At 68.2% G+C, this 88,567-nt stretch carries 63 protein-coding genes and 1 tRNA gene; 28 read left to right on the forward strand and 36 right to left on the reverse strand.

Features of this window, described 5'->3' with window-relative positions; translation table 11 throughout:
- Positions 1–334: 334 nt before the first annotated feature.
- Entirely contained in the window at positions 335–796 is a 462-nt protein-coding gene (locus ACFXKN_RS27425; RefSeq protein WP_378919964.1) for a gamma-glutamylcyclotransferase, read from the reverse strand.
- A gap of 300 nt (positions 797–1,096) precedes the next feature.
- Here ACFXKN_RS27425 and ACFXKN_RS27430 point away from each other — a divergent pair, with 300 nt between their 5' ends.
- The 4 genes from ACFXKN_RS27430 (at position 1,097) to ACFXKN_RS27445 (ending at position 6,625) form a co-directional block, all read left to right on the forward strand.
- Positions 1,097–2,497 (forward strand): NAD(P)H-quinone dehydrogenase, encoded by a 1,401-nt coding sequence (locus ACFXKN_RS27430; protein WP_378963730.1) that lies wholly within the window; start codon positions 1,097–1,099, stop codon positions 2,495–2,497.
- A 289-nt stretch (positions 2,498–2,786) separates the two neighbouring features.
- Entirely contained in the window at positions 2,787–3,815 is a 1,029-nt protein-coding gene (locus ACFXKN_RS27435; RefSeq protein ID WP_379434109.1) for a hypothetical protein, read from the forward strand.
- A gap of 381 nt (positions 3,816–4,196) precedes the next feature.
- Complete coding sequence (locus tag ACFXKN_RS27440; RefSeq protein ID WP_379434110.1) at positions 4,197–5,354, forward strand: hypothetical protein; 1,158 nt, start codon at positions 4,197–4,199, stop codon at positions 5,352–5,354.
- A gap of 92 nt (positions 5,355–5,446) precedes the next feature.
- On the forward strand, positions 5,447–6,625 hold the full coding sequence (locus ACFXKN_RS27445; RefSeq protein ID WP_379434111.1) for a PLP-dependent aminotransferase family protein: 1,179 nt from the start codon (positions 5,447–5,449) through the stop codon (positions 6,623–6,625).
- A 57-nt stretch (positions 6,626–6,682) separates the two neighbouring features.
- Here the strand turns inward: ACFXKN_RS27445 and glpK are convergent, their stop codons facing one another.
- Positions 6,683–8,179: a glycerol kinase GlpK gene (gene glpK, locus ACFXKN_RS27450; RefSeq protein WP_379434112.1), complete on the reverse strand. Its 1,497-nt coding sequence runs from the start codon at positions 8,177–8,179 to the stop codon at positions 6,683–6,685.
- A 320-nt stretch (positions 8,180–8,499) separates the two neighbouring features.
- Between glpK and glpD the strand changes: the two genes are divergently transcribed.
- A complete protein-coding gene (glpD, locus tag ACFXKN_RS27455; protein WP_378963725.1) occupies positions 8,500–10,290 on the forward strand; it encodes a glycerol-3-phosphate dehydrogenase in 1,791 nt (596 codons plus the stop codon).
- A 3-nt stretch (positions 10,291–10,293) separates the two neighbouring features.
- On the opposite strand, the gene ACFXKN_RS27460 is transcribed toward glpD, so the two are convergent.
- The 3 genes from ACFXKN_RS27460 to ACFXKN_RS27470 form a co-directional block, all read right to left on the reverse strand.
- Entirely contained in the window at positions 10,294–10,674 is a 381-nt protein-coding gene (locus tag ACFXKN_RS27460; protein ID WP_378963724.1) for a VOC family protein, read from the reverse strand.
- Positions 10,675–10,774: 100 nt separating this feature from the next.
- On the reverse strand, positions 10,775–11,548 hold the full coding sequence (locus ACFXKN_RS27465; protein WP_378963723.1) for a DNA-formamidopyrimidine glycosylase family protein: 774 nt from the start codon (positions 11,546–11,548) through the stop codon (positions 10,775–10,777).
- A gap of 4 nt (positions 11,549–11,552) precedes the next feature.
- Complete coding sequence (locus ACFXKN_RS27470; protein WP_379434113.1) at positions 11,553–16,946, reverse strand: DEAD/DEAH box helicase; 5,394 nt, start codon at positions 16,944–16,946, stop codon at positions 11,553–11,555.
- Positions 16,947–17,082: 136 nt separating this feature from the next.
- On the opposite strand from ACFXKN_RS27470, the gene ACFXKN_RS27475 reads away from it, so the two are divergent.
- A complete protein-coding gene (locus ACFXKN_RS27475) occupies positions 17,083–17,631 on the forward strand; it encodes a histidine phosphatase family protein (RefSeq protein ID WP_378963721.1) in 549 nt (182 codons plus the stop codon).
- 43 nt (positions 17,632–17,674) lie between these two features.
- On the opposite strand, the gene ACFXKN_RS27480 is transcribed toward ACFXKN_RS27475, so the two are convergent.
- Positions 17,675–17,748, reverse strand: a tRNA-Met gene (locus ACFXKN_RS27480).
- A gap of 53 nt (positions 17,749–17,801) precedes the next feature.
- Positions 17,802–19,319, reverse strand: a complete 1,518-nt coding sequence (locus ACFXKN_RS27485; protein WP_378963720.1) for an aldehyde dehydrogenase family protein — start codon at positions 19,317–19,319, stop codon at positions 17,802–17,804.
- 118 nt (positions 19,320–19,437) lie between these two features.
- On the opposite strand from ACFXKN_RS27485, the gene ACFXKN_RS27490 reads away from it, so the two are divergent.
- Complete coding sequence (locus tag ACFXKN_RS27490) at positions 19,438–19,890, forward strand: Lrp/AsnC family transcriptional regulator (protein ID WP_056818059.1); 453 nt, start codon at positions 19,438–19,440, stop codon at positions 19,888–19,890.
- A 66-nt stretch (positions 19,891–19,956) separates the two neighbouring features.
- A complete protein-coding gene (gene lat, locus ACFXKN_RS27495) occupies positions 19,957–21,297 on the forward strand; it encodes an L-lysine 6-transaminase (RefSeq protein ID WP_378963719.1) in 1,341 nt (446 codons plus the stop codon).
- Between the two features lie 119 nt (positions 21,298–21,416).
- Here the strand turns inward: lat and ACFXKN_RS27500 are convergent, their stop codons facing one another.
- From ACFXKN_RS27500 to ACFXKN_RS27515, 4 genes are all read right to left on the reverse strand, one after another.
- A complete protein-coding gene (locus ACFXKN_RS27500; RefSeq protein WP_378963718.1) occupies positions 21,417–21,761 on the reverse strand; it encodes a hypothetical protein in 345 nt (114 codons plus the stop codon).
- A gap of 68 nt (positions 21,762–21,829) precedes the next feature.
- On the reverse strand, positions 21,830–22,801 hold the full coding sequence (locus tag ACFXKN_RS27505) for a patatin family protein (RefSeq protein WP_378963717.1): 972 nt from the start codon (positions 22,799–22,801) through the stop codon (positions 21,830–21,832).
- 129 nt (positions 22,802–22,930) lie between these two features.
- On the reverse strand, positions 22,931–24,730 hold the full coding sequence (locus tag ACFXKN_RS27510) for an acetyl/propionyl/methylcrotonyl-CoA carboxylase subunit alpha (protein WP_378963716.1): 1,800 nt from the start codon (positions 24,728–24,730) through the stop codon (positions 22,931–22,933).
- Between the two features lie 188 nt (positions 24,731–24,918).
- On the reverse strand, positions 24,919–25,881 hold the full coding sequence (locus ACFXKN_RS27515) for a sulfurtransferase (protein ID WP_379434114.1): 963 nt from the start codon (positions 25,879–25,881) through the stop codon (positions 24,919–24,921).
- Between the two features lie 148 nt (positions 25,882–26,029).
- Here ACFXKN_RS27515 and ACFXKN_RS27520 point away from each other — a divergent pair, with 148 nt between their 5' ends.
- Positions 26,030–26,791 carry a helix-turn-helix transcriptional regulator gene (locus ACFXKN_RS27520; RefSeq protein WP_378963714.1) on the forward strand — a complete coding sequence of 254 codons (762 nt, stop codon included), beginning with the start codon at positions 26,030–26,032 and terminating at the stop codon, positions 26,789–26,791.
- Here ACFXKN_RS27520 and ACFXKN_RS27525 read toward each other — a convergent pair.
- The 3 genes from ACFXKN_RS27525 to ACFXKN_RS27535 all read right to left on the reverse strand — a co-directional run bounded on the left by ACFXKN_RS27525 (position 26,717) and on the right by ACFXKN_RS27535 (position 29,453).
- A complete protein-coding gene (locus tag ACFXKN_RS27525; protein ID WP_378963713.1) occupies positions 26,717–27,352 on the reverse strand; it encodes a Maf family protein in 636 nt (211 codons plus the stop codon). The genes ACFXKN_RS27520 and ACFXKN_RS27525 overlap by 75 nt on opposite strands.
- 1 nt (position 27,353) lies before the next feature.
- Complete coding sequence (locus tag ACFXKN_RS27530) at positions 27,354–27,683, reverse strand: acyl-CoA carboxylase epsilon subunit (RefSeq protein WP_378963712.1); 330 nt, start codon at positions 27,681–27,683, stop codon at positions 27,354–27,356.
- Positions 27,684–27,812: 129 nt separating this feature from the next.
- Positions 27,813–29,453: an acyl-CoA carboxylase subunit beta gene (locus ACFXKN_RS27535; RefSeq protein ID WP_378963711.1), complete on the reverse strand. Its 1,641-nt coding sequence runs from the start codon at positions 29,451–29,453 to the stop codon at positions 27,813–27,815.
- Positions 29,454–29,577: 124 nt separating this feature from the next.
- Between ACFXKN_RS27535 and ACFXKN_RS27540 the strand changes: the two genes are divergently transcribed.
- A complete protein-coding gene (locus ACFXKN_RS27540; RefSeq protein ID WP_378963710.1) occupies positions 29,578–30,366 on the forward strand; it encodes a biotin--[acetyl-CoA-carboxylase] ligase in 789 nt (262 codons plus the stop codon).
- Between the two features lie 35 nt (positions 30,367–30,401).
- On the opposite strand, the gene ACFXKN_RS27545 is transcribed toward ACFXKN_RS27540, so the two are convergent.
- Positions 30,402–31,370 carry an acyl-ACP desaturase gene (locus tag ACFXKN_RS27545; RefSeq protein ID WP_378963709.1) on the reverse strand — a complete coding sequence of 323 codons (969 nt, stop codon included), beginning with the start codon at positions 31,368–31,370 and terminating at the stop codon, positions 30,402–30,404.
- A gap of 127 nt (positions 31,371–31,497) precedes the next feature.
- Here ACFXKN_RS27545 and ACFXKN_RS27550 point away from each other — a divergent pair, with 127 nt between their 5' ends.
- Genes ACFXKN_RS27550 through ACFXKN_RS27560 form a run of 3 tightly spaced genes read left to right on the forward strand, consistent with a single transcriptional unit; the run spans position 31,498 to position 34,086 of the window.
- A complete protein-coding gene (locus tag ACFXKN_RS27550; RefSeq protein WP_378963708.1) occupies positions 31,498–32,031 on the forward strand; it encodes a PH domain-containing protein in 534 nt (177 codons plus the stop codon).
- 41 nt (positions 32,032–32,072) lie between these two features.
- On the forward strand, positions 32,073–32,771 hold the full coding sequence (locus ACFXKN_RS27555) for a response regulator transcription factor (RefSeq protein ID WP_378963707.1): 699 nt from the start codon (positions 32,073–32,075) through the stop codon (positions 32,769–32,771).
- A gap of 7 nt (positions 32,772–32,778) precedes the next feature.
- The gene (locus ACFXKN_RS27560; protein WP_378963706.1) at positions 32,779–34,086 is read left to right on the forward strand and encodes a sensor histidine kinase; all 1,308 of its coding nucleotides are present in this window, start codon (positions 32,779–32,781) and stop codon (positions 34,084–34,086) included.
- A gap of 110 nt (positions 34,087–34,196) precedes the next feature.
- On the opposite strand, the gene ACFXKN_RS27565 is transcribed toward ACFXKN_RS27560, so the two are convergent.
- Positions 34,197–34,745, reverse strand: a complete 549-nt coding sequence (locus ACFXKN_RS27565; protein ID WP_378963705.1) for a GtrA family protein — start codon at positions 34,743–34,745, stop codon at positions 34,197–34,199.
- 39 nt (positions 34,746–34,784) lie between these two features.
- Here ACFXKN_RS27565 and ACFXKN_RS27570 point away from each other — a divergent pair, with 39 nt between their 5' ends.
- The 4 genes from ACFXKN_RS27570 (at position 34,785) to ACFXKN_RS27585 (ending at position 39,108) form a co-directional block, all read left to right on the forward strand.
- Positions 34,785–36,008, forward strand: a complete 1,224-nt coding sequence (locus tag ACFXKN_RS27570) for a 5-(carboxyamino)imidazole ribonucleotide synthase (protein ID WP_378963704.1) — start codon at positions 34,785–34,787, stop codon at positions 36,006–36,008.
- 117 nt (positions 36,009–36,125) lie between these two features.
- Positions 36,126–36,632 (forward strand): 5-(carboxyamino)imidazole ribonucleotide mutase, encoded by a 507-nt coding sequence (gene purE, locus ACFXKN_RS27575; RefSeq protein WP_379434115.1) that lies wholly within the window; start codon positions 36,126–36,128, stop codon positions 36,630–36,632.
- A 483-nt stretch (positions 36,633–37,115) separates the two neighbouring features.
- A complete protein-coding gene (locus ACFXKN_RS27580) occupies positions 37,116–37,778 on the forward strand; it encodes a TetR family transcriptional regulator (RefSeq protein WP_378963702.1) in 663 nt (220 codons plus the stop codon).
- A 169-nt stretch (positions 37,779–37,947) separates the two neighbouring features.
- Positions 37,948–39,108, forward strand: coding sequence for an acyl-CoA dehydrogenase (locus ACFXKN_RS27585; protein WP_379434116.1), 1,161 nt, complete (start codon positions 37,948–37,950; stop codon positions 39,106–39,108).
- Positions 39,109–39,289: 181 nt separating this feature from the next.
- Here ACFXKN_RS27585 and ACFXKN_RS27590 read toward each other — a convergent pair whose 3' ends face one another.
- Positions 39,290–39,421, reverse strand: a complete 132-nt coding sequence (locus ACFXKN_RS27590; RefSeq protein ID WP_379434117.1) for a hypothetical protein — start codon at positions 39,419–39,421, stop codon at positions 39,290–39,292.
- 902 nt (positions 39,422–40,323) lie between these two features.
- On the opposite strand from ACFXKN_RS27590, the gene ACFXKN_RS27595 reads away from it, so the two are divergent.
- The gene (locus tag ACFXKN_RS27595; RefSeq protein ID WP_378963700.1) at positions 40,324–41,013 is read left to right on the forward strand and encodes a DUF6875 domain-containing protein; all 690 of its coding nucleotides are present in this window, start codon (positions 40,324–40,326) and stop codon (positions 41,011–41,013) included.
- The gene (locus ACFXKN_RS27600) at positions 41,010–54,719 is read left to right on the forward strand and encodes an amino acid adenylation domain-containing protein (RefSeq protein ID WP_379434118.1); all 13,710 of its coding nucleotides are present in this window, start codon (positions 41,010–41,012) and stop codon (positions 54,717–54,719) included. The genes ACFXKN_RS27595 and ACFXKN_RS27600 overlap by 4 nt, the downstream gene beginning before the upstream one ends.
- Before the next feature lie 11 nt (positions 54,720–54,730).
- Here the strand turns inward: ACFXKN_RS27600 and ACFXKN_RS27605 are convergent, their stop codons facing one another.
- Positions 54,731–55,015 (reverse strand): GNAT family N-acetyltransferase, encoded by a 285-nt coding sequence (locus ACFXKN_RS27605; RefSeq protein ID WP_379434119.1) that lies wholly within the window; start codon positions 55,013–55,015, stop codon positions 54,731–54,733.
- A 37-nt stretch (positions 55,016–55,052) separates the two neighbouring features.
- Entirely contained in the window at positions 55,053–56,426 is a 1,374-nt protein-coding gene (locus tag ACFXKN_RS27610; RefSeq protein WP_379434120.1) for an FAD-binding oxidoreductase, read from the reverse strand.
- Positions 56,427–56,779: 353 nt separating this feature from the next.
- Between ACFXKN_RS27610 and ACFXKN_RS27615 the strand changes: the two genes are divergently transcribed.
- Positions 56,780–57,091, forward strand: coding sequence for a hypothetical protein (locus tag ACFXKN_RS27615; RefSeq protein WP_378963697.1), 312 nt, complete (start codon positions 56,780–56,782; stop codon positions 57,089–57,091).
- Between the two features lie 65 nt (positions 57,092–57,156).
- On the forward strand, positions 57,157–57,648 hold the full coding sequence (locus tag ACFXKN_RS27620) for a GtrA family protein (protein ID WP_378963696.1): 492 nt from the start codon (positions 57,157–57,159) through the stop codon (positions 57,646–57,648).
- A gap of 4 nt (positions 57,649–57,652) precedes the next feature.
- Here the strand turns inward: ACFXKN_RS27620 and ACFXKN_RS27625 are convergent, their stop codons facing one another.
- The 4 genes from ACFXKN_RS27625 to ACFXKN_RS27640 all read right to left on the reverse strand — a co-directional run bounded on the left by ACFXKN_RS27625 (position 57,653) and on the right by ACFXKN_RS27640 (position 59,864).
- Positions 57,653–58,294, reverse strand: a complete 642-nt coding sequence (locus ACFXKN_RS27625) for a Type 1 glutamine amidotransferase-like domain-containing protein (protein WP_378963695.1) — start codon at positions 58,292–58,294, stop codon at positions 57,653–57,655.
- A complete protein-coding gene (locus tag ACFXKN_RS27630; protein ID WP_378963694.1) occupies positions 58,294–59,133 on the reverse strand; it encodes a maleylpyruvate isomerase N-terminal domain-containing protein in 840 nt (279 codons plus the stop codon). The genes ACFXKN_RS27625 and ACFXKN_RS27630 overlap by 1 nt, the downstream gene beginning before the upstream one ends.
- Positions 59,130–59,582, reverse strand: coding sequence for an HIT family protein (locus tag ACFXKN_RS27635; RefSeq protein ID WP_378963693.1), 453 nt, complete (start codon positions 59,580–59,582; stop codon positions 59,130–59,132). The genes ACFXKN_RS27630 and ACFXKN_RS27635 overlap by 4 nt, the downstream gene beginning before the upstream one ends.
- Before the next feature lie 150 nt (positions 59,583–59,732).
- Complete coding sequence (locus ACFXKN_RS27640) at positions 59,733–59,864, reverse strand: hypothetical protein (RefSeq protein ID WP_378963692.1); 132 nt, start codon at positions 59,862–59,864, stop codon at positions 59,733–59,735.
- A 122-nt stretch (positions 59,865–59,986) separates the two neighbouring features.
- Here ACFXKN_RS27640 and ACFXKN_RS27645 point away from each other — a divergent pair, with 122 nt between their 5' ends.
- The 3 genes from ACFXKN_RS27645 to ACFXKN_RS27655 are packed head-to-tail and all read left to right on the forward strand — an operon-like array spanning position 59,987 to position 62,843.
- Entirely contained in the window at positions 59,987–61,105 is a 1,119-nt protein-coding gene (locus ACFXKN_RS27645; protein WP_379434121.1) for a Re/Si-specific NAD(P)(+) transhydrogenase subunit alpha, read from the forward strand.
- Positions 61,105–61,407 carry an NAD(P) transhydrogenase subunit alpha gene (locus ACFXKN_RS27650; protein WP_378963690.1) on the forward strand — a complete coding sequence of 101 codons (303 nt, stop codon included), beginning with the start codon at positions 61,105–61,107 and terminating at the stop codon, positions 61,405–61,407. The genes ACFXKN_RS27645 and ACFXKN_RS27650 overlap by 1 nt, the downstream gene beginning before the upstream one ends.
- 17 nt (positions 61,408–61,424) lie before the next feature.
- Positions 61,425–62,843: an NAD(P)(+) transhydrogenase (Re/Si-specific) subunit beta gene (locus ACFXKN_RS27655; protein WP_379434129.1), complete on the forward strand. Its 1,419-nt coding sequence runs from the start codon at positions 61,425–61,427 to the stop codon at positions 62,841–62,843.
- Positions 62,844–62,961: 118 nt separating this feature from the next.
- Here ACFXKN_RS27655 and ACFXKN_RS27660 read toward each other — a convergent pair whose 3' ends face one another.
- The 5 genes from ACFXKN_RS27660 to ACFXKN_RS27680 form a co-directional block, all read right to left on the reverse strand.
- On the reverse strand, positions 62,962–63,963 hold the full coding sequence (locus ACFXKN_RS27660; protein WP_379434122.1) for an ABC transporter substrate-binding protein: 1,002 nt from the start codon (positions 63,961–63,963) through the stop codon (positions 62,962–62,964).
- A gap of 34 nt (positions 63,964–63,997) precedes the next feature.
- On the reverse strand, positions 63,998–73,003 hold the full coding sequence (locus ACFXKN_RS27665; protein WP_379434123.1) for an amino acid adenylation domain-containing protein: 9,006 nt from the start codon (positions 73,001–73,003) through the stop codon (positions 63,998–64,000).
- Positions 73,004–73,311: 308 nt separating this feature from the next.
- Positions 73,312–73,980: an isochorismatase family protein gene (locus ACFXKN_RS27670; protein ID WP_379434124.1), complete on the reverse strand. Its 669-nt coding sequence runs from the start codon at positions 73,978–73,980 to the stop codon at positions 73,312–73,314.
- A 35-nt stretch (positions 73,981–74,015) separates the two neighbouring features.
- Entirely contained in the window at positions 74,016–75,089 is a 1,074-nt protein-coding gene (locus ACFXKN_RS27675; protein WP_379434125.1) for an isochorismate synthase MenF, read from the reverse strand.
- A 71-nt stretch (positions 75,090–75,160) separates the two neighbouring features.
- Entirely contained in the window at positions 75,161–76,036 is an 876-nt protein-coding gene (locus tag ACFXKN_RS27680) for an SDR family oxidoreductase (protein ID WP_379434126.1), read from the reverse strand.
- 144 nt (positions 76,037–76,180) lie between these two features.
- Between ACFXKN_RS27680 and ACFXKN_RS27685 the strand changes: the two genes are divergently transcribed.
- Complete coding sequence (locus ACFXKN_RS27685) at positions 76,181–77,779, forward strand: (2,3-dihydroxybenzoyl)adenylate synthase (protein WP_379434130.1); 1,599 nt, start codon at positions 76,181–76,183, stop codon at positions 77,777–77,779.
- 42 nt (positions 77,780–77,821) lie between these two features.
- Here the strand turns inward: ACFXKN_RS27685 and ACFXKN_RS27690 are convergent, their stop codons facing one another.
- Genes ACFXKN_RS27690 through ACFXKN_RS27720 form a run of 7 tightly spaced genes read right to left on the reverse strand, consistent with a single transcriptional unit; the run spans position 77,822 to position 84,012 of the window.
- A complete protein-coding gene (locus tag ACFXKN_RS27690; RefSeq protein ID WP_378963682.1) occupies positions 77,822–78,037 on the reverse strand; it encodes a phosphopantetheine-binding protein in 216 nt (71 codons plus the stop codon).
- A 3-nt stretch (positions 78,038–78,040) separates the two neighbouring features.
- A complete protein-coding gene (locus ACFXKN_RS27695) occupies positions 78,041–78,880 on the reverse strand; it encodes a siderophore-interacting protein (RefSeq protein WP_378963681.1) in 840 nt (279 codons plus the stop codon).
- Complete coding sequence (entS, locus tag ACFXKN_RS27700) at positions 78,877–80,103, reverse strand: enterobactin transporter EntS (RefSeq protein WP_378963680.1); 1,227 nt, start codon at positions 80,101–80,103, stop codon at positions 78,877–78,879. The genes ACFXKN_RS27695 and entS overlap by 4 nt, the downstream gene beginning before the upstream one ends.
- Positions 80,100–81,095: an ABC transporter substrate-binding protein gene (locus ACFXKN_RS27705; RefSeq protein WP_378963679.1), complete on the reverse strand. Its 996-nt coding sequence runs from the start codon at positions 81,093–81,095 to the stop codon at positions 80,100–80,102. The genes entS and ACFXKN_RS27705 overlap by 4 nt, the downstream gene beginning before the upstream one ends.
- 46 nt (positions 81,096–81,141) lie before the next feature.
- Positions 81,142–81,954 (reverse strand): ABC transporter ATP-binding protein, encoded by an 813-nt coding sequence (locus ACFXKN_RS27710; protein WP_378963678.1) that lies wholly within the window; start codon positions 81,952–81,954, stop codon positions 81,142–81,144.
- 10 nt (positions 81,955–81,964) lie between these two features.
- Complete coding sequence (locus ACFXKN_RS27715) at positions 81,965–83,020, reverse strand: FecCD family ABC transporter permease (RefSeq protein ID WP_378963676.1); 1,056 nt, start codon at positions 83,018–83,020, stop codon at positions 81,965–81,967.
- Positions 83,017–84,012, reverse strand: a complete 996-nt coding sequence (locus ACFXKN_RS27720; RefSeq protein ID WP_378963675.1) for a FecCD family ABC transporter permease — start codon at positions 84,010–84,012, stop codon at positions 83,017–83,019. Before ACFXKN_RS27720 ends, ACFXKN_RS27715 begins: the two co-directional genes overlap by 4 nt.
- A gap of 194 nt (positions 84,013–84,206) precedes the next feature.
- Between ACFXKN_RS27720 and ACFXKN_RS27725 the strand changes: the two genes are divergently transcribed.
- Together ACFXKN_RS27725 and ACFXKN_RS27730 are read left to right on the forward strand one after the other, a co-directional pair.
- On the forward strand, positions 84,207–84,845 hold the full coding sequence (locus tag ACFXKN_RS27725) for an MspA family porin (protein ID WP_379434127.1): 639 nt from the start codon (positions 84,207–84,209) through the stop codon (positions 84,843–84,845).
- Between the two features lie 38 nt (positions 84,846–84,883).
- Complete coding sequence (locus ACFXKN_RS27730; RefSeq protein WP_378963673.1) at positions 84,884–85,546, forward strand: MspA family porin; 663 nt, start codon at positions 84,884–84,886, stop codon at positions 85,544–85,546.
- Positions 85,547–85,615: 69 nt separating this feature from the next.
- Here the strand turns inward: ACFXKN_RS27730 and ACFXKN_RS27735 are convergent, their stop codons facing one another.
- Entirely contained in the window at positions 85,616–87,184 is a 1,569-nt protein-coding gene (locus tag ACFXKN_RS27735) for an MFS transporter (RefSeq protein WP_379434128.1), read from the reverse strand.
- 98 nt (positions 87,185–87,282) lie between these two features.
- On the opposite strand from ACFXKN_RS27735, the gene ACFXKN_RS27740 reads away from it, so the two are divergent.
- Entirely contained in the window at positions 87,283–88,440 is a 1,158-nt protein-coding gene (locus ACFXKN_RS27740; RefSeq protein WP_379434131.1) for a DUF5925 domain-containing protein, read from the forward strand.
- Positions 88,441–88,567: the final 127 nt, after the last annotated feature.

The following is an 88,567-nucleotide window of genomic DNA, read 5'->3' on the forward strand; positions in this document are numbered from 1 at the left end:
GAGCGCTAACCGGCGACCCGGCCGCGGACCGGCCACTTCGTGGCCGCCGCTCCCTATGGGTCGCGGGTGCGGGGTTGGGAGTGCGGTCATGGCGGTCTTGATGTGCACGGTGTGGTTGGGGGGTGCGGGTGGTGGCGGTCTTGATGTGCACGGTGTGGTTGGGGGTGCGGGTGGTGGCGGACTTGGGGTGCACGGCAGCACAGAAGGAGCAGCACAGAAGGACATGGGTAGCTCGCCGGGTACGGGCTAACTCAGCCAGCCCACGACCGACGGCCGCCGACACAGAGTCAGCGGTCGGTGAAGTCTGGCCTGAGTACGCGGGGAGGCGGGACAGTCACGCGCCGGGGCCTACGTTTTTGCTGTTGCGGGTGCGCAAGGCGTGGACGTAGTCCTCGGGGGCGCCTGCTTTTTCGGCTGCGTCGGCGATGACGCCGATGTAGCGGGCCGAGGGGAGGCCGCCCTCATAGGCGTCGAGGACGTAGAGCCAGGCTAGGCGGGATTCGCCTTGGGTGCCGGTGACTCGGATTCGGATCTTCTTGTGGATACCGAAGTCGGAGCCTTCCCAGCGGTCGAGGCTGTCCTCGTCCTCGGGGGAGACGTCGTAGAGCACGACGAATACCCGCTGGCCGGGGTCCTCGACGACGGTGGCCAGCGGCCCTTCCCAGCCGATGTCGTCACCGGCGAAGGTCAGGCGCCAACCCTCCAGCCACCCGGTCCCGGACATGGGCGAATGCGGGCAGCGTTCCAGCATCTGCGTCGAGTCCATGTTGGACCCGTAGGCGGCATAGATCGGCACCATGAAACTGTAGCCAATAAACACGGCGGAATTCCTGTCTCCCACCCAGATCGGCTGACGGTCACACTCGCCGGCGGCGCTGTAACACCCGCCCCCGTTCCCGAGGGCCCTGCGTGGCTACGCTTCGCCGGCGTGTCCCAGCCCGCCGGTCACACCGGGAACGTGGCACAGAACACGCGCACCGTTGTTCACCGATCCGACCCGGCCATGTCACATCGCACCTGAAATGATGGCCTCGACAGCACGGACGAGCCCTCACAAGGGGCAGGTCCGATCAGGCGAGCACAAGGAGCGTGACTGGTGGCACGGATTGCGATCATCGGCGGTGGACCGGCCGGATACGAGGCGGCGCTGGTAGCTGCCCAGCACGGGGCCACGGTGACCCTGATCGACGCCGACGGCATCGGTGGCGCCTGTGTGCTGTGGGATTGCGTGCCGTCGAAAACGTTCATCGCCTCGACCGGCCTGCGCACCGATCTGCGCCGCGCACGCGATCTCGGTATCACCCTCGACGCCGATCAGGCCAAGGTGCATCTGCCCGAGGTGAACGCTCGCGTGAAAGCTCTCGCGCTGGCGCAGTCCTCCGATATCCGCACCAAGTTGCAGGCCGCGGGCGTGCAACTACTTCCGGGCTACGGCGAATTGGTCGGGCCCGCACCGGGTTTGGCGCACCGCGTGCGCGCGACGCAGGCCGACGGCAGCACCGAGGAGTTCGAAGCCGAGGTCGTGTTGATCGCGACCGGTGCGAGCCCGCGGGTGCTCCCGGGTGCCGAACCCGACGGTGAGCGGATCCTGAACTGGCGTCAGCTCTACGACCTGCCGGAACTGCCCGAGACGCTGGTTGTCGTCGGATCCGGTGTCACCGGCGCCGAATTCGTGTCCGCGTACACCGAGATGGGTGTGCCGGTGAAGCTCGTGTCGAGCCGTGATCGCGTGCTGCCCGGCGAGGACGCCGACGCGGCCCTCGTGCTCGAGGAAGCCCTGGCCGAACGCGGCGTCGAGCTGGTCAAGCACGCCCGCGCCGATGCCGTGGAGCGCACCGCCGACGGCATCGTGGTGAAGCTGTCCGACGGCCGCACCGTCACCGGCTCGCACGCGCTGATGACCGTCGGCTCCACCCCGAACACCCAGAACCTCGGCCTCGACCGGGTCGGTATCGAACTCGACCGCGGCGGATACCTTCGCGTCGACCGGGTTTCGCGCACCTCGGTGCCCGGTATCTATGCCGCGGGCGACTGCACGGGTCTGCTGCCGCTGGCTTCGGTGGCCGCGATGCAGGGGCGGATCGCGATGTACCACGCGCTCGGCGAGGGTGTGAGCCCGATCCGGTTGAAGACGGTGGCCTCGGCGGTGTTCACCCGCCCGGAGATCGCGACCGTCGGCGTCAGCCAGACCGCCATCGACAATGGTGAGGTCCCCGCGCGGACAGTGATGTTGCCGCTCAACACCAATCCGCGCGCGAAGATGTCGGGGCTGCGACGCGGCTTCGTCAAGATCTTCTGCCGCCCGGCGACCGGTGTGGTGATCGGCGGTGTGGTGGTCGCGCCGATCGCCTCGGAGCTGATCCTGCCGATCGCGCTGGCGGTGCAGAACAATCTGACCGTCACCGACCTAGCCCAGACGTTCTCGGTGTACCCCTCGCTCACCGGTTCGCTCACTGAAGCCGGACGTTTGCTGATGCGCCACGACGACCTCGACTGAACTCGTAACACCAGAATGTGAAACGAATCACAATGGGTTTCGGGTTTCGAATTGTGTTGTTCGCCAACGCTGCTCGTCGATTCTCGGCAACCGTGACACCAGGTGTTTGCGCAGGCGGCGCCCGGTGAACTCGAAACCCGGTGCTGCGTTGCCTGTCCCGCGCTCATGTGGTTGACTCACCGCCGAGGCGTGATCAGATGTGATCGCGTGGTGGAGCAGTGGGGGATTCCCTCCGGGAAAGGGATTACGAAAAGTGAAGCATCGTAAGCCGAGTCGGGCGCAGCGAGCGATGGCAAGCACGTCGTTGCCGTTGGCCGCCGCGGCAGCCGTGGCAACCCTCCTCGCGGCACCGGCCGGCGCGGTCCCCAGTGACCAGCCGACTACGCCAGCGACTCCGGCTCCTGCGCAGCCGGGCCAGCCTTCGGGCGAAGTAGAAGCTCCGGAGACCCCGGAAACGGAAACCCCGGAGAGCGTCAAGCCGGGTCAGACGAAGCCGGGCGAGACCAAGCCGACGCCGGCCCAGCCGGGTGTCACCAGCCCCGCGCCGGGTCAGCCGGAGCAGGGCACCCCCGCCAAGCCGACGCCGAGTCAGCCGGGCGTCACCAGCCCGCGTGTCGCGCCGCTGCCGGTGCCGGGACAGGCACAGCCCGCGGTCCAGCCGGAGCGTGCGGGCGCGACGCCGGATCAGCCGGGTACCACCAAGCCGGAGACGGGCGCCACGCCGAGCCAGCCGGGCACCACGCCGGGCCAGCAGCAGACGCAGCCCACCGTGCCGTCCGATCAGGGCACCGGGACCGGCACCCAGGCCGAGGTCGAGTCTCCGGACACCCTCATCCAGGAGCCGAAGGAACCGGCCTGGCAGGCACCGCGCCTGGCCAACGCGCCCGCCGCGCCTGTCGTCGAGATGGAAGGCCCGCGCCAGGAAATCGGCGTCACCGTCGACGGTGCCGGGATCCTGGCCAACACCCACCACTACAACAACGCCTCGGGCTACGTCGGCACCGTCGGCTACCGGACGCCGGGTGGCGGTTTCGGTGACGCCGGTGTCTCGGTCGAGTACGTCGGCGCGAACTCGGTCAAGGTCACCACCTTCAACGGTGGCGACGGCCGTGCCGACAACACCACGGTGACCGTGCTCGACACCACGCAGGCGAACCTGGCCAAGGCCGCGGTGGAGAACTGGATCAAGGCGCAGCCGGGCGGCGTCGCCGCGCTCGATGCGGCCGCGAAGGCTACACTGCCCGTGCCGGGTGAGTTGCTTCAGACGTTGAACGTCGCGGGTGTGAACACCCAGTGGGGTGGCTCGATCCAGTACTGACACGCAGTACGTCGTGTGGGGCGGTCGCCTTCGACCGCCCCACACGTGTGTCCTGGGGAAAGGATTGACTTGGGCACCGAGGGCGACGACAACGAACGCGGCGATCAACGACCTGCTGCGGAATTCGGTCCTCCCGTAAGCGATTTCGGGCCGCCGGTCGATGACGCTGGTTTCGGTGGGCCCGTTCCCGCCGCGCCGCCGCCCGCGCCGTCCGGGGTTCCGGAGCGAGGTTGGCGACCGGCCGGTCCGCCCGCCGGTGCGCCTACGCCCGGCCCGTTCGGTCCGCCGGCAGGTGCGCCCGCGCCAGGTCCGTTCGGTGGTCCTGTCGCGGGTCAGCCGCCTGTTGCTCCGCCGCCGGGTCCGCCCCCTATCGCCGGTTCGGTGCCACCCGGACCGCCCGCCGGTCAAGCGCCCCCTCGGCTACCCGATAGTCGCCGTTCCGCGCCGACTTCTGTTTTCGGTGACGCACTGGCGACGCCACCGCCTGCCGGACCGGGTCCGCGCAACGCGCCGCCGTTCGGTGGTCCCACTACTGCCGGTGGGGATACCCCTGCCGGTCCAGGGTCGCGGGAGTCCGCGCCGTTCGGTGGTCCCACCCCGGGTGGGCCGCCCGCGGCCGACCCGACGGTGCGTTTCGGTGGCGAGCAGCCGCGCGGTGAGAGTTCGGTCTTCGGCGACTCGGTGTTCGGTGATTCCGTGCCGGTGACGTCCGGTCGTGAGCTCACCGAGGTGATCCGTCGCGGTCGTCCCGGCCCCAAAGATCCTGCGCCGCAGCCACCCTCGCGCGATAGCGGGCCTTCCTCGGAGCCGGTGCGTCCGCCCGAGGGCTCGCGTACCCCCTTGGTCCCCGATAAGCAGCGGCCCGCAGGCGACAAAGCGTGGTGGGACAACCCGGACGATGACGGCGCGATCCCGAAGCCTCCAACCGAGCCAGGCCTGTCGTGGGCCGACGATCCGATCGCTCGCCGTCTCGCGCCGAAGATGCCCGCCACCCCGGCGCCGGAGGAGAAGGAACCCGATAACAAGCGCCTGCGCTGGATCATCGGCGGTGTGGCCGCGGCTGTGTTGCTCGTGGTGGCGCTTGTTCTGACGATCGGTCTGGTCAAGCGCGGCGGCGGCGCCGATCCCGGTGTCACGGCGGCGCCGGTTCCCTCGGTCGCGTCCGGCTCCGAGTGTCAGTCCGTCGCCGAACAATCCGTCACCGTCGGCAACGGACCTGGCGACACCACCACCGGTGCCAGGGCCATCCTCGGCTTCCAGTACGCCTTCTACACCGATCGATCCGGGGCGAAGGTGCGCGAATTCGTGGCGCCCGACGCCGAGAACATCTCACCTGCCGAGACGATCCAGCAGGCGATCGACGGTCAGATTCCCGCTGGCACCACCCACTGCGTGAAGATGCGCGAAACCACCGTGGGCCGCTACGACGTGGAACTGCGCGAAATGCACCCCGACGGTTCGGCCGTGGTCTACAAGCAGGAGATCATCACCACCAACACCGACGGAAAGTGGCAGGTCAAGTCCATCACCGCTCGGTAGTGTCTCATTCTGTGAGACAACAATTTCATATTCTGGTAGGCGATATGCAATCGTAGGATGATTGCTTCTCTTGGCGTCCCCCGGAGGTTCCTATGTCGCTGACCATTCCAGCATTGGCGGGCAAGCTCGCCGGCCTGCAGAGCTCGGCGATCAGGGACCTGCTCAAACTCACCGCCCGCGACGACATCATCAGCCTCGCTGGTGGGCTCCCCGACGCCGCCCTGATGCCGCGCGAGCGGATCGCCCTCGCTGCCGAGGCGGCCCTGCGTGACCCCGCCGTGCTGCAGTACACCGAGTCGTCCGGCTGGCCTGCCCTGCGTGAGGTGATCGCGGCCCGCGAATCCGCCAAGATCGGCCGCACGGTGCCCGTCGCCGAAGTCTTCATCACCCATGGCTCACAGCAGGCGCTCTCGCTCCTGGCTGAGGTCCTTCTCGATCCCGGTGCCCTCGTGATCGTCGAAGACCCCGCGTATGTCGGTGCGCTACAGGTCTTCCGAGCTGCCGGTGCCCGAATCGTGGCCGTCCCGCTCGACGGCGAGGGCATGCGTCTCGACATCCTCGAAGACCTTCTGGCCGCAGGCGAACGTCCCGCCGTCGTCCACACCGTCTCCACCTTCCACAACCCCGGCGGCGTCACCCTCACCCCCGAGCGCCGGCAACGCCTCGCGAAACTTGCTGAGGCCCATGGCTTCTGGATCATCGAAGACGACCCCTACGGCGAACTCTGGTTCGACCAGCCCGCACCCGCCCCGGTCGCCTCGTATTCCCCCCAGGTGATCCGTCTGTCCAGCGTCTCCAAAATCCTGTCCCCCGCCCTCCGCGTCGGCTGGATGATCGCCCCCGAAAGAGTCTGCCGCGCAGTAGAACTCCTCAAACAAGGCGCTGACCTCTGTGGTTCCGCCCTGACCCAGCAGATCGCCACCGACCTGCTGGCCGGCACCAACTGGATTGCGGCCCATGTGGATTCGATCCGCACCACCTACGGCACCAGAGCCCGCGCCCTGGTCTCCGCCGTCCGCACCACCTTCGGCGACCGCATCCGTTGCACAGACCCCGCCGGCGGCATGTTCATCTGGGCCGAATTCACCGACAACACCGATACCTCCACCCTCCTCCCCGCAGCCCTGGACGCGGGCGTCGCTTACGTCCCCGGCGCCGCCTTCGCCGTCACCAACACCACCCCTAACACCCTCCGACTCTGCTTCACCACCTCCGACGAACCCACCCTGACCGAAGCGGTCAACCGCCTGTCGAAGGCCGCACCTGCCTAGAGATCGGCGGCACTCGGCGGTGACGGAGTAAGGGCCGAGGCAGCTTGCGCGGGCGGTTCATACCCAGTTGTAGGTACGTTCGACGGCTTTGTTCCAGTCCGCGTAGCGGCGGGTGCGTTCCTCTTCGGGCATCGAGGGGGTCCAGGTCTGGTCGGCGGACCAGTTGGCTCGGAGGTCGTCGAGGCCGGACCAGAAGCCGACTGCCAAACCGGCCGCGTAAGCGGCGCCGAGGGCGGTGGTCTCGCGGACTACCGGGCGGACGACGGGGACGTCGAGGATGTCGGCTTGGAATTGCATGAGCAGGTTGTTGCCGGTCATGCCGCCGTCGACTTTGAGGGTGGTGAGTTCGAGGTCGAGGTGCTGGGCGGCCGCGTCGGCGCGCATGGCGTCCACGACCTCGCGAGTTTGGAAGGCGGTGGATTCGAGTGCGGCTCTTGCCAAGTGGGCCTTGGTGACGAAGCGGGTGAGGCCAGCGATGACACCGCGGGCATCGGGGCGCCAGCGGGGGGCGAACAGGCCGGAGAACGCGGGGACGAAGTGGGCGCCGCCGTTGTCTTCGACGCTGAGGGCCAGGGGTTCTACTTCCTCGGCGGAGGAGATGATGCCGAGGTTGTCGCGCAGCCACTGGACCAGCGAGCCGGTGACGGCGATGGAACCTTCCAGCGCGTAAACCGCTGGGGCGTCACCGAGTTGGTAGCAGGCGGTGGTGAGTAGGCCGTGCTTGCTGAACACCGGGGTGGTGCCGGTGTTGAGGAGCATGAAATTGCCTGTGCCATAGGTGTTCTTGGCTTCACCGGGGGTCAGGCAGGCTTGGCCGAAGGTGGCCGCCTGCTGGTCGCCGAGAATTCCGGCGACCGGGATACCTTCGAACGGCCCGGAGGTGATGTCGGCGTAGACCTCTGACGAACTGCGGATCTGCGGTAGCAACGACATCGGGATGTCGAAATCGGCACAGATCCGCGAATCCCATTGCAGAGTACGAAGATCCATCAGCATGGTGCGTGAGGCGTTGGTGACGTCGGTGAGGTGTTCACCGGTCAGCTTCCACAGCACCCAGCTGTCCATGGTGCCGAAACACAGGTCACCGGCTTCGGCGCGTGCCCGGACACCGTCGACATTGTCGAGGATCCAGCGCAGTTTCGGACCGGCGAAATAGGTCGACAGCGGCAGCCCGGTGCGGTCCGCATAGCGTTGCGGCCCTTGATCACCCGCGAGTTCGGTGCACAGTTGGCCGGTGCGGGTGTCCTGCCAGACGATCGCGTTGTACACGGGCTCGCCGGTCGCCCGATCCCACACCACGGTGGTCTCGCGCTGATTGGTGATGCCGACGGCGGCCAGATCCCCGGCCGAACACCGACTGTTGCCCAGGGCCGCACCGAGTACCGACTCGGTATTGCGCCACACCTCCGCCGGATCGTGCTCCACCCAGCCGGGCTTCGGAAAGATCTGCCGATGCTCCCGCTGCGCGGTCCCGACGATCCGGCCCTGCCGATCGAAGATGATGCACCGACTCGAAGTCGTGCCCTGATCGATGGCGGCCACATAGCGACGCATTGATGCAGGTTACCGAAAGCTCGGCCCGCTGCCGCAAGCTTTGTCCCCGGCGATGACGGTGCCGCGGATTGCTGGTGGCATCGACAGGCGCCTGGCGAAGGTCGCCCAGCTGACCGCGCGAAGGAGTTGGCGCCGGAACCAGCCGATCGACCGTCCGGTTCGGCATCCGCACCGAATTTCGCTCCCACGCCTCGCCGCGCACGTCCCGAGCGACGAGCGCGCAGTACGTTTAGCCTGTACGCAGCGGCGCCGCCGAACGCGGCGTTTACCCCACTGTCGACTGGGACCGGCCGGAATCGGTCGGTGGCGAGGAGCCGAGCATGTCGCAGACACCGGAGTTTCCGTACCTACACCCGGGTGAGTTGGTCGCGGGCGGAAAGCGGGACCGGCTCGTGCCCGGCGATCTGGGGCCCGAACATCGGCGTTCTGCCTGGGAACGTCTGGGGAAGGATCAGTTCGACGTCCTGGTCGTCGGTGGCGGGGTGGTCGGCGCCGGTATCGCGCTCGATGCTGCGACGCGCGGTCTGTCTGTCGCGCTGGTCGAGGCCCGCGATCTCGCCTCGGGCACCTCGAGCCGCTCGTCGAAGATGTTCCACGGTGGCCTGCGCTACCTCGAGCAGCTCGAATTCGGGCTGGTCAGGGAAGCGCTGAAGGAACGCGAGCTGGCGCTGTCGACACTGGCACCGCACCTGGTGAAGCCGCTGCGCTTCCTCTACCCGCTGACCCACCGCGTGTGGGAGCGACCGTATGTCGCCGCGGGTCTGACTCTGTACGACAGCATGGGCGGCGCGAAATCCGTTCCTGGACAGCATCATCTGACCCGGCACGGCGCGCTGCGCCTCGCACCGGGCCTGCGCCGGGATTCGATGATCGGCGGTGTCACCTACTACGACACCGTCGTCGACGATGCCCGCCACACCATGACGGTCGCCCGCACCGCAGCCCACTACGGCGCGGTCATCCGCACCTCCACGCAGGTCGTCGGGTTTCTGCGTGAGGCAGACCGGGTCGTCGGGGTGAAATTGCGTGACACCGAGGACGGGCGCACCGGTGAGGCGCGCGCGAATGTGGTGATCAACGCGACGGGCGTCTGGACCGACGAGGTGCAGGGTCTGTCGCGGCAGCGCGGCCGATTCCATGTACGCGCGTCCAAGGGCGTGCATATCGTGGTACCGCGCGACCGCATCGTCAGCGATGCCGCGATCATCCTGCGCACCACCACTTCGGTGCTGTTCGTCATCCCGTGGGGCGCGCACTGGATCGTCGGCACCACCGACACCGACTGGAATCTCGATCTCGCCCACCCCGCGGCGACCAAGGCCGATATCGACTACCTGCTCGGCCGGGTCAACGAGGTACTGGTCACCCCGCTCACCCACGCCGACATCGACGGGGTCTACGCGGGCCTGCGTCCACTGCTGGCGGGGGAGAACGACGAGACGTCCAAGCTCTCGCGCGAACACGCCGTGGCCCGCGTCGCGCCCGGACTGGTGAGCATCGCGGGCGGCAAGTACACCACCTACCGGGTGATGGCGGCCGACGCGATGGACGAAGCGGCACAAGATATTCCGGCGCGCGTCTCGCCCTCGATCACCGAGAAGGTCGCGCTGCTCGGCGCCGATGGGTACTTCGCGCTGGTCAACCAGACCGTGCAGCTCGCCGAGCACTACGGCATCCACCCGTACCGGATGACGCACCTGCTCGACCGCTACGGCTCTCTCGTCGACGAGGTGCTCGCCATGGCAGCGGGCAAACCCGAACTGCTGCAACCGATTACCGACGCCCCTGCCTACCTGCAGGTCGAAGCGGTCTACGCGGCCGCCGCCGAGGGCGCGCTGCACCTCGACGATATCCTGGCCCGTCGCACCCGCATCTCGATCGAGTACCCCGATCGCGGCGCGAACAGTGCCGAGCAGGTCGCCCACCTCATCGCACCGGTACTCGGTTGGGACGCAGACGATATCGACCGTGAGGTGTCCACATACCAGGCGCGCGTGCGGGCCGAAATCGAATCGCAGACCCAGCCCGACGACAAGTCGGCCGACGCACTGCGGGCCGCAGCTCCCGAGCCACGCCCGCAGCTACTGGAACCCGTGCCGCAGGACCGCTGAGCCTCAGACCGGGTCGATGCGGGCTTTGAGCAGGCAGAACTCATTGCCTTCCGGGTCGGACAGGACATGCCACGACTCCTGCCCCGTCTGGCCGATATCGGCCGGGCGCGCACCGAGCTTCAGCAGGCGTTCGAGCTCGGCGTCCTGATCACGATCGGTGGGATTGACGTCGAGGTGCAGCCGGGACTTCCCGTGTTCGGGCTCTTCCCTGCTGCTGAGGATGATCGTCGCCTGCGGTCCACCGAACCCCTCGCGCGGGCCGATCTCCACGGTGCCGTCGTCCTCCCGGTCGAGGACGACGAAGTCCAGGACCGCACACCAGAATTGGGCAAGCGCCTCGGGGTCGCGGCAACCGAGCACGAGCTCACTGATCCGACATGCCATCACGAAACCTGCTCTCTAACTGGGGAGACGCCCCTGGCCGTTAGCGATGAAAACAATCCCGAGATCGTATCGAACAAGGCGATGCGCGGTGAGGTGTTTTTCAGGGAAGTGGCTGACAGCGTGGACAGAAGTAGATTCCGCGTTCGCGCTGGCTGATGCGATCGGCGGGGTCGTCCTCGCCGAGGAGCTGGGAGGCGATGGCGGTGCCGCAGCGGGGGCAGGGGCGCCGGGTTCGGCTGTAGACCATGGGGCGCCATGGTGGCTGGTGCGCGGCCTTGCCGAGGACGCGGTGGGCTTCGTCTACGAGCGCCGGGAGATCGGGAATCTCGCCGACGGGGGCAGTGGGGTGGACTCGGCGGAGGAAGCAGATCTCGCTGCGGTAGATATTGCCGATGCCTGCCAGATTGCGCTGGTCGAGTAGGGCGAGACCGATGGCGCGGCGGGGGTATTCGGTGAGTCGGCGCAGGGCCTCGGCTGGATCCCAGTTCGGGCCGAGGAGGTCCGGGCCGAGGTGGTCGATGACGGTGTGCTCGTCCGCGCGCGGCAGGACTTGAACCTTGCCGAGCGAGAATCCGACGGCCTCGACCTCGTCGTTGCCGAGTACGAGCCGCGCGGTGACCCGTGGTTTGGTCCAGCGCTGGCCGCAGTGGAACACCCGCCACTCGCCCTCCATTTTCAGGTGGGTGTGGATGCTCCAGCGGTCGGTGCGGACGAACAGGTGCTTGCCGTAGCTGGCGACCTCTTCGACGAGATCGCCGACCAGATTCACCGTCGCGTACCGGGGCACCCGGAAGTCGCTGCGGGTCAGGGTTTTACCCACCAGCGCCGTGCGCAGACGTGCCGCGGTGCGGAAGACGGTGTCGCCCTCGGGCATTCGGCTACACCTGCCTGCGCAGCCGCAGACCGCTCGGGGTCATCGAGAAACCGGCTTCGATCAGGACGTCGACGAAAAGGTTGCCGTGCACGGTTTCCCCATTGATCTTGTCGATCACCAAGCTGTCGACCCTGCGGTCGCGCACCAGTCCGGCCAGTGCGAGCGCTGCCGCACGGCGCAGGCCGATGTCTTCGGTGAAGCTGAGCAGCGTCTTGCCGCCGCGCTCGGAGTAGAGCACCAGCTCGCCGCCGACCAGAACTACCACGGCGCCCGCTTTGCGGCCCGGCCGATGACCGCCTTCGGCGTCGCCCTTCGGCCACGGCAGGGCGGCGCCGTAGGGGTTGGCTGGGTCGCACGCCGCGAGGGCGAGTGCGACGCCCGCTCTGGTGTTGTCACGGTCGGTGTCGAACGACCGCAGGCGGTCGACGGTGTCGGTGGTGGAGAACTGGGCGCCGCCGAGGGTGTCGACGAAATAGCCGCGCCTGCACCGGCCGCGATCCTCGAACTCGGTGAGCACCCGGTACATCAGCTGGAAACCGCCGGATATCCCTTCGTTCTGCACCGAACCGCGAGTCAGCACGCCATAGCGTTCGACGAGCTGATCCGCGGTGGCGTGGGCGCGAACAGTGTTGTCCTGCACGCGTTCCGGCAGGATCGACCAGCGGCCGGCCAGCGTCGGCGGACCGGACCGGGTCGGCATCGACGGTCGTGGCAGGTACGCGCGGCCTCGGGGAGCGCGGCGCGGGGTGCGGTGTGCGGTGGTGGCGCGGGCGGTGCCGGACAGCAGGGCCCGCACCGGGGCGAAAGTGTCACCGGAGACGTATCCGGCCCAGACCAGCTGCCACAGTGCGTCGCCGGCGGCTTTGTCGTCGAGCAGACCCGCAGCGTCGGCGAGCTGCCGGAAGAAGAAGGCGCCACCGCCGCTCAGTGTGGATGGCAATCGCGGGAGGTCAGGAGCTTGTCCCGCTAACGGGTTGCCGGACTCGCTTGGCGCCTGTTCCTTTGGATCAGGCCGCAGGCCGGTGGGCGGGGGCCGTCGAGCCGACTCTCTGGCATCACTGCTTGCCGGCACGGGCGCCGAGTTGCCAGGGCTGGTCGCCGCCGTGGCGGGATCGGGTGCGTCGAGGTCGACAACTTCGCGTTCGCCGGTTCGCGAGAGTCCGCTTGCTTGCGGCGTCGCCGGATCCGCGGAGATCCTTCGTCTCCGGGCGGCCTTCGGACGAATGGCGGGTGTGTCCGAGTCGACCGCTGAACCAGGGGCGGTGTCGGGTGGGGGCCATGGCTCCAGGTTCGCGCCGAGTGCGACCAGCAGGCCGAGCTGGGTATCGGTGGGGTCGATCTCGTCGGCGGGAGGCAGGGTGAACGGTGCTTGGTCGGCCAGGTGCAGGGCGATCCAGCCGTCGCGGGCGGTGATGGCGCCGTGGCCCGACCACACCACCTCGCCGGTCGCCATCAGCTCGTCCAGCATGGCGGGGGAGTAGTCGCGGACTCGCGTCGGCAGGATCAGCGACTCCCATGCCGAGGCCGGAATCGGCACGCCCGCAAGCTGTTCCACCACCGTGGCGACACCGTCGACGCCGCGCAGCTCGCCGGAACCGACGTGTTGCCAGGCGGGCAGGAAGCGTCCGAAGGCCGCGGTGGAGACCGGCTCGACCTCGTGCCGGGCGGCAGCCAGCGAACGGCGGCGCAATCGGCGCAAGACCTGGGCATCACACCACTCGCCACCGGCGGTACCCGGCGTGAATTCGCCTTCCACGACCCGCTTTTCGGCGAGCAGGCGGTGCAGTGACGTCGCGGCGACGGCGGTACCCAAGCCGAAGCGGGCGGCGACCGCGGCCGTCGTGAACGGTGCGTGCGTGCGCGCGTAGCGGCCGACGAGGTCGCCGAGCGGATCGGGCACCGGTTCGATGAACGCGGCAGGCACGCCGATCGGCAGCGGCACCCCGAGCGCATCGCGCAGACGAGCGGCGTCCTCCACCGCCACCCACCAGGTACGTCCCGCGAACGAAACTGCCAGCGCCCGCCGCGAATCCCGCAGCTCCGCAAACCAAGCCGGTGCATCGGAATCGATGAGCAGGTCGTGGCTGCCACGATCGGCCTGTGCTCCGCCGTCGGAAGGACCGTCGTCCGAGCGGGTTCCATTGTCTGGGTGCAAGGCAACGCTGTCGGGGGGTGCGGCGTTATCCCGGGGGATATCAGCCGGCCCGGCTCCGACGGCTCCTGCGCCGGGTCTCGGGGCGAGTTCGCCGGACTTCGAGGCTTGTTCGTGTGTGCGAAAGTCGTCCGGGGCTCGACTTTCCATCGCCTCGGCGTGGCGAGCGGCGGATGCGGTGCCGGGGCGGGGGACGCAGCGGGCCGCGGCTTCGGCGGGAGTGAGGGGGCCGAGGAGGCGCAGGAGGTCGGCCAAACCTTCGGGATCGCGGGCTCGGCGTTCGGGGGTGAGGCGTTGGAGTTCTTGTTCGGTCAGGGTGATAACGGCGGGGTCGAGGAGTTCGCGGAGTTCGACGCGGCCGAGGAGTTCGGCGAGCAGGCTGGAGTCCAGGGCCAGTGCGGCGGCCCGGCGTTCGGCCAGTGGGCTGTCGCCGTCGTAGAGGAATTGGCCGATGTAGGAGAACAGCAGGGCGCCCGCGAAGGGTGACGGGCTCGCCGTTTCGACTTCGATCAGGCGGATCTCGCGGCGGGCGACCTGGGTGAGCAGGTCGCGCAGGGCGGGCAGGTCGTATACGTCGCGCAGGCATTCGCGGACGGTTTCCAGCAGGATCGGGAATTGCGGGAATTTGCGTGCCACGTCGAGCAATTGGGCCGAGCGCTGCCGCTGCTGCCACAGCGGTGCGCGCTTGCCGGGATCGCGGCGCGGCAGCAGGAGCGCCCTGGCGGCGCATTCGCGGAAGCGGGACGCGAAAAGCGCGGAGCCGCCGACCTGTTCGGTGACGATGTCGTCGATCTCGTCAGGCTCGAAGGCGAACAGTTCGGCGCCGGGCGGCTGATCGGTGGTGTCGGGCAGGCGCACGACGATGCCGTCGTCGGAGGCGGTAGGGGCGGCGTCGATGCCGAACTGTTCCTGGAGGCGCGCGCCCACCGCCAGCGCCCATGGTGCGTGTACCGGGGTGCCGTAGGGGGAGTGCAGCACCAGCCGCCAGTCGCCGAGTTCGTCACGGAATCGTTCCACGACCAGCGTGCGGTCGGTGGGCAATTGACCTGTGGCACTGCGCTGTTCCTCGAGCAGACTGACGAGATTGGCCGTCGCGTTCTGATCGAGCCCGGCTGTCCGCACCAACTGTTCGAGCCGCGCCGCGGGCTTGCTCTGCTCGACCGGCGACGGCTTCGCCGTCGCAGCTTTTCCGGCCGGCGCATCGGCGGGCCGGGTTCGGTTGCTGGACGCTTTCGCGCGGCCGATCTTCTTCGCGCTCGATTCCACCCCGGCTACCGGGAGGCCGGAAACCTCCGACATGGCCTCGACCAGGGACACCGGGTCCGAAACCGCCGATGGCGGGACGACTGTGGTCGGCCCGGCGCCCATTTTCGCCACGATCCGGCTCAGCTCATCGGTAGGGACCCGACCTGCTGTACGCACGAATTCGCCCAGCGCAGCACCCAATTCGGCGGGACGCCCCAACCCGTCACCATGCCAGAACGGCAACCGTCCCGGCAGTCCGAACGCGGGTGACACCAGCACCCGATCGAAGGTGATCTCCTCGATCCGCCAGCTGGTCGCACCGAGCGCGAACACATCACCCACGCGCGATTCGTAGACCATCTCCTCATCGAGTTCACCTACCCGAGAAGCCTTCTCGCCCACCATGAACACCGCGAACATGCCACGGTCGGGAATCGCGCCACCGGAGGTCACCGCCAGCCGCTGCGCGCCGGGACGGCCGGTGATGGTGCCCGCGTCGCGGTCCCACACCACGCGTGGACGCAGTTCGGCGAACTCGTCGGACGGATAGCGCCCGGCCAACAGGTCGAGCACCGATTCGTAGGCCGAGCGTGGCAGGTTCGCGTAGCTGCCGGTGGAGCGGACGATGTCGAACCAGCCGTCGACGTCGATCGGTTCGAGCGCGCAGGCCGCCACCGTCTGCTGGGCGAGGATGTCGAGGGGGTGCGCGGGGATCTGGAGCTGCTCGATCTCACCCGCGAGCATGCGCTGGGCGGCGACGGTGCAGTGGATCACGTCGGTTCGGTGCTTGGGAAACAGCACGCCCCGCGAGATCTCACCGACCTGGTGCCCGGCGCGGCCGACTCGCTGCAAGCCGCTGGCCACCGATGGCGGCGCCTCGACCTGCACCACCAGGTCCACCGCGCCCATATCGATGCCGAGTTCGAGACTGCTGGTGGCCACCACGCAGCGCAGGCGACCGGTCTTGAGATCGTCTTCGATGATGGCGCGCTGTTCCTTGCTGACCGACCCGTGATGCGCGCGCGCCAACAGGTGGTCGGCCCCGTGGATCACCTCGGTGGATGGTCCGAGCTGGGCGGGTGGCTTGTGCTCTGTCTCCACCGGCTCACCGAGCCGGGCGGCGTAGGTCTCGTTGAGTCGCGCTGTCAGCCGCTCGGAGAGCCGCCGCGAGTTGGCGAACACGATCGAGGAACGGTGCTCGAGAACGAGGTCGACGATGGCCTCGTCGACATGCGGCCAGATCGACCCCGGCTGATCGGAGTCGCCGCCGGGATCGGTCATATCGGCCACCGGCACCCGCACGGACAGGTCGAAGGTCTTCGGTGCGGGCGGGCGCACAATGGTGATCGGCGCGTTCCCGACCAGGAACCGCCCGACCTCCTCGGGCGGGCGCACCGTCGCCGACAACCCGATCCGCTGCGCGGGCTTGTCGGTGAACTGGTCCAGCCGGGCCAGCGACAGCGCCAGGTGCGCACCACGCTTGGACCCGGCGATGGCGTGCACTTCGTCGACGATCACCGTATTGACCTGGGCAAGCGTCTCGCGAGCCGCCGAGGTCAACAGCAAGAACAGCGACTCGGGAGTGGTGATGAGAATGTCCGGCGGCGTGCGCAGCATCGCCCGACGCTGGGCAGGCGGAGTATCACCGGAGCGCACCCCCACCGAGATATCCGGCGGGTCGAGTCCCAACCGTTTCGCCGTCTGCGTCACTCCTACCAGCGGCGCCCGTAGATTGCGCTCCACATCCACCGCGAGTGCCTTCAACGGCGAGACATAGAGCACCGAGGTGCCCCGGGGCGCCCCCGGCTCGGGTGGCTCCCGCTGAGCCAGCTGATCGATAGCCCACAGAAACGCCGACAAGGTCTTGCCCGACCCCGTCGGCGCGACCACCAGCGTGTTCTCCCCGGCGGCGATCGCGTCCCACGCGCCGAGCTGGGCCGACGTCGCGCCGGGGAACGCGCCGTCGAACCACTGTGCCGTCGCGGGGGAGAACCGATCCATAGCACCAAGTGTGCACCGACCCACCGACAACTTCGCCGACCTCATGCGCCCCGACCTGCGTGAAGATGTCGATGACCGGGGCGGCGCGTAGCCCGGGTTGTGGCGTGGATCGCACTCGTCGCTACCCTCGACTCTCGTGCAAACGGTGCTGAGAGTCGACCTTGTCGGCCATGGCCTTACCGAGGCGGTACGTAAGGCGCGTTTTCCTGTCGATGAACCCCTGGACGAGTCGGGGCGGGCCGCGGTGCGCGCCTGTGTGCCGCTCGATGAGGCGCTGGTGCGGACAGGGCCCGAGAGGCGGGCTCGGGAGACGGCGGAGGAATTGGGCCTCGTCGGGGAACAGGACGTGCGATTACGGGATCTCGATGCCGGGTCGTGGCGGGGCAGTGAGATGGGCAAACTCGCTCAGGATCAGCTGTTCGCCTGGCTGACCGACCCCGAATTCCGTGGGCACGGTGGCGAATCCGTCACCGATCTGGTCGACCGGGTGCGGTTCTGGTTGGCCGAGATCGCGTCGTCGGGGCGCGACACCGTGGCGGTGACGCATCCGGCCGTGGTGCGGGCGGCGCTGCTCGTGGTGCTCGACGCACCGGCGAAGTCGTTCTGGCGCATGGATGTTCCGCCCGCGAGTGTCACCCGGCTGCACTATCGGGGGAACTGGACCCTGCGGCTCGGCAACGGATAACGAAGAAGGCCCCGGAGTGAAAACTCCGGGGCCTTCTTCGTAGTAGCGGGAACAGGATTTGAACCTGCGACCTCTGGGTTATGAGCCCAGCGAGCTACCGAGCTGCTCCATCCCGCGTTGCAAATACCACTTTACACGGGGTGGGTCGGAAGGCGAAATCGCATGGCTGATCAGCCGAAATGGATGCCCTGCGCGAGCGGGAGCTCGGTGGAGTAGTTGACGGTGTTGGTGGCCCGGCGCATGTAGGCCTTCCATGAGTCCGAGCCCGACTCCCGGCCGCCGCCGGTGTGCTTCTCCCCGCCGAACGCGCCGCCGATCTCCGCGCCCGATGTCCCGATATTGACATTGGCGATGCCGCAGTCGGAGCCGGCCAGGAACTGTTCGGCCTCGCGCTGGTCGAGGGTGAAGATCGACGAGGAAAGTCCTTGGGTGACATCGTTGTTGAGTGCGATGGCCTCGTCGATGTCGTCGTAGGTCAGCACGTACAGGATCGGCGCGAAGGTCTCCTCGCGCACGAGTTCGGTCTGTGCGGGCATGCGAACCAGGGCGGGCCGCACGTAGTAGGCGTCGGGTCCGAGCGTGTCGACTCGCTCACCGCCGCAGATGATGTCGCCGCCTTCGGCCACCGACCCGACCAGCGCCTTCTGCATCGCGGCGAACGCGCGCTCGTTGATCAGCGGCCCGACCAGCACGCCGTCGTCGAGCGGATTGCCAACGGGTAGTTGGCTGTACGCCGCGGCCAGCCGGTCGACCAGCTGGTCGGCGATCGAACGATGCGCGATCAATCGCCGCAGACTCGTACACCGCTGGCCCGCTGTCCCCGCCGCCGAGAAGACGATGCCGCGCACCGCGAGCTCCAGATCGGCACTCGACGCCACGATCGCGGCATTGTTGCCACCGAGCTCTAGCAGGCACCGCCCGAATCGCGCGGCCACCCTCGGTGCGACGGTGGCGCCCATCCGCACCGAACCGGTCGCGCTCACCAGGGCGACCCGGCGATCGTCGACCAAGGCCGAGCCGACGGCGGCGTCACCTCGAATCAATTGGTGCACTTCGGGATCCGCGCCCACATCGACCGCGGCACGACGCAGCAGGGTGTGACACGCCAATGCCGTCAACGGCGTGGTCTCCGACGACTTCCACACCACCGTGTCGCCGCACACCAGCGCGATCGCGGTGTTCCAAGCCCACACCGCGACCGGGAAATTGAACGCCGAGATCACCCCGACGACGCCGAGTGGATGCCACGTTTCCATGAGCCGATGGCCGGGGCGTTCGGAAGGCATGGTGGCGCCGTAGAGTTGGCGCGAGAGCCCGATCGCGAACTCGCAGACGTCGATCATCTCCTGCACTTCGCCCAGCGCCTCGGGGCCGATCTTGCCCGCTTCGAGGGTCACCAGCTCGGCCAGCTCGTCCTGATGGGCCACCAGCAACTGCGCCAGTCTGCGCACCAGCGCTGCTCGCACGGGCGCGGGGACCGTGCGCCAGGCCTCGAACGCGGTGGCGGCGCGGCCGATCGCGGCATCGACGTCCGCGGCGGTGTCGGTGGTCAGCGGCAACAGGACTCCGCCGGAGATCGGCGTGCGCGCGAGCAGCGGGCCGGGTTCCGGCACAGCGGCGCCGAGGCCGTGCAGGAGCGCCCTGGCTCGCAGTGCGAGCTGCTCGGAGAAGTTCACGGTCTGCGTCATCGGTACTCTGCTCACCTTCTGCTGTTTGGTACGACTCACGGAAAAGTTCGGGAGAATTCGGTGGGGAACGGAAAGAAGTTTTCCCCGCGCGAGCCCCACGCTGAGTTAGCCTTCGCTGATGGCGGATACACCGGCTCGACCCCAGCTCGACGACATCGATCGACTATTGATCAAAGAACTGATGGCAGACGGTCGCGCCACATTGTCGAATCTGGCGGAGAAGGCCAGCCTTTCGGTCTCCGCGGTGCAATCGCGGGTGCGCAGGCTCGAAGCGCGCGGCGTGATCCGCGGGTACGCCGCGCAGGTCGACCCCGAAGCGCTCGGGCACTTGTTGTCGGCGTTCGTCGCGATCACTCCTCTCGATCCGTCCCAGCCCGATGACGCGCCCGCCTTGTTGCAGCACATCCCCGGCATCGAGGGGTGCCACTCGGTGGCGGGCGAGGAGAGCTACGTCTTGCTGGTGCGGGTGGCATCGCCTCGGCATCTGGAACATCTGCTGCAGGAGATCAGGGCCACGGCCAACGTGCACACCCGCAGCACGATCATCCTGCAGACATTCTATGACAGGTAGTGATCCTTCGTAATTTGATTCGTGATTCCGTAGAACTTCCGTAAATATTTGCGTATCGTCGGTTTTATGACCATCGAACTGGAGCGCCCTGGCGCGGCGGTCATCCCCGCCGACCGGGTCCACGAAATCCTGTCCTCGCACATCCTCGCGGACGGTTTCGAGCTTGTGCTCGACCTACACGAGTCGCACGGCCGCACGCTCGTCGACGAACGCGACGGCACCGGCTATCTCGACATGTTCGGCTTCTTCGCCTCCAACGCGCTCGGGATGAACCATCCCGCCCTGGCAGGAGACGAGAGTTTCCGCGCCGAACTGGCCACTGCGGCACTGAACAAGCCGAGCAACTCCGATATCTACACCATCGAGATGGCACGCTTCGTCGAAACCTTCGCCCGTGTGCTCGGCGATCCGCACCTGCCGCATCTGTTCTTCGTCGACGGTGGTGCGCTCGCGGTCGAGAATGCGCTGAAAGTCGCTTTCGACTGGAAGAGCAGGCACAACGAATTGCACGGCCGCGCACCGGAACTCGGCACCAAGGTGCTGCACCTCACCGGTGCCTTCCACGGCCGGAGCGGCTATACGATGTCGCTCACCAATACCGACCCGGTCAAGACCGCGCGATTCCCGAAATTCGATTGGCCGCGAATCGACACACCGCACACCTTCGCCGGGCCCGACATCGCCGCGCTCGAAGCGCGGGCTCTGGCCCAGGCCGAACAGGCCTTCGCCGACAACCCGCACGACATCGCCTGCTTCATCGCCGAGCCGATCCAGGGCGAAGGCGGAGACCGCCACCTGCGACCGGAATTCCTCGCCGCCATGCAGCGGCTGTGCCACGCGAACGACGCGCTATTCATCCTCGACGAGGTGCAGACCGGCGTCGGCATGACCGGAACCACCTGGGCCTTCCAGCAATTGGACGTGCGGCCCGATGTAGTGGCCTTCGGGAAGAAGACTCAGGTCTGCGGGATCATGGCAGGCGGGCGGGTCGACGAGGTCGGAGACAATGTCTTCCGGGTGAGCTCCCGGCTCAACTCCACCTGGGGCGGCAACCTCACCGACATGGTCAGAACTCGACGCATTCTCGAAGTGCTGGAACGCGATCGGCTCATCGAGGGCGCGGGTCCGCTCGGTGCGTTCCTGCTCGACCGGCTCGGCAAGCTCGCCGCCGCGCACCCGGACCTGGCCTCCGAGGCACGTGGGCGTGGGCTGATGTGCGCGATCACCCTGGCGACGCCGGAGTTGCGCGATCGGGTGGTGACAGAGCTGCGCGAACGTGAGCATGTGCTGCTGCTCGGCACGGGGGAGCGCGGGATCCGGTTCCGTCCGCCGTTGACTGTCACCGAGGATGAATTGCGTCAGGCAGTCGACGCGCTCGACGCGGTGCTCGCGCGAGAAGCGGTGTAGCGCACAGCAAGCCGCGCATAGCCTCGAGTCGGTGTGTCGACTGCGGTGCTCCTGTTCCGTGCGCGAAGTTCGCGCTGGTCGTCGCCGAGGCGGACACGGGTGTCATGCGGGAGCGGCGATCAGGCCTGCGCGACACGTAATCCGAGTGCGCCCGCGACGAAGCGGTGGACCGAGGCGAGGCCGGCGGCCAATGCCTCGTCCTCGCCGGGACGGGCCCACCCGGTGACGGTCGCGGTGTCGCCGGGGCCCGGTGTCACGCCGATCTCGGCGACCAGCTCGGCCGTCGTCGGAACGCAGACCGCCCAGGAGAAGTGGGATTCATCGGCCCACTGTGCCGACCGGGTGGCCACGTAGCCGGGATCGGTGATGCCGCCGTCGGCCAGCGCGGGTCGATCGTCGATGCGCTCGTCGGCGCGAAGGGCGCGCAGATACCAGGACCCTGCGTTGATCTCGATCGGTTCCACGCCCGCAGCCTAATGCCGACCGGTGTGGCCGCCGCCGACAGACCCCGGCGATCACGGGCTCACCGGATTCAGGCCGTGCGGAGGGTGCCGCCGCCGAGGAGGGAATGGACGGCGGTGCGGCCGATGTCGAGGGCGCGGGTGAGCAGGTCGGTGTCGCGGGCCGCGCTGTCGATGGCGGGGGAACCGGCGGGCGGGTGAACCTGGAGGACCTGCTCGCCGAGGCCGTCGAGGTAGCTGTCCTCTATCGCCTGCTGACCGGGCCGCTTGCTCCACGCCCGGAACGCGCCGGGTGCGATGGCACGCATATAGCCGCCGCCGACCACCCGATGCAGCAGGGGAGCGGGCGGGCGGAGTTCATCGGTGCGGCGGGTTCGCAGGACCAAGGCGTGGGTGGCGCCCGCGGCCACCGCGGTGCGGATCGGCACGGTTTCGGTGAGGCCGCCGTCGAAGTAGTCGCCGCCCGCCAGGGCGACCGGCGGTCCCGCCAGCAGCGGTAGCCCCGCGGAGGCCCGCAGCGCTGTCATGAGGGACTGTTTGTCGGTGATGTAGGGCCGGAGGTCCACCGACTGCCCGGTGCGGATATCGGTCGCGATCGGGTGGAAGGTGGTCGGATTGGCCAGGATGGCCGGAAAGTCCATCGGCTCGATGCCGTCGTACACGCGATGTACGAGATAGTGCAGATCGAAGACGGGGCGGCCACGGAAGATGCGCACCGGATCGACCACGCGGCGCATGATCGCCGGATCGGTCCACGATCGCATCCCGGTCGCCGCGCGCCCGCACAGCAGCCACGCACCATTGATCGCCCCGGCCGACGTGCCGTAGACGGCGTCGAACACCTTCGCCAAACCCAGTTCCTCGAGTGCCTGCACCATGCCGCTGGAGTACACACCGCGGCTGCCACCGCCCTCGATCACCAGCGCGAGGCGATGACCATCGGCGCGATGACCGGCTTCCCGCCTGCCCTGGATCACCTCGGCTACCGTTGCCGAACCCGGCGTCGAGAGCGGGTCCAGATCGGTGTGCGCAGTACTGGTCACCCGACCCACGATACGACAGAATACGGGGACCCATCCTGCGGAGACAGGTGATTTTCGTCCGCCGTTCACTCCGGCGAACGACAACGGGCGCTGGTCCGCGAAGACCAGCGCCCGTTGGTGAGTTCTCTACTACTTGATCTCCGCCAGGACGGTGCCCTGGGTGATCGCCGCACCCGCCGCGACGGACAGCCCGGTGACGACACCGGCCTTGTGCGCGTTGACCGGGTTCTCCATCTTCATGGCCTCGAGCACCACGATCAGGTCGCCGACCTCGACGGTCTGGCCCTCTTCGACCGCGACCTTCACGACAGTGCCCTGCATCGGCGCGGTCACCGCGTCGCCCGACGCGGCACCGGCACCGGCACCACCACGCTTGCGCGCCTTCGGCTTCTTGCGAATCACACCGTTGCCGGCCGAACCGGCCGCACCGCCACCGAGGGTGAACTGACCGGGCAGCGACACCTCGACACGACGTCCACCGACCTCGACGACAACCTTCTGCCGGGGCAGATCCTCGTCGTCATCGTCGGCCGCGCCACCGGCGGTGTACGGCTCGACGGTGTTCTTCCACTCGTTTTCGATCCACTTGGTGTAGACGTCGAACGCCTGGCCGTCACCGATGAACGCCGGGTCCTCGATGACCGCGCGGTGGAACGGGATCACCGTCGCCAGGCCCTCGACCTCGAACTCGGCCAGCGCGCGGCGGGCACGCTGCAGCGCCTGCTCACGGTTCTCGCCGGTGACGATCAGCTTGGCCAGCATCGAGTCGAACTGACCGCCGATGACGCTGCCCTGGACCACACCGGAATCGACGCGCACGCCGGGGCCCGTTGGCTCGCGGTAGACGTTCACCGGGCCGGGGGCGGGCAGGAAGCCGCGACCGGCGTCCTCACCGTTGATCCGGAACTCGAACGAGTGCCCACGCGGGGTGGGGTCTTCCTTGATGCTCAGCTCGTCGCCGTTGGCGATCGCGAACTGCTGACGCACCAGGTCGATGCCCGCGGTCTCCTCGGTGACCGGGTGCTCCACCTGCAGGCGGGTGTTCACCTCGAGGAACGACACGGTCTCGCCCTGCACCAGGTACTCCACGGTGCCCGCGCCGTAGTAGCCCGCCTCGCGGCAGATGCGCTTGGCCGATTCGTGGATGGCGGCGCGAACCTTGTCGGACAGGAACGGCGCGGGCGCCTCCTCGACGAGCTTCTGGAACCGGCGCTGCAGCGAGCAGTCGCGGGTACCGGCGACCACCACGTTGCCGTGCTGGTCGGCGATGACCTGGGCTTCGACGTGGCGGGCTTTGTCGAGGTACTGCTCGACGAAGCATTCGCCGCGACCGAAGGCGGCGATGGCCTCACGGGTCGCCGACTCGAACAGCTCGGGGATCTCCTCGATGGTGTGGGCGACCTTCATGCCGCGGCCACCGCCACCGAATGCGGCCTTGATGGCCACCGGGACGCCGTATTCCTTGGCGAACGCGACGACCTCGTCGGCGTTCTTGACCGGGTCCTTGGTGCCCGCGGCCATCGGCGCCTTCGCCTTCTCGGCGATGTGGCGCGCGGTGACCTTGTCACCCAGGTCGCGGATGGACTGCGGCGAGGGGCCGATCCAGATCAGCCCGGCGTCGATAACGGCCTGAGCGAAGTCGGCGTTCTCGGAGAGGAAACCGTAACCGGGGTGGATCGCGTCGGCGCCGGACTTGGCCGCGGCGTCGAGGATCTTGTCGAACACGAGGTACGACTCGGCAGAGGTCTGACCGCCGAGGGCGAACGCCTCGTCGGCGAGCTTCACGAAGGGAGCGTCGGCATCGGGCTCGGCGTACACCGCGACGCTGGTGATTCCCGCGTCCTTGGCAGCCCGGATCACGCGAACCGCGATCTCGCCGCGGTTAGCTACGAGTACCTTTGTGATCCGTGCGCTGGCATGGCTTGGCACTGAGCCTCCTGTGTGCAATCTCTGGTCGCGTCGGGGAACGGGTCGCCGGTTAGGCCCCGTGCCCGGTATCGACAACTTTCGTCTCGGGCGAGTGTAGGCAGTGTGCCAACACTGCTCGAACTCGGCTAGCCCTACTGTCGAGTAGGTCGCAGGTCACATTACGGGGCGTCCAGTGATGTGAACATGTTTCAAATGATCTGATTCGCGGCACCGGGCTCGGTGCCCGTGGCGATCGGCACCCGCACCGAGTTGCCCCATTCGATCCACGATCCGTCGTAATTACGCACTGACCTGCGACCCAGCAGGAATGTCAGGACGAACCAGGAGTGGCTGGATCGCTCGCCCACCCCGCTGTAGACGACCAGGTCGTCGGCGGGAAGCGCGCCGTAGACCTCGTCGAGGTCGGCGCGCGAGCGGAAGCGGCCGTCGATCGTGGTGGCATCGGTCCACGGGATGTTCACCGCGGTCGGCACGTGTCCGCCGCGCAGCGTCGACGACGGCGGGCCGGAGGAGGCAGCCGAACGTAACCACGCAGGCCCTCGTGTAGAGGCCGAGGTATCGGCCGCGTGCTCCTGGTTGAGCGGCTTGTCCTCGAGCTCGCCCGAGTACTCCGGCGCCGAGCGCACGTCGACCAGGGGCTTGCCGAGTCTGCCGAGCACCTCCTCGCGGAACGCGCGCGCGGTCGAGTCGTCGCGCACGACCTCGGGGTAGTCGCTGGGAGTGGGGTAGGGCTGGTCGAAGGTGGTGTCGCGTTCCTCGGAGATCCAGGCGTCGCGGCCGCCGTCGAGCAGGCGCACGTCCTCGTGGCCGAACAGCGTGCAGATCCAGGCGGTGTGCGCGGCCTGGGCATTGCCGCGATCGCCGTAGATCACAATGGTGTCGTCGCGCTGGATACCCTTGGCGCGCATCAGTTCGGTGAAGCGCTTGCCGTCGATGTAATCGCGGGTCACCGGGTCGCTCAGGTCGCCGCGCCAGTCGATTTTGACCGCGCCCGGGACATGGCCGATGTCGTAGAGCAGGATGTCATCGTTGGACTCGATGATCCGTAAACCACTCACGCCGATGTTTGCGGACAGCCATTCTGTGGTTACTAATCGATGGGGGACCGCGTAGGAACCGAAGGCGGGGTGCGGATCCGGGGCGACGGGCACGGTGTAGTCCTTCAGGCGAGTTGGGTGGGTGCGAGCAGTGCGTGGTCGCAGCCGATGGTAAGTGTGTCGTGGCACATCACGAATCGACACAATGGGCGAATAAAGCGCACGGATGTCCGATAAAGTCTCTGGAGAGGAGGGGTGGGCTATGTCCGATTCTTGGCCGCGACGGCGACTGCTCGCGATCCTACGTGGCGCCACCGAGCCCCTCGATGCCCAGGAACTGGCCCGCATCACCGGACAGCACGTCACCACCGTTCGATTCCACCTCGATGTCCTCACCCGCGAATCGCTGGTTCGCCAGTTCCAGCAGCCGCCACGTGGCCGCGGGCGCCCGCGCATCGGCTATCGCGCGGTGCAGCGCTCGGTGGGATACCAGGAACTCGCGCAGGTACTGGCCGACCATCTCGGTCCCGATCCGGTGACCCGATCCGCGGCCGCCGTGGCCGCGGGCCGCGCGTGGGGTGCGCGGATGGATATCGGCACGCAGCCGGTGGAAACGCTCGCCGATGCCAGGGACATCACCATGTCGCTGATGTCGGAGCTCGGGTTCGCACCGGAGAAGGAGCCCGCGGGCGAGACGACGGAGCACGTACAGATCAACCTGACCGCCTGCCCGCTGCGTGAACTGGCCCGCTCACACGCCGAGGTGGTGTGCGGTGTGCACATGGGTCTCATGCGGGAGGTGCTCGAGCGCAACGGCGCCCGTGGGGTTGACGTGCAGCTGCATCCCTTCATCGAGCCCGAGCTGTGTACGGCCCGGCTCGACCTGACGATGGCCGCGCCCGATCGGACCCCGGCCAAGGAGCCGGGGGATCAGCACGTGATCGCGCCGTCAGTCCCGCGGATCCCGCCACAGCTGCGTGACACCGACACCGACGTCTTCGAGCAGCCGGCGCAGCAGCGGTAATCCGATTCCGATGACGCTGGACGGGTCGCCCTCGATCCGGTCGACGAACCAGCCGCCGAGACCGTCCAACGTGAACGCGCCCGCGACCTTCAGCGGCTCGCCCGACGCGATATAGGTATCGAGTTCGTCTGGGGTCGGCTTCGCGAAATGCACCGTGGTACTGCTGCATTCGGCCGACTCGGCGACGATCTCGCCGTCGCGTAACCGCAGCACGCAGTGCCCGGTGATCAGGTCCGCGCTGCGGCCTGCCATCGTGGCCCAGCGCTCGCGCGCCACCTCGGGGGTGTGTGGTTTGCCCTGTAGCTGCCCGTCGACGAGCAGCATCGAATCGCAGCCGACGACAACACAGTCGGCGCTGAGTTCTGGGATCGACGCGGCGACGTCGACCGCCTTGGCGCGCGCCAAGGCGACGACGACATCATGCGAGGAGGTGCCGGCGGGTAGTGCCGCCGACACCGCGTCCTCGTCCACGCCCGAGACCCGCACCACGGGGTCGATGCCCGCGGTGCGCAGGATCCCGAGCCGGGCAGGCGACGCCGATGCCAGAACCAGCCTGGTCACCTCAGCGCAGGTGCGACAGCATCGGGTACACGTACGGCGAGAACGGGTTCGTGCCCCGATGCGTCAACGTCGGTATACCCCATGCGTCGGCCGGTCCGTTCGATCCACCGGCGGGCGCGTTGGCGGCCGCCGCGCTCAGGACGGCGACCAGAGCCGCGATGTCCTGATCGGTGGGCGAACCCTTGAGAATGCGGAACATCGGCTCGCCGGTGGCCGGCACGGAGGCCTCGGCCACCGCGCCTACCGACAGTTCGGCCTCTTCGACGAGTGGTTCGACGGCGAGCTCGAGCTCGGCGACTGTCAACACGTCCTCTTCTGCCACAGTTGTCACAGTGCCAGATCCTTCCTGCACTTACTTCGCTTCACAGCGCGGTTGACGCGATCATTCCCGGTGTGGCCGCGCTGATCAATAGTTGTCTTCCACAACAAGTGTGCGCGGCCTATCCGGGATATCGCGTTTTCAGAGCGGAATGTTGCCGTGTTTCTTCGGCGGCATGGTCACCATTTTGCGCTCGAGGAGGCGCAGCGCCGACACGATCTGGCCACGGGTGTGTGAGGGCGGGATGACCGCGTCGACGTATCCGCGCTCGGCGGCGACGTACGGGTTCACCAGAGTGTCCTCGTACTCGTTCTGCAGCTCGAGGCGCAGCGCATCGACATCGTCGCCGTTCTTGGCGGCCTCGGCCAGCTGCTTGCGGTAGACGAAGCCGACGGCGCCGGAGGCACCCATCACGGCGATCTGCGCGGTCGGCCACGCCAGGTTCACATCGGCACCCATGTGCTTGGAACCCATGACGTCGTAGGCGCCGCCGTAGGCCTTGCGAGTGATGATCGTGATCTTTCCCACAGTGGCCTCACCGTAGGCATAGAGGAGCTTCGCGCCGCGGCGGATGATGCCGTTGTATTCCTGGCCGGTGCCGGGCAGGAAGCCGGGCACGTCGACCAAGGTGATGATTGGGATATTGAAGGCGTCGCAGGTGCGCACGAAGCGCGCGGCCTTCTCCGAGGCGTCGATGTCGAGGCAGCCGGCGAACTGCATGGGCTGGTTGGCGACGATGCCGACGCTGCGGCCGTCCACGCGACCGAAGCCGCAGATGATGTTCATCGCGCGCTCGGCCTGGACCTCGAGGAACTCGTCGTCGTCGAGCAGGCGACGGATGACCTCGTGCATGTCGTAGGGCTGGTTCGGCGAGTCCGGGATGATCGTGTCGAGCTCGATGTCCTCGTCGGTCAAGGACTCTTCGATCGCACCGTTGATCGGGTCGGAGGGCGCGTGGCGGGGGGCCTCGGCGCGGTTGTTGCTCGGCAGGTAGCCCAGCAGGTCCTTGACGTAGTCGAGGGCGTCCTGCTCGCCGGAAGCGACGTAGTGGGCGACACCGGACTTCACCATGTGGGTGTGCGCGCCACCCAGGTCCTCCATGGAGACCTCTTCACCGGTGACGGTCTTGATCACGTCGGGCCCGGTGACGAACATCTGGGAGGTCTGATCGACCATCACCACGAAGTCGGTGAGCGCGGGGGAGTACACGTGACCACCGGCGGCGGCACCCATGATCAGCGAGATCTGCGGGATCACGCCGGAGGCCTGCACATTGCGGTGGAAGATCTCGCCGTAGAGCCCGAGGGAGACGACACCCTCCTGGATCCGCGCGCCCGCGCCTTCGTTGATGCCGACCAGCGGACGGCCGGTCTTGATGGCCAGGTCCATCACCTTGACGATCTTCTCGCCGTAGACCTCGCCGAGGGAACCACCGAACACGGTGACGTCCTGGGAGAAGATGCACACGTCGCGGCCGTCGATCGTGCCGTAGCCGGTGACGACACCGTCACCGAGCGGGCGGTTGTGCTCGAGGCCGAAGTTCACGCTGCGGTGCTTGGCCAGGGCGTCGAGTTCGACGAAGGAGCCTTCGTCGACCAGGGCCAGGATGCGCTCGCGCGCGGTCATCTTGCCCTTGGCGTGCACCTTGTCGACCGCGGTCTCACCCATCGGGTGTTGCGCTTCTTCCAGCCGATTCCGCAGATCAGCCAGCTTCCCGGCGGTGGTGTGGATATCGGGGGTGCCCGCCGATTCCGATGCGGGCTGCTGCTGGACACTCGTCATGGGTTGCGAGTGTAACGAGTGACACCGTCGCGCACCACGGCAGTCCGGCTTACCGGCCAGTAGAGAAACCCCAGCTAGGTGCTGTGGTGATCGTTCACGGTTGACTCCCGGTAGCGTGCCTGAAATGAACAGGGCACCGATCGACGCGCCACGTCTGAGCAGCTCACCCGCACTGTCGTTCTATGAGCGAATCGATGTAGTCGAGTCGACCGGATCGACCAATGCCGATCTGGTTGCCCGCGCCGCCGACCCGTCCGTCGACCGCCATGCCCTGCTCGCCGAGGAACAGGTGAGCGGCCGCGGCAGGCACGCGCGCGCCTGGGTGAGCCCGCCCCGGGCCCAGATCTCGCTGTCGATCCTGGTGCGCCTGCCCGGCATCGACCCCGCCGCGCTCGGCTGGCTGCCGTTGCTCACCGGCATCGCGGTGGTCGACGCCCTGCGCGCCGCCGCCGGGGTCGCGCCGGAATTGAAGTGGCCCAACGATGTGCTGCTCGACGGCCGCAAACTCGCGGGCATTCTGGCCGAGGTCGCCGCGACCGGTAGCTCGCCCGCCGTTGTGGTCGGTATCGGCATGAATGTCGACCTCGACGAGTCGGAACTGCCTGTCGCGCACGCGACTTCGCTGGCATTGGCCGGTGCGCGCGATGTCGATCGCACCGCGCTGGCCGCGGCGATCCTGACCGAGTTCGCGCGCCGCTTCACCGCGTGGGAGCGGTCGGGCTGGGGCACCGCCGATCTGGTGGCCGAATACCGGGAGCGGTGCGCCACCATCGGTATCGACGTGCGCGCCGAACTGCCCGGCGGGACGGTGCTCACCGGGGTGGCGACCGGTGTAGACGACACCGGTCGGCTGCTCATCGGCGAGCGGGCTGTCTCCGCGGGCGACGTGTCCCACCTGCGCGGACAGTACTGACGACGGGCCCGAGCCGGGCCCGTCGCCGATACGGATCAACGCGCCGCCGCACCCGTCGTCGCGCGTTCGGCCACCACGCGCTCGCGCGCGAGCAACCGGTCGCGCTGCTCCTCGAACCGCAGCACGTCCTTCTCCAGCTTGTCGATGAACAGCGCGAGTTCATCCCGCGCCGCCTCGCCGCGCGCACCGAAGTCGTTGCGGTCGAAGACGTTCCACTGCTTGAGTACCGGCCGCACCACCTCGTCGAGATGCTGGCGCAGGTCGTAGATGCCGTGCTTGGCCATCAGCACGCCGTTGCGCCGCCAGTTGGGCATGCCCGCGCCCGGCATCTGGAAGTTGGTGAGCACCTTGGTGATCGCGGGCATCGCCTGGTCGGGGGCGAGGTCGAGAGCCGCCGCGCACAGGTTGCGGTAGAAGATCATGTGCAGGTTCTCGTCGGTGGCGACGCGGGCCAGCATCTTGTCGGCGATCGGGTCTTCGCACACCCGACCGGTGTTGCGGTGGCTCACCCGGGTGGCCAGCTCCTGGAACGTCACATACGCGACATTGACCAGGAATCCACCCCAGTTCGCCGGCGCGTGCGCGCCCTGGGTCATGTGGATCATCCGCGCTTCTTCCAGCGCCACCGGGTCGACGCCGCGGGTGACGACGAGGTAATCGCGGATCACGATGCCGTGGCGGTTCTCCTCGGCGGTCCAGCGGCCCACCCAGGTGCCCCACGCGCCGTCGAGCGAGAAGTTCTCGGCGATCTCGCGGTGATAGGACGGCAGGTTGTCCTCGGTGAGCAGATTCGTGATCATCGCCGCCTTGGCGACATCGGTGAGCCGCGATTGCGATGGCTCCCAATCGCTTCCGCCCATCGCGGCGAAATTGCGGCCTTCCTCCCACGGAACGTAATCGTGCGGATTCCAGTCCTTGGCGATGGAAAGGTGCCGGTTGAGGTTCTGTTCGGCCACAGGTTCGAGGGCCGTGAGGATTTCGAGCTGAGTCAGATCTTTGGTCACGCGTGCCTCCACTGTCGGTGTCGAGCAAGCAGATATGGGCAAAACCTGGCATCGAGCGTGGAATCCACAGTATCGCCTCGGTCGTGGCATCGAGAAATGCGGTGTGGGAGCGCGGTACTGTTCGGTCATGGGTTACCCGGAGGATGTCCTCGCGCCCGACGAGCAGTTGATCCTGCACCGCCACCCGCACTGGAAAATGTTGGTGTGGCCCATCGTCACTCTCATCGCCGCGACCGCGATCGCCGGCTTCCTCGGCGGCTTGGCCTGGCGCAACACCACCGGTCACGTGCGCACGGTGCTGCTCATCCTGATCGGCCTGGTCTGGCTCGGACTGATCGCCTGGCGGGTCGTCGCGCGCGTGATCGCCTGGAAGTCGACGCATTTCATCGTCACCGGGCGGCGGGTGCTGGTGCGCCAGGGCGTGCTCACCCACACCGGCATCGATATCCCGCTCAGCCGTATCTCCAGTGTGCAGTTCCGCCACGGTCTGCTCGACCGGGCGCTCGGCACCGGCACCCTGATCATCGGTTCCTCGTCGGAGGAGCCGCTCGAATACGACGACGTGCCCCAGGTGCAGCAGGTTCATTCGCTGCTGTACCACCAGGTGTTCGAGGCGGGACGCTCCGCCAACGAGCAGCACTGGGGTGGCGGTTACCGGTGAGCTGCCCCTCCTCGCTGCTCCAGAACACTTAACCTGTGCACATGACCGCAGTACTGCTGGCCGAAGACGACGAGGCGATCGCCGCACCCCTGTCGCGCGCACTGGGGCGTGAGGGCTACACCGTCACCGTCGAACGCTTCGGCCCTGCGGTGTTGCGCCGTGCACTCGAGGGCAACCACGACCTGTTGATCCTCGATCTCGGTCTGCCCGGCATGGACGGGCTGGAGGTGTGTCGGCAGGTGCGCGCGAGCGGCGCCGATCTGGCGGTGCTGATGCTCACCGCCCGCACCGACGAGGTCGACTTCGTCGTCGGCCTCGACGCGGGTGCCGACGACTACGTCGGCAAACCGTTCCGGCTGGCCGAACTCCTCGCCCGCGTGCGAGCTCTGTTGCGGCGCAGCGGAATCGGTGACGACGCGGTGGAAGTCGGCGCGATCCGGCTCGAACCCGCGGCTCGGCGCGTGCTGGTCAACGGGGCCGAGGTGAACCTGGCCAACAAGGAGTACGAGCTGCTCAAGGTTCTCATCGACCGGGCCGGTCAGGTGGTGGCGCGCGAGACCATCCTGCGCGAGGTCTGGGGCGACGCCGACCTGCGCGGTTCCAAGACCCTCGATATGCACATGTCCTGGTTGCGCCGCAAGATCGGTGACGAGGGCCCGATGGCGGAGCGCCGGATCGTCACCGTGCGCGGTGTCGGGTTCCGGCTCAATACCGACGGACCCACCTCGCACCGGAACTGACGCCGCAGTGCGCCGTCGCATCCTGCGTTCGATCCTGACCGTGCTGACCATCACCACGGTGGTGCTCGGCGTGCCGTTGATCTACACCGCTTGGCTGTGGGTCGAGGACATCACCCGCAACGATCTGCAGAGTCGCCTGGAACGGATCTCGACGGAGGTGATCGCCCAGGAACGCGTCGACGGGACCGTCCAGGACGGCCTCGACGTGCGCGCCATGAGCGCGCTGGTCCCCGAGGGCGGCAAGCTCACGATCGTCTACCCGACCCCGCAAGACAATGCCGCGCGCACCGATATCGGGGTCGGGGAGGTCGCCGATCCGCTGGTCGAATCGCTGTCGATGGGCACGTCCGGTTCGTTGCGGCTGGAGGTGCCCGCCGGGCCGATGCATTCCAGGCAGGAGCAGGCGGTGGCCGCGGTGGCGCTGGCCGTGCTCGCCTCGCTCGGTGCGGCGTTCTCGGTCGCCGTGGTGACCGCGCGCCGGGTCGCCGATCCGCTGCGCGATGTCGCCGCGCGGGCCGCCCGGCTGGCGATGGGCGACTTCCGGCCAGATCCCCGCCGCCACGGCATCGCCGAACTGGACCGGGTCTCCGATGTGCTCGATTCGGCGACCGTCGAGATCGCGGGCCGCCTGCAACGCGAGCACGCGCTGGTGGCCGACGTTTCCCACCAGCTACGCAGCCGCCTGACCGCCGTTCGTTTGCGTCTGGACGAGTTGTCCACCCATGCCGACCCGGAGGTGGTGCACGAGGCCGAGGAGGCGATGGCGCAGGTCGACCGGCTCACCGAGGCCATCGACGACCTGGTTCGTGCCTCCCGCGACGAAGACGCCACCGACCGCGATCCGGTCCCGGTGATGGCGGAACTGCGCGGCGTCGTCACCGAGTGGACCCACCCGTTCCACGAGGCCGGACGCGAACTGCAACTGCTCGGCGACGAATCCCTGCAGGCCCCGATCACCGGCTCGCGGCTGCGCGAGGCCGTGGCGGTGCTGGTCGACAATGCCCTGATGCACGGCGCGGGCACCTGCACGATCTCGGTGCGCACGGTCCCGACGATGAGTTCACGGGATCCGCTGATCTGTGTGGAAGTGTCCGACGAGGGCGAGGGGGTGCGCGATGAACTCGCACCGCACATCTTCGATCGTGGTTTCTCCGCGGGCGGGTCGACCGGTGTGGGTCTCGCGCTGGCCCGCGCGCTGGTGGAGGCCGACGGTGGGCGTCTCGAGCTGCAGCGTCGCCGCCCGGCCCTGTTCGCGGTGTTCCTCGGCTCCAAGCTCAACCGCCCACAGAACGCCACCCTCACCGAGCCGCGCTGAATAGCTGCTTACTCAGCTGTGGCCCGCATGGCGCTGCCTTGTTCCTCGACGGCCGACGAACTCAGCTGTGGCCCCAATGGCGCTGCCTTGTTCCTCGACGGCCGACGAACTCAGCTGTGGCCGAGGTGCTCTTGTTCTTCTTCGATCAGTTCTTCGAGCTCGGCGACGATCTCGTCCATCTCGTCGGGGAACACCCAGCGCCGCATCGCCCAGAACCGGAACGCCATCTGCAGCAGATTGCCGATCACGAAAGCGCTGACGAAATCGGCGATGTTCTCGACGAGGAAGCTCACATGGGGTTGCCGAAGATCGAGCACATAGATCGAGATCCACAGCGGGATATTGCTCAGGATCACCCCGATCCCGCTCACTCCGAAGAACAGCAGTGCCTCGTGATGCTTCTCTCGCCCGCCCCGGTTCTTGAATGACCATTCCCGGTTGAGGATGTAGGACGCGATTACCGCCACCACGCCCGAGATGATCTTGGCGGTGATCGGCTTATCCGAGAGAACCGTCCATTTCAGGAGGTAGAACAGGCCGCTGTCGATCACGAACGTCGTCGCTCCGACGATGGCGAACTTGATCAGCTCTTTATGCCTGATCGCGGTTTCGCGCAGGCGCGGGGGAAGGACGCTGACCACGTCGTCGACGATTGACACGAGTTCTGAGTGTACCGGTCGCAAACATTTGCTTTCGACATGACAACATTGCAAGACGTGAGTGCACGTTCATTCGATCCGTCAGCCATGCCCACCGTCACGATGGTCGGTGGGGGCCAGCTCGCGCGCATGACGCACCAGGCAGCGGTGGCCCTGGGCCAGCGACTACGGGTGCTCGCCGAGCGGCCCGACGACCCGGCGGCCCAGGTCACCCCCGACGTCGTGTTCGGTAGTCACGCCGACCTGTCCGCGCTACGCAAAGCCGCCCACGGCTCGCACGCGCTGACCTTCGACCACGAGCACGTGCCGACCGAGCACCTCGAGGTGCTGGTCGCCGAGGGTGTGAATGTGGCGCCGCCGCCACAGGCGCTGATCTTCGCCCAGGACAAGCTGGCCATGCGGACGAAGCTGTCGGCGCTCGGGCTGCCGGTTCCCGCGTTCGTCGAGGTCGACGCGCCCGCGGACGCGGTGGCGTTCGGTGACGAGCACGGCTGGCCGTTCGTGCTCAAGGCCGTGCGCGGCGGTTACGACGGCCGTGGCGTCTGGATGCCCGCCGATGCCGCCGAGGCCACCGAGCTGGTCACCGACCAGCTCGCGCACGGTGTGCAACTGCTGGCCGAGTCGAAGGTCGACTTGAAGCGTGAGCTGTCGGCGATGGTCGCGCGATCGCCGTTCGGGCAGGCCGCGACCTGGCCGGTCGTGGAGACCGTGCAGCGCAACGGCCAATGCGCCGTGGTGATCGCCCCCGCCCAGGACCTGGACGAGGATCTCGCCGCGCGCGCCGAGACCATGGCACTGGAGCTGGCCGCGGGTCTCGGTGTGGTGGGTGTCATGGCCGTGGAGCTGTTCGAGACCCACGACGGCGAACTCCTGGTGAACGAGCTCGCGATGCGCCCGCACAACTCCGGTCATTGGGGCATGGACGGTGCCCGCACCGGCCAGTTCGAGCAGCACCTGCGCGCGGTCCTGGACTACCCGCTCGGCGACACCAGCCCCCTCGCGCCGGTGACCGTGATGGCGAACATCCTCGGTGCCGCGCAAGCGCCCGAGATGTCGATGGACGAGCGCCTGCACCACCTGTTCGCCCGCCTGCCCGAGGCGAAGGTTCACCTCTACGGCAAGGGCGAACGCCCCGACCGCAAGATCGGTCACATCAACATCCTCGGCGACGACGTCACCGAGGTGCGCGAAAAGGCGGAGCGGGCCGCGCACTGGATGTCGCACGCCGTCTGGACCGATGGTTGGGACCCGCACGGCGCGTGACCCCTTACAACGACAACGCTTTTCGACCGCATCAGCTCCGCGAGCCGACGGGCAGCGGCGCTCCTCGGACGCGAGGCCGAACCTGCGGCGTCAGCCGCCAACCCTAAGGAAACCCACGTGAGCACCAACGGACCCCAGGTCGGCCTGATCATGGGCAGCGACTCCGACTGGCCCACCATGGAAGCCGCCGCCGAAGCACTCGCCGAATTCGGCATCCGCTTCGAGGTCGGCGTCGTCTCCGCCCACCGCACCCCCCAGCGCATGCTCGACTACGCCCGTGACGCCGCAGGCCGCGGCCTGAAGGTGATCATCGCGGGCGCGGGCGGCGCCGCCCACCTGCCCGGCATGGTCGCCTCGGCCACCCCCCTCCCCGTCATCGGCGTCCCGGTCCCCCTCAAATACCTCGACGGCATGGACTCGCTGCTGTCGATCGTCCAAATGCCCGCAGGCGTCCCGGTCGCCACCGTCTCCATCGGCGGCGCCCGCAACGCGGGCCTACTCGCCGCCCGCATCCTCGGCACCTCCGACGAGTCCCTGCGCACCCGCATGGAACAGTTCCAGGCCAGCTTGGAACAGATGGTCCTCGCCAAAGACGAAGCCCTGCGCAACAAACTCCTCGGCTGAGCCGGCGCACGCCCGCCGGTAGCGAACCGGCGGGCCGTTCTCCGAATTGACTGTGGTAGAGCAGGTTTCGGTAGACCTCACGGAGAAGACTCCGGTCGAGCGGGCGCTGACACGATCTTGGATATCACGACTGGCGATGACAGATTTCTGATGGTGGTCCCATGCTGACGCAGCCGAGACCTGGAGGAAGCACATGGCTACCGATCTCTCGTTCTTCCGTTCCGAGTCCGCGTAGAAGCTCAGGGCGCAGGGGCGCGCGGAGGGCCGAGCCGAAGATGTGCTGATGGTCCTACGGCACAGGGGGGTCGTCGTCACTGAGGACGCGGCGGATCGGATCCGTGCGTGCCACGACGAAGTGCAGTTGGCCACGTGGCTTCGTCGATCTCTGGACGTGTCATCGATGGATGAACTGTTGGCGTAGCTCCGCGCCGGCGGCGACGTCGCGTGACGGCGCCCGTATCGCGGTGACTACGGTTGACCCCCGTGGCACACGATGATGCGGCGCAGTTTCGGCTCACGGTGGTTGATCAGGCGTTGCGGTTGTTCGCCGAACGGGGGTATGAGGCGACGACGGTGGATGAGATCGCGGTGGCGGCGGGGATTTCGCGGCGGACGTTCTTTCGGCAGTTCCGGTCCAAAGAGGATGTGATCTTCGCTGATCACGAGTTCCAGCTGGCCTCGGCGGAGGAATTTCTGGCGGGGATCGGCGAGGGGGATCCGTGGGATGCGGTGTGTGAGGCCGTGATCGGGGTGTTCGAGCGGTTCACGCAGTGGCGTGACATCGCGGCGCGGCGGTATCAGGTGGTGCGGCGGGTGCCCGCGTTGCGTGAGCGCGAGATCGTCACGGTGTTCCGGTACGAGCGGCTGTTCACCGAGTTCCTGCGCGGCCGGTTGCCCGAGGTGCCAGACCTTGTCCGGGTGCAGTACACGGCCGCTGTCACCGCCACACACAACTACTTGCTGCGCCGGATGGTGCGGGGCGAATCGGGGGCCGCGGTGGGGGATCTGCGCACCGAACTGGCCATGATCCCGCGCGGCAGACGCGCGCAGACCGAGCCCGACGAACTGGTGCTGGCCGTGTTTCCGCGCGACATGCCGCCACGCAAGGTGGCCGATCTACTCACTGCCCGCCTCGGTAATCTGTGAGCGCCGCTCGCGCCAGTGCACGAGTCGGTGACACTGAGTGCCACCCGTATATCCGCATGTAGCGGTAGAGTGCCGCGCGTATAATCCTCAGTAGATTGGCACTGCGTGCCGACGCACCACGCGCTGTAAGACCGCAGCGATCACGACCACGACCAGGAGTGTGCCCCCGATGGCTGGTAACCCCGATTTCGCACTGTTCAAGCTCGAGGACTTCCACGACGAGCTGCGCGGCGCCATCCGCGGCCTCGCGGAGAAGGAGATCGCTCCTTACGCGAAGGACGTCGACGGCAACGCCCGCTTCCCGGAGGAGGCGCTCACCGCGCTGAACGCCGCGGGCTTCAACGCCGTGCACGTGCCGGAGGCCTACGGCGGCCAGGGTGCCGACTCGGTCGCCACTTGTATCGTGATCGAGGAAGTCGCCCGCGTATGCGGCTCCTCCTCGCTGATCCCCGCCGTGAACAAGCTCGGCACCATGGGCCTGATCCTCAACGGCTCCGAAGAGCTCAAGACCAAGGTTCTCGCCGACATCGTCAACGGCGAGATGGCCTCCTACGCGCTGTCCGAGCGTGAGGCCGGTTCCGACGCCGCCGCGATGCGCACTCGCGCCAAGGCCGACGGTGACGACTGGATCCTCAACGGCTCCAAGTGCTGGATCACCAACGGCGGCAAGTCTTCCTGGTACACCGTGATGGCCGTGACCGACGCCGACAAGGGTGCCAACGGCATCTCCTCGTTCCTGGTACACAAGGACGACGAGGGCTTCGTGGTCGGCCCGCTCGAGCACAAGCTGGGCATCAAGGGTTCGCCCACCGCCGAGCTGTACTTCGAGAACTGCCGCATCCCCGGCGACCGCATCGTCGGCGAGCCCGGCACCGGTTTCAAGACCGCGCTGCAGACCCTCGACCACACCCGCCCGACCATCGGCGCGCAGGCCGTCGGCCTGGCCCAGGGCGCGCTCGACGCCGCGATCGCCTACACCAAGGATCGCAAGCAGTTCGGCAAGACCATCGCCAGCTTCCAGAACACCGAGTTCATGCTGGCCGATATGGCCATGAAGATCGAGGCCGCGCGCCTCATGGTCTACACCTCGGCCGCCCGCGCCGAGCGTGGCGAGAAGAACCTCGGCTTCATCTCGGCCGCCGCCAAGTGCTTCGCCTCGGACGTGGCCATGGAGGTCACCACCAATGCCGTCCAGCTCTTCGGCGGCGCCGGCTACACCACCGACTTCCCGGTCGAGCGCATGATGCGCGACGCCAAGATCACCCAGATCTACGAAGGCACCAACCAGATCCAGCGTCTGGTGATGGCCCGTAACCTGCTCAAGGGCTAATTCCTGCACCGACCGGGTGTTCCGGAGCGCCTATTCCACTTCGTCCAGGCCGTCCACAGGCCGTTCGCGGTGGGTAGGCCGGAACACCCGGTCGATTGCTTTGCGGGCTCGCGCGACACTGGTTTGAGGACCGAGCGCTCGCGGTGCTCCCGGATGCGAGCACATCCGGGAGCAGTGGCGATCAGGGAATCTCGACAGATGCGCCATCTTCGACCACGACATGATCGCCAGGTGCGATGATCCCGATCCATTCGCCGCGGCAATCGCTGGAGCCGTGGATTTCCACGTACTCATCGGTGTCGTTCTCGATCACCAGTTCTCCCCGTGGGACGTTTATGCACCCGCTCGGGTCCGAGTAGCGCTCGAGGTTGATTATCAAGACACCCTCTGCGGCGGAGGCGGCTCCGGCGCCCAATACGAGCGTTCCTGCGACAGCACATAGGGCAGTGATCAAGCGCATACGCTTTGTCCCTTCGGTGGGTATCGGGGTGAATCCACACAACGCGCAACCGATCTTCCCAGGCTGCGGCCCTGAACCTCGGTAGCGCCACGAATCCAGGACCTGCATCGCATGTCTGTCCCGTGGCCGCGATGAGGCTCCGACAACGACCCTGGCGCGAACCGCAGTCTCGGCTTTGTGAGCCTGCGCGCGTGAACGGCAGGCGGTGGGCCTGCCCCTGCAACCCAACCCGAAACAGGGCCGAACAGAGTCCGCCAGCCGATCGGGGGGCCGCGTCGTTTCCGATGCCGACGGCTGGCGGGCGCCGGATTTCGGCCGATTCCGGGGCGTTACCTCGATCGTGGCCGCTTACCGGGGTAATGGCGACCGAAACGTAGCCGCGATTTGAACGGACAATGTATCGGGAAATGCAACCGATATCGTAGGGTTATTTATTCGTAGCTCAGCGGCGATTCGTTTCGCACCTTCCGTGCCATATACCAGGACAGGTGGGATCAATCTGAGCCGGTTGGGGCGAATGTATGTGGCCGATGTCGATCCTCCTGACTAGATAGTGGCTGTGACCTGGCCATTAGTCCGTCTATAGCAGGAGTCGGCAACATGTTGTGCAGCGCTGGAATATTGAGTGTGACGGGCTCGAACACAATTCGAGTGGTCCACTACTCGCGTGCTGAGTCCCGCCCCCGCGGGATTCTAGACCTCGTGATGTAGCGAGGTGAATTATGACCGATGTTATTTCTGGAACACGTTCTGGAATGAGTTGGCTTCCGCTGTCCAGTTCGGGGGACGGCTCGCGGTTCATGCAGGAGCTGCTGGATCGGCTCCGTGGGTGGGCGCAGGATCATCTGACGCAGCCGCTGGACATGATCGGCCGGGAGGGTCCGGTCTGTCCGTATGTCGGCCCATCGTTGCGCCGCGACCTGACCTGGGTCGGCCGGGTCGCGGGCGCACAGCCATGGAGGCCCTATGTGCGATTGGTCCTCTCGGACGCGCTGGAGCTGTTCCCGACCCTGCCGCCGGACACCGGCGGCTCCACGGTGCTGCGCTGCCTGGTGACCGCCCTGCCCGATCTGCATGACTACTCGCTGATCGACGACCTGCACGACGAGCTCAAGTCGGAGTTCGTCGAACAGGGCCTGATGCTCGGGCAGTTCTATCCCGGGTGCACCCAGCCCGGACTGTGGAACAAGGACTACCACCCGCTCGACGCCCCGATTCCGATGCTGGTGGTGCGCACGATGATGGCCACCGACTTCCCGTTCCTGCTCTCGCGCCCGGAGTGGATGTCGGCCTACGTCAGGAAGTTCGCGCCCACCCTGCCCGCCCACGTCCGCAGCGTCGTGGTGGCCAGGCTCATCGCGAGCAACGGCGCCGAGGTGCCCGAGTATCACGTCGACGAGCCCCCGGTACCGCAAAAGGTCGGCGCCGGAAGACGACAGCGATGACCCGCGAACTGTCCACCGCGCCGGCGACCGAACCGGCAGCGGTCGAGGAGTTTCCGCTTTCGCCCGCCCAGCTCGGGATGTGGTACGCCCAGCAGCTCGATCCGACGGTGCCGCTGTATGAGGCGCAGTACATCGACATGCGCGGCCCGCTCGACATCGACACCCTCGTCACGGTGTCACAACAGGTGGGACGCGAGTTCGAGTCGGGCCTGCTGCGACTGATCGACACCGACGATGGGCCGCATCAGGTCGTGGACCGGCGGATCGATGTGACGATGTCCTACCTGGACTTCAGCGCTGCCGCCGACCCCGAGGCCGAGGCGATCCGGTGGATGCGCGCCGATGTCGTGGCGCCGATCGATCTGCTCGGCGACCGGTTGGGGGTGTCGGTGCTGATCCGGATCGGACCGCAGCGGGTGCTGTGGTACTCGCGTGCGCACCACATCGTGGTCGACGGCTTCGCCTCCGCGACAGCGCTGTACCGGGTGGCCGAGCTCTACAACGCCGCACTGGCCGGGCAGGATCCGCCGCCGTGCCGGGCCGGGAGCCTGCGCACGGTCCACGACGCGGAGCTGCGCTACCGCGACAGCACGCGCTTCGCCACCGACGCCGAATACTGGGCGCAGAAGATCGCGGACATGCCGCAGCGGTGCAGTCTGGTCGACGCCGCCGCACCCGCGCACGCGCTCGGCCGCCAGCACCGCGCGGAGCTGCCGGCGGCGACGAAGACACGCCTGGACGCGGCCGCCGCGCGCTTCGACGTCGGGACGCCGGGGCTGGCGATGGCCGCACTGGCGGTGTACTACGCGCAGGCGACCGGCAGCGAGGACATCGTGCTGAGCCTGCCGGTGTCGGGTCGCACCACCGCGGTGCTGCGCCGATCCGGCGGCATGCTGGCCAACGTGGTGCCCTTGCGACTGCCGGTCCGCGCCGACAGCACCGTCGCCGACCTGGTCGACGCGATCCGGGTGGAAGTCTCGGGTGCGCTGCGGCATCAGCAGTTCCGGCACGAGGAGATCCGCCATAGCGGGGCGGACGGTGATTCGGCAGGCGGGCGTGGCTTCGTCGGTCCGGTGGTCAACATCATGCTGTTCCCGACCGAGGTCGACTTCACCGGCGTCGAGACGAGCCTGCACGTGCTCACCTCGGGACCGATCGAGGACCTGTTCGTCAACTTCTATCAGCACGGCGCGAGCAGTCCCATCCACGTGGACTTCACCGCGAACCCCGACCTCTACGACTCGCAGACCCTGGCCCGGCATCACCGGCGGTTCCTCGCGCTGCTCGAGGCGATGATCGACGCCGACCCGGACACCGCGGTGCGTGCGCTCGAATACTTTCTTCCGGATGAACTGCCGCTGCGCGCGGGTTTGCGCGGTGCGTCTGCTCCCGCGCCGCGACTGCTCGCGGACGTGCTCGATGCGGGCATGCGGGCCGCGGGTCACGCGGCGACGGCGGTGGTGTCCGGTGAGCGCGAACTCACCTACGGTGCGCTGGAACAGGTTTCGGACCGGCTGGCACGTCGGCTGGTCGCGGCGGGCGCGGGTCCGGAGTCCGCGGTGCTCGTCGCGTTGCCGCGGTCGGTGGAGTCGGTGGTGGCGTTCTGGGGCGTCGTCCGAGCGGGTGCGGCGTACGTGCCCGTCGGTGTGTCGAACCCGGCCGAGCGACTGGCGGTGATGGCAGCGGAATGCGGTGCGCTGTTGGGTATCACGACGGCGAGCAGGCGAGATGAGCTGCCCGACTCGGTGTCCTGGATCGTGCTGGACGACCTCGGCGAAGACGACGTCGGGGTGCCGCTGCCGCGTCCACGGATCGACAATCCCGCCTACATCGTCTTCACCTCCGGCTCCACCGGCACTCCCAAGGGCGTCGTGGTGACACACGCGGGGATCGCCACGCTGGCCTCGGCGGTGCGCGACGCCTACGGCGCGGATCACCATTCGCGCGTATTGCACTGTCTCAACCCGAGTTTCGATGCTTCCCTGCTGGAGCTGCTGGTCGCCTTCACCGCGGGCGCGACGCTGGTGATCGCCGACGCCGACGCCGTGGCGGGCGCGGGCCTGGCCGCGGTGATCCGCGAGTCGTCGATCACCCACCTGTGTTCGACGCCCGCCGTGCTGACGACGCTGCCGCCCGGCGCTCTCGACGGCGTGCGCGCGGTGTCCACCGGTGGCGAGGCATGCCCGCCGGAGGTGGTGGCGCGCTTCGGTTCTGGTCGCGCCCTGGTGAATTCGTACGGTCCGTCGGAAACCACCGTGGCGGCCACGTTCACCGCACCGCTGGTGTCCGGTCGCTGTGCGGGCATCGGATCGCCCGTACCCGGCGTGACTCTGCATGTCCTCGACCACCGGATGCGGCCGGTGCCCGTCGGAACGCACGGGGAGCTGTACATCGCGGGCACCGGTCTCGCTCGCGGGTACGCGGGCCGACCCGGCGCCACCGCGCAGCGGTTGGTCGCCGATCCGTTCGGCGCTCCGGGAAGTCGCCTGTATCGCACGGGCGACCTGGTCCGCTGGCGTTCGGACGAGCAGAGCGGACCCGATGGCACCCCAGTTCCATTCGCCGAGACAGGGATTCGGCTCGGGGATCCAGATCGGCGGTATCAAGGCAATGGCGGCGAGGTGATAGACCGGGCCGTGTCCGCACCGGCAAGCGCCGATGACACCACGGTGCCGTTCGTCCTGGAGTACGTGGGCCGCAGCGACTTCCAGGTGAAGCTGCGTGGAATGCGGGTGGAGCCAGGCGAAGTCGATGCGGTGCTGGCCAGGTGTCCCGGTGTGGAATTCGCGGTGACGGTGGTGCGGACCGGACCATCGGGCCGTGCCATGCTCGCCTCGTATGTGGTGCCAACGCACGAGGCGGGCCGGCTCGACGGCACGGCGCTTCGGGAGTTCTGTCTGCACCGATTGCCCGCGCACCTGGTGCCCGGCGCCGTCACGGTGCTGGACGCGTTGCCCCTGACCGGTAACGGCAAGGTCGACCGGCAGGCATTGCCCGAGCCCGACACCACATCGACGACGACGCCGCGCGCGGGCGCGTCCGCGGTGGAGCAGGCCCTGTGCGCGCTGTTCGCCGAGGCGCTCGGCGTGCCGGAGGTAGGAGCCGACGCGTCGTTCTTCGCGCTCGGCGGCGACTCGATCCTGTCGATCCAGCTCGTGGCCAGAGGGCGGGACGCCGATCTGGTCTTCTCGGCGCGGGATGTGTTCGAGCATCCGACCCCGGCCGGGCTGGCCGGGGTCGTCGGGGCACCGGGCGAGCGGCCGGTCCTGCGTGAAATGCCGGGCGGCGGTGTGGGTCCGGTGCCACGGACACCGATCGTGGACTGGCTCCTGACCCAGCCCGGCTGGCAGCGGTTCGCCCAGACGATGGTGCTGGCGCTGCCGGACACCGTCGAGCGTGGGTGGCTGCTGCACACGCTGCAAGCGATCATCGATCACCACGACATGCTGCGCGTGCGGGTCGTCGACAGTGGGCGGCTCGAGGTCGCCTCGCCCGCGACGATCGACGCGGCCACGGTTGTCGACCATGTGCTGTGCGCGGAGTTCGATTCCGCCACAGCCGAGTCGCCGACGGTCAGCGACCATGCCTCGTGCGAGCGGATCGATTCCGCTTCGTCCGAGTCGTCGACGACGGTCGGTGACCATGCCTCGTGCGAGCGGATCGATTCCGCTTCGTCCGAGTCGTTGGCGACAGCCAGTGACCATGCCTCGTGTGCGTCAATCGATTCCGCAACAATCGAGCGGGCGACAGCGGCGGCGGTGGAGCGGCTCGACCCAGCAGCGGGAGTGGTACTCGCCGCAACCTGGCTCGACCCCGGCGGACCCGGCGGACGACTCGTGCTCGCCGTGCACCACCTCGCGATCGACGCGGTGTCCTGGCGCATCCTGGTCGCCGATCTGATGCTCGCCTGGGCCGCGGTGACCGAGAGCGCCGCCCCGCAGTTGCCACCGGTCGGCACCTCCATGCGTACCTGGGCGCACGCGCTCGACGCCGCCGCGAGCACCGCGGAATGGACCGAGGAACTGGACTACTGGCACCGCGTGCTCGACACCACGGAGCCGCGGCTCGGCGATCGCCCACTCGACCCGGCCCGCGATATCGGCGCGGCAGTCGACCGCATCGAGATCCGGATTCCGGCCGAGACCAGCGCCCAGCTGGTCGGATTCCTGCCGACCGCGCTGCGCTGCGGCGTCGAGGAGGCGCTGCTCGCCGCCCTGGTATCGGCACTGACCGAGCACCGCGATGCGCCGGGACCCGCGCTGCTCATGCTGGAGCGGCACGGCCGCGACGAGACGGCCGTCCCTGGCGCCGACCTCTCGCGCACCGTCGGCTGGTTCACCAGTCAGTTCCCGATCGCGCTCGGCCTCGGCACCGACCCCGATCCGGTGAATATGGTCGCCGCGGTGAAGGAGCAGCTGCGCGCGGTGCCGCACGGTGGGTTCGGCTTCGGCCTGTTGCGTCACCTGAGCACCGACTCGGCTTCGGTGCGGGAACAGTTGGACCGCCTGCGGTCCGCGGGCACGCCACAGGTCGGATTCAACTATCTGGGCCAGATCTCGGGCACCGACGCAGGCATTCCGTGGCTGCCGGTCGGCGTGGCGGACCGGCTCGGCGGGGCGGGCGATTCCGAGCTGCCCGCGTCGGCGGTGATCGCCATCGACGCGGTGACCATGGACGAGCCCGACGGACCCGTGGTGCACGCCGTCTGGCGGTTCCCGTCCGACGTGATCAGTAGGCCAGAAGTGGAACAGATTGTTCGGCACTGGGTTTCGATGGTGACCGCGATCGCGGATGCTGTCGCTGAGCCGGGTGCCGGTGGCCTGACGCCGTCGGATATCGCGCTGGTGCCGGTCACCGGTTCCCAACTGGCCGACTGGCAGCGCCGCTATCCCGGCATCGAGGACGTCTGGCCGTTGGCGCCGTTGCAGCAGGGTCTGCTCTTCCACACTCGGCTCACCGCAGGGCACACCGACAAGTACGCGGTGCAGGCCGTCTTCGAACTGGACGGCGAGGTGGATCTCGCTCGCCTCGAATCAGCCGCCACGGCACTCGTGCGCAGGCATCCCGCGCTGCGCACCGCCTTCGTGACCACCGCGGACACAGCGGCCCAGCTGGTACTCGCCGAGGTCGCCGTGCCGTGGCAGGTACTCGAGGCGAGCCCGGCCGACTGTGCCGAGATCGCCGCGCGCGAGCTCGCCCGCCCGTTCGACCCGGAAACCCCGCCGCTGCTGCGCTTGCTGTGCGTGCGGTGCGGGCCGCGCGATGTCCGCCTGATCGTCACCAATCACCATCTGGTGCTCGACGGCTGGTCGATGCCGTTGCTGCTCGGCGAGCTGCTCGCACTGTACGAAACCGAGGACGGCGGGCTCGGCGAGCCGGTGTCCTATCTGCGGTACCTGGAATGGCTCGACCGTCAGGACGCGGCCGCCGCGCGCGTGGCCTGGTCCGAAGCGCTGGCCGGGCTGGCCGGTCCTACCCTGATCACGGCGGTCCGCCCCCCGCTCGGCCACGACGGTGAACCCGGCGAGCTCCGTCGAGAGGTGCCGCTGACACCGGGCACCGTCGCCGCGCTCACCCGCCATCGCACCGAACGCGGCGTCACCATGAACACGGTCGTGCAGACCGCGTGGGCGCTGCTGCTGGCCGAGCTGACCGGGCACACCGACGTCGTCTTCGGCACCACCGTGTCCGGTCGCCCGCCGGATCTTCCCGGGGCCGAGCGGATCGTCGGCATGCTGGTCAATACGGTCCCGGTGCGGATCGGGCTGGTCCCGGACGAGCCGGTGGGTGAGCTGCTGGCCCGGGTGCAGCGGGAACAGGGTGTCCTCGTCGACCGGAATATCTTGGGGCTCAACGAGATACAGGCGCTCGCCGGGCTCGGCCCGTTGTTCGACACCAGTATGGTCTTCGAGTCGTATCCGATGGACGTCGAGGCGTTGCGGGCGGCCTCCGAGCAGGCGAGTCTGCGGATCCGCGACTTCCGCGGCCGCGACGGCACCCACTATCCGCTGTGCCTGGCCGCGGAGGCGCGCGACGGACTTCGGCTCCACCTCACCTGCTCGGACCGGTTCTTCGATGCGGCCGAGGCGACCGCGCTGGCGAATCGGCTGGCCCGGATCGTCGCCCGGCTCGCGGATCCGGCGCTGCCCGCGGCGGCGGTGCGTGGGGTCGACGGCGCCGAGATCGTCCGGACCGGGCCGGTGCCGATGCGTCTGCTGCCCGAGCTGCTGACCGTCGGAATACAGCCTGGCGGGACCGCCGTCGTCGGGGAGAATGCGGAGCTCGGGTACACCGAGCTCGACGAGCAGTCGAATCGGTTGGCGCGCACGCTGATCGCCGCGGGCGGTGGACCGGAGGGCGCCGTGCTGATCGCGGTGCCGCGCTCGCCGGAATGGCTGCTCGCCACGTGGGCGATCGCCAAGTCCGGTGCGGCGTTCGTCCCCGTGGATATCGACCACCCGGCCGAGCGGATCGCCACCGTCGCCCACGATTGCGGTGCCCGCCTCGGTATTACGCTCGCCACTTACCGGAAGGCATTGCCCGACACGGTGTCCTGGGTCGTCATCGACGACGAGTCGACGGCCACCCGTATCGCGGCCCGCCACGCAGGGCCGGTGATCGATGCCGAACGAGTTCGTTCGCTACATGCGGCACATCCCGCCTACCTGATCTACACCTCCGGATCGACCGGCGTCCCCAAGGGGGTGATGGTGACCCATGCCGGGCTCAGCGGACTGGTCGACGGCGTCTCCGCGCGCCTGCGCCCCGGCCCCGGCGATCGCCTCCTGCTGTGCATGAATCCCGCCTTCGACGCCTCGATTCTGGTGTGGCTGACCGGCTGCCACACCGGAGCCACGCTCGTGGTCGCGCCGCCACCGGCCGTCGCGGGCGAACCACTCGCCGAGGTCATCGCCACCCACGCGGTGACCCACCTCATCGCACCGCCTGCGGTCCTCACCACACTGCCCACCGCCGCCGTCGCCCGAGTGCGCACGATCATCACCGGTGGCGAACCCTGCCCGCCCGAGCTGGTCGCGCGGCTCGGTCAGGGGCGGACGATCCTCAATTCCTACGGTCCCGCCGAGTCGACCGTCGCGGTGACGGTGAGTGCTCCGCTGACCACGGACGACGCGTCCGATCTCGGTGCGCCACTGCCCGGTTGCGGCCTCGCGGTCTTGGATCGGTGGCTGCGGCCCGTACCGCCCGGCGCGGTGGGCGAGCTGTATCTGATGGGCCCCGGCCTGGCCCGGGGGTACGTGGGTGCGGTCGCGCGCACCGCGGAACGCTTCGTGGCCGACCCGTTCGGCGCGCCCGGCGACCGGATGTACCGCACCGGCGACCTGGTGCGCCTGGCATCGGTGAACCGGCTGAGTTACCTGGGGCGCAACGACTCCCAGGTCAAGCTGCACGGAATCCGGGTGGAGCCGGGCGAAGTGGACGCGGCGATGCTCGCGGCTCCCGGTGTCGCACTCGCCGTCACCGTGCCGCGGCGGGGACCGAAGGGGGAGCAGACACTGGCGTCGTATGTCGCCCCGGTCGCCGGCGTGGAGCTGACCCCGACCGCGCTGCGCGAGTTCCTGGTACGGCGCCTGCCCCGGCACCTGGTGCCCGCCACGGTCACGGTGCTGGACGCGCTGCCGGTTACCGCCAGCGGCAAGGTCGACGTGCGCGCGCTACCCGAACCTCGGTACACGTCCGCGCCCTACGTCGCGCCGGTCGGCACCGAACGACTGGTGGCGCAGGCATACACGGCGGTGCTCGAACATCCCGAGGTCGGCGCCGACGACGACTTCTTCGCCCTCGGCGGCGACTCGCTGTCGGCGACGCGGGTGGCTGCCCGGCTCGGCGCCGAACTAGGCGTCGAGGTGCCCGTGCGGCTGCTGTTCGAGGCCCCGACCGTGCGTGGCCTCGCTGCCCGGCTCAGCAGCGACACCGTGCGCCGCGCCGGTGCGCTCGGCGGTCCGCGTGCGGGGGCGCGTCCTGAACGGATTCCACTCGCGCCCGCCCAGCGGCGCATGTGGTTCGTCAACCAGTACGACCCGTCCTCCGGTGCCTACAACATTCCGGTCGTCCTGCGACTGACGGGACAGCTCGACATCGCCGCGTTGGGGGCGGCGCTGATCGATGTGGTCGGTCGCCACGAGGCATTGCGCACGATGTACCCCGATCACGACGGAATCGGCTATCAGGTCGTCGTCGAGCCCACCGAACTCGACGGTCACGTCGAAGCGGTCGATATCACCACCGACGACCTGAGCACTGCTGTACTCGCTTGCGTCACAGAGGGGTTCGATGTCGCCGCCGCGGTCCCGATGCGGGTGCGACTGTTCCGGCTCGGCCCCCAGGAGCACGTGCTCGCCATGGTGGTGCACCACATCAGCGCGGACGGCTTCTCGATGGGAACGCTGGCGCGTGACGTGATGGTCGCCTACACCGCCCGCACCACCGGCGCCGCACCCCAGTGGCCCGCACCCGCCGTGCAGTTCGCGGATTACACACTCTGGCAACGGGATCGGCTCGGCCGTGCCGACGACCCCGATTCGCTGACGGCCCGGCAGCTGGCCTACTGGACCGAAACCCTTGCCGGACTGCCGGATCGGCTCGAACTACCCGCTGACCGCCCCAGGCCAGCCGTCGCGTCACTGCGTGCGGGCACTGTCTTACGCACGGTGGAGCCCGACCTGCGGACCGGTCTGGAACACCTTGCCGCGCAGCGTCAGTGCACGTTGTTCATGGTGCTGCACAGCGCGCTCGCCGTGCTGTTCGCCCGGCTCGGCGACACCGCCGACGTCGCCGTTGGCACTCCGGTGGCCGGGCGCGGTGTCGCCGAACTCGACGACGTCGTCGGCATGTTCGTCAACACCGCGGTGCTGCGTACCGAAGTGCCTGCCGCGCTGCCATTCACCGACCTGCTCGACCGTGTGCGCAGCACCGACCTGGATGCCTTCGCGCACGCCGAGGTCCCTTTCGAACAACTCGTCGACCTGCTCGAACCCGCTCGTTCGGCGGCGCGACACCCGCTGATCCAGGCCATGCTGGTGTTCGGGAACCTCGGACACACCGAGATCTCGCTGCCCGGACTCCGCGTCGAAGCGGTGGACCTGGACCAGCAGAGCCTGCGATTCGACCTGAGCGTCACGGTCGGCGATGACGCCGCGGACGGTCTGTCGGTCCGGTTCGGTTACGCCACCGACCTTTTCGACGCGAGCACCGCGGCGAGCTTCGCCGATCGCTGGCTCGGCCTCCTGCGCGCCGTAGTGGCCGATCCCGATGTGCCGGTGGGCGATATCGATCTGCTCGACCCGCGCGAGCGCGCGGAGCTGCCCGGCAAGGCATTACCCGCCGTGGCCGCACCCGCCGTCCTACCCGACCTGCTCGCCACTGCGGTGAGAGAGAACCCGGACGGCGTCGCCATCATCGACGGCCCGACCGGGCTCACCTACCGAGAGCTCGACGAACGCTCGAACCGCTTGGCCCGGACCCTGATCCAGGCCGGAGCAGGCCCGGAGAAGCTCGTCGTCATCGCAGTACGCCGCAGTGCGGAGTCCGTCCTCGCGGTCTGGGCGGTAGCCAAGACCGGCGCCGCCTTCGTCCCCGTCGACCCCGCCTATCCCGCCGAACGCATCGCCCAGATCATCGCCGACTCCGGCGCGTCCCTCGGCATCACCACGACAAACACCGAATCGATCCGCCCCTGGACCGATGCTCCGCGCCTGGCCGATGCTTCGCACAGCGATGGCGCGCACGCGGTGCGCTGGTTGCTACTTGACGATCCGGCCTCCGCCACTTCGGACGCGCCCATCGACCCCGGCGAACGCCACGCGACACCGCTTTTCGCGCACCCCGCGTATGTCATCTTCACGTCCGGATCAACCGGCCGTCCCAAGGGCGTGGTCGTCACGCATGCGGGACTGGCGAACCTCATTGCCGCACAACGGGAACGGCTTGGCACCACGAGCGGGTCGCGGGTGTTGCACGTCGCCTCACCCAGCTTCGATGCCGCGGTGCTGGAACTGTTGCTGGCCGCGGGCGCCGCCGCCACGCTGGTGGTCGCGGGGCCGACCGCGTACGGCGGCCCGGAGCTGGGCGAGCTGCTGGCCCGCGAACGGGTCACCCACATCGCGCTCACCCCCTCGGCGCTGGCCTCGGTGGATATCGTGGCCCACGAGCACCTGCGTGCGATCATCACCGGCGGTGAGCCTTGCCCGCCGGAACTGGTGCAGCGGTGGGCGGCGCCGGATCGCGTGCACTACAACGACTATGGCCCGACCGAAGCCACCATCTGGGCCACCGGTGCGGGACCACTGGTTCCCGGCGACGAGATCACCATCGGTACAGCGGTTCCCGGCGTGGCCGCGCTGGTTCTCGACGAGCGCCTCCACCCGATTCCGGACGGCGTAGCGGGCGAGCTGTATCTGGCCGGACCGGCACTCGCCCGCGGCTACCACGGCCGCCCCGACCTCACCGTCGCGCGCTTCGTCGCCGACCCGTACGGCGCACGAGGCGAGCGGATGTATCGCACCGGCGATCTCGTGCGCAGGCGCGCTCATGGCCTCGAGTATCTCGGCCGCTCCGATCTGCAGGTGAAGCTGCGCGGACTGCGGATCGAACCGGGCGAGATCGAAGCGGCGCTCACCGCCGACCCGGCGGTGCACCAAGCCGTGGTCACCGTGCACACCGACGCCGCGCTCGGCGAACTGCTCGTCGCCTACCTGGTGCCGGAGCACTCGGCACAGTTCGACCTCGACGCGGTGAAAGACGCTCTGGCGCTGCGCCTTCCGTCCTACATGGTGCCATCGGCGATCGTCGTCCTCGACGCCTTGCCACGCACCGATAACGGCAAACTCGACCGCCGCGCGCTGCCGGCGCCCGACCTCAGGTCCGGTCGGTTCCGCGCACCCGTCACCGACACCGAGCGGGCAGTGGCCGACACTTTCGCCGACCTCCTCGGCGTCCCCCAGGTCGGGCTGGACGACAACTTCTTCGCACTGGGCGGCAACTCCCTGATCGCCACCCGGATCGCGGCGCGACTGGGCGCTGCCCTCGACGCCCGCATCCCGGTGCGCGTTGTCTTCGACTCCCCGACCGTGGCCGAACTCGCCGCCGCCGTGCGCACCGCGGCCACCGCACCCGGCCCGCGGCCCGGCCCCCGGCACCGCCCCGAACGGGTCCCGCTCTCGGCGGCGCAGCGGCGGATGTGGTTTCTCAACCGGTACGACCCCACCTCCCCAGCCCACAATGTGCCGATCGCGCTGGCGGTCGAGGGCGACCTCGACCTGGCGGCGCTCCAGGTCGCGCTGATGGATGTGGTGGCCCGCCACGAATCGCTGCGCACGGTCTACCCGATCGACGCCGAAGGCGAGCCGTATCAAGATGTGCGTGCCGTCGCCGCGGCGTATGTGCCGATTCGGGTCGCCACCATCGAGCCGGAACAGGTCAGGAACGAGGTCGCCGCCGAGATCACGCGGGGCTTCGACCTGACCACCGAACTTCCACTGCGCGTGCGGCTGTTCAGGATCGATGACGACCGGTCGGTGCTGGCAGTGACGCTGCACCACATCGCCTCCGACGGGTGGTCGCTGGCGCCACTGACCCGCGACATCCTGGTGGCGTACGTGGCCAGGCGGGCAGCCATCACGCCCACGTGGACGCCACTTCCGCTGCAATACCCCGATTACGCGCTGTGGCAGCACGAATTGCTCGGCGCCGAAGACGATCCCGGCAGTGTGTCGCACAAGCAGTTGGAGTACTGGCGCACCGCTCTCGACGGGCTGCCCGAGGACTCGGCACTGCCCAGCGACCATCCGCGGCCCCCGGTGCGCACCCATCGCGCGGGGCTGGTCGAATTCGACATCGACGCCGCGATCCAGCTGCGGCTGCGTGAGCTGGCCCGCTGGCACGGTGTCAGCGTGTTCATGGTTGCCCACGCGGCGCTGGCGGTACTGCTGGCCAGGCTGTCCGGCACCACCGACGTGGCGATCGGCTCGGTCATCGCGGGCCGCGGCGACGGCGAACTCGACGACCTCGTCGGCATGTTCGTCAACACGCTGGTGCTGCGCAGCCACGTCACCCCCGAGGCCACTTTCGACACGCTGCTCGCCGCGACGAAGGACGGCGATCTCGACGCGTTCGGCAACGCCGACGTGCCCTTCGAACGGCTCGTCGAGGTGCTGGCGCCGACTCGGTCTGCTTCGCGCCACCCGCTGTTCCAGGTGCTGCTCGTCTTCCAGAACTTCGAGCGGGAGCAGTTGGAGCTGCCCGGCTTGCGGGTCAGCCCGCTCGAGATGCCGCCCGTGGGCGCGAAATTCGATCTCGAATGGCTGCTGGCCGAGAAGTTCGGCCCCGATGGCGCGCCCGCGGGCATGTCAGGGATGCTCACCTTCGCCCTCGATCTGTTCGAGGCGCCCACCGCGCGGACGCTGGCGCACCGCTTCGTCGACGTGCTCGACGCGCTCACCGCCGACCCGACCCGTGTGCTCGGCGAGGTCGATGTCACCGCGCCGCCGGGAACCGTCCTACATCCGGTCGTGCGCGCACGCGCACACCGCGTCGACCTGCCCTATCGGCCGCCGGTGACGCCCGTCGAGGAGGCCGTCGTCGCCGCGTTCGAGTCCGTTCTCGACGTCGAGCGAGTCGGCCTGGACGACAACTTCTTCGAACTCGGCGGCACCTCCATGATCGCCATCCGGCTGGTCTCCCAGCTCCGTGACCGGCTCGATGTCGCGATGCCGGTGCAGTGGATGTTCGGCGACCCGACGCCCGGCGCGCTCGCCGCGCACATCGCCGGGACCGGCGACACGGTCGACCCGGCCCTGCGGACCCTGTTGCCGTTGCGCGCGGGCGGCAGCGGTCCCGCGTTGTTCTGCGTGCACCCGGCGATCGGGGTGGCCTGGTGCTACACGGGTCTGGTCGCCCACCTCGACCCCGACCTCCCGGTTTACGGTCTCCAGTCACCCGGAATCGCGGCCGACCGACCCGACCGGCCGCTGCGGGAACGGGTCGCCCAGTACGCCGACGAGATCCAGACGACCCAGCCCGACGGACCGTATCGGCTGCTCGGCTACTCCGCGGGCGGGCCGATCGCACACGCCGTCGCTGTCGAACTCCAGCGCCGCGGCGCCCGAGTCGACGCGCTGACCATCCTCGACGGCCGCGCCGACGTCGACCCAGCCGGTGCCGCCGAGTTGCCGCCGCCGGAGGTGCTGCTCGCCGAGTTCGGCGGCCTCGACCCGGCGATGCTCGACGGCGACCGACCGCAGGCCGAACAGGCCGCTGAACTTCTGCGCGCCGGTGCCTTCGCCGACGCTCCCGATCGAATCGTGCCGCCAGCGTCGTCGGCCGATTCCGCGGCGGTTCGGGATACCGCCGCACCGCTGCCTGGCGCCGACAACGACGTCGGCGCCGGTAGCCGAGCCAGCGGGCTCCTCGGCGCGATCACCGCGACCGATCTGCGACGGCTCTACGCCGACTACCAGCAGATAGTGCGCGAGGCCGCCGAGTACGAACCCGGGATGTTCGACGGTGATCTGCTGTTCTTCAGCAGCACCAGCGCCCGTCCCGGCTACGAGCCCAACGCCGATACCTGGCGCCCCTACGTCAGCGGCGAGATCATCGACAACCAGACCGGCCACGAGCACAACCGGCTCACCGGCCCCGACGCCCTCGCCGTGATCGGCCCGATTCTGGCCGGATACCTACGCGACTAGGCGGATCTGGATCAGGCCACCAGGTCGGCGTATTCGCGGTGCTCGGCGATGTACTTCTCGACATACCAGCAGGTCGGGATGATCTTGAAGCCGTGCTCGCGGGCATCGTCGAGGCCGTACTTCACGACCTCCGCCGCGACCCCACGGCCACGGAACTCCGGAAACGTCATGGTGTGGTGGAAGTCGCGGACCTTGGCGTCCTCACGTTCGGCGTAGTCGGCGTATCCCGCGAGGATGTCGTCGTGGTAGATCTCGAAACGGGTGTCGGCGACGTTGTGCTCGAGCCTGGTGGTCATACCGGATGCTAACCCCGCGCTCCCACGCGATGTTCCGCTAGAGGACCGCGCCGGGATTGAGAATGCCCTCGGGATCGAGTGCGTCCTTGATGCGGCGGGTCAGCGCCATGACGTCGGGGCCGACCTGGTTGGGCAGCCAGTCCTTCTTCAATCGGCCGACGCCGTGTTCACCGGTGATAGTGCCGCCGAGGGCGATGGCCAGGTCCATGATCTCGCCGAAGGCGCGGTGGGCGCGGGCGGTGTTGTCGGGGTCGGTGGGGTCGTGCACGATCAGCGGGTGGGTGTTGCCGTCGCCCGCGTGCGCGATGACCGACACGAGCACATCGTTGCGTTCGCCGATGTCGGCGACGCCGGCGATCAGGTCGCCGAGGCGGGGCAGCGGCACGCCGACGTCTTCGAGCAGCAGCGGCCCGATCTTCTCCACCGCGGGAATCGCGAATCGGCGTGCGGCGGTGAAGGCCTCACCTTCGGTGGCATCGGCGGTGTGGAAAACCTCTGTCGCCCCGGCCTTCTCGCACAGTCCCACCATCAGCTGTGCTTCGTGTGCGGCGAACTCGCCCGGGGCGTCGGAGCGGGCGACGAGCAGGGCGGCGGCGGTGCGGTCCAATCCCATGCGCATCTCGTCCTCGACCGCGTTGATCGCGACGGTGTCCATGAACTCGAGCATGGCGGGGCGCAGCGTCGAGGTGATGGCCAAGATCGCATCGGTCGCCGCGGTGAGCGAGCCGAAACTCGCGACGACGGTCGACTGCGGTGGCTGGGCGGGCAATAGCCGCAGGGTGAGTTCGGTGATCACGCCGAGCGTGCCCTCGCTCCCGACGAACAGTTTGGTCAGCGACAGCCCGGCCGAATCCTTGAGCCGTGGCCCGCCGAGCCGCACCACGGTCCCATCGGCCAGCACCACTTCCATGCCGAGCACGTAGTCGGTGGTCACGCCGTACTTCACACAGCACAGCCCGCCCGCGTTGGTCGCCGCGTTGCCGCCGATCGAACAGATCTCGAACGAGGACGGGTCCGGCGGATACCACAGCCCCTCCGCCGCGACCGCCCGCTTCACCTCGGCATTGAGCAACCCGGGCTGCACCACCGCGATCCGGGTCACCGCGTCGACGCTGATCTCCCGCATCAACTCGGTACTGAGCACGATCCCGCCGTCCACCGCGGTCGCCCCGCCGGACAAACCCGTTCCGGCCCCACGCGGCACGATCGCCACCTTGTTGGTGTGCGCCCACCGCAGCGTGGCGGCGACGTCGGCGGTACCGCGCGCCCGCACTACTGCCAGCGGCGTGCCCGCAGCGGGATCGCGCGCCCAATCCTGGCGATACCCCGCCAGCAGATCGGGGTCGATGACGACCGCCCCGTCCGACAACGCCGAAATCAACGAATCGAGGTCACCGCTGCGCTCGTCCACCTGTCCACGCTAACCCGCGCACCCCGTCCGCCGCGGGCAGTTCGCGCTGGTCGACAGTTCACCAGGCGCGCACGCGGACATCGTCCGGGAAGAAGAAACGCTCGGGATGCCTGGTGATCAATTGACCAGATGTGATGTGGGTCCGAACAAGGCGGTTTCCGCATCATTGTGATCTGGCGCGCCCAGTTGGTGTATACGCCGTCCAATGCTTCACAATGCCCGTACCGGGTGTGTTCGATGGTGAATCGCCTCGCCGCCCAGCGTGTTTCGAGTTCTGCTCCACGGGTGCGCTTCGCGCGCATCGATCACGCGACGCTGTTGCGCCGCACCGTTTTTCGCAGGGAGGACTGGCGATGCCGAAACAACCGCAGGACCGCAGTGAGCTGGTGGGTGCCCTGTTGGCCGCGGAGTTCGCCGACGCGGGCATCGACACCGACGCGATGCGCAGTGTCCACACCGGCGCACACCACGAATGGCTGTCCGCGCTGGAATCGACGGGGATGTTCGACGTCCGCGCGCTGGCCGAGATCGCCGCGCGCTGGGCGGCCGACCCCGCGCTGCTGCGTGACGCCCTGCTCGCCGAGGCCGACGAGCTCACCCGCCGTCGCTGCCTCGCCGCATGGGCCTCGTTCGACACTCGCCCGATCGTGGCGGTCGGCCGCTAGCTGCTCGGCCCACCCGTTTGCCGTGTGCTCACCCTGGCTTCATCTGCCGCTGGCAGGCTGGCCGCGTGGAGCATCAGGCGAGTGTCACCGAGTCGGTGGCCGACCGATTCACCCGTTGGTGCGAGGTGGTCGTGGCCCGGCTGCCGTGGGGCCTGGATCGGTATATGCCCGCGACGCTTTTCGGGTTCGGGCTGATCAACAGCTTCACCTTCGGCGTCGACCTGCTGCTGCTCACCCTGCTGCACAGTGGACTCGGCCTGCCGGTCTGGCTGTCGATCACCCTCGCCTACATCGCCGCGTTCGGGCTGAGCTTCCTGCTCAACCGCACCTTCAACTTCCATTCCCACGCGCCGATGGGCAAGCAGGCCGCGGTGTATGTGATTGTCGTGCTGGTGAACTACCTGGCCTTCATCCTCGGCGTCGGCTCGGGTCTCACCGCCCTCGGCCTGGAATATCACCTGGCCAGGCTGCTCGCCGGCGGTTGTGAGGCCGTGTACATGTACTGCGCGATGCGCTGGTTCGTCTTTCGTCGCCAACCGGCGGTGACCGCGGTGTGAGGCTTCAGCCCCTGAGCACCTCGGTGCGGTCGCCGTCGACCAGGACGACATCGTTGTCCGTGAGTGCCCAGTGCGGGATCTCCTCGGCGACGCAGTGGGCCAGCATCGCGGCGGAATCGCCGTCCGGGTCGGTGGGGGAGTCCAGGTGGACGACCAGGCGACGATCCACCAAACCCAGTCCGTCCCACAGTGGTTCGATGCCGGTGGTGGGCAGCACCTCCGCGGGATCGTCCATGGTTTCCAGCCCGTGCAGGTCGGGTCCGAGCAGGCACGCGCCCGCGCTGTAGCCCGCGTAGACCAGCGCGTCTTCGCGCAACAGGGTGGTGAACACGGAATCAGCACCGCTGCGGGCGAATTGGGCACGAAGCACGAAAGTGTTACCGCCGCGCACCCAGACCATCGGGAACCCGCGCAGGTGCCGTTCCAGCCGTTCCGGTTGTCCGGCGTACTCGCGCAGATCCAGCACCTCGGGCGAATAACCCTGCTGCTCCAGCGGTTTCACATCGCTCATCACCGCCGACGACCAGGCGTCCGGCCAGGCGTCACACGCGTTCGGAATCACCGCGACCCGCCCCGGCGCACCGACGAGCCCCACGAGCCGATCGGCGAAACCACCGAACCGGTACGACGCCAGGAAAAGTCGCATCAGATGGTGAACGCCAGATTCCGCACAAGCCGCTCGCCGAGGGTCGTATCGCCCTCGACGACGACCTCGCCGGGGTGCCGGTCAGCCGTCGTGCGCCCACCGCGCAACCGGGCGAAAAGCCCGGAGTCCAACCGGAGCACGGTCGTCGGCTCCTCGGAAATCTCGTCGAGAACCGTTCCGCGCCCACCGGCGACCGACAGATGCACCTGCCTGGTCACCGGGCCGGTCAGATCGAGCGTGACCAGCGAACCATCCGGCGCTTTGGCGCCTTTCACCACCGCGCGACCGAGACCGATGGTCAGTTCGGCGAACGCGGCCTCGGCCCGCGCGCCACCCTCTGGCACGCTGCGACCGATCCCGTCGGCGAGGTCGAGTTCGTGCATCCAGCAATCGAAAAGCCGCACCCGCATGAACCGGCCGTAGGGCACCTGCCCCACCGGCGACACCGTCGTGGCCTGCCAGGCATCGTCGTCCATCGCGGCCAAGGCGGCCCGGCGACGCTCGGTGGTCTCGTCGAACAGCGCGAGCAGGCGCTTGCCGGAGAGCGGGCGCAACCGGTCGACCCAGATCTCGTTGAGCACAGCCACTTCGTTGCGCACATGCGGCAGCGTTCGCACATCGGTCTTGGGGCGCAACGGATCATGCGGCGGCGGTGTCTGGCCGAGCAACCACGATTCGGTGCCGATCACGTGCGCGACCACGTCGAACAGGGTCCAGCCTGGCAGCGGGGACGTTCGCCGCCAAGTCTTTTCGTCGAGGTCGGCGACCAGCAGCGCGATGGCTTCCCACTGCTCGGCGAGCAGGTCGGTGAGTTGTTCGCGCCCCGGCGTCTCGGTCATCCCTGTGCTCCTTCTGCTTCGCTCTGGTCGAGTGCGGACAGGCCCGCGCGGATCGCCGCCGCGGTCGAATTCGGTTCGTACGGACGACGCAGCAGGAAGCCCTTGGCGAAGCTGAGTTTGTCACCGTGTTTGCGGGGGACCACGTGCAGGTGGACGTGGCCGACGGTCTGGAACGCGGCGGTGCCGTCGTTGAGAATGAGATTGGCTCCGTCGCTCGCGAGCCCGCTCACGCGCAAGGCGCGGGCCAGGCGGTGGCCGGTGCGGAACATCCGGGCGCCGAGTTCGGGATCGAGATCGTCGAGCTCGGTCGCGTGGACCTTGGGCACGATCAGGGTGTGGCCGCGGGTGACGGGACGGATGTCGAGGAACGCGCAGACCGCGTCATCGGAGTAGACCATGGTCGCCGGTGCGGCACCCGCCACGATCAGACAGAAGGCGCAGTCGTTCACGGCCTCGACCCTACGGTGTGATCTGGGTCGCGCAACAGCCCGAGCGGGACATCGGCATGACGCGCGTCACGTCCGCTGTGCCCCGGACCGGCCGGTCCAGCAGTCATACGTCGAGGTAAGTAACCGACGTCGATGTGCGGTCTTGTGCGCTCACCTGCGACGACGAATCTCGACGAGGGCGCAATCGGCTAACTGCCAGGCCAGGAGGTCGTTGTCACGGATGAACAGGCCCGAGGTGTCCGATTTGTGGTCGTCGGTCCAGCTCTCCGTTGTGACGGGCATCTCCGCTAGGCTCACCGCGAGCCGAGTACAGTTGCGAGGATTTCAGTCGAACTTACCCGCAGGTAACTTCGGCTACCCGTTGTTCCCAGGCTCGAAGCCAGCACGAAAAGGAAGTCTGACTAGTGGAGACAACGCAAAACGTGGGCGAGGGTTCGCCGCGCGGAGCGCGTGTCGGAGTCGTTCGCGAGTCCGGCCCGGGCGAGCGGCGAGTCGCATTGGTGCCCAAGATCATCCCCTCCCTGTCCAAGCAGGGTGTCGAGGTGATCGTGGAAGCCGGTGCCGGCCTCGGCGCTCTCATTCCCGACGCTGCCTATGTAGAGGCAGGCGCGACCATCGGTGATCCGTGGTCGGCCGAGGTCGTCGTCAAGGTTGCCCCGCCCAGCGATGCCGAGGTGGCCAAGCTGTCCTCCGGGCAGACCATGATCGGGTTCCTCGCCCCGCGCAATGCCGAGAATCAGATCGGTGCGCTGAAGTCTGCCGGTGTGCAGGCCTTTGCCGTCGAGGCGATTCCGCGTATCTCGCGCGCGCAGGTGATGGATGCCCTGTCCTCGCAGGCGAACGTGGCAGGCTACAAGGCTGTGCTGCTCGCCGCGTCGGAGTCGACCCGGTTCTTCCCGATGCTCACCACCGCCGCGGGCACCGTGAAGCCGGCCACCGTGCTGGTGCTCGGTGTCGGTGTCGCCGGTCTGCAAGCTTTGGCCACGGCCAAGCGTCTGGGTGGCCGGACCACCGGTTACGACGTGCGCCCCGAGGTCGCCGATCAGGTGCGCTCGGTTGGTGCGCAGTGGCTGGATCTGGGCATCGACGCCGCCGGTGAGGGCGGGTACGCCCGCGAACTCACCGACGAGGAGAAGGCCCAGCAGCAGCAGGCCCTCGAAGACGCCATCAAGGGTTTCGACATCGTGATCACCACCGCGCTGGTGCCGGGTCGACCCGCACCGCGCCTGGTCACCGCCGCCGCTGTCGAGGGCATGAAGCCCGGCAGCGTGATCGTCGACCTGGCCGGTGAGACCGGTGGCAACTGCGAGCTCACCGAGCCCGGCGAGGTCGTGGTCAAGCACGAGGTGACCATCGCCTCGCCGCTGAACCTGCCCGCCACGATGCCCGAGCACGCCTCCGAGCTGTACTCGAAGAACATTTCGGCGCTGCTGGAACTGATGCTGGTCGATGGCAAGCTCGCCCCCGACTTCGAAGATCAGGTCCTGGCGGACTCCTGTGTCACCCGTGAGGTGGAAGCCTGATGTACACCGAACTGCTCGCCAATATCGCGATTCTCGTGCTGTCCGGCTTCGTCGGATTCGCCGTCATCTCCAAGGTCCCCAACACCCTGCACACCCCGCTGATGTCGGGCACCAACGCCATTCACGGCATCGTCGTGCTCGGCGCGCTGGTGACCCTGGGCAACGTGAAGGACCCCTCGCTGCTGGTGCAGGTGATCCTGTTCGTCGCGGTGGTGTTCGGAACATTGAACGTCATCGGTGGTTTCGTGGTCACCGACCGCATGCTCGCCATGTTCAAGGGTAAGAAGAAGGCGGCCGAGTGATGCACGCAGTCGACAATATGACCTACCTGGTCAACGGCCTCTACCTGGTGGCCTTCTCCATGTTCATCTACGGTCTGATGGGCCTCACCGGCCCGAAGACCGCCGTGCGTGGCAACAAGATCGCCGCGGTCGGTATGGGCATCGCGGTGATCGCAACGCTCATCTCGGTGCGGCACGCCGAGATGATCAACTGGATCCTCATCGTCGCCGGTCTGGTCGTCGGTGTGGCCCTGGGCGTTCCGCCCGCGGTGCGCACCAAGATGACCGAGATGCCGCAGCTGGTCGCCGCGTTCAACGGTGTCGGTGGTGGCACCGTCGCGTTGATCGCGTGGGCCGAATTCGTCGACAGCGCGGGCTTTTCCGAGCTGCACGAAGAGCCCACCATCCACATCATCATCGGTTCGCTGTTCGCCGCGGTGATCGGCTCGGTCTCCTTCTGGGGCTCGATCATCGCCTTCGCGAAGCTGCAGGAAATCCTGTCCGGCAAGCCGATCAGCGTCGGCCGCCTGCAGCAGCCGCTGAACCTGCTGCTGCTCCTCGGCGCGATCGTGTGCGCCGTGGTGATCGGCCTCGGCGCCGACAACGGTGGTGTTTCGCAGCTGTGGATGATCGGGCTGCTCCTGTTCGCCGGTGTGCTCGGCCTGATGGTCGTGCTGCCCATCGGTGGCGCGGACATGCCGGTCGTCATCTCGCTGCTCAACGCCCTCACCGGTCTGTCGGCCGCGGCCGCGGGTCTGGCGCTGAACAACACCGCGATGATCGTCGCGGGCATGATCGTCGGCGCGTCCGGCACCATCCTCACCAACCTGATGGCCAAGGCCATGAACCGCTCCATCCCCGCGATCGTGGCCGGTGGCTTCGGTGGCGGTGGCGCGGTCGCGGGTTCGGGTGACGGCGAGGCCAAGACCGCGAAGGCGACCTCGGCCGCCGACGCCGCGATCCAGATGGCCTACGCCAACCAGGTGATCGTGGTCCCCGGCTACGGCATGGCCGTGGCCCAGGCCCAGCACGCGGTCAAGGAGATGGCTTTGCTGCTCGAGGGCAAGGGCGTCGAGGTCAAGTACGCGATCCACCCGGTCGCCGGTCGTATGCCCGGTCACATGAACGTGCTGCTCGCCGAGGCCGAGGTGTCCTACGACGCGATGAAGGAAATGGACGACATCAACGGTGAATTCAACCGCACCGATGTGGTCCTGGTGATCGGCGCCAACGACGTCACCAACCCGGCGGCCCGCGACGACAAGTCCAGCCCGATCTACGGCATGCCGGTGCTCAATGTCGACCAGGCCAAGAGCGTCATCGTGCTCAAGCGCTCGATGAACTCCGGCTTCGCCGGCATCGACAACCCACTGTTCTACGCCGACCACACCTCGATGCTGTTCGGTGATGCGAAGAAGTCCGTCGGTGCGGTCACCGAGGAACTGAAAGCGCTGTAAGACAAGCGAATACGCAGACAAGGGACCCCGCCGTTCTCCGGAACGGCGGGGTCCCTTGCCCTGCGGCTCATGGGTTGTTCGCAACCAATGCTATCCGTGTGTGGCGGGGACGATCAGGCTATGCCTTGAAGCGTTCGGCCAGCAGGTCGAGGGTCGCCATGGCGACCCGGTAGTCCGGGCGCTTGCTTTCCGCCGGCAGTTCGTAGAGCTGGCCCTTCTTGAAGGCAGGCAGCATGGCCAGCGCTGGATCTTCCTTCAGCTGGGGGATATCGCGGCCGCCGTCGAGCTTGATCACGAACAGCACCGGCGCGTCGACGACGGTGCTCAGCAGCTCGGGGCTGAAGGTCACCCAGTCGCCGGCCGCGGCCCTGGGCGGGTTGCCTGCCTTCGCTTCGATCTTGTCGTCGATGGTGAAGCCGACCTCGGAGAGCAGCGTGGCCAGCGGGGTGTTGGGAGCGAGCAGGATGGGCTTGCCGTCCGCTTGGGACTGCATCACGGCCACCGCGCCCTGCGGCACCTTCAGACCGGATTTCACCGCCTTGACCTTGTCGTTGTAGGCGGTGATCATGGGGCCCACCTTTTCGGAGCGGTTCACGAACTCGGCTACCGCCTTCAACTGGTCCTGCCAGTTGGCGAGGTCGGACGCCACCAGCGCGGTGGGCGCGACGGCGGTGAGCTTGTCGTAGTTCTTGATCGTCTGCTGACCCGGCCAGCCCGGTCCGCCGCCGATGATCAGGTCCGGCCGCTGGGCGGCGATGAATTCCAGGTTCAGGTCGTCACCGGAGGGCACCGTCTCGGTACCCTGCTCCTTGGCTTCCGCGGCCCAGGCCGGGGGGAACTCGCCGGGCTTCAGCGTGAGGCCGAGAATGCGCGGATCCGCGGCTGCCACCTTGGCATCCAGATCGAAGAGGTACCCGGCGAGAGCGCCGTTGAGTACCACGATGCGCTGCGGGTCGGCGGGCACGGTGACCAGGCCCTTGGCGGTTTCCACCTGGCGAGTGCCGGTGACGGCGGCCTCGTCGGAGGTGGAGCTGCCGCAGCCCACTGCCGTCGCGGTCACTGCGACGATCAGGAGGGCGACGGCGGCACGCATGCGTGCCGTCATTCGATGTGCTGACATTGAGGGTTTTCCTTCTTTCATTCCAGGTGGAGGTTCAGGTGCGGATCGCCGGATCCACATCGAGCAGCGCCGCGACCTCGATCCAGCCGGTCGGGGTCGCGATATCGTTGTGCGAGTAAGGAAGTCGGCGGACCACCAGTTGCGCGCCGGCCGCCTTCCAACCGGTCATCTGGGCGTGCACGCGTTCGGGTTCGTCACCGGCGTCGGCGCAGTACATGGCCATCGGGCCGCTGTAGCGCGGGGACTCCGATTGCGTGACCATGCGCAGCAGCTCGGTCGCGGCATTGCGCACCACTACTGCCAATTCCGGTGCGTACTCGGCGATCTCGGGCAGGAGTGCGTCCATTCCGGCGGGGTCGGCCAGGGTCGCGGCGGCTCGATCGGTCAGGTTCGACAGCGGATGCGAGTCGAGCAGACCCACATAGCCGACCTGTTCGCCCTCGGCTTCCAAGATCGCGGCCATCGCGTGGGCGAGGTTGCCGCCCAGCGAGTAGCCGAGCAAGTGGTACGGACCCTGCGGCTGGATGCGGCGGACGGCGGCCAGGTAGTACCGCGCCAGCTCGTCGAGCGTGCGTATGTGGATATCCGGCTCGGTGAGCTGGGGCATCTGCAGGCCGATGATCGGTCGCTCGGCGCGCAGCAGCCGGGCCAGCGGAGCGTATTTCCATGCGGTGCCGCCGATCTGATGGATGCAGAACAGCGGTGGGACCGACCCCTCGGTGCGCAGCTCCAGCACCGGATCGAGGCGGCTGCCCAAACTGGCGAGACCGTCTGCCGGTCGAGGCGCGGTGGGATCGACCGCGCCGATCCGCGCCGCGAGTCCACGTGGCGTGGGAGCGGCGAAGACGTCGTCGAGGACCACCGGTAGGTCCGCGCGGGTCAGACGGCCGATCAGTCGCACAGCGAGGAGTGAGTGCCCGCCCTGTTCGAAGAAGTCCTCGTCCGCGCCGATTTCGTCGAGCGACAGGACCACTGCCATGGCCTGACAGATCGTGCTGAGCAGGCCGGAACCCGTGTCCCGCACAGGATCTCCGACCGGTTCACTCGTCGCCGAAACTTTCGGGCGCCCGGAATCGGCAACGGTCTCTCCGGGCCGGCTGGATTCAGGCGCGGGCAGTTCTTGCCGGGCGATCTTCTCGGTCGCGGTGCGCGGAATATGATCCAGCACCACGAAGGCGGCAGGAATCATGTACGCGGGCAACGCTGTTCGCAGCTGCTCGCGCACCGCGCCGGTGTCGAGCACGACGGCGGACTCGGCGATGAGATAGGCGACCAGGCGCTGATCACCCGGTGTGTCCTCGCGCAGCAGCACCACCGCGTGGGCCACACCGGCACACGTGAGCAGGGCTGATTCGATATCGCCCAGTTCGATGCGCTGGCCGCGCAACTTCACCTGGCTGTCGGTGCGGCCGATGTAGTCGAGTTCCCCATCTGGATTCCGTTTCACCAGATCGCCGGTGCGGTACATCCTTTCGCCTGTCCCGTGCGGGTCAGCCACGAAGGCGGCAGCGCTCAGATCGGGGCGGGCCAGATAGCCGCGCGCCAGCCGGACACCGGTCATGTAGAGCTCGCCGATGGTTCCCTCGGGGACCGGGCGCAGTTGGTCGTCGAGGATGCGAACGGCATCGGCGGGTGCGCCGACCGGGACCGCCCCGGTATCGGCATCGACGGTCTCGTGGAAGGTGAAGCCGATCGCGGCCTCGGTGGGACCGTAGAAGTTGTACACGGCGGTGCCGGTCAGTGCGCGCATGCGGTGCGCTGTCGCGGGCGGCAGCACCTCACCGCCGGTGAGAACACAGCGCAGATCCGCGCATCCCGACAGGTCGGCCTCTTCGGCGAGCACGGTCAGCATGGAAGTCGTCATCCACATCGCGGTCACCCGCTCGGTGCTCATGAGCTGAGCCTGATAGTAGGGATCGCGGTGACCGCCCGGCCGGGTCAGCACGATCCGGGCGCCGACGTGCAGCGGAAGGAACATCTCCATGAGCGAGGCGTCGAAGATCGGCGGGGTGCGGTAGAGCATCGTGTCGCCCGGCCCGAACCGGCGCTCGCGCTGCAGCCACTCGAAGGTGGAGATGATCGAGGCGTGCGACAGGCTCACGCCCTTGGGCACACCGGTGGAGCCGGAGGTGAACAGCAGGCAGGCGGTGTTGGCCGGGCGCAGCGGCGCGAGCCGGTCGGCATCGGTGAGTGCCGCATCGGTGAATCCGCTGGTGTCCGCCTCGTCCAGCGAGTGCAGAACGAGGGCGGGAGCGGCGGTGTCGAGGATCTTCTCGACGCGCTGGGCGGGCTGTTCCGGGTCCACCGGCAGGTACACGCCACCGGCTCGGCAGATGGCGTGCGCCGTGACCACCGATTCGATGGAGCGTGGCATGGCAACGGCCACCACGGTTTCGGGACCGACACCGCGCGAGATGAGCCACCGGGCCAGTCGATTCACCCTGGCGTCGAACTCGCGGAAGTCGATCGTGACGCCTTCGGCGGTGATGGCGGGCGCCGCCGGATCGACCGGCGTCCCCCATTCGGCGAGGGTGTCGCCCCTTGGGTCCGGCTGTTCGCCGGCGGTGGGTCGTGTGGCGGCGGTAGTCGATGCCGTCTCGACAGTCGGCGCCGTCGCGGCAGCCGCGGTCGGTGCGGTCGCGGTAGCCGCTGTCGGGACAACCTGTGCGGTCGCGACAACCTGTGCGGTCGCGACAGTCGGTGCGGTCGCGACAGTCGCGGGCGATGTCCCGGTGGCCGTGGTCGTGGTGGCCGCGGCGGCAATCGCGACCACTGGTGCGAGAGGCTCGAGGAACGGGGCGGGAGTGGGGTCCGTGGCGGAGGTGACGGCGGTGAGGATCGTGCCGATCCGCTCGGAGATGTGGGCGAGCGTGGTGTCGGGTACGGCGGCGCGGTCGTACCAGATCACCAGTTGCAGATGGTCGCCCGGCGGGGCGATCAAGGTCATCGGGTAGTGCGTGTTGCCGTGATTGTGGAAGTCGCCGCGTCGCAACTCGTGCGACTCCGGTTGCCCGGCACCGGAATTCGGGAAGTTCTCGAAGGCGACCAGGGTGTCGAAGAGGGTGCCGATCCCGGCGATCCGTTCGATCTCCGCCAGTCCCGCGTAGTCGAACTCCTGCATGGCGAACTGGTTCTCCTGCAGTTCGGCCAACTGCTCGAGCAGCGTGCGATCCGCGTCGAAGGCACAGCGCACCGGCACGGTGTTGGCGAACAGGCCGACCATGCCCGCGACACCTGGCAGTTCAGCGGGGCGGCCGGAGACGGTCGCACCGAACACGACGTCGGTGCGTCCGGTGAGTGCGGCGAGCACCAGCGCCCAGGTGCCCTGCACCAGGGTGTTCATCGTCAGGCCGCGGCGGCGGCCGAGTTCGGCCAGTGCCGTGGCGAGCGATTCGGGCAGCGGAACCTGCCATTGCCGAACCTCCCGCTCGCGGAAAGTGTTGGTGCGCACCAGCGTCGGCTCGGCGAATCCGGCCAGTCGCCGCGACCAGGCCGCGCGGACGGCCGCGCGGTCACGGGTGCCGATCCAGGCCAGATAGTCGCTGTACGAGGCGGGCGAGGACAGTTCGTCGCCGTGGTAGACGGCGAGCACCTCGCGCAACACGATGGGCGTTGACCAGCCGTCGATCACCAGGTGATGAGTGTTGAGCACCAGCCGGTGCGCTTGTCCTGGCAGCCGAACCAGCGTGGCGCGTAACATCGGCGACCGGTCCACTGTGAACCGGTGCCGGGTGGCGTCGATTTCCAGCCGGTCGGCGGCGGCCTGCGCGGCGCGCAGCGGCAACCCGGACAGATCGACCTCACGCCACGGCATGCCGACCGACCGGGGGACCGCCTGCACCGGCTGATCCAGGCCCTCGTAGTGGAAGGCCGCGGCCATGGTGGGATGCCTGCCGATGACGGTGTCGAAAGCCGCCGACAACCGCGCGCCGTCCAGTGGTCCGTGCAGGTCGACGCGGGCGCTCAGGGCGTAGACATCGTCCGCGCCATCGCGAATCGCATGGAACAGCAGGCCCTCCTGCAAGGGCGAGAGCGGCAGCAGTTCGGCCAGCGGGCCGTGCGCGGCCTCCAGCGTGTCGATGGTTTCCTGGGCGACGGCGAGTTCGGGGGAGTCCGACGGTGTGAGCCCGCCGGGGAACAGCATCGCGTGCGCGGCGAACGCCTCCAGCGCGAGTTCGAAGTGCCGCTGGATTTCCGTGACCTGGTGCGCACCGAGAATCCGGCTCGCCGCAGTCCACTCCACGGCGAGCCGGGGCCCACCCGGGTGCGCGGTGGTGGGTTCGTGCACGAAGACATTGAGCGAAAGTACTTCCGTGAGCGCCTTTTCCGGTGGTTCCGTCACCGCAAACGCGTCGTGTTCGGGCAAGCTCCAGCCGAGGGCGGCGCCGCCGCCGAAGCGGCCGAGGTAGTTGAGCAGCACCTCGGGTGCGCGCCGCTCGGTGAATCGCGGCGCGGTCTCCGGATCGAGCCTGCGCAGCACGCCGTATCCCACGCCATTGCCGGGGACGGCGCGCTTGGCCTCCTTGACCGCCCGCAACAGCCGTCCGGCCGCCGCCCCGCCTGCCAGTGCCTCGGCGAGCCCAGCCGGGTCGTCGATGCCGGTCGCCGGCGTCCACACCGGGTACTCGCTGGTGAACCAGCCGATGGTGCCCGCGAAATCGGTATCGGCACGCAGGGCGTCGCGCCCGTGCCCCTCGACCGTGACGGGCCTGCCGGTCTCGAGCGCTTCGCCACGCTCGTGCCGCCACGCGTTGAGCGCCAGCATGAGCGCCGCGAGCAGCACGTCGTCGGTCTTGGCCCGATACGCGGCGGGGAGCGTGGTCAGCAGTGCCTCGGAAATCTCGGGAGCTGCGAAAGTTCTTGTCTGGTTCGCACTCTCGACGAGGTCTACGGCGTGGTCGAGCGGCCGTTCCCCCAGTGACGCGACGGTGGCGTCGCCGAGCGCGCGTTGCCAGTGCGCCAATTCCGAACGGTGCTCGCCCGTGGCGCCGGACTCGGCGAGCAGGGTGGCGTGCCGCCGCCACGAACTGCCCTTCGCGGGCAGCCGAACCGGGCGCCGGTCTCGGGCTGCCGCACACGCCTCATACAGCTCGGGCACCAGGATGCGCCAAGAAACGCCATCCACCACCACGTGATTGGCAACCAGGACCAGGCAGTCGGCGGTTCCCGGCGCGGTGCGTACCAGCGCAGCGCGAATCTCGATCCCCGCTGCGGGATCCAATTCCCCCGCGAGCTCTGTCGCCACCGACTCGAGCAGTTCATCCTCAGCGGACTTGCTGTGTGGTGCTGAGGAATTCGGCCCGCTGTCCGGGACGGTTGAGGATAGTGATGTGTCGCCCGCGGCTTCGGCAGAGGACTTGCCGTGCGGCGTTGAGGAGTTCGGTCCACCGTTCGGGGTGGTTGAGGGTAGTGATGTGTCGCCCGCGGCTTCGGCAGAGGACTTGCCCTGCAGCGCCGAGGAATTCGCTCCACCGTCCGAGGTGCCCGAGAGGGGCGATGTCTCACCCGCAGCGTCGGCACGCGCGGCCGCACCAGCGGAAGACTCGGCGGTGACCGTGCGGCTCGACAGTGATTCGTCGAACGGCAGCTCGCGGACCAGGCTCGATGCGCGCACGGCGCCGACGTCCGCGACTTCCAGCCGGTCCGATTCGTCGAGGATCAGGCGCAGGGCGTCGTGGCGGTCGAGCAGTGTTTGCAGGCCGGTGGTCAGGTGGTCGAGGGTGAGGTCTTCGTGCAGGGTCAGGGCGGTCCACTGGGCGTAGCCGGCTACGGCGGTGCGGCTCGGGTTCGCTTCCAGGAGTGCGGCCACCATGGGCGGGATCGGGACCAGGCCGGTCGCCTCATCCGGGGCAGGGGTGTGGGTCTGCTGCTCCGACACCTGGGCCACTGCCGCGATGGTGGCCAGATCGCGTTGGGCCAGCAGTGTTTTCGGCTGTACCTCCCAGCCGATTGCGCGCAGGCGGCTGCTCACGCCGATCGCGGTGATGCTGTCGCCGCCGAGTCCGAAGAAGTCATCGGTGGCGTTGACCTGTGCCACGCCGAGCACCTCGGCGACCACACCGCACAGCGCCCGCTCCTGCTCGGTGCGAGGCGGTCGTCCGGTCGAGGTCAGCTGGGGTGTGGGCAGGGCAGCGCGATCGAGTTTGCCGTTCACGGTGGTCGGCAGGGCGTCGAGGACGACGAGCGCGGAGGGCACCAGGTGGTCGGGCACCATGGTGGTGAGCTGGTGGCGCAGCTGATCGGCGTCGAGAGCACGGCCGGCCTCGGGGACCAGGTAGCCCACCAGCCGGGTGCTGTCCCCGGACTTGCGGATGGTGGCGGCCGCGGCGGCCACGCCGGACAGTACCCCGAGCGACGCTTCGACCTCGCCCAGTTCCACGCGATAGCCGCGCACCTTGATCTGCTGATCGCCGCGCCCGAGGTAGTCGTAGCCATGGCCGGGTAGCCAACGGGCCCGGTCGCCGGTGCGATACATGCGCTCGCCCGCCGCGAACGGGTCGGCGACGAACCGCTCCGCCGTCACCTCGACGCGTCCGAGATAGCCGCGCGCCAACTGCGGACCGGCCAAATACAATTCGCCGATCTCGCCGTCCGGTACGAGTTGCAGCGCACCGTCGAGCAGGTAGGCGCGGGTTCCGGCGAGCGGACCGCCGACATGCGGTAGCGCCCCGGTCACCGGCGCGCTGAGCGCGTCGACGGTGGCCTCGGTCGGACCGTACATATTGCGGGCGGCCACCTTCGAGGCGACGATGACCGACCACAGGGCGGGCGGGGTCGCCTCGCCACCGAGCAGCAGCAGCTCAGGACGGTGAGCGCGGCCGAGCAGCCCGTTGTCGATCAGGGCGGTCGCCATCGAGGGGGTGGTGTCGACGACATCGATGCGATCGGCACCGAACGCGGCGACCTGGGCGGCAGCGTCCTTCTGAATATCGGTGTCGTACAGATGAACCCGGTGTCCGCACCACAGCCACAGCAGTTGGTCCAGCGCCGCGTCGAAGGCGAAGGAGTAGGTGTGCGCGATGTGCAACTGCCGCCCGCCGACGCGCTCGGCGGCCTCGGCGTAGACGGTCGATCGGTGGTGGTGCAGCAGCTGGGCCATCGCACTGCAGGAGATCTGCACGCCCTTTGGCTTTCCGGTGGATCCCGAGGTGTACACGACGTAGGCCAGATGCGCGGGCAAGCGCGGCGCGGCGAGTTCGGCGGTGGTGAGCGGGCCGTCGGCCAGTCCGCCGACCACCTCGCGAATCTCGCTGTCCGACATCCGGATCAGGGCAACCGACCGACGGGCGTCGGCGAATGTCGTGTCCGCGACCGTGTCGTCGGTGAGGATCAGCACCGGGGCGGCGTCGTCGACGATGTCGGCGAGGCGTTGGGCCGGGTGTCCGATGTCGAGGATCAGGTAGGCCGCGCCCGCGTGCCGCACTGCGAGCTGGGCGATGACCAGGTCGACGGTGCGCGGCAGCGCGATGCCGACGATGTCCTCGGGGCCGACGCCCCGGCCACGCAGGTACCGCGCCAACCGGTGCACCCTGGCGCCCAGTTCGGCGGCGGTGAGCCGGTGGGCGCCGTCGACGAGCACGATGTCATCTGGTTGCGCCGCGACCATGCTGTCGAAGATCTCGACCGCGTCCGTCGGCTGACCGGGCAGCGCGGCACCGGCGCGATCGACGTCGATACTCGCGCCGATCTCGTTCTGGTACAGGGCGATCGCGCCGATCGGCCTATCCGCCGCGTCGATGAGTTCGGTGATCAATGTGACCAGCGCGTCCATCCGCCGCTGCGCCGTGGCGGCGTCCAGCGATCGGGCGTCGACCTCGAATCCGAGCTGGATCCGGTCCTCCGACAGTGGGGTGACGGTCAGTCCCAGATCCTCTGGTGGGCCACCGGCGACATTGCGCAGCGTGCCGGTGGCACCGTCGAAATCGAGGGCGAAGTCGAACGCCTTGAGGTTGATGCCGATGCCGTGCAGCAGCGCGCCGGTCTGGGTGCCGCCGAATTCGCGGGCCAGGTCCTCACCGCGGAATCGCTGGTGGGCGCGCATCTCCCGCAGGGCATCTGCCACCCGCTTCCCGAGTTCGCCGAGGCGATCGGAGCTGGATACCGAAATTCGCAGTGGCAGCACGTTGACCGCCATGGAGGGGGTGGTGAGGGCGGTCTTGCCCACCCGCGCCATCACCGGCAGTGCGATGACCACATCGGTCTCGCCGAGCAACCGGTGCACGAATCCCACGTATCCGGCGACGAGCACGTCGGCCCAGGTGATTCCGGCTGCCGCGGCCGCCGCCTTGACGCGGGCCACCAGGTCGGTGTCGAGGACGGCGCGGATCTCGTGGGTCTGCTCGACTATGCCCTCGGGTGCGCGGCCGCGACCGTCCAGCGGCGGCAGCGGCGTGAGCCGGTCGCGCCAGTAGTCGCGGTCGTGCTGATGTGCCTGGCTCCCACGGTATTCGAGGTCTTCGGCCACGAGCGTCTCGATCGAGCCCCACCGCAGGCGCGGCACGTCGGCGCCGCGACGCAGCGCGGTGTAGTGCGCGGCGACCCGGCGCGACACCATGGCCGCGCTGTAGCCGTCGATGATCAGGTGGTGGTAGAGCTGGATGCACCACACCTCGTTGTCGGTGAGGCGCAGCAGCGTGTAGGTGTAGAGCTGCCGGTCGACCATGGCCCGGCACGAGGTGGCCGAGCGTGCACGTTCGGCCGCGACCAGCCGGTGCGCGGCCGCGATCGGGTCGGTCTCGCCGCGCAGATCCACGATCGGGCGCAGGTCGGGTTCCAGGTCGGTGATCCGCTGACGCGGTCCCGCCGGGGTGTCGGCGAATCGCAGTCCCATGGTGTCGGTTTCGACGATGGTGTGGCGAATCGCGGTGTCCAGCAACGCCACATCGACGGGATCGGGTCCGGCGATCTCGAGCACCTCGCCGACCATGTAGCTGAGCGAGTCGGGGTCGAGCCGCTGGGCGTTCCAGATGCCCAATTGCGCTCCGGTGAGCGGCAATCCGGGATCTTCGGCGCCTACTTCGTCCCGTTCCACCGATCCCACAGCAACTCCTTCACCTTCAACGTTCCCCGACTCTCCCTAGTGCCACCCGGGCTCGATGAAAGCCCAGCCGGAGAGAAGAGAAGGGTAGGTTAGCCTAACTTCGATTTCAATTGTGGATTGTGACCCGCATCACCGGACCGGCCTTCCTGTCGCCGGAACCGGCCACTCCTGCGGCGTTGTCGGCGAGCGGAATCAACAGTGGCGCAGAGTGTCCGGTGCCGCAGGAGCCCTGTCGTTCAGCGCGGAACGGCAGGGCCCCTCGCCGGTGACGGAAGTGGCTGTGCCACAGCTGTGCTCGACGGCACCGATCAGGCTGATCGGCGCTCGGTGGTTTTCACCTTCGCGCTGCCGAGCTGACGGATCAGATCGTCGGTGCCGCTGACGGCCCCGCAGCGGCGGGCGACGTAGTTCAGCGCCATGATGTGTTCATCGCGGCTGAAGTCGGCGGTGGCGTCGTGGACGAGGAACGGGCGCACGTCGCCCATGAAAGCTTCCGCGGCACTGAGCATGCAGCCCATGTGGGTGTAGACGCCGGTGATGAGGAGCTGGTCGCGGCCGTAGTAGCCGAGCAGTTCACGCAGGTCGGTGCGCTGGAAGGCGGAGTAGCGCCACTTGGTGACCTGGATGTCGCGCGGATCGGGGGCGATGGCGTTGATCACCTCGGTATCGGCGCCCTCGGCCATACCGGTGCCCCAGAAATCGGCGAGAATGCCGCGCCGCGAGGGATGCTGGTCGCCGGGTTGCATGGTGTAGATGACCGGAATGTCGAGCTGGTGGCAGTGGTCGCGCAGCTTGGCGATATTAGCGATGAGAGTGCGGGCGGGATCGCGGTGCAGGTCGTAGGCGTCAAGGAAGTACTGCTGCATGTCGTGGATCAGCAGTGCGCTACGGCCGGGTTCGGCGGTCCAGTCGACCCGATCGGCGGTGAACTCGTCCGCGGTCGGCATCGGATAGGGCGCGATCGGGGGTATGGGCATGGTGAGTCTCTCGTTCGGCGTAGTAGTCGGCGGGGTCAGCCGACGGTGACGGGCAGGTCGGCGATACCGAGTGGCCCGAGGATGCGCTGGAATTTCCCGGTGGTCTCGGCCAATTCGGCCGCGGGGTCGGAGGCGGCGACGATCCCGCCGCCAGCGTGGGCGCGCAGGGTGGTGCCGTCGGCGGACAGCTCGGCGCAGCGGATGCTCACCATCCATTCGCCGTTGCCGTCGGCATCGCACCAGCCGACCGCGCCTGCGTAGAAACCGCGCTCGCCCTCGAGTTCGGCGATCAGGCGCGCCGCGGTGCCGGTCGGCGTGCCGCAGATCGCGGGGGTGGGGTGCAGCGCCACCGCGAGTTCCAGCGCGGACGGCCCGGCCAGCGGGACGGTCGCCGAGATCGGGGTGCCGAGGTGCCACATCGCCGGCGTCTCGGTGAGTTCCGGTGCGGGCGTGTCGACTTCGGCACAGCGGTCGCTCAGCACGGCAGCGACCTGGTTGACGACATAGCGGTGTTCGGCTTGATCCTTGGCCGAGGTGAGCAGGGTGTCGGCGGCCCTGCGGTCTGCCTGGGGGTTGTCGAGAATGCGGCGGGTCGAACCTGCCAGCGGATGACTCAGCACCTCGTTACCGTTGCGGCGCACCAGGACCTCCGGGCTGGCTCCGACGAGATGGCGACCGGGATATCGCCCACCGGCGGCGGAGAGGTCGACCAGGAACCCGTTCGACAGCGGGTCGGAGCCGACCATCAGGTCGAGGATGTCCATGGCCCGGACCGGTGTCGGCGAGACGGCGCGGAGTGCCCTGGCCAGCACGACTTTGCGGATCGGATGCGTCGGGTCGGCGAGCAGCTCGACTGCGGTGGCGACGCGGCGCTGGTGTTCAGCGGGCGCGGGCACCGCCTCGTCGAGCTCGAACCCGGGTACCGCGACGTGCGGCCGGGGCAGGTGTGGCGAGTCGGTGACGGTGACCGAATCCGGCGCCCACAGCGCCGTCGGCGCGCCCGGGGTGAAGGGCAGTGCGCCGACGATGTGGCTGATCCGCCCACTGCGCAGCGCGGTCACCGCGTCGTGCGCCGAGCGGAAGATCGTCCCGCCCGCGGATGCGGACACAGTCCGTTGCGGACGGGACAGTACGAAAGCGGGGTCTGAACTGTCGGTACTGATGGTGATCACCCTTTCGGTCACATATCTAGCGTTGCGCCACCGTCGACCCGCAGGTCATGCATGGTGATGTGGCGGGCGCCGTCGGACGCCAGGAAGTGGACGGCCGAGGCGACGTCGGCGGGAGCGGCGATGCGGCGCAATGGGATTCCGAGCCGGTAGGCGGCGGGATCACCGTCGAGCAGTGCGGTCTCGGCGGCTTCGTCGAGTGGCGTGCCGCCGAACAGGTCGCGCAGCATAGCCGTGTCGGTGGAACCGGGGGACACCAGATTGACGCGCACGCCGAGCGGAGCTACCTGCAGGGCAAGGGATTTGGTGAAGGCGACGGCGGCGGCCTTGGCGGCACCATAGGCGGCCATGCCGACCCGGGGCGTCGCTGCGGCATTGGAGGAGACCACGACGATCGCTCCGCTTCCCGCGGCGGCCATCTCGGTGGCGGCGCGCTGGGTGACCAGCATGGTTCCGGTGGCGTTCACGGTCAGACAGTGGATCCAGCCGGCCAGGTCGAGATCGAGCGGAGTGCCACCGACCATGATACCGGCGGCGTGCACAAGCACCTCGACAGTGCCGTGCTCGGCGGTGAGCCGGTCGAAGGCCGCGCGCACGGCCTCGGCGTCGGTGATGTCTACGGTGACACCGTGGACGGCGGCGCCGCTCCTGGGAAGGGTTGCCGTCCTGGCACTTCCGTCGCTACGGCGCGACGTGTCATCATCGAGCGGGGCGGCGCTCGCCATCGTCGCGGCGATGGCGGTGGCGGTCTCGTGCACCGCCGGGTCGAGATCCCACAGCGAGACCACGCGGTCCTCGGCAGCGAATCGCGCGGCGATCGCGGCTCCGATACCCCCGGCCGCGCCCGTGACGACGACGAGTCGTCCGCTGGAATCACTATCAAGCATGAGGTTAGCCTAACCTGAATCTGCGGTCGGTTGGTTAGCTTCCCTCAGAACCCCCGACGGCAACACCGGAATGCCCGCTGGAAAGAGGTGCTCGACTTGACCGAACCCGTACTCCCCGGCTTCACCCCGTGGCCCGCTGACCTTATGCAACGCTACCGGGGCCAGAACCTTTGGGCCGGTGAGACATTCGGTGACGTACTCGCCGCGCGCGCCACCGCCACTCCGGATCGGATCGCGGTCCTCGACACCGCCAACCGCTGGACCTACGCCGAACTCCACCACCGGTCGCGCTCGCTCGCTACCGGCCTGGCGCGCCTGGGCATCACGCCGGGCGACCGGGTGCTGGTGCAGCTGCCCAATCGTGCGGAATTCGTCGAGGTGATCTTCGCGCTGTTCGAGCTCGGCGCGCTGCCGGTATTCTGTCTGCCCGCGCACCGCGCCGCCGAGCTGGTGCCGATCGCCAAAGCCGCCGCGGCGACCGCGATGATCACCAGCGCGACGTATCAGCGTTTCGACTATGCCGCGCTGGCGGAGTCGGTGCGCGCCGAGGTGCCCGGCCTGCGGCATGTCCTGCTCGTCCTCGACGAGGATCAGACGGCGCCCGACGGTACCGACGACCTCGCCGAATTCCGTGACGAGCCAACGGATCTGCCGGGTCCGACGGCCGGTGATGTCGCGTTCCTGCAGCTGTCCGGCGGCAGCACCGGCATTCCGAAACTCATCGCCCGCACCCACGACGACTACCTCTACAGCGTGCGCCGCAGCGCCGAGATCTGCGAACTCGACAGCGACACGGTCTATCTCGCGACGCTGCCGGTCGCGCACAACTTCCCGATGAGCTCGCCGGGCATTCTCGGCGCGCTGTGGGCCGGTGGCACGGTGGCGATGACGCCCGATCCCACTCCGGCGACAGCCTTCCCATTGATCGAGCGGTTCGGTGTCACCATCACCGGCCTGGTGCCGCCCCTGGCCCGGCTGTGGACCGAGCGCGCCGAGGCGGGCTCGACACCCGACCTGTCCAGCCTGCGGGTGCTCCAGGTGGGTGGCGCCCGCTGCCAGGACGAACTGGCCCGCCGGATCGGGCCCGCGCTCGGGGTCACCCTGCAGCAGGTGTTCGGGATGGCCGAGGGCCTCGTCTGCTACACCCGCCTCGACGATCCGATCGAGGCGGTGGTGAGCACACAGGGGCGGCCGATGTCGGAGTTCGACCAGATCGCGGTCGTCGACGACCACGGTGTCGAGGTGGCGCCGGGCGGGCAGGGCAATCTGATCACCCAGGGCCCGTACACGATTCGCGGCTACTACGACAATCCCGAGGCCGATGCCCGCAGCTTCACCGACGCAGGCTGGTACCGCACCGGAGATATCGTCTCGGTGCGGCCCGACGGCAATCTGGTGGTCGCGGGCCGGGCCGGTGACTGGGTGAACCGTGGCGGGGAGAAGGTGTCGGCCGAGGAACTGGAGGCGCTGCTGCTCGAGCATCCCGACGTGCGCGACGCGGTGATCATCGGTACTCCCGATCCCGTTCTCGGCCAGCGGATCTGCGCGTTCGTGCAGCCGGTCGACCCGGCGCGACGACCCACCTTGATCACGGTGCGCAAGTTCGTGCGCGGTCGCGGGGTCGCGGCCTGGAAGATGCCCGACGCGGTGGTCGTGGTCGAACAGTTCCCCGAGACCGGCGTCGGCAAGACCAGCCGCAAGGAGCTGCGGCAGTTGCTGGCCGACGGCGCGTACGGGAACTGAACCCGCCAAGGGGTGGCGTGCCTGCCACGCCACCCCTGCGGCTCAGGCCAGCAGTTCGATCCATGATCCGAGGACGGGCTCGCCTGCGAGCGTGGGGAAGTCGACCTCGGCGTGGCCGGCGGAGCGCCATTTCTCGACCAGCGACATGATGCGCACCGAATCGAGCCCGGCGTCGAGCAGATCGGTCGCCGCGGTCAGTTCGGCCGGGTCGACGCCCAGCACGTCTGCCACGTCACCGATCACCTGTTCGTCGGTCATGTCTCAGTCCTCTCGATCGAAGTCGGCGATGCCGCGCTTCCAGTACCCGGCGATGAGCGAGTCCTTGGGGCCCAGGCCCAGGTCGTTGCGGATGATCTTGCGGACCCCGCGCAGGCAGCCCGCCTCGCCCGCCACCCACGCGTAAACGCGGTGTCCGGCAGGCACTTCCACTGCGCGCACGGCTTGCTCGAGAATGTCGCTGGTGCCCGGCTCCAGCTCGCCGCGGTGCAGCCATCGCACAGTGACACCGGCGGGCGAATCGAGCGGGATCTCCTCCTCGGGACCGGCCACCTCGATCAGCGCCCAGCCGGTGGTGTCGCGCGGCATGCGCTCGAGCCAGCGGGCGATGGCGGGCAGCGCGGTGATGTCACCGGCGAGCAGATAGTCGTCGTAGGACTCCGGGATAACGACGCCGCCGGGCGGACCGGCGATGTGGACCTTGGTGCCCGGGGTGACCGAACTGGCCCAATCGGAAGCGAGGCCGCCGGGATGGATGACGAAATCGATGTCGAGTTCGCCGTCTTCGATGCTGTGACGGCGCACGGTGTACTCGCGCGAGACCGGTCGCGGGTTTCCCCACTCGAGCATCTGGCCCTCGAGCTTGGGCAGCCGGAGTACGCCGTCCTCGCTCGGGAAGATCAGGCGCACATGCTCATCCGGCACGTAGCTGTGGAACTGCGCGATCTCCGGGCCGCCGAAGGTGATCCGCAGCAGCGCCGCGCCGACGGGGACGACCCGCAACACCTCCACTTCCTGCAGACCGATCGGGTACGGCACCTTGGCGCCGTGGTCCCCGGCGAGCACCTCGGCGATGCTCGCGGCGTAGTCACTGCGATCCTTCACCGTTGTTCCTTTCTGTGCAGCGGCCCGGCGGCGAGCGCCATCAGGCAGGTGAGTACCAGGACCGCGACGCCGTAGAGCACGAGCGCGCGTCCAGGAGCGAACATTTGGCCGACGAATCCGGCCACCATGGAGCCGACCGCGGTACCGGCGACCGACTGCACCATGAGCAGACCCGACATGCGCCCACGCATGTGGTCGGGCGTGGCTTGTTGCAGCATGGTGTAGCGCAACACCATGTTCACCGCCCTGGCGAGGCCGAACCCGGCAAGCCCGAGGAACACCAGCGCCGCGTGCGACCACAGCCCGGCCGCGATCACGCCGATCGGCATCAGCGCCAGCGAGATCAGCAGTGCCCGACCGGTATTCACGCGGCCCATCCAGCCGCTGGTGAGCGTGCCGAGCACCGCACCGGCGCCGGGTGCCGCGTAGAGCAGGCCGAGGGTGCCGGGTCCGGCGTCGAGTTCGACATCGGCGAAGGCGGGTAGCAGCACCAGCGGTCCGCTGACGAGCATCCCGATCAGCCCGGTCAGCAGGATGAGCCGGATGGATTCGTGGCGCACCGCGAAGGAGATGCCCGCGGCGAGCTCACGCACCGGGTTCTCCAGGTCTCGCTCGGGCGGCGGCGACGGTCCGATCGCGGTGATCAGCCCGACGGTCGCGGTGGTCGCGAGGGCGCAGAGGAAATAGGCCGTGGCCACACCGGTTTTCGCGACGAGCAGACCGGCGATCGCCGGGGTGATCATCGTGCCGAGGTCGGTTGTCAGCGAGACCAGCGCGCCCGCGGCCGCCACCTTCTCGCGGCCGACCAGCACCGGAACCATGGCCATCAGCGCCGAACCGCTCACCCCGCCCGCGAGGCCGTCGATGACAGCGGCGAGATAGATCGCGGGCAAGACCGGATCCGGCAGCACGGCGTTCACACCGAGCAGCAGGAATCCGATACCCGCGGCACTGCGCGACCATTGGATCACCGAGCGACGGTCGTACCGGTCGGCGACCACACCGCCCGCGAGACTGCCGAGGAACAGCGCAGCCGCCGTCGTGGTGGCGACACCGGCGACCTGCACACTGGACCCGGTCAGCTGATAGACCTGCAGCGGCAGGGCAACCATGAGCAGCCCGATGCCGAGCACCGACACCAGCCGCGCCGCGAACGCGCACCGGAAGGGGCGCGACTCCCGCAGGGGGCTGAGGTCGATGAGCAGTCCGCCGGGAGCGCTCACTTGAAGCGTTCCACGAGCAGATCGAGGGTGGTCATGACGGTGCGGTAGTCGGGCCGCGAGCTGGTGGCAGGCAGTTCGAAGACGGTATTCGCCGTGAACGAGGGCAGCGTGGCGTACATCGGGTCGGCACGCAGTTCCTCGAGCGAACGACCGCCACTGAGCGGGATGGTGAACAGCACCGGCGCGTCGATCACGGTGTTGATCAGCTCAGGACTGAAGCTGATGAAGTCGGCGCTCTGCTCCTTGGCGGGGTTGCCCGCCCTGGCCTCCAGCTGGGTGTCGAGGGTGAAGCCGACCTCCGCGAGCAGGGCGGGCAGGGCGGCGGTGGGCACGAAGACGGTCGGCTTCTGGCTCTTGATCGACTGCATCACCATGGTCGCGCCGACAGGCGGCTTGATCTTGCTCTTGGCCTCGGCCAGCTTGGCCTGGTAGTTCGCGATCAAGGTGTCGACGTTGGCGGGCTTGTTGACGGTCTCGGCGATGAACCGCAGCTGGTCCTGCCAGTAGGTGGTCTCGGTCGGCATCAGCACGGTCGGGGCGATCGCGCTGAGCTGGTCGTAGGCATTGACCGACTGCTGGCCCGGATAGCCCTGGCCGCCGCCGATGATCAGATCGGGGCGCTGGGCGGCGATGAACTCGAGGTTGATGCTCTCGCCGGACGGCACAGCCTGCGTGCCCTGCTTCTTCGCGTCCTCGGCCCACCCGGCGGGGAACTCGCCCGGCTTGTTCGGGACGCCGAGCAGGCGCGGATCCGCCGCCACGACCGTGGCCTCGAGGTCGTAGAGATAGCCCGCCAGATTGCCGTTGAGTACGACGATGCGCTGCGGGTGGGCGGGCACCTTGACGGTGCCCTTCGCGGACGGCACCTCACGTGGGCCTGCGTCGGCGGCGTCGGTGGACGAGCTACCGCACGCGGTGAGCACCGCGACCAGCGCGAGAACCAGGAGGGCGAGCGCGGCGCGGAAACGGCCTGTTGATCGATGGGTGAACATGAACGGGGTTTTCCTCATTTTCTTCCGATGGCTGCGCAGTGTCATCTCAGTGCACCTGCGCGGCGTTCTCTGCTAGCGGAATCACCAGTGGCGTACCGGTTTCCGGGTCTTCGATGATTCGGCACCGCAGCGAGAACACTTCGTGGACCAGCTCCGCGGTGACGATCTCGGCGGGCAGCCCGCAGGCGGCGACCTGCCCATCGCGCATGGCGATCAGGTGGTCGGCGTAGCGGAAGGCATGGTTGAGGTCGTGCAGTACCGCGACGATCGTGCGTCCCGAATCGCGATTGAGTGAGCGGCACAGATCCAGCAGCTGGATCTGGTAGGCGATATCGAGATAGGTGGTCGGCTCGTCGAGCAGGATGATGGGCGTCTGCTGGGCGAGCACCATCGAGATCCACACCCGCTGCCGCTGACCACCCGATAGTTCGTCGACCGGACGCGCCGACAAATCGGCGATGCCGGTGGCCGCCATCGCCGCCGCGACCGCCTCCTCATCGGTGCGCGACCACTGACGAAGCAGCGTCTGATGCGGATAGCGGCCGCGGGCAACGAGATCCGCCACGCGGATGCCGTCGGGCGCGGTCGAGGTCTGCGGCAGCAGGCCGATCTGACGGGCCAATTCCTTCGCTGGATAGTCGGTCACCGGCTTGCCGTCGAGGAGCACCATCCCGGATTCCGGGGTGAGCAACCGGGCCAGCGCGCGCAGCAGCGTGGACTTGCCGCAGGCGTTCGGGCCGATGATCACGGTGAACTTCCCGTCCGGGATGTCCACGGAGAGTTGATCACTGATCGTGGTGTTCTTGTAGCCGAGCCGAACCTGGTCGGCGCGCAACCGCGCGGCGTGAGAGTCGTTCATATCGCTTTCCCTATTTGCGTCGCGCTTCGGCGACGAGCAGATACGCCAGGTACAGGCCGCCGATCGAGCCGGTGACGATGCCGACTGGGATGGTGGTGGGTGCGAAGGCGTGCTGGGCGATCCAGTCGCAGGTGATCAGCAAGGTCGCACCCATCGCGGCGGAGGGGACCAACGCGATCGACGGGGTGCGGGTGAGTCTGCGCGCCAGGTGTGGTGCGGCCAGGGCGACGAAGACGATCGGCCCGGCGACGGCCGTTGCCAGCGAGGTGAATCCGACGCTGAGCGCGATCAGCCAGCCGGTCGCCTTGCTCGCATCGAGCCCGAGGGCACGCGCCGTGTCGTCACCGAGTTCGAGGATCTGCAGGCGGGGCGCGGCCGGGATCAGCGCCAGCGCCAGCACGGCCAGGATGATCATCGTGGGTGCGACCTGTGGCCACGACAGTCCGTTGAGCGAGCCCGCTCCCCAGGCCGCCGCCGACATCGCCGCGTCCAGGTCGGCCCGCATGATCAGCCAGGTGTTGACCGAGGCGAGCATGGCGCTCACGCCGATGCCGACGATGATCAGCCGAAAGCCGGTCACGTTGTGCCGGAAGGCCAGCAGATGGATCGCCAGGGCGGCGCCGAGGCCACCGATCATCGCGCCCGCCGCGGTCTGGAAGTTCCCGCCGCCGAGCGTCAGGATCACCAGCAGCGCACCGGTGTAGGCGCCGGTGCTGAACCCGATGATGTCGGGGCTGCCCAGCGGATTGCGGGTGACCGACTGCAGGATCGCGCCACTGACGCCGAGTGCCGCACCGAGCGCCAGCGCGATCAGGATGCGCGGCAGTCGCCAGTCCCACACCACCAGCCGGTCGAAGCGCTCGTCGCCGACGAACAGCGCGCGCAGCACGCGCGGCGCGGGAATCGGGAAATCGCCGGTGCCAAGGGCGAATACGGCGGTGGCGATGGCGATGGCGAGCAGAATCGCGCACACCACCACGGTGCGCACGCCGATCCTGGTGGTGAGACCGAGGCGCCGCGGTCGCACAATCAGCATGGTGCGCCCGAAATCGATTTTCGTACTCATGCGGCTCCCACTCGTGAACGGCGCGCCAGCCAGATCAGCATCGGCGCACCGAGAAACGCTGTGACCAGGCCGGCGGGTACCTCGTCGGGACGAATGATGATGCGGCCGAGAATGTCGGCGGTGAGTACCAGCAGTGGCGCGAGCACCAGCGAGTACCCGAAGATCCAGCGCTGATCGGGACCGACCAGCCAGCGGGCGATGTGCGGCACCGCGAGACCGACGAAGGCGATCGGGCCGACGGCCGCGGTCGCGGTCCCACACAGCAGCACCAGCGCCAGTGCGGTGAGCACCCGCGTGCGGGTTACGTGCACGCCCAGTGAACGGGCCAGATCATCGCCGAGGGCAACGACATTGAGCGAACGTGTGCAGACCGCCGCGATCAGCAGCCCGACCACGATGAACGGCGCGGCGCCCGCGATGATGTCGAACCCGCGGCCGGTGAGCGAACCGGCGTCCCAGCGCCGCATCTCGTCGAAAGCCTTGGGGTCGAGCAGCATCAGGCCCCGGGTGAGTCCGCCCAGCACCGCGGTGGCGGCGACGCCGGCCAGGGTCAGGCGGATCGGATCGGTGCCGGTCTGGCCCGCGGTGCCGAGCCGGTACACGACCACCGAGACCAGCGCCGCGCCAACGAATCCGAACCACACATAGGATGTGATCTCATTCATACCGAGTAGTCCCACCGCGATCGTGATCGCGAAAGCCGCACCCGCGTTGACGCCCAGTAGTCCGGGGTCGGCGAGCGGGTTGCGGGTCAGCCCTTGCATCAGGCAGCCCGCGACCCCGAGGGCCAGCCCGCAGAGCAGTCCGAGAACCGTTCTCGGCAACCGGTATTCGGCGACGGTTACGTGGTCGGGCGTGGTCGCAGGACCGGTCAGTGCCAGCCAGACTTCGCCGACCGGAATCGATTTCGTGCCGACCAGCAGGCTCAGCAAGCAGGCTGCGATCAGCAGTGCGACCGTCAGCAGCCAGCCGAACCAGCGCGGACTTCTCATCAGGGGAATCTCTCTCACTTCGAACTACACCATTTGGGAGGTTAGCCTAAGAAACGGCTAGATAGGTGAGCCTTGCCTGACTGCAAAAGAGTTTAGTGAAGGCAAGGTCTTGATAGGTGAGGCTAACCTGTCTAAAGTGCCACCTGTTCAAGATCGGTGCGAATCGGTCACAACAGTTGATGAGGACATCCACGATGCGAAAAATGCTTGCGGCCACCGCGCTGGCCACGGCCGCGCTGGCCGTTGCCGGCGGAACGGCGAACGCGGACACCTTTGTTCCGCTCCCCGACGGCGAGAAGGCCGGTCCCGGTGTGGTGATCAAGCGAGTGGGGGAAAGTGCCCTGATCTCGCCGTCGATGGCGGCCAACGGCGCCGGTCGCGTGGCGTGGGTGAGCGGAACCGTGCTGGCCGAGGTCGCCGAGACCCCGAAGGGTGATCCCCGGCCGTGGGTCGGCGGTGCAGGCAACCCGGGCACCAACAACTCTTCGACGCACGGCTCCTCGCGGATCAACACCGGCTACATCGTCGGCTGCCAGGTGAGCATCGACGACAACGCGATCTCGGCCGGCGTCTCCGGTGGCATCTCCACCAGCGGCGTGAACGCGGGTGGCTCGCTTGGCGTCAAGATCGGCCCGGGTGAAGTGAAGTTCGTCGGCGTCGAGGGCTTCGACATCGTCGAGAAGGGCAACTACCACGTCAGCTACAAGGACGTCGAGCTGCAGATCCAGGGTTGCGCCGGTTACGCGCAGGCCCGGTCCTACACCGTGGTGGAGATCATCGGCGACAACTACTCCAAGACCACCCTCTACGGTGCTCCGTTCAGCATCGGCTGACCTGGTCGCCCCCCTTTTCGACGAATAGGAATCTCTCCATGACCACCTTCAAGAAGGCGACCGCCCGCCTGGCCGGCGTCGCTGGAGCCGCGGCTGTCGCGCTCGGTCTGCTCTCCACCGGCGCCGCGAACGCCGACACCTTCATCCCGCTGCCCGGCGGCGAGATCACCGAGACCCTGCCCGACGGCACCCCGGTGACCATCCGGCTGGTCAACGAGTCGGTCAACATCAGCCCGTCCATGGGCGCGACTCCGCTGCACCGCAATGTCTGGGCCTCCGGCCGGGCCGAGGTGCAGGTCCACGGTGAGCACAAGGGCGTGAAGCTCTACCCGGGCTACGTCGTCGGCTGTCAGGTCGACATCTCCGGCGGTAACGCCAACGCCGGCGCCAACGGCGCGGTCAACGGCAACAAGGGCAGCGGCGGTGTGACCACCGGCGGCAACCTGACCCTCGGCCCCGGCCAGGCGTCGACCTTCTGGCTGCTCGATGTCGAGGGCCCGAACGCCTACGGCGAGCAGAGCAGCGTCCCCGCTATCAAGTTCTTCGGCGACAGTGGCTCGGTGACCTGGGCCGACTCGACGATCGGGCTCGCGGGCTGCGCGGGTTACGCACAGGCACGTTCCTTCGTCGCGGTCGAGGTGACCACCCAGTTCGGTCGTTCCGAGCTGCGTCTGTGGGGCCAGCCGTTCAGCCTCGGCTGATTGCTTCCGGTGAGTACGGACCCCGTGGGGAGCATCGCGCTCCCGGCGGGGTCCATCGCATGTCCTGGGTCAGTCCAACTCGTCGGCCGCGCGGTCGTTCGGTGCCGGAATGTGGCGCAGCAGCATCACGACCAGTCCTGCGGCGACGGCGGTGAGCCCGATGCCGACGATCGAATTCACCTGCAGTGCATGGGTGTAGGCCTCGCGTGCGATCGTGGTCAGCTCGGCGCCGAAGGGCTCGGGTAGCGCCGACGCGACGTACAGGGCGCCCGCGAGGGTGTCCTCGGCGGTGTGGGTGATCTCCGCTGGAAGTCCGGCGGGCAGTTGCTCGGTCATCTGCCCGCGGTAGACGGCCGTGCCGATGCTGCCGATCACCGCGACGCCGAGTGCGGCCGAGAGTTCCTGACCCGTTTCGGAGATGGCGGAGGCGGCACCGGCGCGTTCCGGATCAACCGCGCCGACGATCAGGTCGAGGCCGAGCACGAACATCGGGCTCAGGCCGAGCGAGAACACCACCATGCCGGTGACGATCAACGCGAGATCATCGCTGCCCGAGAGCTGGGTGAAGATCGCGTAACCGGCCATCGCGATCACCAGGCCGCCCGCCATCAGGTACGCGGGCCGGATCTTGGGTGCGAGCGCGCTCACCACGCCCGCCGCCACCACCATCGCGACCGCCTGCGGCACGGTCCACAATCCGGCCTCGAGCGCCGAAAGGCCGAGCACCAGTTGTAGATACTGCGAGAGCAACAGGAACAGCCCGCCCATCGCCAGCATGGCGACCATCAACGCGACGAGTGATCCGCTGAACCGGACATTGCCGAACAGCTGCAGGTCGATCAGCGGATTGGTGAGGCGCTGCTGGCGCAGGACGAACGCCGCGCCGAGGACCAGACCGGCCACCAGGACGCCGACGGCCTCGATCGACCAGCCGTCCTTAGCCAACTCCTTGATGCCGTAGATGACAGCCATCACCGACAGCAGCGACAGGATCGCGCTGAGAATGTCGAGCTTGCCCGGATTCGGGTCCTTGTACTCGGGCAACAGGAACGGGCCGCTGCCCAGCAGCAACACCATCGCGGGCACCGCGACCAGGAACACCGAACCCCACCAGAAGTTCTCCAGCATCGCGCCACCGACCAGCGGTCCGATCACCATGCCGACCATGAAACTGGTCATCCACACGCTGATCGCGGCGGTGCGCTGGCGGTCGTCGTGGAACATATTGCGGATCAGTGCCAGGGTGGACGGCATCAGGGTCGCGCCCGCGATACCGAGCAGCGCGCGGGTGCCGATCAGCATGTTCGCACTGGTCGAGTACGCGGCGATCACCGAGGCGACGCCGAAGGCCAGTGCGCCGATCATCAGGAGTTTGCGGCGGCCGATGCGGTCGCCGAGCGTGCCCATGGTGATGAGGAAACCGGCGACCAGGAAGCCGTAGATGTCGAGGATCCACAGCAGTTGTGAGCTGCTCGGTTCGAGGGCTTCGCTGATGCTGGGGATCGCCAGGTAGAGCACGCTCAGGTCCATCGAGATGAGCAGCGTCGGCAGGGCGAGGACGGCCAGCCCGATCCACTCCTTGAATCCGGCCCTCGCGGTGGATTCCGGCGGGGACTGGTCGTGCTGAGTGGAGGTCACCCTACGACCGTACCGACGGATTCACCTCCGGTGCCAGTGAGTTTTCGCGGCGGTGTGCCCCATAAGTCATTGGACATTCCCGGCAGGCGGCCACGATGATGGGCTCGGTGTCCACACGTAATGAACAGCTCAGGCTCGTCGATTCGCCGCGTCAGCCGCAGGATCAGGGCGAGCCGTTTCCGTGGTCGGCGACCATCGACTCCACCTATTCGACCCGAGACGCGATCGACGCGTTGGCCCTGGCGCCCTTCCTGCGCGGCGATCAGCCATTCGCCCGCCAGGCCCACCTCGACCGGGTTCGCCCCGACGCGCCGCTGCGGCCCGCCGACTCGCGGATCGTGCGCTCGGTCGCCGACGACGACAGCAGTGCGCTGCTCGCGGCCGGTGACGGCTGGGCCCTGCGGGCCGTGCGATGGGCGAGTGGGTCGGCCACGATCGAAGTGACCGCGGTGAGCGACGAACTCGCCGTCGCGGTGTTGGCGCAGTCCACCGAGGGTGCGGCGCTGTCACGTGACAGCGAGGCTACGGTCGAGATGGGCTTCTGGCACATGGACGTTCGCCGCCCCGCGCGCAGACGACGCCAGATCGCGGCGCCCGCGTGGGCCGAGATTCGTGGTAACTACACCGGCTCGGTGGCCGCGGGCATGGAGCGATTGATGGGGCTCGGTGTCGCCGATATCAAGGGGCGGCTGGTGCTGCTGCACGGTGAGCCCGGCACCGGCAAAACCACCGCGCTGCGTGCGCTCGCGCGGTCATGGGCGCCATGGTGTCAGGTCGACTGTGTCGTAGATCCGGAAGAACTGTTCAGCAATCCCGGCTATCTCATGGAAGTCGCGGCAGGTGCCGACGGCGACGACGAGGACGGGCGGTGGCGGCTGCTCGTGCTGGAGGACTGCGATGAGCTGATTCGCGGTGAGGCGAAAGAGGCCGCGGGGCAGAAGCTTTCGCGTCTGCTCAATCTCACCGACGGCATGCTCGGGCAAGGGCGCAATGTGTTGATCGCGATCACCACCAATGAAGACCTCTCCCGGCTGCACCCTGCCGTCGTCCGGCCGGGTCGGTGCCTGGCTCAGCTCGAGGTAGGTCGGTTGTCGGGTGCGGAGGCCCGCGAGTGGCTGGCACGGCAGGACGGCGTCGTCGATGAGTCGGGCTTTCCTAACGGGGCGACCCTGGCCGAGTTGGTCGCTCAGCGTGACGGTGGGATCCAGATTCAGTCGACTATCGATCACTCGACGGATGTGGGTATGTACCTGTGACGATCGGTGGTGTTGGGCTCCAAGGGTTCGGTAGTCCCAGGCAGGTTTGACGCTGTGTTTATTGGCGCGCTGGCGCGCGCGTGTCCGCGGCCCCAAGGGGCCGCCGGTTAGCGCTCGAGACTAGAGC

It is taken from the genome of Nocardia sp. NPDC059195 (genome assembly GCF_042754695.1).
GTDB lineage: Bacteria > Actinomycetota > Actinomycetes > Mycobacteriales > Mycobacteriaceae > Nocardia.

Excerpts from the sequence above, each read along its gene's own strand:
- ACFXKN_RS27435 (WP_379434109.1), top strand. The coding sequence starts at position 2,787 with ATGGCAAGCACGTCGTTGCCGTTGGCCGCCGCGGCAGCCGTGGCAACC.
- ACFXKN_RS27445 (WP_379434111.1), top strand. The coding sequence starts at position 5,447 with ATGTCGCTGACCATTCCAGCATTGGCGGGCAAGCTCGCCGGCCTGCAG.
- glpK (WP_379434112.1), bottom strand. The coding sequence starts at position 8,179 with ATGCGTCGCTATGTGGCCGCCATCGATCAGGGCACGACTTCGAGTCGG.
- glpD (WP_378963725.1), top strand. The coding sequence starts at position 8,500 with ATGTCGCAGACACCGGAGTTTCCGTACCTACACCCGGGTGAGTTGGTC.
- ACFXKN_RS27460 (WP_378963724.1), bottom strand. The coding sequence starts at position 10,674 with ATGGCATGTCGGATCAGTGAGCTCGTGCTCGGTTGCCGCGACCCCGAG.
- ACFXKN_RS27465 (WP_378963723.1), bottom strand. The coding sequence starts at position 11,548 with ATGCCCGAGGGCGACACCGTCTTCCGCACCGCGGCACGTCTGCGCACG.
- ACFXKN_RS27470 (WP_379434113.1), bottom strand. The coding sequence starts at position 16,946 with ATGGATCGGTTCTCCCCCGCGACGGCACAGTGGTTCGACGGCGCGTTC.
- ACFXKN_RS27485 (WP_378963720.1), bottom strand. The coding sequence starts at position 19,319 with ATGACGCAGACCGTGAACTTCTCCGAGCAGCTCGCACTGCGAGCCAGG.
- ACFXKN_RS27490 (WP_056818059.1), top strand. The coding sequence starts at position 19,438 with ATGGCGGATACACCGGCTCGACCCCAGCTCGACGACATCGATCGACTA.
- lat (WP_378963719.1), top strand. The coding sequence starts at position 19,957 with ATGACCATCGAACTGGAGCGCCCTGGCGCGGCGGTCATCCCCGCCGAC.
- ACFXKN_RS27520 (WP_378963714.1), top strand. The coding sequence starts at position 26,030 with ATGTCCGATTCTTGGCCGCGACGGCGACTGCTCGCGATCCTACGTGGC.
- ACFXKN_RS27535 (WP_378963711.1), bottom strand. The coding sequence starts at position 29,453 with ATGACGAGTGTCCAGCAGCAGCCCGCATCGGAATCGGCGGGCACCCCC.
- ACFXKN_RS27540 (WP_378963710.1), top strand. The coding sequence starts at position 29,578 with ATGAACAGGGCACCGATCGACGCGCCACGTCTGAGCAGCTCACCCGCA.
- ACFXKN_RS27550 (WP_378963708.1), top strand. The coding sequence starts at position 31,498 with ATGGGTTACCCGGAGGATGTCCTCGCGCCCGACGAGCAGTTGATCCTG.
- ACFXKN_RS27555 (WP_378963707.1), top strand. The coding sequence starts at position 32,073 with ATGACCGCAGTACTGCTGGCCGAAGACGACGAGGCGATCGCCGCACCC.
- ACFXKN_RS27570 (WP_378963704.1), top strand. The coding sequence starts at position 34,785 with ATGACAACATTGCAAGACGTGAGTGCACGTTCATTCGATCCGTCAGCC.
- ACFXKN_RS27585 (WP_379434116.1), top strand. The coding sequence starts at position 37,948 with ATGGCTGGTAACCCCGATTTCGCACTGTTCAAGCTCGAGGACTTCCAC.
- ACFXKN_RS27595 (WP_378963700.1), top strand. The coding sequence starts at position 40,324 with ATGAGTTGGCTTCCGCTGTCCAGTTCGGGGGACGGCTCGCGGTTCATG.
- ACFXKN_RS27600 (WP_379434118.1), top strand. The coding sequence starts at position 41,010 with ATGACCCGCGAACTGTCCACCGCGCCGGCGACCGAACCGGCAGCGGTC.
- ACFXKN_RS27605 (WP_379434119.1), bottom strand. The coding sequence starts at position 55,015 with ATGACCACCAGGCTCGAGCACAACGTCGCCGACACCCGTTTCGAGATC.
- ACFXKN_RS27615 (WP_378963697.1), top strand. The coding sequence starts at position 56,780 with ATGCCGAAACAACCGCAGGACCGCAGTGAGCTGGTGGGTGCCCTGTTG.
- ACFXKN_RS27625 (WP_378963695.1), bottom strand. The coding sequence starts at position 58,294 with ATGCGACTTTTCCTGGCGTCGTACCGGTTCGGTGGTTTCGCCGATCGG.
- ACFXKN_RS27630 (WP_378963694.1), bottom strand. The coding sequence starts at position 59,133 with ATGACCGAGACGCCGGGGCGCGAACAACTCACCGACCTGCTCGCCGAG.
- ACFXKN_RS27640 (WP_378963692.1), bottom strand. The coding sequence starts at position 59,864 with ATGCCCGTCACAACGGAGAGCTGGACCGACGACCACAAATCGGACACC.
- ACFXKN_RS27650 (WP_378963690.1), top strand. The coding sequence starts at position 61,105 with ATGTACACCGAACTGCTCGCCAATATCGCGATTCTCGTGCTGTCCGGC.
- ACFXKN_RS27655 (WP_379434129.1), top strand. The coding sequence starts at position 61,425 with ATGACCTACCTGGTCAACGGCCTCTACCTGGTGGCCTTCTCCATGTTC.
- ACFXKN_RS27660 (WP_379434122.1), bottom strand. The coding sequence starts at position 63,963 with ATGTCAGCACATCGAATGACGGCACGCATGCGTGCCGCCGTCGCCCTC.
- ACFXKN_RS27670 (WP_379434124.1), bottom strand. The coding sequence starts at position 73,980 with ATGCCCATACCCCCGATCGCGCCCTATCCGATGCCGACCGCGGACGAG.
- ACFXKN_RS27680 (WP_379434126.1), bottom strand. The coding sequence starts at position 76,036 with ATGCTTGATAGTGATTCCAGCGGACGACTCGTCGTCGTCACGGGCGCG.
- ACFXKN_RS27685 (WP_379434130.1), top strand. The coding sequence starts at position 76,181 with ATGCAACGCTACCGGGGCCAGAACCTTTGGGCCGGTGAGACATTCGGT.
- ACFXKN_RS27690 (WP_378963682.1), bottom strand. The coding sequence starts at position 78,037 with ATGACCGACGAACAGGTGATCGGTGACGTGGCAGACGTGCTGGGCGTC.
- ACFXKN_RS27705 (WP_378963679.1), bottom strand. The coding sequence starts at position 81,095 with ATGTTCACCCATCGATCAACAGGCCGTTTCCGCGCCGCGCTCGCCCTC.
- ACFXKN_RS27710 (WP_378963678.1), bottom strand. The coding sequence starts at position 81,954 with ATGAACGACTCTCACGCCGCGCGGTTGCGCGCCGACCAGGTTCGGCTC.
- ACFXKN_RS27715 (WP_378963676.1), bottom strand. The coding sequence starts at position 83,020 with ATGAGTACGAAAATCGATTTCGGGCGCACCATGCTGATTGTGCGACCG.
- ACFXKN_RS27720 (WP_378963675.1), bottom strand. The coding sequence starts at position 84,012 with ATGAGAAGTCCGCGCTGGTTCGGCTGGCTGCTGACGGTCGCACTGCTG.
- ACFXKN_RS27725 (WP_379434127.1), top strand. The coding sequence starts at position 84,207 with ATGCGAAAAATGCTTGCGGCCACCGCGCTGGCCACGGCCGCGCTGGCC.
- ACFXKN_RS27730 (WP_378963673.1), top strand. The coding sequence starts at position 84,884 with ATGACCACCTTCAAGAAGGCGACCGCCCGCCTGGCCGGCGTCGCTGGA.
- ACFXKN_RS27740 (WP_379434131.1), top strand. The coding sequence starts at position 87,283 with ATGGGCTCGGTGTCCACACGTAATGAACAGCTCAGGCTCGTCGATTCG.